This window comes from Roseomonas haemaphysalidis (assembly GCF_017355405.1).
In the GTDB taxonomy this organism is placed as follows: Bacteria; Pseudomonadota; Alphaproteobacteria; order Acetobacterales; family Acetobacteraceae; genus Pseudoroseomonas; species Pseudoroseomonas haemaphysalidis.
Genome location: NZ_CP061177.1, coordinates 337,008 through 449,806 on the forward strand (window position 1 = coordinate 337,008; position 112,799 = coordinate 449,806).

A 112,799-nucleotide genomic window follows, 5' to 3' on the forward strand; every position below is an offset into this window, starting at 1 on the left:
GGCGTGATCGCCGAGATGGCCGACGAGGTGGCGGTGATGTACGCCGGCAAGGTGGCCGAGCGCGCCACCGCGCGTGAGTTGTTCGAGGACCCTCAGCACCCCTACACCCTTGGCCTGCTCGGCTCCGTGCCGCGGCTGGACGAGGACCGCGAGCGGCTGCTGGCAATCGATGGCTCGGTGCCACCGCCCTTCGCCTTTCCGCCCGGCTGCCGTTTCAACCCGCGCTGCCCCTTCGCCATCGCGCCCTGCCGCGCCGAGCTGCCGGTGCTGCGCGAGATCACGCCCGGCCACGCCGCCGCCTGCCTGCGCGCGCCGGTCGAGCTTTCCCTGGGGAACGCGGCATGAGCCGGCTGCTGGAGGTCGAAGGTCTGGCCAAGCACTACCCCGTGAAGAAAGGTGTGGTGCTGCAGAAGACAGTAGGCGCGGTGCGTGCCGTGGACGGGGTGTCCTTTCACCTGGACCGTGGCGAGACGCTGGCGCTGGTGGGCGAATCCGGCTGCGGCAAGTCCACCACCGCGCGGCTGGTGTTGCGGCTGATCGAGCCTTCCGCCGGGCGGCTGCGCTTTGACGGGCAGGACGTGACGGATGTCACCGGCAGCGCCATGCGGCTGCTGCGGCGGCGCATGCAGATCGTCTTCCAGGACCCCTATGCCAGCCTGAACCCGCGCATGACCGTGGGCGACGCCATCGCGGAGCCGATGGTGGTGCACGGGCTGGGCAATGCCGCCAGCCGTCGCGCCAAGGTGCGCGAGCTGCTGTCGCTGGTCGGGCTGCAGCCCTTCCATGCCGAGCGCTACCCGCACGAATTCTCCGGCGGCCAGCGGCAGCGCATCGGCATCGCCCGCGCGCTGTCGGTGGAGCCGGATCTGGTGGTGTGCGACGAGCCGGTATCCGCGCTGGATGTTTCCATCCAGGCGCAGGTGGTCAATCTGATGAAGGACCTGCAGCAGCGGCTCGGCCTGTCCTACCTGTTCATCGCCCACGACCTGGCGGTGGTGAAGCACATGGCGGACCGCATCGCCGTGATGTACCTGGGCGCCATCATGGAAACCGGGCCCAAGGGGGCGCTGTTCGCCACGCCGCGCCACCCCTATACACGCGCGCTGCTGGCCGCCATCCCGCACCCTGACCCCGCACGGCGCGGCCGGGTCACGCCGCTGGGGGGCGACGTGCCCAGCCCCATGGCGGTGCCGCCCGGCTGCCGCTTCCACACCCGCTGCCCTTTCGCGCAGGAGCGCTGCCGCGCCGAGGTCCCCGCGCTGCGCCTGCTGGGCGAAGGACAGCAGGTGGCCTGCCACTTCTCCGAAAGCCTGCCCGATGCGGGGCTGGACTACACGGGCGGGCTGACCGAGGCGGCGTCCCGCCGTTTGGCGCTGTACGACGCCGCGCGGCGCCGGGCGGCCTGAGGCTGGCCGGCGCCGAGGCCCTCAGACGCCCAGCGCCGCGAAGTCCGCGGCGTCGTGCCGCTCGCGAAGCTGGCGGGCGGGGTCACCATTGACCTTGTTGACCATGGCGCCCCGCTTCACGGCGGGGCGGCCGCCCACCAGCGCGGTCCAGCGCTGCAGGTTGCGGTACTCGCCCACCTGCAGGAACTCACCGGCGGCGCCATAAAGCTCGCCCTTGGCCAGCAGCCCGTACCAGGGCCAGATGGCCATGTCGGCCACGGTGTAGTTCGCACCCGCGATGTATTCGCTGTCCGCCAGCCGCCGGTCCAGCACGTCGAGCTGCCGCTTGGCTTCCATGGCGAAGCGGTTGATCGGGTATTCCAGCTTTTCCGGCGCATAGGCGTAGAAATGTCCGAAGCCGCCGCCCAGGAACGGCCCGCTGCCTACCTGCCAGAACAGCCAGGACAGGCATTCCGCCCGCGCGGCGCCGTCTTTCGGCAGAAAGGCGCCGAACTTCTCGGCCAGGTGCACCAGGATGGCGCCGGATTCGAAGATGCGCACGGGCGCCAGGCCGCTGCGATCCACCATCGCCGGGATCTTGGAGTTGGGGTTGATCGCCACGAAGCCGCTGCCGAACTGGTCGCCCTTGCCGATCTCGATCAGCCAGGCGTCGTATTCGGCGCCACTGTGGCCGGCGGCCAGCAGCTCCTCCAGCATGATGGTGACCTTCACGCCGTTGGGGGTGCCGAGCGAGTAAAGCTGCAGCGGATGGCGCCCGACCGGCAGTTCCTTGTCGTGCCGCGCGCCGGCGGTGGGCCGGTTGATGCCGGCGAAGGCGCCACCGTTCTGCTGGTCGTCCACCCAGACCTTGGGCGGCGTGTAAGCGGAAGCGTTGCTCATCTGGTGTCTCCTATCGGCTGCCGACGACGCCGCCGCCGGTTGGCGAAGGCATCCTGGCCTGCGCCATGGTAGGCACCGAGGGGGCCGGCCTCCACCCCCCGCCGGATGTCATCCCGGTGAAGTGCAGGCGATCCGCCAGGATCCGTCCCGTGCCCCGTACGCCCGGGCCCATGGAACGGCCTTGCCTTTGAGGCGTTCTCCGCATGTCAAAGGCAGAGGAAGACGATGATGGCCGATCACCCGCCCGAAGGTCCGAAAGCCCGCTTCACGAGCGAGCAGGCCACACAGGGATACGTTCCCAAACCCCCCTCGCCGCAGGATTTGGACGTTGTTTCCGAAGCCCAGGCACAGATCACGGACGAGTGGACGGGCGACGGCCCCGAACAAGACACACCGTCATCGAAGCCATAGGCGAATGAGATAGGCTTTCGGACGGCGGGAGAACCAGCGGCGGCTCTTTCATGAGCCAGCCGCTGCCGTTTTTAGATTCCCCGGAGGTGGGCCGAATGCGTCGATATCAACTGGCCTGTTGGGCCTTGCCCCTCATCGTCACATGATCGCATCGGCAAACGCCGCCATGGAGGGCACACGTGCGATAGGCACGGCCGTGTTGGCAATCGTGGCACCGGTCCCGCGCTTGCCATGCCGCCGATCGACCCAGACCGTCGGGATGCCAAAGCGTGACGCCGGATCCACGTCGTGATGGCGGCTTTGGGCGACGTGCAGAATACTCTCCTTTGGGTAACCCCTCGCGGCTAACTCGGCGATAGCGGTCTCGAAATGGGGTGCGGCCGGCTTGTAGGATCCGACACGTTCAGCCGTGACGGTGAGGAGGAAGGGTACCTCCAACAGCCGCAGGCTCCGCAAAAGCGATGCCTCATCCACATTCGACAGGATGGCCAGCGCGAACCGGCCGAAAAGGCGGCGCAACGCCGCGACCGTATCCGGAAAGGGCGGCCAATCCCCGGCCGAAGCTGCAAACGCCGCGCACTGGTCCGGACTGTCTGGAAGCCCGAAGGTGGCGGCCACGTCGCCCCAGGTACGGGACAGGACTTCCGGATAGAGAAGCGTCGGGCGGGTCTGCTGATGCCTCGCCTGATGGAGCGCGAAGGCGCTGAGCAGCAGATCGTCCGGGATATCGGAGCGTGCTGCCACGGCAAGCCATGGGCGCACCAGGGCGAGGATCCCTGATTCCCAATCGATAAGGGTGCCGTAGCAATCAAAGGTGAGGATACGCCTGCCGGTGGCATCCACCCGGTTGTCGAAGGTCATGTGATCTCCTGCTTCCCCAGCCAGGCGTCGACACGGGCGCGCGCTTCTTCGACTTGGTCCGCGTTGAGCTCCGCCGCGGCTTCTCCCTGGCCGCGCCGGGCGAGGGTGAGCAGCTCGCGGTGCGAGGCAACCCAGCCGTAGGACAGGCCGGCGGCGGTCCAGGCGGGGAGGAGGTAGCGGGACACCGCGACATGCAGGCTCTCGATCTGGGCCAGGACGCGGGGCCGCGCGGCACGGTGCATCAGAACACGATGGAAACGCCAATGCAGTTCGGACTGCTCGATCGGATTTCCCTGCGCCTCATCCGCCGCAGCCAGCAGGGCGGCCGCGTGATCGATATCATCGGTTGCTAGGCAAGGGATCGAAAGCCGCAGCGCGTGGGCCTCCAGCATCGTGCGGAGTTCCGTGAGCTCCCGAAGGTCATCAGGATCGGTGGGGGCGACGATGATACCGCGGTGACGGTTCACCACCAGAAGCCCTTCTCCCGTCAGGACCTGCAAGGCTTCCCGCACCGGGGCACGGCTTGTGCCGAAGTGGCGCGCGAGGTGATCCTGCTTGAGTTGGGCCCCTGCCGGCAGGCGGCCCGTCAGAATGCCGTCGCGCAGGGTGGCGGCCACCGCATCGGAAAACGAGCGGGTGGCTGTGACGTGGAGGGACGCCAGATTGTCCAGGGATACGGCCAGCATAAGGATATCTTCGGCGATGTTTCGATTTTCGACAATCGAAATTATTAGCAACAAGCGTGGCAGCCGGCTTAGATTCTAAGCGGCCAACGCATCCGAATCTGATATGCAAAAGTGTATTCACTTATGCCGTAGGAGTGGTATCCAAGAGTTATGGATGAGGCACAGCCGGCCCGCTCTGCGGATCGAATCTATGAACGGGTCAAGGCGATGGCCTGCACCTACCGCCTTTCCCCCGGCGGGCGGGTCAACGAGGTCGAGCTGGCGCGGCAACTGGGTGTCAGCCGGACACCGCTGCGAGAAGCCCTGAACAGGCTCTCGTCCGAGGGCTTCCTGGTTCCGACGCTGAACAAGGGCTACCATGTGCGGCCCCTCAATCCGGCTGAAATCCTTGCGCTCTACGAGTTCAGGGCAACCCTCGAGGTGGGCAGCCTTTACCTGGCCTGCGAACGCGCCACCGATGATGCGCTCGGCGGGCTGGAGGCATTTGCTCGGCAAAGCCGCGATGAGCCGGATGAAGATGCGCGCGCCCTGCGCCTGCTCCATCTCGATGAGCAGTTTCATGAGCGCCTCGCCATTCTGTCGGGAAACGATGAATTTACGCGCGCCATACGCGCCACCAATGAACGCATCCGGTTCGTCCGTTGGATCGACATGCAGGATCGCCGTGCCGGCACGCAGGACGAGCACCTGACCATTCTGCGCCACCTGAGGTCACGCGATGCCACGGCGGCGGGGGCGCTGATGCGACAGCACATCAGTCGCCGCCTCGATCAGATCACTGACGTCATCCGTATCAGCTATGGCGAGATCTACACCGGCAATGCGCTGGCGGCGCATGTGCTCGGAGACGCCGCCTAGCTGCCGCCCGCCCCAAACTTCTGGAGATCAAGATCCGTGTTTCCGGCATCCAAAGACCTGACGATCCTGTTTGCCCATCCCGCCTATCAGATGCAGCAGCGCTTCGAGGCGCGCGGGACCGGCGTGCCGTGCGCCCAGGTGACGTCGCGCGAGGATCTGGCGGCGCGGATCGGCACCGCCGACGTGGTGGTGGTTTCGGGCCTGTGGGACAACGCGCTGCTGGAGCGGGCCCCGAAGCTGCGCTTCGTCCAGTCCATCAGCGCCGGCGTCGATCAGTATGGGCAGGACGCCTTCCGCGCGAAGGGCGTGCGCCTCGCCAGCGCGCAGGGCGTCAACGCCAATGCGGTGTCCGAGCACGCCATGGCGCTGATCCTGGCCGCCGCCCGCCTGCTGCCGCAGGCACGCGACAATCAGGCCAAGCACCACTGGCGGCCGATGATCGGCGAGATCGCGCAGCGCGAGGATGAACTGGGCGGCAAGACGCTGCTCGTCGTCGGGCTGGGACGTATCGGCGGGCGGCTGGCCCGGCTGGCGAAGGCTTTTGACATGCGGGTCATCGGCCTGCGCCGGGACCCCGCCGCCGGGGCGGAAGGCGCCGACGAGGTGCATGCCATCGGAAGCCTGCGGGACTGGCTGCCGCAGGCCGATATCGTGGCCCTTACCTGCCCGCTCACGCCCGAGACCACCGGCCTGATCGACGCTGCCGCATTGGCGGCGATGAAGCCCACCGCGCGGCTGGTGAATGTCGCCCGTGGCAAGGTGGTGGACGAGAACGCCCTTGTGGCCGCGCTGCGGGAAGGCCGCATCGCCGGCGCGGCGCTGGACGTGACGGTGCAGGAGCCGCTGCCGCAGGCCTCGCCGCTTTGGGACCTGCCCAACGTGTTCATCACCCCCCACAGCGCCGGCGAAACCCAGCGCTACGAGGACAATGTCATCGACATTCTGCTGGAGAACCTCGGCCGCCTGCAGCGTGGCGAGGCGCAGCTCCGCAACCAGATCGTCTGACCGTCTGCGCAAGGATCATGGATCATGACCACCATCACCCGCCTGGACCAGAATGCCCGCCGCTCGCGCGCAGTGGTGCATGGCGACACGGTCTACCTCGCCGGCCATACCGCCGATGACTGCACAGCCGACATCGCCGGGCAGACCCGCCAGGTGCTGGCCAAGATCGACGAGATGCTGGCTGCGGCCGGGAGCGACAAGTCGAGGCTGCTGAACGTCACCATCTGGTTGGCCGACATGGCCGATTTCGCCGCCATGAATACGATCTACGACGCCTGGGTGGTGCCGGGCGAGACCCCCGCCCGCTGCTGCGGCGCGGTGACCTTGGCCCGGCCGGATATCCGGGTCGAGATCATGGTCGTGGCCGCGCGCTGAGCAGACGGCGATGAACACCGCCGCCCTCCCCAGCCTCCGCCCCGCGCGCCGCATCGCGGGGATCGGGGTATCGGAGATCCTGGCCATCGGTGCGCGGGCGGCCCAGCTTCGCCGGAAGGGGCGGCCGGTCATCGTGCTCGGCGCCGGCGAGCCAGACTTCGACACGCCCGACAACGTCAAGGACGCCGCCATCGCCGCCATCCGGGCGGGTGCCACCAAGTACACGGTGCTGGATGGCACGGCGGAGCTGAAGGCGGCGGTATGTGCCAAGCTCCGCCGGGAAAACGGCCTGGACTACGCGCCGGCGGAGATCACGATTGGCACCGGTGCCAAGCAGGTGATCCACAATGCCCTGATGGCGACGCTGGATGAGGGCGACGAAGTCGTCATCGCAGCGCCCTACTGGACCTCCTATGCCGACATGGTGACCATCGCGGGCGGAGTGCCCGTGCCGGCCGCCGGGCAGGAGGAAAACGGCTTCCGCCTGGAAGCAGCGGTGCTGGAGCGCACCATCACCCCGCGCACGCGCTGGCTGATGCTGAACTCTCCGTCCAATCCCACCGGCGCGGCCTATTCGCCCGGCGATTACCGGCCCATCCTCGACGTCCTTCTGCGCCACCCGCAGGTCTGGCTGATGACGGACGAGATCTACGAGCACCTCTGCTACGGCAACTTTGCCGCCGCCTCGCCTGTGGCGCTGGAGCCGGCGCTCCGGGAGCGGGCGCTGATCGTGAACGGGGTTTCGAAGAGTTACGCGATGACGGGCTGGCGCATCGGCTACGGTGCCGGGCCTGAAGCCCTGATCCGCGCCATGGCCATCGTGCAAAGCCAGAGCACCTCCAATCCTTGCTCCATCTCCCAGGCCGCCGCCGTCGAGGCGTTCAATGGTCCTCAAAATCTGCGGGCCGATCGCCGGGCATCGTTTCTGCACCGCCGGGACCTGGTGGTGGAAGCGCTGAACGCCATTCCCGGCATCACCTGCCGCCGGCCGGAAGGCGCCTTCTATGCCTTCGCGGGCTGCGCCGGCGTGATCGGCCGCACCACGCCCGCCGGCACCGTGCTGTCCACCGATGCTGATTTCTGCCGTTACCTGCTGGAGGATCATGACGTGGCCGTCGTTCCCGGCTCCATCTTCGGCCTGGCGCCGTATTTCCGCGTTTCCTATGCGACGGCGGAAGCCGAACTTCGCACCGCCATGACGCGCATCGCCCGCGCGGTCGAGGTGTTGCGGTGAACGCCCCCCGCACCGGCGGCCAGATCCTGGTCGACCAGCTCGTGGCCCAGGGCGTGGGCCGCGTCACCTGCGTGCCGGGCGAAAGCTACCTCGCGGTCCTGGACGCGCTGCACGATGCCAGCATCGATGTGATCACCTGCCGCGCGGAGGGCGGCGCCGCCATCATGGCCGAGGCCGAGGGCAAGCTGACCGGCCGCCCCGGCATCTGCATGGTGACGCGCGGCCCGGGTGCCACCAATGCCTCCTGCGGCGTGCATATCGCGATGCAGGATTCGACGCCGATGATCCTGTTCGTGGGCCAGGTGGCACGCGACATGCGCGAGCGCGAAGCCTTCCAGGAACTGGATTATCGCGCCGTCTTCGGCACCATGGCGAAGTGGGCCACCGAGATCGACAGTGCCGACCGCGTGCCGGAGATCGTGTCCCGCGCCTTTCACGTGGCCATGCAGGGCCGCCCCGGCCCGGTGGTGATCGCATTGCCCGAGGACATGCTAACCGAGATGGCCAGCGTCGCCGATGCCCCGCGCGTGCAGCCCGCCCTCGCCGCTCCCGCCGAGGCCGATCTGCAGGCGCTGGCCGGGCTTTTGAGCGAGGCCCGCAAGCCATTGGTGATCCTCGGCGGCTCGGGCTGGGATGCGGCGGCCGTGGATGCCATGGCCACCTTCGCCGACAACTGGTCGCTGCCCGTCTGCACCTCCTTTCGCCGGACAGACCGGTTCCGGTGGGACCACCGCTGCTATGTCGGTGACCTGGGCATAGGCCCCTCTCCCGGCCTTGCCACGATGGTGCGCGAGGCCGACCTGCTTCTGCTGCTTGGCGGCCGCATGTCGGAGATGCCCTCGGGGTCCTACAGCCTGCTGGACATCCCCGTTCCAAAACAGAAGCTGATCCACCTCCACCCCGGCGCCGAGGAGCTGGGCCGCGTTTATGCGCCGGCACTTGCCATCCAGTCCTCGCCACGACGTTTCGCCCCCGCCCTGGCCATGCTCTCGCCCAACGCTGCACCGGCCTGGTCGGCGGACATCGAGGCCCGGCACGCTGCCTACCTGGAGTGGTCCGGCACGCCCCGCAGCCTGCCCGGCCGCTTTCAATACGGCGAGATCATCCGCTGGCTGAACGATCGCCTGCCCGGCGACACCATTCTGTGCAACGGAGCCGGCAATTTCGCGGGGTGGATGCACCGGCACTGGCGGTTTTCCCAGCTCGGCACACAACTGGCGCCGACCTCGGGCTCCATGGGCTACGGGGTGCCCGCGGCGATCATGGCCAAACGGCATGCGCCCGGCGCCGTGGCACTCGCCATCGCCGGCGACGGCGACTTCCTGATGACGGGCCAGGAATTCGCGACCGCCGTGCAGCACGACATCCCGGTGCTCATCATCGTGATCGACAATGGCATGTACGGCACCATCCGCATGCACCAGGAGCGCGATTATCCCGGTCGCATCTCCGCCACCCGCCTCAGGAACCCGGACTTCGCGGCCTACGCGAATGCCTTCGGCGGGCATGGGGAAACGGTGTGGGACACGGCGGAGTTCGCGCCGGCGTTCGAGCGTGCGCTGGCCTCCGGCAGGCCCGCCATCCTGCATTGCTTTCTGGACCCACGCGCCCGCTCGGTCGGCCGCGACATGCCGGAAGGACAGCCGCTGTGAACCGCCATGTCGCCGTCATCGGCGCGGGCATCGAGGGTGCCGCCAGCGCCATCGAGCTGCTGCGGGCAGGGCACCGGGTCACGATCCTGGAGCCGGGCATGCCCGGCGGCGAACAGGCCGCCAGCTATGGCAATGCGGGGTGGCTGTCGTCTCATTCCGTGCTGCCGCCGAGCGGGCCGGGATTGTGGAAGCAGGTGCCGGGCTTCATCGCCGATCCTCTGGGACCCTTGGCGATCCGCTGGCCACACCTGCCGCGCTCCGCGCCGTGGCTGCTGCGATACCTGGCGGCAGGCTGGACGGAGGAGCGCGTGCGGGGGATCGCCGCGGCATTGCGGCCGCTTCTGAAAGATTCGCCGGTCCTGCACGGCGCCTTGGCGCGCGAGGCGGGGGTACCCGGGCTGATCGAGCACAAGGGCTTGATGAACGCTTGGCACGCGCGCGCCGGCTTCGAGGGAGAGGCCATGGGCTGGCGCATCCGTCGCCAGCTCGGCATCTCCTGGACCGAGGTCGAGGGTGCGGCGCTGCGGGACATGGAGCCGGACCTCGACCCCGCCTATACCTTCGCGGTGCTGACGGAGGAGGCGGGGCGTTGCCTGGCGCCCGGCCGCTACATTGCCGCACTCGTCGCGCATGCCCAGCGGGGCGGCGCAGCCCTGCGCCCCGTCGCCGCCAGCGGCCTGCGGCTGGAGGGGGAAAGCCTGCGCGGCGTGGCCCTGGCCGATGGCAGCATGCTGGACTGTGACGCGGCGGTGATCTGCTGCGGCATCCGCTCCGCACCGCTGGCGGCCCAGGCGGGTGACCGGGTGCCGCTGCAAACGGAACGCGGTTACCACGTCATGCTGCAGGGCGCCTCGGTCGGCCCGCGCCACTCCGTCAGCCTGGGCGCCGCCAAGATGGTGGTCAACAGCATGCAGGACGGGCTGCGCACCGCCGGGCAGGTGGAGATCGCCGCGACCGATGCCCCGCCGGATTGGCGGCGCGCCGAGATCCTGCGCGATCATCTGCTGCGCTCCTTTCCGGGCCTGCCGCGGCCCTTCCCGGAGGAGCGGGTGAAGCTCTGGATGGGCCATCGGCCCAGCACGCCGGACGGGCTGCCCTGCCTGGGTCCGTCCCGCCGCAGCCCGCATGTCGTGCATGCCTTCGGCCACGGCCATGTCGGGCTGGTGGCCGGTGCCCGCACCGGGCGCCTCGTCGCGCAGCTTCTGTCCGGTCAGCCACCGGAGATCCCACTCGCCCCCTTTTCCGCGGCTCGCTTCCGATGAGCTGAGGTGGCACCGGATTGACCCTGAGACCGCATCACAGCGGCGGGGTGTCACGTACACGGCCCTCAATCTTTCAGGTGAAGGCGATCATGACGAAGACACTTCTTTCTCTTCTTGCTGGCTGCGCCGGACTGGCGCTGGCAGCTCTCGCCCCGCCAGCGCAGGCGCAGGGATCCGGCTCCGCCACCATCGATGCCATCAAGGCCCGCGGTGCGCTGGTCTGCGGCACCTCGGCGGACCTGCCCGGCTTCGCGGTGTTGAACGAGCGCGGCGAATACCGCGGCCTTTACACGGATTTCTGTCGTGGCGTCGCCGCTGCCCTGCTGGGCGATGCCAACAAGGTCCGCTTCGTCGCCACCACTTACGCGAACCGGCTGACGGCCCTGCAGACAGGTGAAATCGACATCCTGTCCTCCAACACCACGTGGACACAGCCCCGGGAAGCTTCCCTCGGCCTGCTCTTCACCGGCGTCCTGTTCTATGACGGGCAGGGCTTCATGGTTGCAAAGAAGCTGGGCGTGACATCAATCCGGGAACTCGATGGTGCCAGCGTCTGCGTGCAGCCCGGCACCACGACCGAGAAGAACCTCGCGGACTTCTTCCGCGCCAGCAACATGAAGCTGAATCCGGTGGTGATCGAGAGCGTCGAGGAGATCCGCAACGCCATGACCGGCGGGCGGTGCGATGCATTCACCGTGGGCACCAGCACCCTCGCGGCCTTTCGGGCCGGGCTGGGCTCCCGGGCCGATGATTTCATCGTCCTGCCGGAGCTGATCAGCAAGGAGCCGCTGGGCCCCGTGGTGCGCAAGGGCGACGACAAGTTCTTTGACCTGGTCCGCTGGACGCAGAATGCCATGCACCTGGGCGAGGAATTCGGCATCACCAGGGAAAACATCGGCCAGCACATGAACGACCCGCGCCCCGACGTGCAACGCCTGCTGGGCGTCAGCGGCGACTTTGGCACGCCAATGGGCGCGCCCGTCGGCTGGGCTGCCAACATCCTCCGCCAGGTCGGCAACTACGCCGAGATCTGGGACCGCAACGTGGCCCCCATGGGCCTGCCGCGCGGCCGCAATACCCTCTACACCGAAGGCGGCTTGCAATACGCGCCGCCGGTCCGCTGAGGCTCACCATGACCACATCCCTTCCCCCCGTGCTGCCGCAGCGCCGCGGCGTCGCCAAAGGCGGCAAGGCCGTCTATGGCGTGCCGCTGGGCATCCTGATGCTCGAAGCGCGCTTTCCGCGCATCCCGGGCGATATGGGCAATGGCACCACCTGGCCTTTTCCCGTGATGTACCGCGTGGTGCGCGGCGCCAGTCCGGAGAAGGTGGTGCTGAACGGCGCCGATGGCCTGATGCAGGACTTTCTGGACGCTGCGGCGGACCTGGTACGCCTGGGGGCCGAGGCCATCACCACCAATTGCGGGTTCCTTTCGCTGTTCCAGAAGGAGCTGGCCGCGCATGTCGGCGTGCCGGTGGCGACCAGCAGCCTGATGCAGGTGCCCTGGGTGCAGGCCATGCTGCCGCCGGGCAAGCGGGTCGGCATCGTGACCGTGTCCGGCTCGACCCTGACGCCCCGTCACCTCGAAGCCGCCGGCGTGTCGCTCGACATCCCTGTCGCGGGCACGGAAAACGGCCGTGAGTTCTTTCGCGTGCTGATCAAGGCCGAGAAGGACGACATGGATGTCGATCTGGCGGAGCAGGACATCCTGGAGGCCGGGCGTGACCTGGTGACGCGGCACCCGGACGTTGGCGCGATCGTGCTGGAATGCACCAACATGCCACCATACGCCGCGGCATTGCGGCGGGAGGTCGGCCTGCCGGTCTATGACATTTATTCCATGGTCAACTACTTCCATGCCGGGCTGCGCCCCCGCGTGTTCGACGCCCCCTGACCTTCCGGCGTGGGGGAGAAGACAGCGCCTCCACGCCGAAACTGCGCCGTAACCATAAAAAATCATCCTCGCCAGAGATCACCGGCTTCCGCTTGTCCGAGAAAGGATCAGTTCGGATGCTTCGTTCCATCGCCATGCTGCTGGCTCTCACCATGCCTTTCGCGCAGGGACAGGCGCAGGAGGCTGCCTGGCCATCACGGCCCATCACCATCCTGAACGGCTTCCCCAGCGGCGCGGGAACCGACATCTATGCCCGCAAGCTCGCCGAACCCTTGGGCCAGGCGCTGGGTGTTCCCGTTGTGGTGGATAGCCGCACCGGTGCGGGCGGCAACATTGCATCCGACGCAACGGCCAAGGCGCGGCCCGACGGATACACATTCCTGCTGGCAACGGCAGGCACCCATGCGATCAATGCCGCGCTCTACAAGAACCTGAGCTTCGACGCTTTTCGCGATGTCACGCACATCGCCTTGCTCGGCGACGTGCCGAACGTGTTGCTGATCGACCCGAGGCGTTCGCCCAACATCAACACATGCCAGGACCTGATAGCCGCTGCACGCGCGCAGCCGGGGCAGATCAACTACAGTTCCACGGGCAACGGCGCTTCGACCCACCTCACCGCCGTGCAGTTCACCAGCGCAGCCAGGATCGACACGGTCCATGTGCCCTACCGTGGTCAGGGTCCCGCCATGACGGCCCTGTTAGCCGGCGACGTGACATTCTTCTTCAATCAAAGCGGGCCGAGCATCGCAGCCGCGCAGCAAGGCCAGGTCAAAGCCCTTGCCGTGAGCACGGCCCAGCGCCTGCCCGCGCTGCCCGACGTGCCGACCGTGGCTGAAGCCTGCGCGCTGCCAGGCTTCTCCAGCAGCACTTGGTACGGCCCCCTCGCACCGCCCGGCCTATCGGCCTCCATCCAGGCCCGCGTCAGCCAGGAGGTCAGCCGCATCATCGGCCAGCCTTCGTTCCAGGATTGGTTGGTCACGACCCAGGGGATCGCGCCAGCGGCCGACCCGAGCCCGGAAGCGTTCCGCCGGTTGCACCAGCAGGACCTGCTTCGCTGGGCCGAGGTCGTGAAACAATCCGGAGCGACTGTCGACTGAAGCATTGTGATCGCTTGAAAGGGGGCTGCGTCCCCCTTCCCGTTCAGCCTCCTGTGCTTGCGAAAGCATAGAGAACCGGGGCGATCGGCCTCCTTGCCGCCAACGCAGGCGATCGCTTTCCGATAATACCCGGCGTCTAGGGGAGGACAGCGTTCGCGGCCGCGGGCTGCCGCAATGGCCTGGGACCTGGGAGGGCAGGCAGGATCGCCGCCCGCAGGGCTGCCATGGCGGGCGGCACCAGCCCCGGTCCGAACGGGTCCGCGACCTCGATCGGCTGGCCGTCCTGCATGACGTAGCAGCGATCCGCGAAGCCTTTGACCAGCCGCAGGTCGTGGGTGACGAACAGGTAGGCGATGCCCCTGCGACGGCGTAGCTCCCGCAAAAGGCCGAGCACCAGGGCCTGGGTTTCCAGGTCCAGGCTGTTCACCGCCTCATCCAGCAACACCAGCCGCGGTGCGGGCGCCAGGGCGCGGGCGATGCACAGGCGCTGCAACTGCCCCCCGCTGAGGCGGTGGGCGAGACGGTCCAGGAGCGCGGGGTCGAGCCCCACGTCCCGCAGCAGAGCTGTCGCCTGGTCCCGTAACGCCGCCTTGCCTGTGCTTCCGGCGCGCAAGGGCTCGGCGAGCACCTCAAGGCAGGTCAGGCGCGGGCTGGTGGCACCGTGCGGGTCCTGGAACACCGCCTGGATGGCGCGCCGGGTGACGGGTGCGATCCGGCCACGCCGGTCGTGCAGCGGTGCGCCGTCGAAGCGCACGTCACCGGCCCAGGGCCGCTCCAGGCCCAGGGCCAGGCGGCCCAGCGTGCTCTTGCCCGAGCCGGTCGGGCCCAGCAGCGCGACGCATTCGCCGGGCGCGATCTGCAGCGAGGCGTCGCGCAGCACCGACTTCGCCGTGCGGGGGGCGAACAGCCCGCCCTGACGGTAGCCATGGGACACCGCGCGGAGTTCCAGCAGGCTCATGCGTAGAGCGCCAGATGGGCCGCCATCAGCGCCTGGGTGCGCGGATGCGCCGGGTCCTCGAAAAGGCGGCGCACCGGCCGCTGCTCGACGACCTGCCCGGCGTCCATCACCACCACCTGATCCGCCAGCCGGGCGATGACGGAGAAATCATGCGTGACCAGCAGCACGCCCAGCCCGCGCCGCACGACCAGCCGTTCCAGGAGGTCCAGCAACTGTGCCTGCACCACGAGGTCGAGGTCGGTGGTCGGCTCGTCCGCCAGCAGGAAGTCGGGGTCGCGGGCCAGGGCGAGCGCGATCATGATCCGCTGCAGCATGCCGCCGCTGAGCTGCGTCGGATACAGGCCGACGACCGAGGCGGGGTCGCCGAACCCGACTTCCCGCAACAGCTCCAGCATCGCGTCGCGCGCGGCGGCGTCCCGGATGCCGTCGCAGGCCAGGGTTTCGGTGAAGTGCCGCCCGATGGTGACCAGCGGGTTGAAGCCGCCACGCGGTGCCTGCTGCACCAGCCCGACGGTCCTGCCGCGCAGCGCCACGCGGTCGGCGGGGGCATCGTCCAGCGCCACCATCCCGGCCACCTGCCGCACGCCAGGGGGCAGCAGGTCCAGCAGCGCCAGCGTCGTCAGGCTCTTGCCACTGCCGCTGGTGCCGACCAGCCCCAGCACCCGGCCGCGCCGCAGCGTGAGGGACACCCCGCGCACCAGCGCGTGGCCGCCCGCCGCCAGGTGCAGGCCGCCGACGGACAGGCGGCGCGCACTCAATGCACGTGGTCCGGCATGGCGGGGTCCAGCCGGTCGCGCACCGCGTCGCCCAGCAGGTTGAAGCCCACCACGGTCAGCAGGATGGCGGCGCCCGGCAGCACCACCAGCATCGGCGCGGTGCGGAAAAAGGGCCGCGCATCGTTGATCATGATGCCCCATTCGGCGGCGGGTGGCGCCAGCCCCAGGCCGAGAAAGGACAGCCCCGCCACATGCAGCATCCAGTGCCCGAGATCGAGGCTGGCCAGCACCGCCAGCGGCCCGGCCAGCGCGGGCAGCAGGTGGCGCCGCATGATGGCCAGCCGCGACAGCCCGGCCACCTGCGCCGCCGCCACGTAGTCCCGCCCGCGGAGCGTCAGCGTCACGCCGCGCACCAGCCGGGCGTACCAGGCCCAGTGGGACAGCGCGATGGCCACCACCACGTTGGTCAGCCCGGTGCCCAGCGCGCCGATCATGAACAACGCCAGCACCAGCGTCGGCACGGTCATGAAGGCGTCGCAGACACGCATCAGCAGGGCATCCACGGCACCGCCCAGCAGCCCCGCCACCATGCCCACCGCGCAGCCCAGCGTCAGCACCAGCGCCAGAATGGCCGCCACGGCCGCGAAGGACGCCCGCGCGCCCCAAAGCAGGCGTGACAGCAGGTCGCGCCCCAGATGGTCGGTTCCCAGCCAGTGGCCGGCGGAAGGCGGCAGCAGGCGCCGGGACAGATCGGTCAGCGCCGGATCATGGGGCGCGAGCCAGGGCGCGAGGATGGCGGCGGCGAGCATGGTGGCGACCAGCCCGACGGCCAGGGGAACGGCGATGCGCCTCACGCCGCGCGCTCCAGGCGGATGCGCGGATCAAGCCAGGCGTAGAGCAGGTCAACCAGCAGGTTGCACAGCACAAAGACCGCGGTCATCACCACGATGAAGCCCTGCAGCACCGGATAGTCCCGGTTGCCGATGGCCAGCAGCGCCCAGCGGCCGAGGCCGGGCCAGCCGAACACCGTCTCCACCACCATGGCGCCGCCCATCAGCTCGCCCAGGTGCAGGCCGATGGCGGTCAACGGCGGCACCATGGCGTTCAGCACGATGTGACGCCCCAGCAGCGTGCGCGCGGGCAGGCCGCGGGCGCGGGCGAAGCGCAGATGCGCCTCCCCCAGCACGCCGAGCACGGAAGCGCGCACGAGCCGCAGCATGACGCTGGCGGACATGGCGGCGGTGGCCAGGGCGGGCAGGATGATGCTGGCGGGCCCGTCCCGCCCGACGGCGGGCAGCCAGCCCAGCGTGACGGCGAAGAAGAGCACCAGCAGGAAGCCCAGCCAAAAGTTCGGCACCGACACGCCGAGAAAGCTGATGACCCGCGTCAGATGGTCCGGCCAGCGGTCCCGGTGCAGCGCCGCCCAGATGCCCAGCGGCACGCCCGCCAGGATGGTGACCAGCATGGCCGTGCCCGCCAGTTGCAGGGTGGCGGGCAGGTAGTGCGCGATCTCCTCCGCCACCGGACGCCCGGTGAACCAGGACACCCCGAGGTCGCCGCGCAGCGCCGCGGCCAGCCAATGGAAGAACTGCACCAGCAAAGGCTGGTCCAGCCCGAGCTGCTGCCGCGCCACCGCCAGCGCGGCATCGGTGGGCGGGATCTGCGCCAGGCGCAAGTAGTCCAGCACCGCGTCGCCGCGCCCCAGCCGCAGCATGGCGAAGAAGCCGAAGGAGACGATGAGCAACAGCGGCAGCAGCGTTGCCAGCCGTCGCAGGACGAAGCCAGCCACGCTCAGCCCCGGCCGATCCGGGCGAAGGGAATGTCCGTCCGCGTGTCACCGAACGGCACCCGGCCCAGCGACGGCCGGTGCACGAGCTTGTTGGTGAAAAAGGAAACCGGAACATACACCGCCTGCTCGTGCAGCGTGGTCAGCAGCCAGCGATACTCTTCCGCCCGCCGCGCGTGATCGGTGATCGCCAGCACGGCACCGATGCGGCGGTCGATCTCGGCCTTCATCGGCAGCCCGCGCTGGGCCTGGTAGTCGGCATGCGACGGTGCGCGCATCGAGGCCAGAAAGGCGTGGGGGTCGTAGGGCGCGCCCCAGGTATCGTTGAAGATCATGCCGAAATCGCCGGAGCGCTGGCGGCCGTAATAGGTGCTGGCATCCTCGCCCACCAGCCGCGCGGCGATGCCGATGCGCGCGAGGTCGCCCTGCACGGCCTCGCCAATAGCTTTCTGCAAGGCATCCGCGCCGATGAAGCAGAGGTCCAGCGCCAGGTCCCGGCCATCCCTGCGGCGCACCCGCCCCCCGGCGGGCAGCGTCCAGCCTGCCGCCTCCAGCCGCGCCGCCGCCGCCGCGCGGTCGAAGCCGGGCGCCTGCAGGCCCAGATCGGTATAGGGGAAGTTCGTGGCGAACAGCGTTCCCGCCGCGGGCTCGGTGTCCAGCAGGATGTGCCGGACCAGCGCCGCGCGATCGATGCCCTGGGCGATCGCCTGCCGCACGGCGGGGTCGTCGGTGGGCGCCAGGGCCGAGTTCAGCGCCAGCAGCCGCGTGCCGATGGGCGGCGAGATGGCGGTGGTGAAGCGCCGGTCAGCGGCGAAGCGGCGAAAGGTATCGGCATCCAGCTGGTCCGTGCCGTAGGCCAGGTCGATCTCGCCGCTTTCCAGCGCCAGCGCCCGGGCGTTGCTGTCGCCCAGCACGCGCACCAGCACCTCCTCCAGCACCGGCTTCTCGCCCCAATAGCCATCGTTGCGGCGGAACAGGTCGTGCTGGCCGCGCGCCGTTTCCGCCAGCACCCAGGGACCGGTGCCGACCGGCGCCGCGATGCCGCCATCCGCCCGCAGCACCGCCGGGGAAGCGAAGCGCAGGGGACGAGGCAGGGACAGCTCCAGCAGCGCCGGATAGTACGGTCCCTGCAGCCGCAGTCGGACAGTGCCCGGGTCGATCGCCTCGGCGCCCTCGATCTGGTTGACCAGTTCCAGCCAGGCATGCCGCGCACGGTTGCGAAGCACGGCGTCGACATTGGCCACCACGGCGGCGGCGTCGAAGGGCGTCCCGTCGGAAAAGCTCACGCCCTGCCGCAGGGTGAAGCGCCAGGCGCGGCCGTCCTCCTCCATCTCCCAGGCCGTGGCCAGCGCGGGGACGATCCTGCCACCCTCGGCGTAGCGCACCAGCGGTTCATACAGCATCGACTGGGCGTACATCTGGTTGGGCGAATAAAGATGCGGGTGCAGCGGCCCGGCATTGCTGGGCCAGGAGAAGGTCAGCCTGCGCCGGGTCGCCTGGGCAGCGGCGGGGGTCATGGCGGCCAGCGCCGCCGCCCCGCCCATGGCGTGCAGCATCGAACGGCGCAGCATGGTAATCCCCAGCGTCCTGAACAGCGTGGTATGCTAAGTTTATCGGAACAGCATATCAACCCATCGCGAGAGGCGGCATGCAGCGCATCACCATCACCCTCGACGACGACCTGCTGCGGGAGGTTGATGGCCTGGGCTATGCGAACCGGTCGGAAGCCATCCGTGACCTCGCCCGCGCCGGATTACGCCAGGCCGCCGAGGCACGACAGGCAGAGGGCCCCGCGGTGGGCGCGCTGGCCTATGTCTACGACCATCACCGTCGCGACCTGCCGGAACGACTGACCAATTCGTTCCACGACCACCACGCCCTTTCGGTGGCCACCCTGCACGTCCACCTGGATCACCATGCCTGCCTGGAAGTTGCCGTCCTGAAGGGGGACGCATCGGTGGTCCGCCGCTTCGCGGACGCCGTGATCGCGGAACGCGGGGTACAGCACGGAAGCCTTCTGCTGCTTTCGCAGGCCAGGGCGGCCGTTCCTGACGTAAAGCCCGACCAAGGCTGATATCTCGCCGGCCCACGGCCAGACAACCGATCTGGCGACCGCAGCCCCGGCGGTGGTCCAGGATGATTCCATGCCGTGACCGGCCATGGCCGACTGGAACACCATGACCCACACATACGGAAGCTATTCCGAAAGTCGGTACCCGACGCCTGGCTCCGTCTTGAGCAAACCCGCCGCCCGGCCGAACTTCTGGCGGAGATGACCGACATAGACCCTGAGGTACTGTGCCTCGTCGGAGTGGGCCGGGCCCCAGACCGCCGTTAACAGCTGCTGCTGGGTGAGCACCCGCCCCCGTGCCTGAGCGAGACACACGAGGAGGGACCATTCCCTGGGCGTCAGGTGCAACGGCTCCCCCCCTCCGATCTTCGCGAACCGCCGATCAATGTTGATGCAAAGCGAACCCACATTCAGCTCGGTCGCCGGGGCCCGATCGCCGGAGGCTGCTCTGCGGAGGGCGACGCGGATGCGCGCCAGCAGCTCCGCAAGAGCGAAGGGCTTCTCAACATAATCGTCGGCCCCGGCATCCAGCGCCGCGACCTTCTCCTCCTCCTGGCCACGGGCCGAAACAACGAGGATCGGCGCCTGGATGAAGGCCCTCAGGCGCGAAATCATGAGTTGGCCATCGATGTCCGGCAATCCGAGATCCAGCAGGATCAAGGCCGGTTGCCGGATGGCCGCCAACCGCAGAGCCTCCTCCCCGGTTTCGGCCTTGATGGTGTCGTACCCGGCGGCGGCCAATGCAGGGGCGAGAAACCGGTGGATCTGCGGCTCATCGTCGACAACGAGCAACCGCGTGCGGCTGGCGGTCATGCGGGCAGGGACACCGTCATGCGGGTTCCATGCCCATCCCGGATGGGGCTCTCAGCAGTGATACGTCCTCCCATGGCATGCGTGAGGCCCTGGCAGATCGCAAGTCCCAGGCCACTCCCAGCCGGTGCGGCGTCCCCGCGGCGCACACGGAAGAAGGGGTCGAAGATCTGATGAAGCTGATCGTGTGGAACACCGATGCCCTGGTCTTCCACCGCAATGGTCACCTCGGGACCCACGCGCCGCGCCTTGACGACGATCGGTGTGTCCGGCTCGGAGAATTTGGCAGCGTTGTCGAAAAGGTTGGCCAGGATCTGCTCCAGGAGAACGGGGTCCAGCCGTGGTGCCGGAAGCCTGCTGTCGATATCGCAGGTGATGTCGCGTCCGATGCGACGACTGGCCCGCTCCGCCGCCGAGCGGACCGCGTCCTCGATATCCACCGGCTCACGCCTAGGCTCGACCTGCCCACCTTCCAAACGAACAATGTCGATGACATTGCTCAGGTAACGGGCGAGCCGCACGGTTTCTTCCTCGGCGGTCGTCAAGAGGTCGCTGCGGACTGCGGCCGTCAAGCTGTCACCGGAGATCCGCAGGGTTTCTATCGCACCCCGGATTGATGTCAGCGGTGTGCGCAGGTCGTGGCCGATGGAGGCCAGCAAGGCAGATCGCAACGTTTCCGTTTCCGCGCGCGCCGCGTTGCGCGCATTCTCAGCCATCAGCTGCGACCGTTCGAGCGCGATCGCGGCTTGGTCGATCAATGCATCCAGTGCCCGGTCCCGCTCGGTCTCGATGTCCTTCACCTGGCCAGCCATCTGCAGGGCCAGCAGTCCCACCACGCCATCCGCGGTGCGCATGGGCCGAAACTGCCAGTCGGCAGATGGCAGCGCATCGGTCGCAAAGCCAGCCCGCGTTCCCCGTGACAGCGCCCACCGCGCGGCCGCCATGGAAGCGGCATCGGGCTCCATCTCGACAGGGCGGGCGGCGCGCACGACCGGCTCGCCATCCAGCGGCAGAAGCACACAGGCCGGACGGTCGGCCAGTTTCGCGGCCTCCTGCGCCACCACGGTCAGGAGATCCCCTGTCGACGTCACGGCGCTGAGCCTGCGCGACACCTCGACCAGGCGCCGCATACCGAAGATCCGTGCGCGCGCGGTGCTGACAGATCGCCCGAGGCTGCCGGTGGTCCCCGCCAGCAGCAGCGCGACGGCGAAGAAGATGGCGCCGCCCATCACCTCCTGAATGCCGGACAGCGCGAAGGTGAAGCGGGGCACGAGAAACAAGAAATCCCAAACCAGAAAGGACAGCAACGCCCCCGCGGCGGCGGCGGTGGGGCCGAACCAGGCCGCCAGCGCCACGACGGCAGCCAGGTAGATCATGCCCAGGCCACCCTCGGGCACGATCCCGTCGGCCCAGATGCTCACGAGCGTGGTGAGTGCCACCAACGATGGCACGGCAACCCAACTGGCCCAGTTCGGCAGTCCCGCCACTTCCCGCCGCACGCGCGGCATGACGCCCGATAGCGCAGGCACCAGATGCAGGGTGAAGCTGCTGGCTTGCCGGACCAATGCTGTGGTGAGGGTCCGCCCCGTCAGGCGGCGCCAAACAGAGGGCTGCCCGCGGCCGACCACCAGATGGGTCGCGTTGTGCGTGCGGGCATGGTTCAAAACGGCGGTGGGCAGGTCGCGTGCAGCCGTGGTCTCGACCTCAGCGTGAAGCTGCTCGGCCAGCCGGAGAGCCGGCGATGGGCTGATGCCGCCCGCCCCACCCGGCATCTCAACATGCAGGACCATGAGCGGCGCGTGCAGCGCATCGGCAATCCGCCGGGCGTGACGCACCACAGCCTCCGCCGAGGCATCCCGGCCAACCAGGGCCAGGACCCGATCGCCGACCGGCCAGGGACCGGAAATGGCATTGGCGCGCATGTAGCCGGTGACATCGGCGTCCACCCGCTCCGCCGTTCGCCGCAGCGCGATTTGCCGCAGCGCCGCCAGATTACCCTCGCGGAAGAAGCCCTTCAGGGCGCGGGCCGCCTGCTCGGGGCGATACACCTTGCCTTGCTGCATCCGCTCCAGAAGTTCGGTGGGCGGGATGTCGATCAGCTCGACGGCATCCGCCCCCGCCAGCACGTGATCCGGCACGGTTTCCTGCACGCGGATGCCGGTGATGCGCGCAACGTCGTCCGACAAGCTTTCCAGATGCTGGACGTTCATCGCCGTCCACACCTCGATCCCGGCATCCCGCAATTCCTCGACATCCTGCCACCGCTTGGGATGGCGGCTGCCAGGGGCATTGGTATGCGCGAGCTCGTCCACCACCAGGACCTGGGGATGCCGCGTCAGGGCGGTGTCGAGGTCAAACTCCCGCAACGTCTGGCCGCGGTAGGAGATCTGCCGCAGCGGTAATACCTCCAGGGTACCGATCTGCGCGGCGGTGTCCTGGCGCCCATGCGTTTCCACCAACCCGACGACAACATCGGTGCCACCATCCCGCAGACGGCGCGCCTCGTTCAGCATCTCGAAGGTTTTGCCCACGCCGGGCGCCGCGCCCAGGAAGACCTTCAGGCGCCCACGGCCCTCCCGTTGCGCCATGGCCAACAGGGCATCGGGGTCCGGGCGGGCAGACGGGTCATTCATGCTTGGCGCTTACAACGGCGGGTGCGGCATTCAAAGCATCATCGGAGGTGCGGCGGAGCCGCATGCCAGGCCATGCCCATAGCTGCCAGCGCGATGATCGCACATCCGGCAAGCCAGACCCAGGGGGCGTATGGGAAAGCCGGCGCATGGCCTCGTTGACCCAGTCCCAGTGCGAAAGAACAGAGAAGCGCCCATGACATCTCGATTAGGACCGTGGCAGCGAACAGCCATTCCCCCGGGAACGCCACCAGACGAGATGATAATGATGAGCGAGCCCTGAACCGCACCGATCCGTGCCCGCCCGCACCCGGTTGAAGGTGATGGCTCTCGGAATACGCGGGAGCCGCACTTCCTCGCAGGTCAACCATCATTGTCTCCGGGAAGCCGTTGCGGACTGCAAGCAGGTCGCTTGGCTGATAGGCCGGAGAGCCATCAAAAAGATATGTGAGCCTTCAAGCGAACCAATAAAGGCGGCATAAAAACGCGCAGCTCGGACGAGCGCTTTTATGGGTTTTTTATAAGTCCTGGACAAAACTCACATCGAAATTTTGCGCGCCGCCAAGTTAGCAGCAGAGACCTGAATGGGGCTTTCCCGTTCTCCGTCGCGCGAGTTCATCCCGATGATCGATGTTCTGCTCCTGGCGCTTGGCCTCGGCTTCTTCGGCCTGATGGCGGCCTACGCCGCCGCCTGCGAAAAGGTCTGATACCCCGTGCTCGACCTCATCCTGGGCGCCGCCGTTTCAGCGGGCCTGCTCGGCTACCTGCTATGGGCGCTCCTGCGCCCCGAGGATCTGTGATCCCATGACCCTGATCGGATGGGCGCAGATCGCGCTCGTGCTCGCCGCCGTCCTGGCAGCCGCTATCCCGCTTGGCCGCTACATCGCCGCCGTGGCTGAGGGCCGCATCCGCTGGCTGCGACCGGTCGAGGCCCTGTTCTTCCGCGCCGGCGGCATCGATCCCAATGCCGAGCAAGGCTGGCGCGCCTATGCCATGGCCATGCTGGCGGTCAACGCGCTCGGCTTTCTGCTGCTTTACCTCCTCCTTCGCCTGCAGGGCATGCTGCCACTCAATCCCCGCGGCTTCGACGGGCTGTCTCCCTGGCTGGCCTTCAACACCGCCGTCTCCTTTGTCAGCAACACCAACTGGCAGGCCTATTCCGGGGAAGTGGCGATGTCCTACTTGTCCCAGATGGTGGGGCTGGCGGTGCAGAACTTCCTTTCGGCCTCGACCGGCATCGCGCTGGCGCTGGCGGTGTCGCGAGCCTTCGCCCGGGGTGGCATCTCCAGCCTCGGCAACTTCTGGGCGGATTTCACACGGGTCACGCTGTACGTGCTGCTGCCGCTGGCCGTGGTGGTCGGCTTCATCTTCGTCGCCCTCGGCATCCCGCAGACCTTCGCCGACTACGTGACCGCCACCACGCTGGAGGGCGGGCAGCAGGTGATTCCGCTTGGCCCCGCGGCGTTCCAGATCGCCATCAAGCACCTCGGCACCAACGGCGGCGGCTTCTTTGGCGTCAACTCGCTGCATCCCTTCGAGGGACCAGGCGCTCTGGTGACGGCCATCCAGATCTGGTGCCAGGCGGTCATTCCCTTCGCGCTATGCATCACCTTCGGCCACCTGGTGCGCGACGCGCGGCAGGGCCGCACCCTGCTGGCGGTCATGCTGGGCTTTGTTGTGGTAGCGACGCTCGCCATCTACGCCGCCGAGGCCGCGGGCACGCCGATCATGGCCGCGCTGGGGGTGGACCCCGCGCAGGGCAACATGGAAGGCAAGGATGTCCGGTTCGGCCTGGCCCTGGCCTCGCTGTTCACAGCCACCACCACCGGCGCCTCCTGCGGCGCGGTCAACGCCATGTTCAGCAGCTTCACGCCGCTGGGCGGCATGGTGCCGCTGTTCCTGATTCAGCTGGGCGAGGTCCTGCCGGGCGGCGTCGGCTCTGGCCTCTACGGCATCCTCATCTTCGCTCTGCTGGCGGTGTTCGTCGCCGGGCTGATGGTGGGCCGCACGCCGGAATACCTGGGCAAGAAGATCCAGGCCCGTGAGGTCAAGCTGGCGATGCTGGCGGTGCTGGTACTCCCCGCGACCATCCTGGGCTTCACCGCTGTCTCCCTGGTCCTGCCGATGGCGACCGCCTCCCTCGCCCACGTCGGCCCGCACGCGTTGACGGAGATGCTCTACGCCTACACATCGGCGGCGGGCAACAACGGCTCGGCCTTCGGCGGGCTCACGGCGGACACGCCCTGGCTGAACACCACGCTCGGCATCGCCATGCTGCTCGGCCGCTTCGCCTATGTGGTGCCTGTCCTGGCCATCGCGGGCGGCCTCGCCGCCAAGGTGAAGGCGCCGGAAGGCACCGGCACGCTGCCCACGCATGGGCCGCTCTTCGCCGGCCTGCTGGCCGGCATCATCCTGATCCTGGGCGGGCTCCAGTTCCTGCCTTCCCTCGCTCTCGGTCCCCTGGCGGAGCACTTCGTGATGCTTGCCGGGAAGACCTTCTGAGGTCCTGAACCTATGGACATGCCAACCCCAACCGTCGCCGCCGGCCGCCAGAATCAAGCGGGGATAGGCCTGGACCGGGCCTTGCTCGGCCGCGCCGTTCTGGAAGCGCTGCTGAAGCTCAACCCGGCCAAACTCATCCGCAACCCGGTCATCTTCGTGACCGAGGTCATCTCGATCCTGGTGACCATCCTGGCCGCGGCCGCCGCATTCCGGGGCGAGACCTGGGGCTTCCAGGCCGCCATCGCCGCATGGCTCTGGTTCACCGTACTGTTCGCGACCTTCGCCGAGGCGGTGGCCGAAGGCCGCGGCCGCGCCCGCGCCGAAAGCCTGCGGCGCGCCCGGACCGAGGCGCGGGCCAAGCTGCTGGTCCGCCCCGACGACCGCGCCCTGTGGCAGCCCCGCGCCGCGACGGAGCTCCGCGTCGGTGACCACGTCCTCGTGGAATCCGGCGACATCATGCCGTCCGACGGCGAGGTGGTGCAGGGCATTGCCTCGGTCAACGAAGCAGCCGTGACCGGCGAAAGCGCGCCGGTGATCCGCGAAAGCGGCGGCGACCGCTCGGCGGTGACCGGCGGCACCACCGTGGTCTCCGACTGGCTGGTGGTACGGATCACGGCCGCTCCCGGCTCCACCTTCCTGGATCGCATGATCGGGCTGGTCGAGGGTGCCTCACGGCAGAAGACGCCGAACGAGATCGCGCTCGACATCCTGCTGGCCGGCATGACGATCATCTTCCTGATCGCCGTCGTGACGCTGGTGGGGCTCGCCTCCTGGAATGGGCAGCCGCCATCCGTGCCGGTGCTGGCCGCGCTGCTGATCACGCTGATCCCGACCACCATCGGCGGCCTGCTGTCGGCCATCGGCATCGCGGGCATGGACCGGCTGGTGCGCTTCAACGTGATGGCGACCTCCGGCCGCGCGGTGGAGGCGGCGGGCGACGTGGACGTGCTGCTGCTGGACAAGACCGGCACCATCACGCTGGGCAACCGCCAGGCCGCCGGCTTCTCCCCTGCGCCCGGTGTCGAGATCGGCACGCTCGCGCAGGCCGCGCTGCTGGCTTCCCTGGCAGACGAAACGCCGGAAGGCCGTTCCATCGTCGCCTTCGCGCGGGAGCGGCATAACCTCCCGCTGCCCAGCCTGCCGCCGGGCGCCGAGGTCGTGCCCTTCACGGCACAGACACGGATCTCCGGCATCGACACACCGGACGGCAGCTATCGCAAGGGCGCGGTCGATTCCCTGCTGCGCACGCTGAGCACCGAGGTGCCGAACGCCGTGCGTCAGGAAGCCGATCGTATCGGCCGCAGCGGCGGCACGCCGCTGGCGGTTGCGCAAAGCGGGCGGCTGCTGGGGCTCATCGAGCTCAAGGATATCGTCAAGCCCGGCATCCGCGAGCGCTTCGCCCAACTGCGCGCCATGGGCATCCGCACCGTGATGGTGACCGGCGACAACAAGCTGACCGCCGCTGCTATCGCCACGGAAGCCGGGGTGGACGACTTCATTGGGGAAGCGACCCCGCAGGACAAGCTCGGCTACATCCGCGCCGCCCAGGCCGAGGGCCGGCTGGTCGCCATGGCGGGTGACGGCACCAACGATGCGCCCGCCCTGGCGCAGGCCGACGTGGGCGTGGCCATGCAGACCGGCACGCAGGCGGCGCGCGAGGCCGGCAACATGGTCGATTTGGACAGCGACCCCACCAAGCTGATCGAGGTGGTGGAGATCGGCAAGCAACTGCTGATCACCCGCGGCGCGCTGACCACCTTCTCCATCGCCAACGACGTGGCCAAGTACTTCGCCATCCTGCCCGCCATCTTTGTGACATCCTATCCGGAGTTGGGCGCGCTCAACGTGATGCGCCTGGCCAGCCCGGAAAGCGCCATCCTGTCGGCGGTGATCTTCAACGCGTTGATCATCGTGGCGCTGGTGCCGCTGGCGCTGCGCGGCGTGGCCTACCGCCCGGAAGGCGCGGCGGCGCTGCTGCGACGCAACCTCCTGGTCTATGGGCTGGGCGGCATCGTCGCACCCTTCATCGGCATCAAGCTCATCGATGTCATCCTCGTCCTGCTGGGGGTTGCCTGAACCATGACCGGCCTGCTTCGTCCCGCCGCCACCACGGTGGTACTGTTCACCGCCCTGCTCGGCCTCGCTATGCCCGCCGCCATGACCGGTGTCGCCCAGGCCGTCTTTCCCACCGAGGCAGGCGGCAGCCTGATCGAGCGGGAAGGCCGGGTGGTCGGATCCGCGCTCATCGGCCAGGCCTTCGCGGAGCCGCGCTATTTCCAGCCGCGACCCTCGGCGGCCGGGGATGGCTACGACGCCAGCGCGGGTGCCGCGTCGCAGCAAGGCCCGACCAGCACCAAGCTGGTTGACGCCGTGCGCGAGCGTGTTGCCGCTGCGGGGGCCAAACCCGTACCCGCCGACGCGGTCACGGCATCCGGGTCCGGATTGGACCCGCACATCACGCCCGAGAATGCGGCACGGCAGGTGCAGCGCATTGCCGGCGCGCGTGGGATCCCTGCTGACCGTATCCAGACCCTGCTCCAACAGCACACCGAAGGTCGTGAGCTGGGCTTTCTGGGCGAGCCACGCGTCAACGTGTTGCAGCTGAACTTGGCGCTCGACGCACTGCGCTGAATCGCGGCGCAGCTGCACGACCGTTCCCCTTGTTGCCACCAATCTGGACGACACCATGTACCGTATCGCATCCGCGGCAGGCTTGGCCGTGGCCGCTGCCGTTCTCGCTCCCGCCGCCGCCTCGGCGCAGATGAGGGTCGAAGCCCTCAATCTGACCCTCACGGCGACCCCTGCTGTCGCAACCGACTACCTGTTCCGCGGCATCAGCCAGACCCGCAACCGACCGGCCGTCCAAGGCACTTTTGAAGCACTGCATGATAGCGGCTTTTATGTCGGTGCCTTTGTCAGCAATGTTTCTTTCCTGGGCACCGATGCGCGACAGGAAGTGGACCTGCTTGCTGGATATCGGTTTGAGGCGATCGGTCTTTCGTGGGACATCGGCGCCATCTACTACAGCTATCCCGGATACCGCCGGGTGGCGGGTACGCAAGAGATCGATTTCATCGAAGGCGCCGTGAAGGCGAGCAAGATTGTTGGCCCGGTCACTCTGCTCGGTTCAGCCTTCGTTTCGCCAAACTATTTCGGGCGCTCCGGTACCGGCGTTTATGCCGAAGGTGGTGCCGATGTGGCACTCCCGCTGGGCCTCACCGCATCCGGCCGGTTCGGCTATCAGTGGATCGAGCGCGAGCCAAGGTTCGGCACGCCAGACTACGCGACGTGGTCCGCAAGCCTGTCGCGCGAAGTCTTCGCCGGAGCGACGCTCGCCGTCGGCTACTACGGCACCAATATCTCGCAGAACGAATGCTCGGGCGGTCAGAAGCTTTGCGATGACCGGGTGATGGTCACCCTGAGCCGTAAATTCTGAACCCTCATCTTCTGCCGCGGCGACCCGCCGCGGCAGAGTTGGATCGTCAGAATATGGAAATCCTCCTCGCCTTCGTCTTAGCGTCCACTCAGGTGATCAATCGATTTCTCCTGCGGATGGCCTGCATTATCCTGTTCTCGTTTGCTTATCATGGGTCTGACAGAAGCCCTTGGAGGGTTGTTTCCGACTTATCTTTCGTGACCGCTTTCACATGCGTCGTGCTCGCCCTCCTGCTTCGAGAGCGCAAGTTCGGTGACAGGCTAACGAACTGGGACGAAGCCGCCGCTTATATCACGATCGGATTGATTGCGCGCGCCGCAGTATCGGCGTGACCTGGCGTAAACGTTCTTTATGATACGAGCCTCTAATTGCTATCGATTTTTTACGCGAAGTTCGAGCACAACACGGGCGTGGAGGTTCCCATGCTCAGTTCTGCTCACGTGACCCAAGCCAGCAAGGCTGAAATCGTCGACGAACACAGTCCGACGGACAAAGCGATGACCTTGCTCAGCCGACCCGCACGCATTCACCATATCATCCGCCAATCGTCCGAGGACGATGGCGGGCTCCTTGATGAGGTTGCGGCTTCGACGGAGGATCGGGTTCTGGTGGTTGGTGGCACAACCGCCGATCTGCTGTGCGCATCCGTTCGCCGCGGGTGCCGGTCCGCAATCGGCGTCTCGAAGGCCCCCCTGCACCCGGAAGCTGCCGAGGTTGTGGTCGCACCGCGCGTAGCCTCGCTGGATCAGGCCACAGAGATTGCGTTCTGCGCCCGGAAGGCATTGTCGCACGGCACCCATGAAGGGCGGCTCGCCATGCGCCTGCTCGGGATCAAGACAGTCAGTTTGGCGGGCGGCCTGGTACGGCAGTTGAAGGCTCTCGGATACGCACGGGTCCACCTCCGGCGCACCCGTGGCGATACCATTGTCGTGACCGGGCGCCTGGCCACTCTTTCCCCTGCAGCTTGAGGTAATCACCGTGTCGATGCGTCGGCAGTTCATGACCTTTCGTGGTTCCATCCCGGCCCTGGTCACGCCGTTCCGCGCCGGTGACGGGGAGCTCGATGAGGTTGCCCTGGGTCGCTTGGCAGAACGCGCCGCGGACCGGGCGTCATCCGGCGTCGTGGTATGCGGCAGCACGGGCGAAGCAGCCGCGATGACACTCGATGAGCAGGGGCGGGCGATCCATGCGGTCAAGGAAGCCGTTGGCAATCGCATCCCGGTCATCGCGGGCATCACCGCCCCCTGCACGCAGGCGGCTGTCGCAATGGCGGCAGCGGCTGAGAGGGTCGGTGCGTCCGCGTTGCTGTGCGCGGCCCCGCCCTATGTGAAGCCGTCGCAGGCAGGCATGCATGCTCACCTTCGCGCTGTCAGCAGCGCATCGGGGTTGCCGATCATCCTTTACGACGTACCCTCACGCGTTGGGGTGCGGTTCGATGACGAGGTGATCGCAAAGCTCCACAACGACGGGATCATTGTTGCGATCAAGGATGCCACGGCGGATCTGGCAAGGCCTGCCAGGCTTCGTCGCCTTTGCGGTGCGGATTTGCAACAGCTCTCGGGCGATGACGCAACCGCGCTTGCTCACCTTGCGATGGGTGGCAGTGGTTGCATCTCGGTGACGGCCAATCTGGTGCCGGCGCTATGCGCCGCCGTGCACGAGGCATGGCTGGAGAACGACCGCGAGCGCGCAGCGGAACTACAGGACTGGCTGTCACCCCTGCATCATGCCCTTTTCACCGAAACAAACCCTGTCCCCGTCAAGGGTGCCATGGGCTTGCTCGGGCTGTGCGATTGGACACCACGGCTCCCTCTTCTGCGCGTGAGTGACGAGGGGCTGGCGCAACTCGACGTTCTCCTCCGCGAACTGATGCTCATGGAAAATTCGCTCGCGCGGTCGCTAGTGCATCAGGCACATCAAGCAATGCCGGACGCCAATGGACGTTCGATGGCGGGGCGGCACGGGATCAGCATGGTGAAGATGCCTCGGAGTGCCGCGATGGATGACATCTATTTTCGGTAATCCGGCGGTGCGGTGCAATCGGGCGCCCGGTCCGCACCTCGGTCGATAAGAAGCCGGCTCCGGCCGCCACAGCCCATCCGTCCAGCTCCTGCTCTGCCAGGGCGAAGGCAGGCCGTCCCATATGGAGCCGACCTATCTCAAGGCGTCGCCATGCGCCGTGCCTTGCAGGAGCGAGGACGGTCTGGCAACATCGCTATATCCATTGGGATACAGCGTAATATGGGACAGGGCTGCTGCGAACCAAAGCCGTCGATCGCAGGGAGCTGGGCCGTGGGTCCATCCCACGGCCGTCTCGCTGCGTCAGGGCCGCTGCCCATCCGCCCGCAGGATGCCTACGCTTTCGCGCACCGGCGCCGGAAGCTGTGGGAGCTGTCCGGAGTCTTCCACTGCTCGATCATCGGCACCTGCCTGTCCACCGGTGAGCTGCGCAAGCTCCTGATCAAGCTGCACCCGCCCCATGCCCGGGAAAGCGATCACACCCTGCATGGCGTTGCGGTTGGTTTGTCCGAGCGGCACGACGCTGCTGGCAAAGTTCTGCAAAAGGCACTCGACGCCCGCCATACGGCCGCCATCAACCGCTGCGCCCGCGCCCGGACAACGGAGGCCGTACGGGAGTTCTGGGCAGAAGCCCGCGCCGCCGGGGATATCCCTGGTCCCTATTGGGCCGTGATGACCCATTCGGACGCCTCGCCCGAACTGCAGCGGGAGGTGTTCGGGGAGGTGCACATGCTGTCCCACCTCGTCGGGGCCGCGAACCGGGCCGACATCCGCCGCCTGGCGCAACTGGAAGCCGAGAACGTGGCCCTCGCAACACAGGTCGCCCGGCAGCAGGCCCGCCTCCAGGATCTGGCGGCGGAGCGTGACGTCGTTATTCAAGAGCTGCACCAACGTCCGCAGAAGCCGGACAGGCGCAGCGTGGCGCAGCGTAGCGACGCGGAGGTCCAGGGGGAACTGGAACACGCACGTCGCCGCCTGGACAGCGAGGTGGGGCACCGGCTCACCCTGGAACGGCGGCTGGAGGAGATGCGGGCCTGCCTCGACGCGGAGCAGCGGGCCGGTGCCGAGGCCATGGCACAGGTGGAAACGCTCCGGGCGGAGATCGTGGCGCTGGAGGAGGCCCTCGCGCCCGGGGAAGCAGGCGATGCTCGGATCAGACTCGATCTGCGCGGCATGACGCTGCTCTATGTCGGTGGGCGGCCAAACCAGTCCGCTCGGTTGCGGCGCATTGCGGAGGACGCGGGCGCCGTCCTGCTGCTGCACGACGGCGGTGTCGAAGATGCCGAGGCTCAACTCGCCGGTTTCGCCAGCCGGGCCGATGTCGCGCTGTTTCCCGTGGATTGCGTGAGCCACGACGCGGCCCTGGCCGTGAAGCGTCACTGCCGCCGCCTCGGCAAGCCGTTCATCCCGCTGCGCGGGACGGGGGGCGCCGCCTTTCTCGCCGCGCTGCATGGCCTCGCGGCCGCGCCGGAGAATACCTCGTGACGCTCGCTCCGCCCTGGCCTGGTGCGGGCAACCGTCCCACCCCCGGCCGGCCCGTCGAAGCAGCCGCTCGTCGTGCGGAAAGGGCTTTTTTGCTGGCAGAGGCAGGGTGTTGACGGCACGCTGGCGGTCTGCCTGCTTGACCCGCCCCGAAGACACCGAAGGACGCCGATGCCCGAGACCCGCGCCTCCGTCTGCCCGCATGACTGCCCCAGCACCTGCGCCCTGGACGTGGAGGTGCTGGACCAGCGCACCATCGGCACGGTGCGTGGTGCCGACAATCCCTACACGGCGGGCGTGATCTGCAACAAGGTCATGCGCTACGCGGAGCGGGTGCATCATCCCGACCGCGTGCTCTACCCCATGCTGCGGGACGGCCCGAAGGGCAGCGGCATGTTCCGCCGTATCACCTGGGATGAGGCCCTGGATCGCATCGTGGCCGCCGTCACGGAGGTCACCGCCCGGCATGGCAGCGAGGCGGTCTGGCCTTATTCCTCCGCGGGCACGATGGGTTTGGTCAACCGCGACGGCATCTTCCGCCTGCGCCATGCCATGCGCTGGTCCGGCCGCAAGGGCACCATCTGCTCCACCATCGCCGCCGCGGGCTGGACGGCGGGCTGCGGGCGCGTGACGGGCGTGGACCCGCGCGAGATGGCGGTGGCAGACCTCAACGTGCTGTGGGGCACCAACCCTGTCTCCACCCAGGTGAACGTGATGAGTCACGTGACCCGCGCCCGCAAGGAGCGGGGGGCCAAGCTGGTGGTGATCGACCCCTACCGCACCGGCAGCGCCGCTGCGGCCGACATGCACCTCGCGCTGCGTCCCGGCACCGATGCCGCCTTGGCCTGCGCGGTGATGCACTGCGCCTTCCGCGACGACCACGCCGACCGCGATTACATGGCGCGCTTTGCCGATGATCCGGCGGCGCTGGAAGCCCATCTGGCGACGCGCGGGCCGGACTGGGCGGCGCCGATCACCGGGCTGGCGGTGGAGGAGATCGAGGCCTTCGCCGCGCTCTACAACGCCACCCCCCGCGCCTACATTCGCGCGGGCTTCGGTTTCACGCGCGGCCGCAACGGCGCCGCCTCCATGCACGCGCTCACCTGCCTGCCCACCGTGACGGGCAAGTGGAAGCACGAGGGCGGCGGGGCGCTGTGGAACAACCACGGCATCTACGGCTGGGACAAGTCGCTGATCGAGGGCACCGCCTGGCGCGATCCCGCGGTGCGCGAGCTGGACATGAGCCGCATTGCCAGCATCCTGACTAACGATACCGGGGCGCTGCTGGGCGGCCAGCCTGTGCGGGTGCTGCTGGTGCAAAGCGGCAACCCCGCCTCCGTGTGCCCCGACAGCAACCGCGTTCGCGAGGGCTTGCTGCGCGAAGACCTCTTCACCGTGGTCCATGAGCAGTTCATGACGGAGACAGCGTGCTACGCGGACATCCTGCTGCCTGCCACCATGTTTCTGGAGCACGACGACATCTATCAGGCCGGCGGCCACAGCCACGTGCAGATCGGCCGTCAGGTGATCGAGCCGCCCGGCGAGGCGCGCTCCAACCACGACCTCGTCTGCGCTCTGGCGCAGCGTCTCGGCCTTGATGATCCGACCTTCCGGATGTCGGGGCTGGAACTGGCCGATGCGACGCTGCGTGCTTCCGGCTATCCCGGCGCCGAGGAGATGACCGAACGCCGCTGGCTGGACGTGCAGCCACCCTTTGCGCGCGCGCACTTCCTGGACGGCTTCGGCCATCCCGACGGCCGCTTCCGCTTTCGCGCCGACTGGCGGGCACTGGGCGACGCGGAGGGCAAGCTCCCCCCCTTGCCGGACTGGGTGCCGCTGGTGGACCTGGCGACCGAGGAACGGCCAATGCGGCTGGTCGCGGCCCCCGCGCGGCAGTTCCTGAACTCGACCTTCACGGAAACGCCGAACGCCCGCAAGCGCGAGGGGCGTCCTCAGGCCCTGATCGCGCCGGAGGACGGTGCCCGGCACGGCATCACCGACGGCGCGCTGATGCGCCTCGGCAATGCGCGGGGCGAAGTGGTGCTGCACGCCCGCCACGTCCCCGGGCAGACATCAGGCACCGTGGTGGTGGAAAGCATCTGGCCCGCCGCCGCCTTCGGGGGAGCGGGACACGGCATCAACGTGCTGACGAGCGACGAACCTGCCCTTCCGTCCGGCGGCGCGGTGTTCCACGACACGGCGGTCTGGATGCGGGCGGAGGAGGTCGTCGCTTTCGCAGCCGAGTGAGGTTTGGCGGGCCGGACTAGCCAGCCACGTGGCGGGCGAGCGCACTCAGATGACGTTTGGCCGCCTTCAGCGCGTCACGCTCGATGGCACGGTAACATGCGACGATGTCCTCCCCCATCGGCGTCAGGGACGCACCACCGCCCGCGCGGCCCCCCGCGGCCGTGGCCACCACCGGGGTTCCGAAGGTCTGGTTCAGGTCGTTCACCAGGTCCCATGCGCGCTTGTAGGACATGTCGAGCTGCCGTGCCGCAGCAGAAATCGATCCCTCCTTCGAGATCGCTTCCAGCAGCTTCACTTTGCCAGGCCCCAGGCGGCGGGCACCGAAATCGACGCGAAGGCTCAGCTCGGGCTTGGTCATCGACCACACGATAGCAGGCGCAGGAGGGTGATTTCTACCCGGACGATCCTTCGCGACAAGGCTGGGCGATCTGCAAGATGCCGCGCACTGGTCGGCCGCCACCGCCGTTTCACCGCGATACGAGGACGTCGTCGTCGCCAGGCTGGCGTGGTGCCGGTGGCTTGAAGTCCGAGCGATCGGGCTTGATGTCGAGCAATGGCGTGCCGTCCAGGCAATCTAGTCCTTGCACCAGCAGTGTCGAACCCTCCCGTCCGCGCAGCACCACGACCGAGGAGCCGATGGGGTTCGGCCGCACCGGCGAGCGGATGGAGAAGGTTCCGCGCGTCTTGCCATCGCTCGCCGGGCTTTGCAGCACGAGGTCCCGCCGGGACAGGTGCAGCCAGTAGAGCAGTTCCAGGCGTGCGCTCAGTTCCACACCGTCCAGGATCGCGGGTGCCCAGGGCGGGAACACCTCCACCCGGCAGATTGGCCCATCCAAGCGGCCCTGGCGGGGACATTGCAGCCGGTCCGTCCAGGGCGTGTGGATGCGGCCCACGAACACCAGACCAGCATCGATGCGGTCCGGCACAGCGACGGCCTGCTCGCCCGGCCTGATCTGATCCTTGCGCGTCATGTGTCGTGAAGGCTCCTCGGTTGCGGTCATGGGTCCGGCCGCCGGCTGAGATAGCGCGCTGCCGAGGATGGCCCGCCAAAGTCCGGCACCGCCACATCGCGCCCCCGCTCCGTGCGAAGGACGTCGATCGGCAGACCATATGCCTCCTTCAACAAAGCCGGGGCGATGATCTGCTCCACGGGACCCGCGACCGCCCGGGTGCGCCCCAGCAGCAGCACGTCGCCACCGCAGGCCAGGGCGTGGCTGGGGTCGTGGCTGCTCATCCCGATGGCGAGGCCCTCCGACGCCAGGGCCCGGACCACGTCCAGCACCTGCCGTTGGTTGGCGAGGTCCAGGTGCGCCATGGGTTCGTCCAGCAGCCGCACCGGGCTGTCCTGGACCAGGGCGCGTGCCATGCGCACCATCTGCTGCTCGCCCCCGCTGAGCTCATGCATGGAGCGCGCCGCGAAGTGGCCGATGCCGAGCCGGTGCAGCGCCCGCGCCGCCCGCCCGCGGTCGGCCTTGCCGGGGCGATGGAACAGCCCGAGATGCGCCGCGCGGCCGGTCAGCACGATGTCGGCCACGGTGAAGGCAAATGTTTCCGCTTCGCTTTGCGCCATGAAGGCGATGCGCCGCGCCCGCTGTGCGTCGTTCAGACCGCGCAGCGGCATCCCGGCGAAGGTCACCGTCCCGCGGGTGGGAAGAGCCAAGCCAGCGAGGCACCGCAGCAAGGTCGACTTGCCGACCCCGTTGGGGCCGAGAATGATCAGCGGGTGACCGGGCCGCAGGGTCACGCTCAGTTCCTCGAACACCGGGCGCCGCGCGCCGGGATGCGCGAAGGCAAGGCCGTGCGTGGCCAGCGACGCGGTGGTCACGACCACGCCTTCTCTCCTCGCAGCAGCATGACGGCGAAGACCGGTGCGCCCACCAGGGAAGTGACGATGCCCAGCGGGATCTCGGCGGAGGATAAGGAGCGAGCCAGCGTGTCCACCAGCAGCAGGAAGGTGCCACCCATCAGCAGGGTGGCGGGCAACAGCCGGTCGTGGTCGGCGCCCACCAGCAGGCGGCCGAGATGCGGCACTACCAGCCCCACCCAGCCCACCAGCCCGCAGACCGCCACGGCGCTGGAGGCCAGTGCCGTGGCCAGGCCAAGCTGGAGGGCGCGTTCCAGGCCCACGCGGACGCCCAGCGCGCTTGCGGCCTCGTCGCCCATGGCCAGGAGGTTCAATCGCCAGCGCAGCGCCAGCAGCAGGGCCAGCAACGGCGCGTTGATGGCCAGCAGGGTCCAGAAGGTCGGTGCCCGCACGCCGGACAGCGAGCCGAGCAGCCAGTACTCGATGACCGGCAGCTTGTTCTCGGGGTCCGCGCTGTATTTCAGCAGGCCGAGCAGCGCGGTGAACATTGAGCCGACGATGATGCCGGACAGCACCAGCACCAACGTGCGGTTGCCGCGGTAGGCACGCCCCAGGAGGCTGGTGCAGAACGTCGCCAGGGCGGCAAACCCGAAGGCCGAGACCTGCACCGCCAGTGCCCCGCCGTCCAACAGGATGGCCAGCGCCGCGCCAAATCCGGCACCCGCCGAGACACCCAGCACGAAGGGGCTGACCAGCGGGTTGCGGAACACGCCCTGACAGGCGGCACCGCCCGTGGCCAGGGACGCGCCCACCAGCATGGCAACCCCGATGCGCGGCAGCCGCACCTGCATCAAGGCGATCTCTGCCGTGCGGGGCCAGCCGGCCTCGATGGGCAGCACGTGAGACAGCAGGATTCGCAGTACGGTGCCGGGCGGCAGGCTGAAGCGCCCCAGCCCCAGCGAAACCAGCACCGCTGCGATTGCCAGCAATCCCAACCACAGCAGGTGCCGCTGCCCCCGCCGGGTCGGGGCGGCCGCGGGGGCCACATCGTCACGCACCGTCGTAAACCACGCCGTAGAAGCGCTGGTAGAAGTCCTCGGCGCGGGCCCGCAGGTCGATATCGTTGAACAGGTCGGGATGCAGGGTCTTGGCCATCCAGGTTTCCCCCAGCGCCAGGCTTTCCGGCACGGGATGGCCCCAGGGCTTGACGTATTCAGGCGTCACCGTGATGCGGTTGCGGGCCACCGCCCGCACGGGTGCCCAGGCCGGGTCCTGGCGGATCTGGCCGGCCACCGCGGCATAGCGGTCCTGGACGATCACCGCCTCGGGGTTCCAGGCCAGCACCTGTTCCATGGTCACCTTGCCATAGCCCTGCATGGCACGCGCCACGTTCAGCCCGCCCGCCAGCCCCATGACGACGCCAGTATACTTGCCGCTGCCATAGGTGGTGAGGTCGGGGTTGGCCATGTACATGCTGGTGCGGCCTGTATCCGGGAGGTTCGCGGTGCGCTCCTCCACCAGGCGCCGCCCCGCCAGGGCGGCCCCGACCAGCCGTGCCGCCCGCTCCTGCCGTCCGGTGATCTCACCGAGCAGACGCACCGCCTCCACCAGCCCATCGGTATAGGCCTGCTTCTCGTTCTCCAGCACGGGGTTCAGCTTGCCGCGCTCGCTGGGCGGGCCGGTGAAGAAGGCCATCTGCGCCACTGGCATGCCCGCAGCCTCGATGGCCTGCACCATCTGGGGTGGTGCGTAGTGGGTCAGGATCACCAATTCTGGTGACAGGGCCAGCAACTCCTCGACATTGGCGCTGGTCAGCGTGCCCGGCGTCGGCAACGCGGCGAAGCCCGGCGCCAAGCGGGCGAAGCTGGGGCCGAGCTGCTGCCGCCAGTCCCGCAGCACCCCCACCACTTGCCCGGTCGCGCCAAGCTGGGCCAGCACATCCATGCTGTGGTGCTGCAGCACCACCAGGCGCGTCACGCGCTCCGGCAGCGGCACACGGCGGCCGTTCTGGTCGACGATCTCGCGCGTCGCGGCCTGCGCGAAGCGTGGCCGCAGCAGCGTCGTGGAGGCAAGCGCCGGGAGCGCCAGCCCGGCGCGGAGCAGCAGACGGCGGGACATCATGGCAGCATCCTTGGGCGTTATGTTGACAGGCATATAACGTCTGGCGCGCCTTGCCACGGCGGCAGACTGAAGGCGGTCAGGGCACCGCGCTGCGCAGCATGGCCGCAAGCTGCGCCTCGTCCGGCCGCCGGTGATAAAGCATGTCGGACAGCGCGCCGATCTGGTCGGCCAACCGGTCCCTCGGGCGGATGCCGAACAGCACCGGCAACCAAGCCAGCCCCAGCAGGCGATTGACCGAAGGCGGGCTGTCGACCCAGCCATAGGGTAACACGGGCGCGACCGCGACATGCCCCGCCCGCACGGCGCGCAACGTGCCCCACAAGGGGTGACCTGGCATCGCGGCGGCCAGTCCCGCCTCCGGCGTGATGATCCAGTCCGGATCCCACAGCACCACCTGTTCGGCCGAGACCTGGGCCAGCCCACCGCGGCCCGCCTGCGTGGCAGCGACGTTCTCCGCACCGCAGAACTCGATGATCTCAGTGTTGATCGAACCCGCGACCCCGGTTTCCAGCCCCTGGGGTCCGCGAGCGTAGTAGACCCTCGGGCGGCCCCGCGCGGCCAGTTCTGCCGCAGCCTCGCGCGCGTCGTTCAGCCGATGGGCGGCGGCGGCGGCCAGGGGTGCGGCGGCGGCCTCGCGGCCCAGGATCTCGCCCAGCAGGCGGAAGGTGTCCGGGATCTTCGCCAGCGTTCCGTCCAGCAGCAGCGACGGAATGCCGGTCTGCGCTTGCAGGCGATCGGCCAGTGCCGCGTAGGACGGCGTGACGGACCCGTAGTCCAGGATCATGTCGGCGCGGGCGGCAACCACGGCCTCGACGCTGGCGGTGTCGGCGGCACTGCCGGTCAGGCGGCCGGTTTCCGGCAGGGCGGCGGCCTCGGGCGGCAGGAAGGCCCGTTCGGGGCCGCGCGGCGCCCGCACCCAACCCGCCAGAAGGTCCGGAGCCAAGCTCCAGACTGGCAGGGCGGCGGGCGGGCCGGCGGCGAAGACCCGGGTCACCCGCTGCGGCAGGGTGGCGAGGCGCCCCGCCGCGTCCCGCACCGGGCGAGTGCCCTGGGCCCGAGCGGCCAGGGGCCAAGCGGCCATCGCCCCCAACAGCGCGCGGCGGCCAGGGGCGGCGGGCATCAGGCCTTGCCGACGATGACGTCAGACGCCTTGACGATCGCCGAAGCCTCGTCGCCGACTTTGAGCTCCAGTGCATCGACGGCTTCGTTGGTGATGGAAGCCGTGATCACCGACCCGCCGGGCAGGGTGATCTTCACGCGGGCGGTCGTCTGCCCCTTGGTGACTTCGCTGACAGTGCCGGACAGCACATTGCGAGCGGACAGCTTCATGATGAAATCTCCTTTGTTTGACGGAAGGTCTGCCCGGATCGGCAAGCCCACACAAGCGGTTCGGCAGGCATCATCCGCGCCGCACGCTCCTGGCTTCCGTAACGGCGACGAACCCGTGCCGGACCAGGATGTCCTGGCCTTCCGGCGAAAGGATGAAGCAGAACAGCCGCACTGCCCCGGGATGGTCCGAAAGCAAAGCCAGGGCGTAGTCGGCACCCACTGCCAGGGCAGGCGGCAGGTCCACCACCTGGGTGCCCGGGCATTCCCGCAGAACCGCTGCGGCAGAGGTGCGATAGCTCAGGAAGATGTCGGCACGGCCTTCCGCCATGTGCCAGCCGACGTAGTGGCGTCCTGCCGGAGCGGGCACCGTGTCCCGCCCGCCGACCAGCTTCAACGCCTTGGCCTCGAGCATCGCGCGCGCACCGGGGCGGATGGCCTCGGCACGCGCGAAGAGCTCCCAGGCATAGTCCCCGGAAGGACCCGCCCCGGGGGTCGAGGTGCCGAGCCGGATGGCGGGGTCCAGCATGTGGCCGAGCAGGCTGTCCGACGTCGCCGCCAACCCTGGACGAACCAGGGCGCAGAGGGTGTTGCGCGCGAAGATGACAGGCGGTGCCGATCGTCCAGCCTCCGCCAGCGCCCGCACATGTTGCAAGCTGGCGGAAGCGAAGAGGTCGGCGGACTCGCCGCCCTCGATGCGCTCGCGCAGCAGCCCGGCTGGTCCGAAGGCGGCCTCGACGACGGCGCCGCCACCGGCATTGAAAGCCGCCATCAGGTCATGGGCCGCGGTGGACAGACTGCCGGCAGACAGCAACCGGATAGGAGCGACCTTCGCCACGAGCGCGCCTGCTTCTACTGCGCGCGCAGGCCAAAGCCGAAGCGGCGGTAGGTTTCCGCCGCCTCGTTGCCGGTGGCAAAAGCGAAGAACGCGCGGGCTTCCCTGTTGTCCGCCGCGCGGCGGGCCAGGGCAAAGGGATAGGTCACTGCGGGATGGCCCTCGGCCGGGAAGGTGCCGATCACCTTGACGCCACGGGACGCCGCCGCATCGGTGGCATAAACGATGCCGAGCGGCGCCTCGCCCCGCTCCACGAGCAGGAGAGCAGAGCGGACATTATCGGCCCGCGCCAGACGGGGTGAGACGCGGTCCCACTGCCCCATCCAGGTCAGCGCCGCCTGCGCGTACTTGCCGACCGGCACGTTGGACGGATCCCCGGTGGCAATACGCCTGTCGGCGCCGGCGAGAGCCAGCAAATCGGTGCCGCGTCCCAGGGTCACTGGCGGCTGACGGGAATCGGCGGGTGCGATCAGCACGAGGCTGTTGCTCAAAGGGCTGATCCGGGTGTCGTTGACGATCAGGTCGCGCTGCTCGACGTAGTCCATCCAGGGCTCGTCGGCAGAAGCGAAGATGTCGGCGGGCGCGCCCTGCTCCATCTGGCGAGCCAGGGCGGAGGACGCGGCGAAGGAGAAACGCGGCACCGGGTGGCCCTTGGCGCGCCATGCCTCGCCCAAGGCCTTCATGGCGTCAGTCAGGCTGGCGGCGGCGAAGACCACAGGCCCCTGCGCATCCTGCGCCCGGGCCGGGCCAAGAGCCGCCAGAAGGGCTGCACAAAGGGTCAGGGCGGCGAGATGGCGGCGATACATAGGACCTGCTCCGTTATATTCGCACGGATATATTGGTCTTGCGGCGGATCGACAACTCAGCGCTGAGGGGCGGACGGCGCCGCAGGCTGGGTGTGACCCAAGGCGGTGCACTGGCTGAAGGCAGGCTCTTGCCTGGAGTCCGCAACCACATCGATCCCCGGCCTGAACGGTGTTCGAGGCAAGGGATGCTCCCCCCCGATCAGGCGCGCACGGGCGATGGCCCCGACGTCTTGCGCACTCATCAGGGGTGGAACAGTCGCCGCGCCGGTCACATCCAGCTTCACGGTAACCGGTGCGTTGAATCAGCCGAGTGCTTGTTCGTCGGCTGATCTCCGGGCCTTTCCGGCTCAAATGACGCCTGCAACCCGCCAAACCGGTCAGGACGCTGTCTCGGCAAACATCGCTCATGGCCTGTCCGGCACCCGGTCAGATGCCGATGCCATCTTCGGCCTGGGTGGCTGTGTTCCGGACCAGGCGCTGATAAGCTGCCGCCGAGTAGGAGGCAGGATCGAAGGATGAAGGCGGCGTCGACCACCCCGAACCGGCCTGAGCGCGTCTCCTTCAAACGGCCACTCGGGCACCGCGGGCTCGAAACCCTGGCCGCCCATTACGTGCGCCAGACCTTCAGGCCGCATTCCCATCCGGAATACCTTGTCGGCGTGATCACCGGCGGCATGCATTCGGTCTGGTGCCGCGGCGAACAGCTGCATGTCCCGCCCGGGACCGTCATGTCGATGCGCCCTGGCGACATCCACCACGGGAATGCGGCTGTCGAGGCCGGGTGGGTCCAGCGGATGTTCTACGTCGCCGAGGACACGATGGCCGAGATCCTGGGTGATCGCCGCGACACCTCTGTCGCCCCCCTCCCCGACTTCGCTTCCTCCAGTCGGCATGACTGGAACCTTGCCCGGAGGCTGGAGCGCATTCACGACGCGGTGCATGGCTCAAAGCTGATGTTGGAGCGCGATGCGGCGCTGGTCGCCTTCGCGGATGTGGTAGCGCGCCTGGCTGGCGGAACATCCGACGACGGGCCGCGAGCGGTGACGACCGACCACCGCGCCCGCAGGCTCATCGACTACCTGCACGCCCAAGTCGCGAAGGATGTCAGCCTGGACGAGCTCTCGTCGCTGGTGGGTCTACGCCGCCGTCAGACGGTCGACCTTTTCAAGCGCGCGACGGGACTGCCGCCCCACGCCTTCCACATCAACCTGAAGGTCCGTCTGGTCCAGGATTGTCTGCTAAAGGGACAATCGCTGGCCGCTGCCGCGATCGAGGCTGGCTTCGCCGATCAGAGCCACATGACCCGCCACTTCACGGCGATCACCGGCGTGACCCCGGCCACCTATGCCAGGCCGGAGCAGGCCCGCACTTTCGTTCTATAGCGCTCGGCCCCCTCCCCATAGCAGGGAGGCCGGAAGCCTGGACCAGCACGGTCGGGCATCAGGCAGCGGCGGGAAAAAGCATGTCCGAGGTGGCTGGGGCCAGACGGTCCGGGATCCGCGTTCCGACCCCCTGGGTAGACGCGGCCGTCCTCGGTGTCGCGGTCGTCTGGGGCGCGAGCTATCCGGTCACCAAGGTCGCCCTGGCCGGCGCGCCCGTCCTCGTCCTGATCTTCTACAGGTTCTGTGCCACGGCCTGCATCATGTCGCTGCTGGCGGGGCGCGAACTCGCGGCCGCTTCGAGGGGGGACATCCTCCGGGCAACCGCGCTCGGAACGATCCTGGCCGCGATCTTCATATCGGAGATCGCAGGTCTCAGCCTGACGAGTGCGACGAACGCGGCCCTTGTCATCTCGCTCTGCACGCTCTTCACCCCGTTCCTCGATTACGGCCTGTCGCGCCGGCTGCCACCGCCGGTGGTCGTAGCTGGCGCCGCCCTCGCCTGTGCCGGGGTCGGGTTCCTGGTGGGCAGCCTGAGCGCCTGGACCCTCGGGGACACGCTGATCCTTCTGGCGGCCGTCCTCCGGGCCATCATGGTGGTGTCCACCAAACGGCTGATGTCGGGGCGCCCCATGTCGTCGGCGGCGCTGACCGCAGTGCAGTCCACCGCCGTGACCGCAGTGGCGTTCGTGGCCGTCGCGAGCCTGGACAGCGTGAGGACCTTGGCCGTGAACGCCGACGCAAGCTTCTGGGCCAGCGTCGCCTTCCTTTCGCTTTTCTGTACGGTGGTGGCCTTCTACGTGCAGAATGCCGCGGTCCGCCGCAGCGGCCCGACCCGGGTCGGCTTCCTGATGGGAACCGAGCCCCTGTTCGGCTTCGCTCTGGCCCACCTCCTCCTGTCCGAGCCTGTCACGGCTTTGATCGGCGCCGTCCTGATCGTGGCGGGGACGTTCGCGGGGCTGCTGGCCGATCAACGTGACGGCCAGTAGCTGCGGCACGGCGCTTCGCTGCTGCCCGGGGCGGCTTTCGATCAAACCATCAGTTCGCCTTGGCGCCGCACGGTCGTCAGGACATTCCAACCGCCCTTTCCAGGACCTCCTCAACGCAGCTCTGCCTGGCGCCATCGGCCCATGCAACAAACTGATCCGGTCGCACAAGAATGGAATTGGCTTCATAGGCGGCGGCCGCATCCGCGCCGATAGCGACCACTTGCAAAGGCAAGCCCCGTTGGGCAGCGGCGTCCTGGAAGGCGGTGCTGGCGGGACCGTCAGGCACCGTGGTCAGCAGTGTCAGCCCGGTGCCGAGCTCGCGGAATACGTCGCCGCCATCCGGGAGGGGCTGCGGTGCCAGGTGGTGTCCTGCACGCGCCTTGAAGCTATGGGATCCCAGGGCGCTCGGCTGCCCTGCCCCGTCCGGCACGATCGGCGAGCCTTCGTAGTTGGGCTCGAAGGAAGCGACCTCGCTCCTTGCGCCCGACTGGCGCGCTGTCCACTCTGCCTCAAAAGCCTCGCTGTCGCGGGCAGGATCGAATGCAGCCAGGAAGTCACGGTCAGCGTGGATGGATTTTTCGATGAAGTCCTGCGCGGTGGATGCGAAGACGGGGCGGCGTTCGGCGTCGTAGCTGTCCAGCAGGGCCGGGCCACCCCAGCCCTGCAGCGTCGCAGCCAGCTTCCATCCAAGGTTCGCGGCATCCTCCAGCCCGGTGTTGATGCCGTAGCCGCCATAGGGTGGGTGGCTATGCGCAGCGTCCCCGGCCACGAAGATCCGGCGCTCGCGATAACGGTCGGCGATGGCGAAGCGCAGGTCCCAGAAGCCGACATATTCGAGCGCGACATCGAATTCGGCGCCCGCGGCACGTTGCAGGTAGGCAGCAAAGTCCATGCTGTCCCGGGTGGTGCCGGGCGGCACGGGCGCGTGGAAGAAGAAGCCGCCATCAAGGTCGACACGGCCGAAGAATTGCCAATAGCCACGCAGGTCCGGATGCAGCACGTTGTAATAGGATTTGCCGGGATAGCGGCTCAGCAGTTCGTTCAGGCGCTGCGAGCGAAATACCAGCAGCACCATCAGCCGATCGTGGTCCGAACGGGTCTGGGGAATCCCCGCCGCTTCACGGACCGTGGACCGGCTCCCGTCGCAGCCCACCGCGTAGCTTCCGAAAAGCTCTCGCCGAGCACCGCCATCGCGATCGGCCATCACAAGACGGACCGCGTCGTCGTCCTGGCTCACGGCCTCGGCTGACCATCCATAGAATGTGGTGACCGAGGGCAGCTCGGCCACCCGTGCTCGCAGCACCGCCTCGGTCGCGTATTGCGGCAGGCGCTCGTTGTCGGTGAAGTAGAAAGGCCGAACCAGTTCGCGCTGCAGCCAGTCGTAATGATAGTCGCCGAGCAAGGTGCCATATGCGGTCATTCCGCCGATGCCGTATTCCTTGGGGATGGTGCGAGCGGCGCGCAGCGCCTGCTCGACACCCCAGAAGTGGAAGTGCTCCATTGTCCGCTGCGTCAGGTTCTGCCCTTTGGGGATCGGCTGCGGCTGCCTGTACCGCTCTATCAAAGCGCAGCGAATGCCGCGCTGCCCGAGGGCGATGGCCAAGCCCGTCCCGACCGGCCCGCCGCCTGCGATGATGACCTGAAAAGTGTCCGGGGTGGCGGGGGGCATCAGCGTCTCCTTTTCAGCGCTTTGGCGCCGACGATTCCATGCCAGAACTGCGGCGTCAATATCGGCAGACGTCTGCCTATTCTTACTGTGATCCATTCAGCCGGGATGGATGCAGCCGCGGTCTTGCGGCAAACATCCGCAGATCGACTCAAAAGGCCACGCCACTGACCAAAAAAGCGACCCCGCCCGCCGCGCGGATGCCCGGCGACGAGCCTGCCGGTCCTCTCGAGGTGCTCTACGCTCGTCCGGGCTTCAAGCTGCGGCGCGCCCACCAGGTGGCGATGTCCATCTTCGCTGAAGAATGCGGTGATTTCGATGTCACCACGACGCAATACGGCATCCTGGTGGCGTTGCGGGAGCAGCCGGGACTGGACCAGATTGGCGTGGCCAAGGCCGTTGGCCTGGATCGCTCCACGACCGGCATGGTGGTTGCCACCCTGCAATCGCGTGGGCTGCTGGCCCGGGAACGCCACGGGACCGACCGGCGGCGCCATGTGCTGACCCTGACCCCGGAGGGTCACGACCTGCTGCGGCGGGTTGGCCCTGCCGCAGAGCGGGCCAAGCAGCGCCTGCTGGCACCCCTGTCGGGCGCCGAGGCGGCGGCGCTGGGCGCCTTGCTGGACCGACTGTTGTCTTATCACGACACGACCATCCGGGTTCCGCTGAAGCGAAGCCCAGGCAACTAGCCGCTGCGCGCGTGCTGCCCCCCAGGGGGGAACACGGAACTTATTGACAGACGTCTGCTTATTTTGTCAGGGTCCGTGCCAAAGAAGATCACCCAGGAAACGCCCATGCGCCCCCTCACCCTGCCGCGTCGCGGCTTGGCGTCGTTTGCCCTTCTTCCCTTTCTCGGCCGCCACGCCTGGGCGCAGCAGCAGCACCCGGACGGACCAGTCACCATCGTCGTGCCCTACACCGCGGGCACCGGGCCGGACATCCTTGCCCGCCTCGCCAGCCAACACCTGCAGCCGCGGTTAGGCCAGCCGGTGGTGGTGGACAATCGGGCGGGGGCCAGCGGGCTGATTGGGACCCAGGCCGTTGCCCGCGCCGCACCGGATGGGCGGACACTGATGATGCAGCCCAACACCTTCGTCATGAACGCCAGTCTGTTCCAGCAGGTACCTTATGATCCGGTGAAGGGCTTCACGCCCATCGCCCTGCTGACACGTGGCGACCTGGTCCTCGTCGTGCATCCCGATGTCGCCGCCCGCGATGCGCGGGCCTTCGTGGAACTCGCGAAGGCCAAGCCCGGCGCGGTCGACTACGCGAGCCCCGGCAACGGCACGCCGCAGCACCTCGGCATGGCCCTGTTCGCACTGACGGCGAAGGTGGAGCTGACCCACATCCCTTATCGTGGCTCCGCCCCCGCCATCCAGGACCTCCTGGGCAAGCGGGTGGCGGCGATGTTCCTGCCGGTGCACACCGCGTTGCCGCTGGCGAAGGAAGGCCAGATCCGCATGCTGGCCGTGGGCAGCGAGCGTCGCTCTGTTTCAGCTCCCGACGTACCGACCTTGGCGGAAGCTGGCTTTCCGGGCGTGCAGGCAGACCTGTGGTATGGTCTCCTGGGTCCTGCCGGGCTTTCGGGCAGCCTGGTGCGGCGGATAAATGCCGACCTCAACGCCTGGCTGGCAGAACCCGCGACCATCGGCGCCCTGGAAGCGCAGGGCATGGTTCCGACGCCGACGACCCCTGAAGCCTTCAGGGAACTTGTCCAGCAGGACTACGGGCGCTGGGCGTCGGTGATCAAACAAGCCGGGATCACCGCAGGGTAAGGATCGGCACCGTTGCGGCGGCCAACGCACTCACTGCGTGCGCGCTGCGCGCCGTCGATCGGGTTTGTGCCGCATCTCGTCTGGGCCATGCATAGTCCGTCATCCTCGCCCTGATCGGCATGGCACCAGGACGATAGGGCTGTGCCGTGCAGCCCAGGCGGTGGGTGGTCGGGCGGTCCGTCGCTTGGTTCGACCCGCGCTGCCGCCTCGACGGCGGACCGGCAGGGTCGGACTGCCTCCCACCCCGTTCCACACCCGCGCTCAACGTGATCGCGCGTCCCGCATGGTTTGCTTCATCCGAGCTACGGTGGCTCCGAGTCCATCGAAGATGGCTTGGCCGATCAGGAAGTGTCCGATGTTGAGTTCGATGATCTCGGGAACCGCCGCCATCTCGGCCGCCGTCTCGTAGTCGAGACCGTGGCCCGCATGGCATTCCATGCCGTGCGCGGCCACCTCACGGGCAGCGGCAACAAGGCGGTTCCGTTCGGCCTCACGCGCCGGGCCAGCGAGGGCCTCGCAATAGGTGCCGGTGTGCAACTCCACTGCCCCGGCGCCGAGCTTCGCTGCCTCGGCGATCTGCGCCGGGTCGGGGTCCAGGAACAGGGACACCCTGACGCCTTCGGCTGAAAGAGCCTTGATGATCGGGAAGAGCTGCATGGACTGGCCGACGGCGTTCAGCCCGCCCTCTGTTGTCAGCTCCGCCCGCCGTTCCGGCACCAGACAGACTGCATGGGGCCGCACCGCCATGGCGATGGCCAGCATCTCCTCGGTGGCCGCCATCTCCAGGTTCATGGGCCCCGGCATCTGCTGCCGCATCGACGTCACATCGGCATCACGGATGTGACGTCGGTCCTCGCGCAGATGGATCGTGATGCTGTCCGCGCCGTGCTCCAGGGCGACCAATGCCGCCGCGAGCGGGTCGGGATGGATGCCGCCGCGGGCATTCCGGACCGTCGCGACGTGATCGACATTGATGCCGAGGCGGATGTCAGGACGTTGAATGCTGCTCAACGGATGTCTCCATCTTGTGCGGGCGTGCGGGCAGCCATGTCGGCAGCCATGCTGAGAGCGGCCAACAGACTGCCCGGATGGGCTTCACCTTTGCCCGCGATGTCGAATGCGGTGCCATGATCGGGTGACGTTCGCAGGATCGGCAGTCCGAGCGTGACATTCACGCCGCCGTCCATGTCCAGCGTCTTCAACGGGATCAGGCCCTGGTCATGATACATGCAGAGCGCCGCGTCATAGCTGTTCCGTGCGCGTGCGGTGAACATGGTGTCCGGCGGCAGTGGGCCGGTCACTGTCATTCCCTCTGCCCGCAGGATATCGACCGCGGGCTGGATGATACGGGATTCCTCGTCGCCCATCGCGCCACCCTCACCGGCATGGGGGTTCAGCCCTGCCACCGCGATGCGGGGATGGGTGACGCCGAAGTTCTGCCGGAGGGCGTGGTGGAGCACTCGCCCCTGGCGCACGATCTCCGCCGTCGTCAAGGCCGCCAGTGCCTGGAGCAGCGACACATGGATGGTCACCGGCACCACCCGCAGGCTCGGGCACGCCAGCATCATGACCGGTGGCGCCGACGTGCCCGTCAGCGCGCCGAGATATTCCGTATGCCCGGGGAAGCGGAAGCCAGCCTGGTACAGCGTGGCCTTGCTGATCGGGTTGGTCACGACGGCTCCCACCCGTCCCGCCTCAGCCAGCCGCACGGCCTGCTCGATGGATTTGAGCACTGCCGGGGCATGAGCCGGATTGGGCTGGCCGGGCTGGACCGGCTGGAGCAGGCGGACCGGCAGGACCGGCAGGGCATGGGGAAACACGACTGCTGCCTCCTCCGGGCCATCCACGACGTGGATCGGTACCGCCATGCCAAGGTGCCGGGCCAGGGACGCAAGTCGCTCCGGATCATCCAGCACCACGAAGGCAGGCCCCTGCTTGCCCCCGTGGTGTTGCCAGGCGGCAAGGCTGAGTTCTCCCCCGATGCCGGCGGGATCACCCATGGTCAGGGCAAGAGGCAGGGTATTGGCACGGGGAGTATCGATGCTCATCGCCGGTAGATAAGCGGGGCCTCGGCCGAGCGGAATGGAGGTTCGCTCACTGATGTGGATCGGCATTGACAGCTCCCCCGCATCGCCGCCAGGACCGCCCCCCCGATGATTGATAAGAATATGTTTTTGCTGAAGTGTGCTTTCGGCGGGTCAGCCCTGCATCCGGGCAGGGGCATCCGCTGCCTGAAAGACAGGGCGTGCCCCCGCCGCTGGAGCGAGATGCCGGACGCCTGGCCTCGCATTCCTGTGTTGCCCGCACTTCGCGTAGTACGAAGCGCTCCATGACTTGGCCCGCACCCACGTTCTTTCCCGGTGCCCTTCGAACGGGGCTCGTGTTGTTGTTGCTCCTGATGCCTGCCCAAGTGCGGGCGCAGCCGGTGCAGGTCATGGGCCACGGGCCCGCGGAACTCCCGGCAGACCGTTGCGGTGAACCGGCCCGCAAATCCGGCAACGGCTCGCATCAGGTGACACTTTCACTGCCCGGTCTCGCGCCCGTTGCGCAGGACATCCTGGCGCATCATGGCATCCGCGCGACGTGGAGCGGCTCAGGGCAGCAGCTTCGGCTGGAGCTCCACCTCGATGACGTGCAGAACCTGAGGCTTCCGGAAGGCAGCGCCTCGACGCTCTACCTCCCCCGCAGCAGCGGCCGCGACGTTATGAGGGACCGGAGATCCCGCCTGCCGCAGCTCTGGAGCCTGGATGACGCCACCGTGGTGGCCGCAGACATGGCCTACGATATTCGCCTGCCAGGCACCGGGGCGACAGGCGTGGCGCCAGTGCTGCAGACCGACCTCAGCCAGCTTCCCGACTACCGCCCCGTGAAGCTCTACGGCGACATGTTCAGCGGGTTCGCGGCTGTGGCCCTGGAACGCGTGCCTGGGAGCGGCAGCGCGCCCCACCGGATCTACGCCATCGCCGGAACCCACGTCTTCGAGCACCGGGATTTCCGGAGTTGGGCTTCTGGCCTGACCTTCGGCCGCGCGCAGTTCACCTCCACGGCGGCGCTGGAGATGATCCGGGATGCCGCCTCCTACGCGCGGGATATGCGGGGCGGCGGCGAGGTCGTGCTGACCGGCCAGAGCCAGGGCGGGCTGGTGGCGCAGGGCGTCGGCTACATGCTTCAGGCCTACCTGGATGCCTCGCCCGCCATGCATCACCTGGTCCAGGTCGTTTCCTGGGGAGGCACCGGAGCACAGGAGGTGATCCAGCGCATGATCGCCGAAGCGCGGAGCACGGGTGGACGCGGCATCTCGCTGGACCTGGAGCGCCATTGGGCGGCATCGGCGGCCGGGTATGGCGACGCTGCGGCGGTCTGGTCCGTCCTGCTCCGGCAATGGCGCGGCATCCGTCCTGGCGACGAAGCCGCCAGCATCCGCTCCACAGCGAGCCGAATGCGTGTGCTCGGCTACTTCTTCGAGATCGACCTGTTCGCGCGGGCCGGGACGTTCCTGGGCATGGCCATGGCGTTCCCGACCGAACTGATCTTGCCGGGCGGCTGCGACCTGACGGTGCTGGAGACGCTGATCGGGACGGATGGCGGCACCTTCGGTGTCAGATTGGAATCCCACTTCCTGAAGGGCTACCGCCGTGCTGTCTCGAGAGGGGCGACCGCCGTTGCGCGCCCGGCCATGCCGGCCAAATGGCCTTGGGTGACCGAACTCCTGCCTGCCACCGAACTGCTCGGCATGGCATGGCTCAAGACCCTGTATCTGGATGGTCCGGCAGCGACGCCGGAGAATTGGCAACGCTGCCTGGCAGCCGAACGCTGGCTGACCCGCGAGAACCGCTTCTGCGCCGAGCCGTTCTGGCCCGGCTGCATGCCTGATCCGGATGAAGCGCGATGGTGCCTGATCCGGGACAGTGCGGGTCCTCAGCGCTCGCAGGAGACCGCTGCACAAGCAGACCGTGGCGACGCAACGAGGGAGCAGAATTGAAATGTTCTGTACCGGGCCTCCCGGCTGCGCCTGCGACCCGTGCCGGCTATCGACCCACGGCAGACTCTCGGGATCCTTCCGACAGCACCCAGACGTTCCCGAAACGATGGCATTTCGGAAAACGTCGCGCGCGGCCTTCAGTTCAGTCGGTATTACCCCTCGGCGGCCAACGTCGCCAGCCGTTCACGCAGCCAGCGTTGTGCCGGATGGTTGGTGGTCCGGTCGTGCCAGACACTTGCTACGGTAACGCCAGGAATGGTGATTGGCGGTTCCAGCACTTGCAGGCGATCCGACCAGCTATCGGCAAAACGCCGAGGAACCAGCGCAATCATGTCGGACCGGGATACGACCTCCGGCACGATCAGAAAGCCCGACGTGGACAAGGCTACAGTGCGGCGGCGGCCGACGGCCTCTAGTGCCGCATCGGCAGGTCCCGAAAACCCGCCGCCCTGGAGCGACACGACGACGTGCTCCAGAGCGCAGAATATGTCCAGGTTGAGACGGCCCTGCACGGCCGGGTGTCCTTGCCGAGCGATCACCATGTAATTCTCGTAGTAGAGCTGACGCTGGCGCATGGCCGCCGGCGCATGGTCCGGCGTTGCCAGGGCCAGGTCGACCTCGCCGCGCTCCAGCTGTGTGGCGAGCGCCAGCACGTCGAGAGCACGCCAAGCGATGCGGACCATGGGTGCCTCGGTCCTGAGCGCGACCGAGAACCGGGTGAGCAGCGCATACTGCTGGTAGTCGCTTGCGGCGATCACCAGGGTGGCCTGCATGGTCGCAGGGTCGAATGGTGCTCCATCTGCCACAACCCTGCGGACACCCTCCAGCGCTTCATGCAATGGCTGCCGAAGTTCGACGGCGCGCTGGGTCAGGACCATCCCGCGCTGTGCCGGAATGAGGAGCGGATCGCCGAGGGCGTCACGAAGCCGCGCCAGCCGGGCCGACAAGGCGGGTTGGCTCATGTTCAGACGCCGTGCGGCACGCGTGACGTTCCCTTCTGCCAAAAGGGCTTCAAGCGTGACGAGCAGGCCAAGATCGAGGTTTCTGGTATCCATGCGATGGATAACATCAGGCAGAAGGTTCGATTTCAACCTTGGCGATCTACCAAGCATCATGCCGAGCGGCCGTCGGCTCTCGGATCATCTATCGACAATATGGATAGCAGATGGGTGGACGCCCTCTCCCATCGATCCGCATGCCGGCTATAGCGGAGACCATCATGATTTCACCCTTTACGATCAACATCCCAGACTGTGGATCGGCGTGGAAGATTGACCCCTCTGGCGGGGTGATCGGCGTTCAAAACTGACCCCCCAAATTTGAGATGCTGCCCCTCCTCAGAGGGGGAGCGGGGGGATGCTGACGGTGGACATGATGGCCCGGGTGCGTCGGGCGCATTTCGTGGACGGCAAGTCGATCAAGCAGATCACGCGCGAGCTGGGTCTGGCGCGCAACACGGTGCGGCGGGTGCTGCGCTCGGGCGAGACAGCCTTCACCTACGAGCGTCAGGTGCAGCCGCGGCCCAAGCTCGGAGCCTGGACGCAGTTGCTGGAACAGCGGCTCAGCGCCAATGAGCGGCTGCCCAGTCGCGAGCGGCTCGATCTGATCCGCGTGTTTGAGGACCTGCAGCAGCAGGGGTTCACCGGTGGCTACGATACCGTGCGCCGCTACGCCCGGGCGCGACAGCGGCAGCGTGGCACGGCCACCTCAGACGCCTATATCCCGCTGAGCTTTGAGCCTGGCGAGGCGTACCAGTTCGACTGGTCGCAGGAGGTCGTGGTGCTGCATGGCGCCACGGTCGCGGTGCGGGTGGCGCAGATGCGGCTGTGTCACAGCCGGATGCTGTTCGTGCGTGCCTATCCGCGCGAAAGCCAGGAGATGGTGTTCGATGCGCATGACAAGGCGTTCGCGTTTTTCCGCGGCACCTGTCAGCGCGGCATCTATGACAACATGCGTACAGCCGTCGACGTCGTCGGGGTTGGGCGCGAGCGACAGTTCAATCGCCGGTTCCTGCAGATGTGCAGCCACTACCTGGTCGAGCCAACGGCCTGCACACCGGCCTCGGGCTGGGAGAAAGGTCAGGTGGAGAACCAGGTCGGCCTGGTGCGAAACCGGTTCTTTAAACCACGCCTGAAGTTCGCCTCGCTGCATGACATGAATGGCTGGCTACTCGAGCAATGCGTGCTTTACGCCCGCAGCCACCCGCATCCCGAGCGCCGCGACTGCCCGGTGTGGGAGATGTTCGAGCAGGAGCGTCCGGCCCTGGTGCCCTATGTCGGGACGTTCGACGGGTTCAACGCCCGCACCTCAGCTGTCTCCAAAACCTGCCTCGTGGCCTATGACAAGAACCGCTACTCGGTGATGGCGCAGGCGGTCGGGCGGCCGGTCGAGGTGCATGCCTATGCCGAGCGGATCCTGATCCGCCAGGACGGACAGGTGGTCGGCGAGCATCCGCGCTGCTTTGGCCGCGAGCAGATCGTCTACGATCCCTGGCATTACGTGCCGGTGCTGGCGCGCAAGCCCGGTGCGCTGCGCAATGGTGCCCCGTTCAAGGGTTGGGTGCTGCCCGGCGCTCTGGGCCGTGTGCAGGGGCGGCTGCGTGGCAGCGCGGATGGCGACCGGCAGATGGTGGCCATCCTGCAGGCTGTATCCCTGGACGGTCTGCCCGCCGTGGAGGCCGCCTGCGCCGAGGCGCTCGCGGCAGGCCTGTGCAGCAGCGATGTGGTGTTGAACGCCCTGTCGCGCCAGCGTCCCGCAACCACCCCGCCGGACATCGCCACCCCCGACGCATTGCGGCTGCGGCATGAGCCGATCGCCGACTGCGCCCGTTACGACACCCTCAGGAGCCAAAGTCATGGAACGACATCAGGTGCTGGAGCTGATGAGCGAGCTCAAGCTGGTGGGCATGAAAGCCGCCTATGACGAGCTGCTCAGCACCGCGCTCAAGCGGCAGTATCCGGCGCAGCAGCTGGTCGGCACTCTGCTGGAAGCCGAGATTACCGAGAAGCAGGCGCGCTCGATCCGCTATCAGGTCGGCGTGGCCAAGCTGCCGCTGATCAAGGAGATCGCCGAGTTCGACTTCGCGGACACCCCGATCAACGAGGGGCTGGTGCGGGAGATGGCCACCGGTGCGTTCCTCGATGATCAGCGCAACGCGGTGCTGGTCGGCGGCACCGGCACGGGCAAGACGCATCTGGCCGTGGCCATCGCGCTGAGCTGCATCCGCCTGGGGCGGCGGGCGCGGTTCTACACCGTGATCGACCTGGTGAACCGCCTGGAAGCCGAGGCGCGCGCAGGCAAGACCGGCCGCCTGGCCGAGCAGCTGACCCGTCTCGACCTCGTGGTGCTGGACGAGCTCGGCTACCTGCCGTTCGCCCAGTCAGGCGGTCAACTGCTGTTTCATCTGATCAGCCGCCTGTACGAGCAGACCTCGATCCTGGTCACCACCAACCTGTTGTTCGCGGAATGGCCGACGGTGTTCAACGACGCCAAGATGACCACCGCGCTGCTCGACCGCCTGACGCACCACTGCGACATCATCGAGACCGGCAACGCCAGCTGGCGGTTCAGAAACCGCAACTAGCCCATCACCGCGCCCGCAACCGGGGTCATTTTTGCGCGCCGATCCAGGGTCAATTTTGCACGCCGATTGACAGGCGCGTCGAGCCGGACGAGGTTATCCCTCCCCACCAGGAGCCCGCTCTGGCCGAGCGCATTGTGCGACTGCGCGCGCATCGCCGCCCTGATGGCGTCCTTCCACTGGAGCATACCGCCCCCGGACCGTGCCGCATCGACGGTGAAGGCCGTTTCCCCGCAGCCAAGGCTGAGAGCCCGGAGCTGCGAGCGCTTGATATCGTAACAGGCGAGCGCGTCCGTGACGGCGTTCATGATCGGATTGTTGGCCCAGAGGCCGCCGTCCACCATCAGATAGCCGTTGTTCGGGAGAGCCCTCAGGTAAGTAGGGGCCGCCGAGGTGGCGAGCGCCACCTTCACCATGCGCTCAACGCGGTCCCTCCTGTAGTCCGGATGGTGAGGCGTCTTGTAGATCCAGGGTTCGCCGTGAATGCCCTCGAAGCTAGGGATGCACAGGCTGTGGATCAGCAAAGCGTTTAACCCCTATCGGCGTCCATGGCTGACCCTAGCCCAGTAAAGATTTAGCCCTCGAAAACAGAACATCGAGTGACATTAGGCGGGGTCATCTTCAGGCGCCGATAGGGGTCAAGGTTGGGAGCCGATCCACAGTCTCGGTGTTCTTCGTGCTTTCCGGCTTCGTCATGGCAGCCGCGGCTGACCGGTGTCGAGGCTCGCTACTCATGAACTCTGTGGCACGCTATCTTCGGCTCGCAGTGCCGGTGACTGCCAGTTGCCTTTTGGCCTGGGGGTGGCTGACTGCCTTCCCCGACAGTGCATCCGCCCTGAAGGCAGCGTTACCAGCACCTTCGCGGTGGCTCGACTACACCTACCAAGGAACGATCCACCCCATCTGGCACGCGGCAGCCGACGGATTGCTGGGCAACTTCCTGCGTGGTGACTCGGCATTCAACAACGTCCTGTGGACGATGCAGATCGAATTGTTCGGATCGTTGGGGATCTTCGTGCTTTATGCGCTGACGAAGGGGCCGACGCGGTTGTGGTCTTTGCTGGCGGCGGGCGTGGCCATCCTGCTCTGGCTTCCAGATACGTACATCGGGTTCGTCTTCGGCGCGGGTCTCTACGAGGCTCACCGCCGTGGTCTGCTGCGGACAAGCCGCATCCTGCTGCCGATCGCATCGTTCATCGTGGCCCTCGTGGTGGGCGGGATGGGCGATGGAGCGCACGAGCGGCTTGGGTTGCCCGGCGTACCGGAGGCATTGGAGCTGGGTGAACCACGCGGCTTCGTGAACGGTGTTGCTGCGGCGCTGCTGATCTATGCCACCCTGACTTTGCCATGGCTGGCGCGCGGTCTGTCCCGTTCAGTCCCGCTGTCCCTGGGACGGATATCTTTTGGTCTTTACCTTGTCCATGTGCCGCCCCTCTACACCATTGTCGCCTGGTCCTATCTGCAGGGCGTCCCCGAAGCGGTATTGGCGCCCCTGTATCTGGTCGGAATGCTAATACTGGCCTGGGTGTTCACCCACGCTGTGGACGAGCCATCCCTGCGATGGATCGCGGCCTTGCGGTCCCGCATTGGTCAGCCGCGAGTGCAGCTCAGAACATAGAGCACGATCGGAGCGCATGAACGCCCAGCTGGAGGCAGGCGGGTGGATGTCTGATTGGGCGTCCTCGCGCTGCAGCGTGAGGTTCGGATTGTTGTATTTGAATCTGGCTACACCGTGCCATGCCAGAAGGCGCCGCAGCCTGGGACATGGATGATCCTGAGCCGGTCTGTCTCGCCCTCGGTGTCAATTCTTCAAGGCAAGCGTGACCACGTACGCCTGACAGATTCCCTCCCTGGTTCTGTAGGAGGCCATGTCGGCAACATAATTTGCTGTCGGCTTGGTTTACAGTCCCACAATCTGGACTGCGAAACTCCTGCCAACGCACTCGTAAATCTCGATAATTTTCCTGGCATATATGTTGCTGAAACATTGCACGGGCTTAATTGTCGGGTGGGTTCACTGCTCGCTGTGCAGGAGGCGACGTGGTTATGCCAATGATCGAGATTGGACTATCGGGCGAGACCTGCGCCAGTTTGGTTACTATCAGCGTCATGGTTGCCGCGCTCATCGTGAGACAGGACGGCGGACCACTTCTGCTTCCTTCGAAGCAATCTCGACATTCGTCGCTTCGTTTTACATCTCGGCGGGAAGGCTAACCTATGTCCGTTTCCCCGAACCGCCTGACGATCGGCTCTGGCTCTGAGAGCCTGACCCTTTTGCTCAATCAGGAAGCCTACCTCGGTGACGCCCAGTACATCGTCCGGGTGGACGGGGTGCAGATCGGCGGGGTCCTCTCGGCCTCCGCGCTGCGCGCGACCGGCGAGGTGGACACGCTCACCGTGCTCGGGAACTGGGGCAGCGGCAGCCATACAGTCCAGGTGGAGTTCCTGTATGACGCCTATGGCGGCTCGGCCGACACCGATCGTAACCTCTACCTCGTTGGTGCGAGCTACGGCGGCAAGGAGATCACTGGCGCGAGTGCCGAGCTCTTTCGCCCCGGGGCAGCCAGCTTCTCGTTCTTCAACGAGACGGTCTCCCCCACTCCCGATCCGGCCAGTTCCCTGAACAATCTGACGATCGGCTCTGGCTCCGAAAGCCTGATCCTCCTGCTCAACCAGGAAGCTTACCTTGGCGATGCCCAGTACATCGTCCGGGTGGACGGGGTGCAGATTGGCGGGATCCTTTCGGCTTCCGCGTTGCGTGCGTCCGGCGAGGTGGACACGCTGACCGTGCTCGGGAACTGGGGCAGCGGGAACCATACCGTCCAGATCGAGTTCCTGTATGACGCCTACGGCGGTTCTGCCGACACCGATCGCAACCTCTACCTCGTCGGCGCCAGCTACGGCGGCAAGGAGATCACCGGCGCGAGTGCCGACCTCTTTCGCCCCGGGGCAGCCAGCTTCTCGTTTTTCAACGAGCCGATCCCCCCCGCTCCCGACCCGACCAGCCCCCCGAGCAATCTGACAATCGGGTCTGGTTCTGAGAGCGTGACCTTGCGGCTCAATCAGGAAGCCTATCTCGGCGACGCCCAGTATATCGTCCGGGTGGATAGGGTGCAGATTGGTGGCGTTCTGTCGGCGTCGGCGCTGCGTGCATCTGGCGAAGCGGACACGCTCACCGTGCTCGGGAACTGGGGAAGCGGGAGCCATACGGTCCAGGTGGAGTTCCTCTATGACGCCTACGGTGGCTCGGCCGACACCGACCGCAATCTCTACCTCCTCGGCGCGAGCTACGGTGGCAAGGAGATCACCGGCGCAAGCGCCGATCTGCTTCGTCCTGGTACAGCCAGTTTCTCCTTTACCAACGAGACGAGCCTCCCGAACAACCTGACGATTGGCTCTGGCTCTGAGAGCCTGACCCTTCTTCTCAACCAGGAAGCCTACCTCGGCGACGCACAGTACATTGTCCGGGTGGACGGGGTGCAGATTGGCGGAATTCTTTCGGCCTCCGCGCTGCGCGCATCAGGCGAGGTGGATACGCTGACCGTGCGGGGAGACTGGGGTACCGGGCTTCACAACGTCCAGATCGAATTCCTGTATGACGCCTATGGCGGCTCGGCCGACACCGATCGTAATCTCTACCTCGTCGGTGCGAGCTACGGCGGCCAGGAGATCACTGGCGCGAGTGCCGACCTCTTCCGCCCTGGGGCGGCCAGCTTCTCGTTTTACGACGAGACGGGCCCCGCAGCGCTGCGCATCCTGCCGCTGGGTGACTCCAACACGCATGGGTACGACAACAGCAAGAACGAAGCGGTGTGGGAGAGCTATCGCAAGCCGCTTTGGGACCTGGCGACCCTGAATGGTTTCTCGATCGACTTCGTCGGCTCGCGTTCCAATGGATCGGCCGCGCTGCCGGATCGTGACCACTTCGGCGTTTCTGGCATCACCGCGACCGAGGTTGCTACCTTTGCGGGGGATCTCGCGAGGGAGACACTTCCGGACGTCGTGCTTCTCATGCTCGGCACGAACGACGCGATGCGGGAAGGCGATGCGGCACAGACCGTGCCGGGCGAGCTTCTTTCGATCATGCGGGGCATTGCCTCCATCGCGCCGGACGTGGACATCTTCCTGGCATCCCTGCCGCCAATTGACGCCGCCTTGCTGCCGTTCCGCGCCGACGCCAACGAGATCCGCGACGCGATTAATGCGCAGCTCCCCGGTGTCGTGGCCGAGGCGCACTCGGAAGGCATCGACGCTACTTACGTGCCCGTGAGCTACACCACGGCAGACCTGACGGACGGCGTGCACCTGACGGAGGAGGCGCATGCGCGCACCGCACAGGCATGGTTCGATGCCGTGTTTATGAGATAGAAGAGAAAGATTGGGCTGGCCGGGAATATCGGCGAGGGTGAAGGCAGGGAGGCGCATATGGTGACCCGTGCGCGTCTCCTCCGCGGGCGGCTCGCATGAGCATTTCGCGCGAGGCATGAAGGCGTGCCGCCTAACCAGCGGAACGCCGTGATGGGGGTGCTGCGGGAGCTCGTTAGCGCCGATTGACAGCCGGGGACCTCGACGCGGTGAATGCGGTCAAGGCGCGGCTGTGGCTGGATGGCGCGCTGGCCGTCGAGGGCCGCGTGGCGGGCGAGGCCCGGCGGCTGTTCCTGGACATGCATGCCATCGCGCTCCGTTCTCCGCCCACCGGGCTGAACCGCGATGTCGCGCCTGCCTACGGCCGCCTGGGCGAGATCGCCGTGCCGACTCTGGTTCTTTGGGGAGCGCTCGACTTCCCGCACATCCAGGGCCGCTGCCGCCACATCGTGGCGACCCTGCCGAACGCCGAGGGCCATGCGCTGGCGGAGGCGTCCCATCTGCCGAGCCTGGACCTACCGGACAGGATCACGGACCTCATTTGCGGGTTCCTCGACCGGCTGGACCGAGAGCGGTGAGGTCCTCCGGCAGCGGGACTCCGACCGCCCACGGACTTTAAAGCGCAGTCGAGTACCGGACGCTCACCATCCTGGGCGGAGATCCTGGACCGCCGCATGACGCACAGCACCAGTCCATAACATTTAGACATGGAATCCATGCCTCTGGTCAGTTCCGGAGATGAGACGTTCTGCGACATGGTCTGCAGGTCGCATCCGCCTCAGGAGCCGCCCATGCTCAGGACCATGCTGTCGTGTCTCGCCGCCACATTGTTATCCGCCAGTGCCTGGGCTCAGGGGTCTGGATCGCCGACCCTGGATGCCATCCGCGCCCGAGGCTCGGTCGCTTGCGGCGTGTCCGGCACCAACCCGGGCTTCGCCTTCGCGAATAGTCGCGGCGAGATGCAGGGCAGCGAGGCGGACTTCTGCCGCGCCGTCGCCGCCGCGGCCCTGGGTGATGCCAGAAAGGTCCGGTTTGTCACCCTGACCTCCACCAACCGCTTCACCGCCCTGCAGTCCGGCGAGATCGACCTGCTGGTGCGGACGGCGACCTGGTCCCTGGGGCGCGAGACGAGCCTCGGCCTGCTTTTTGCAGGCATCACCTTCTACGACGGCACCGCCTTCATGGTGCATAGCTCGTCTGGCGTCCGCTCGGCCAAGGAACTGGACGGGGCCACCATCTGCATCATGCCTGGCACGACGACCGAGCTGGCGGTAGCCGACTACTTCCGCCGGACCGGTATGCATCTGACATCGGTGCTGATCGACAACGTCAACGAGCTGCGGGCGGCCTTCCGCAACGGGCGCTGCGACAGCTACTCGACGGACGCCTCCGCCCTGGCCTCCTTCCGCTACGGCGAGGGCGCGGCCGCCGACAAGTACACCTTGTTGCCCGAGGTGATCAGCAAGGAGCCCCTGGGTCCGCTGGTTCGCAAGGGCGACGACAAATGGTTCGACATCGTCCGCTGGACACACTTCGCCATGCTTGCGGCAGAGGAGATGGAGCTGACTTCCGCCACGGTCGAGAACGCCCTCGGCAGCACCAATCCCGACGTCCGCCGCTTGCTGGGCGTGGATGGCGACCTTGGCAAGTCCATGGGTCTCGACAACCGCTGGGCCTTCGATGTCATTCGCCAGGTCGGCAACTATGCCGAAGTCTGGGACCGCACCATCACGCCGCTGGGTGTCCCGCGCGGTGCGAACCAGCTCTGGACCCAGGGCGGGCTGCAATATGCCCCGCCCATCCGCTGACGCCCCTCCACCACCGCGCCACCCCACCGGACCGAGAGCACCCATGCACGACCTGACCCACTGCGTTCAGCACCCCGAAGTCGCCCAGGAAGGCTTTCGCAGCCTGGCAGTGCCGACCTACCGCGCGTCCACGATCACCTATCCAGATGGTGAGAGCTTTGCGGCTCGGAGCCAGCGTGGCTTCGATGGCTACACCTACGGCCTACACGGCACCCCGACCACGCGAACGCTGGAAGCGCAGCTGACGGCGCTGCACAACGGTGTCCGCACCGTGCTGGTGCCGTCCGGCCAGATGGCGGTGACGCTGGTCTTCTTGACCTTCCTGCTGCCCGGCGACCATGTGCTGGTACCCGACAGTGCTTATGGCCCGGTCCGCAACGTCTGCCGCGACTACCTGGCGCCGCGCGGCATCGACTACACGATCTACGACCCGCTGGTCGGCGCCGGGATTGCCAACCTGATCACGGATCGCACTAAGCTGATTTGGGTGGAATCCCCTGGCTCCGGCACCATGGAGGTGCAGGACATCCCGGCCATCGTGCGGGCCGCCAAGGCGAAGGACGTGCTGGTCGGCTGCGACAACACCTGGTGCACGCCGCTGCTGTTCAAGCCGCTGGACCATGGCTGCGACTTCGCGGCCGAGGCGCTGACCAAGTATGTGGGCGGCCATTCCGATCTGTTGCTGGGCTCCATCACGGTCAGGGACATCGCCCTGCGCCAGCGCATGAAGGAGGTGCTGCGCAGCCTCGGCGTCGGCGTTTCGCCGGACGAGGTCTCGCTGGCGCTGCGTGGCATCGAGACCATGGGCCTCCGCCTCGCGCATGTCGGCCGGGTCTCGGAGGGCTTCGCGCGCCGCCTGGACGGCCACCCGCTGGTGGACCGGGTGCTGCACCCCTGCCTGCCGTCCTGCCCGGGGCATGAGTTCTGGGCGCGTGATATCGGCGGCTCGGGCGGCGTCTTCAGCATCGTGCTGAAGCCGGGGGCCGAGGCGGCGCTGAACCCGGCGCTGACGGCGATGGATGTCTTCGCCATCGGCGCCTCCTGGGGCGGCACACGCAGCCTAATCGCGCCCATGTCGGTCAAGGGTGACCGTACCGCCAACCCCTGGACGCACGAGGGCGCGGTGCTGCGGATCAGCATCGGGCTGGAGCAGGAGGACGACCTCTGGGCCGATCTGGAGAAGCTGCTCCTGGCCCTACAGCATTTGGCGGCCACGGCCTGAAATACCTCACGGGGCGCCTAATGACGCGGCCTGCGCGACAGGGCCGCCTTCGGCGCTCCCCGGTCGCGTGCCGCAAGCAGGGCGGCGATGAAGTCCTTCACTAGCCTCGACTTCTGCGTATCGGGGCGGAACAGCAGGAAGGTCTTGAAGTAGACCTCCGGCTCGAACGGCCGCAGCACCAGACCACGCTCGACGAAGCCCTCAGCCGCCACGGCCTGCGACAGCCCCACACCGATCCCCTCCAGGGCCAGGGCGCAGACCGTGGCGGCGAAAGGCGTTTCCACCACCACGTTCGGACGGGCCCCCGCTGCGTCCAGCACCGCATTGAGGCGTGCCCGGGCCCGATCCTCGGCGGACAGGGCTATAAAGGCGACGCCGTCTAGGTCGGCTGGGCGGATGACGGGCTTGGCCGCAAGGGGGTGCCCGGGTGGCATCACGCAGCAGGCACGGCCGGTGGAGAAGACCCGGTGGTCCACGCCTGAGAGGTCCACCTCGTCCGCGGCGAGTCCGATGCTGAAGCCGCCGTTGACGACCAGCTCCCGCACCTGGGCCGACAGGGCGATCTGGAAGGTGATCGCGATCTCCGGATGCCGGTCGCGGAACAGTCGGATGGCGCGGGGCAGCACGGTGTTACCATAGGCGGCGAGGCTGGCGACACGCAGCGTCCCGGATCCGAAGTCGCGAATGCGGGCCGCCGAGGCGCGAAGGCGATCGAGCCCGATGAAGCTGGACCGAACATCGGAAAAAAGCAGCTGGCCCTCCGGGGTGGGGACGAGGCGGCCTCGCACGCGGTCGAACAGGGAAAATCCGATCGCCCCCTCCAGGTCTGCGATGGCACGGCTGACTGCGGGTTGGGTGACCTGAAGTAGTTCGGCAGCCCGGGAGGCCGAGCCGCTGATCATGACGGCATGGAAGATCTCAAGCTGGCGATGGTTCACGGATGTCCCTCTGCCTCAGTCGCAGAGCATACCTCATACCAGTCGAACAGTCCCGGAACGGATGGTGACCGACAACAGGGAGCTGCTGAAGCAGCTTCTGCTACACAGCTTCGGAATACCGGGCGCCGTCCTCCAGCACCGGCTTTTAAGCGGAGCCATGGCCGCGTAACCTTGATAGCGGCGTTTAATAGCCAAGGCGGGTACGAGGGGTCGCCGTGACCTGATCCGCTGACCTGCTGAACTGCGACGACTGCGGACCCACAACCATCCAGAGGAGCTGACATTGGCAAAATCCGGCAAGCCAAGGTTGGAGGTCAAGATCGTCCCGCGTGGACCCAACAAGTGGCAATGGATCATAAGTGAGAAAGGCGGTGCGTCCATCACCAGCGGCGAGGTGTCAGGAGCACGGTCTCAGGCCTTTGCCGCCGGGAACGATGCGCTGCGTAAGCAAGAAAATATTCGCGCGCAGGAGAAGTAATTCATTCGGTACAGGCCCTTCCGGCCATAGCGCAGTAGCTCGGTTGACCGGGTGCCAGAGTCGGGTCGGCTCGAGATATCGCAGCGAACACGTATCGAGCTGACTCTGACTGAACCTGGACCTGAACAACGCTATGAATCTTCTGCTCAAACTCGGCTACGCCGAGAGCAGCCTTGAGCGCCGGTGGGAACCAAAAAGTCCGCCGATCGTGACGCGTGGGCTGTCCGGGGATGGGAAAAAAATCTTTGGAACGGCATTTCCCTCAAGTTTACGGTAGACGCAGCAACCCGAATCGTACTCTTTTTGTTCTCCTGCTGCATCCCCAGTTTGGAGGCCATTCATGACCGACGTAACGACCTCTATCCTTGATCCGGTGAGCGCCCATCGGGTGCGGTCCGTCCTGGCACAGGCCCTTCGGAGCGGCTGTCTGGTTCGCGAGGCCAAAGGGGAGGCACGCGGGTACCTGAAGGCCATCAGCCCAGCCCTGCCGCATGCCACTGTTGCCGGAGTGATCGACAGCCTTTTGGCTGAACTCGATCCCCTCCTCGGTGATCTCATCCATTGCGAGATGGACGCCCACGCCGAGCCATTGGAGCAACTTCGTCTAGGGCTATGAGATAGGAGGGCGGCGGCCTGGCCTGTACAAAGTCGCCAGCAGCGCGATGAGTGGGGAAGCGAGAGCGATGGCCAGCAAACGTCCGGCGGTGACAGGCTTTTATCACCAGGATACCAGCAGCATCGCCTATGTCGTCGCGGATCCGGTGACGGGGCGGTGTGCCATCATCGATCCCGTCCTCGACTTCGACCGGGCTTACCGCAGCACCCACACGGCTTTTGCAGATCGGATGGTGACCTTCGTGCGCGAGCAGGGAATGGTCGTGGATTGGATCCTGGATACCCACCCCCACGCGGATCACTTCTCAGCTGCCGCTTATCTGAAGGACGTGTTCGGTGCTCCGACCGGTATCGGCGAGCATGTGAAACGGGTGCAGGATATCTGGAGACGCATCTATCACCTTCCCGACCTACCTGCCGACGGGTCTCAATGGGACCGACTATTCAAGGATGGTGACCGCTTCCAGATCGGTCATCTCGAGGCAGAGGTCTTCTTCTCTCCAGGGCATACCGCAGCTTCCGTCACCTATGTCGTCTGTGACGCCGCTTTCGTGCATGACACGCTCTTTATGCCCGATGGTGGCACCGCGAGGACCGACTTCCCCGGAGGCGACACTCATGCGCTTTATCACAGCATCCAACGCATCCTGACATTGCCGCCGGAGACACGGGTCTACACTGGCCACGATTACCAGCCTGGTGGTCGTGAGCCGCGCTGGGAGTCGACGGTCGCGGAGCAAGTCACCCACAACGTCCACCTCCGCGGTGGTGTGACAGAAGAAGCTTTCGTTCAGATGCGCGAAGCGCGTGACCGTACGCTAGCGTTTCCAGCTCTGCTGCTTGACGCGCTTCAGATCAACCTCAGAGGAGGGCGTATGCCTGAGCCGGAAGCGAACGGTATCTCTTATCTGAAAATCCCCCTCAATCAATTCCGTAGCACCGTCTGCGCGGCGACCCACACCGTTCAGGATAAACTGTAGGTGGCAAGCTTCATTCTGTCCGGACCGCACTGAGATCCGCGCTGAACGGCGCACGAGTGCTGTCCATTTAGCTCGGAGATAGCGGCATTGCGGAGAGCAGCGCGAACGGTGAGCAGTGCCCACTGTGATAGCGGCACTTCTTAGCACAGATGAGTTGCTGTGGATCGGCTCCGAATGTCGACTCCTATCGACGTCCTAATCCGACCCCGTTCGATATCGCTTAATGCTCTTTTTTCCTAGGTAGCTGAATTTCCCTGCGCTGGGGTCAGTCTTGGACGTCGATAGGGGGTTTAAGCGATGCGCTGATTCACAGATAGATGCCTTTTGACTGATGGATCGCCGCCCACAGCTTCTCTAAGGTCCTGGATTAGGCAGATGACCGACGGGGTGTCATGAAGGCACTCGGGAAGGACCTGGCTGATGCCGGGCATGGTTTGGAGTACAAGGTTTGCACGAACGCATCACGCCGGGCACCCGCTTTACAGCCAAGGGTGGGGCCATGCTGCTGATGCTCTCCCTCCTGAGTCTGGCGGGATGCGGCAACAAGTTGGTCGACGCGACCGACGACCAGCTCGCTGCTCTGTTCGCGGATCGGATGCAGCTCTCGAGAACCGAAACAGCGGAGCCGCGCATCACCCGCCGCACTCTGGATTGCGTGCGCCTGATCGGGGGACTGGATGACGCGATCTACAAGGACGCCCCGGCCGAACTGATGGGCGCCCTCCGCACCGACTGTCGCCGGGGGCTGCAAGATCGACTGAATGACACCGCCCGCAATCCCCTAGGTATCACCCTGGCCGATCTGGAAGCCTCCAAGGCTGGCGAGCGCATCACTGCGGTGCAGGTGAAGTTGGAACAGGCATGGCGCACAGCGGAGGATGCCCGTCAGGCGGCAGCACGCGTCGAGCAGGAGCGCAGTGTGCAAGAAGCGCGTGACAAGATGGTCCGCGACTTCGAGGAACGCAGGCGGGGCGTCGAGCAGAGCGTGGAGGAGGTCGAAACGGTGCTAGGTGACATCACTCCTGCCTGTGCCGAGAACGAGGCGGCCCGGCAGGGCGCCATCACCGCCAACAGCCGGAACCGGTACCGCTGGTCCATGCCGTACCCCTGTGGCGAGGCGAACCTTCGTGGCATCCGAGACCAGACAACCCGTGTCCGCACTGAGCTGGGCAAGCTTGCTCCGGACGCAGCGACACGTCCGGGTGGTGCCTTCGCATTACCGCAGTTCTACGGCAACAACCCCGACCAGCTTCGGGGGCGACTTGCTCAGATCAAGGCGCAAACCGCAGAAATGTGCGCTGCGGCGCAGTAGCCGCCACGGCCCAGGGCGGAGACGATCAGGGCTTGGTCTCCTTCAGAAAGCCAACGCGTTTCGGATCGGTGTGCCGGAGTGCAATGTTTTCCACGCATGATGATCCGTGCGGGCGGCTTAGCCACGGCCGGGGAGTCCTCGAACTGCGGAGCGCCAGTCCTACGGTAGCTCTCGACGGGGCTGCAGTCCGCACCAGCTGGGCGACGGCGCTCGCCGAGATCACCTAGACGATCACGGCCTAGGGCAGCAGGCTCACCGATTCCCTTCCTGCCTCGGCGTCGCCGATCCTGGTCAGGGCAGGACGAGGTGCCTCCGTGCTCCGCCGTCGTAGACGAAGCCGGTGACTGACACGGGCGGGCGATCGCGTCCCATCCCGTAGGTAGCCGGATCGTATTCCCACCGAACGTCCCCTGAGAGTTCTTGCCCCGCCACAGGGTACGGGGCCGCACGGTCGTAAGTGCTTTCCAGCGGCGAGCCGTCTTCGTGGAAGGCGATGATCCAAGGCATCCCTCCTACCACCGGAGATTTCAGAGGCTTGTCGAGCGGAGACGCGAAGTCGAACTGCAGCCACACTTGTCGCAGTTCCTGTCGTGGCTGGACACTCGTGCGCGGTGGCAGGATCCAGCCCCGCTATGTCGACGTGCCCGACAGTTCGCAGTTCCGCAGCCGCCCCGCAGCGGTCAGTTCGACCTCACCCTTCGCGCAGGTCCAATCGTCGATAGTCTGTGCATCTGCCAGACCAACGACCCACCCGCCTTCCACGACGCGCAGGAAGCCGTTCATGCAGACACCAAGGACCTCCGTGGGGGCAGGCAGGGTCGCGGCCTGGGGGCGCCGGTGGGATGCATCCTCCCATACGACTGCCGTTCCGGCGGCGAGCGGAAAGCCATTGATCACTCGCGGTCGGTCGAGGATCGTGGTGAGGCGCGCGATCTCGATACGTTGCTGCAAGCGTGAGAATGGCGTGCTTGGCTGGAAAACCTCGTACACCCATAGATACAGGATCAGCAGGAGGGTGACGGCGATGCTCGTAACTCAAAGAAGGATATGGAGTAGGGACGGCCAGTTCATACCTGAGACCTATGCCCTAGTTGAGCGGTACCGCTGGGATCCGGTGATCTCTCATGTCTTCTCGTCGATGCTGGCTACTCCACCGTTGCGCGATCAGGAAAGCCACGGCGCTTGAACATGTCCAGTCATGTCCCCGTTCGGTTTACGGCTCCGGCAGGGGTGTTGGGCTACCCGTCCAGGCATCGACCCCGGCAGTGCGGAGGCGGTTCGTGACGGCAAGAATGAGAAATGTGAAGTGCTTGCCCCCGAGTATGCCCCATCGCGCCTCGTCTTCCGAGATCGCGTCCTCCCGCCACGCGGCCTGATGCCCGCCACGGTCATAGCGCATGAAATAGGCGCCACCTCGCGCCCAGATCTGGCAGCCCCAGCCGTAGTCGACGAGTTTCACTGGTTCTCCTTCGCCCCGCGGCAGCGAGTTGTGGTCGCCCGTCCTCAGCCATAGGTCCATCGCGGCCTGATACATGCGGTGGCGCTGACGCGGGTAATCCAGCACCTCCTCCCAAGTCACGCCAGGCCGGTCCTTCGCCACGCCATCAGTGGTCAGGACGATGCTGTCGAGCGCCCAGGCGCCATCGGTCGGCGTCACGTTCCAGGCACCCGGCCCCTCGAACAGGGCTAGCACGGCGCGAGCGACGCTACCTGGCTCAGTATCTAGTCGCGTCGCCAGCCCATTCAGCACCTCGGCCCAGTGCCGCTGGTCGCTACGGGCGAAGTGGGCGGCCACTGCCATCATACGGTTCCGCAGGCGCCGTATGGATGGGGTGCGCGTCATTGATAGTCCATCCAATGCCGATATTTGACCATTGTGGTCATGTCCTTCAGGTAGGCCTCCCGGCGAGCCGTAACCACCCGTGGAAGCCCGCGGGCACCAGAATCCAACGGCCCAGCAGTGCCGCAACGACCGCGATCCGAACATGCCGGGATCCGGGGAAGGTTCGGCCATATACTGCATCGCTCGGACCGTAACAGCGCAGCGGATGGGCCGTGAAGGATCTTGATGCTGTTCGTGCTGGTGCCGGGGAAAGCATGTCCAACAGCCATAGCCCGGGGCATGGTGTCGGGGCGGCAAGGGGCGGTGCGACGTGAGGCGTGGATCGATGATGCTGGCCGTTACTGTGTTCGCGTCCATCCTGCTGGTGGGCCTGGACGGCTTCATCCTGACCGTGATGTTCCTCTACCAACCGACGTGGGCCGAGATCCTGGCCGGTGTCATGCTGGCCGGGGCACTGGCGGCCTTCCTGCTCCGGTGGCGCTGGCTGTTCCTTACCTCTCAGAACGTGGTGACCGCTGTCACGCTCCTGCGCCTGTTGCAATGGGAAGGTCCTAAGCGGGCCACGGATCTCATCGGTCCTATCCTCTTCGTGCTCCTCCTTGCGGTCGGCAATCTCCTCGCCTGGTACCTTGCCCGCGCCATCCCGCCCCGCCGCAGCGGCCCCCAGCGTACCGGGACAGGATGACGCGAACTGTCCCTCATACTGCAGCAAAAGGGGTGTGGACCGGCTCCGAATGTTGACCCCTATCGACGCTCAAATCCGACGCCGTTCAATATTGCTCAATGCTTTTTTCGGTCGCTGAATCTCCCCGCGCTGAGGTCATTCTTGGACGTTGATAGGGGGTTGAGCGATGTGCTGATTCGCACATCTGATAGGCCGCTCGCGACGATCAGATCCAGTTTTCGACCATTAGCTCACGGGTGCGCTTCAGCGTCGACAGCAAGGCAGCCTTATAGCCCTGGTCACTGTCGAACTGTGCCTGCTCGGTCCTCTCCTCGGGACCGTCCGGCTCCTTCCCGCGGAGGCCGAGGAAGCAGTAGAAGCGGAGTTGGAGCGCCCCGTCTTCATCCTCGAACAGTTCGTTGATGATGGCACCCTCGCGCGGACCGGTCGCCTGGAAGAAAGTGACCTTGCTTTCGTGCTCGAAGGCGATGATCTCGCGCAGGTTGGTGCCTCCGATCATGGCCTCGCGCACGATATGCGTCGTACTCTCCTCTACGACTTCGCAACTGGTGCAGAGACCGGGTGGCAGGAATAGGCGGGCATCACGCGCCTTGAGGACCAGTCCCTCCCAGGCCTGGGCGCGGGTCAGTGAGATTTCGCCTTCCGGATTCACCGCGACGGTGGCGGACGAATAAATCATGACAATGATCCTACTGCTGCGAGATGGGAGGCCGTCCGGTCTTCAGGCTGCGGCGGCGATACGGGCGGCGAAATCGCGGTAGGAGTGCAGCGGGCGGCCCAGCATCTCGGTCAGGCGCTCCACGTCGCCCGCCTGGGGCACCATGCCGATGGTGGCGAAGCGCTCGGCCATCAGGCGCATGTCGAAAGCCATCCAGTTCGGCATGATGCCTCGCAGGTTGGCTTCGAAACCGGCTGTATCCTCGCCGGGGTAGGCGATCGGGCAGCCGAGGACGTCCGACCAGATGGCGGCCACGTCGGCCCCTGTTAGCGTGTCCGGGCCCACCAGGTTGATGCGGTCGGGTGGCAACGGCGCGGCGGCCTGCTCGCGGCGGATCAGCTCGATCGCCGCGACCTCGCCGATGTCGCGCACGTCCACCATGGCGAGGCCCTTGGAGCCGATCGGCATGGGGTAGATGCCGTAGCTGGTGATGACGTCCTTGATCGCCGCGTCGTTGTCGATGAAGTAGGCCGGGCGGAGGATGGTGGCAGGCAGCCCCATCGCCTCAATCATACGCTCCACCGCGAACTTGCCCGCGAAGTGCGGCACGTTGACGTAGCGCTCGCCCTCGAACACCGAGAGGTAGACGATCCGCTCGATGCCTGCCTCGCGGGCGACGTTCAGGGCGATCAGCGCCTGGGTGAACTCGTCGGGCACCACGGCATTCAGCAGGAAGAGCGTCGAGACGCCGGAGAAGGCCGCGCGCAGCGGGTCCACGTCGAGCAGGTCGCCCTGGACCACGGCGACGCCTTCGGGGAAGCTGGCCTTGGAGGGATCGCGGACGAGGGCGCGCACATCAGCGCCGCGCTTCGTCAGCTGTTGGACGACCTGACGGCCGACATTGCCGGTGGCGCCGGTGACGAGAATGGTCATGGGGTTCGCTCCTTAGACGATGATGGGTGGCGTCCCGGAGATTGAGAGTTCCGGCTTCGAACCAATAGGCGGTAGATTTGGACAGTCTGTCTCTCTGGTGGAACACATGGACCTGCTCGCCTTGGCCGACTTCAATCTCGTCGCCCGTCACGAGGGGTTCGGCCGGGCAGCGCGGGCTGCCAGTCGGCCCAAGGCGACGCTGAGCCGCCGTGTCGCGGAATTGGAGGCCAGCCTCGGCCTGCGCCTGTTCGAGCGCGGCGCCCGCGTCCTCAGGCTGACTCAGGAGGGTCGGGCGCTCTACGAACGGACAGGAAGGCTGCTCGCTGAGCTCGACGAGGCGGCGGTCGCGATGGCGTCAGGGGTGGACAGGCCACGAGGCCGCCTGCGGATCAGTGCTCCCCTGCTTTTCTCCCAGACCGCCATGGGGCGGTTGGCGGCGGAGTTCGCGCTGAAGTTTCCAGAGGTCCGGCTGGACGTCACGACGGAGGACCGAGCGGTCGACATGGTGGAGGAGGGATACGATCTGGTGATCCGGGTCAATCCAGATCCGGACGAGAGCCTCGTCGGGCGGGTCTTCCTGAACGACCGGCTAGTCGTCGTAGCGCCTCCCGCCCTCGGCCGACCGTTCGACGGCTCTCCTGTACCGGCGGTCCTGCGCGGCTCGAGCGGGCCGGACGGGGCATGGGTCGTCAGGACACCGACCGGCACGTCGAGGATCGTGGTGGATCCCGTGCTTCGCCTCTCGTCACTCCTCATGGTTCGCGACGCCGTCCGGGCAGGCGTCGGCGCCGCACGCCTCCCGGTGTCGCTTGTGGGCCACGACCTGAAAGCTGGGAGGTTGGTCCTCTGGGGCGACGTTGAAGGTCCGGACATCTCCCTCTGGACGCTCTACCCCTCACGGCGGCTGCTGAGCGCGCGTGTCTCCGCCTTCCTCGACCACATGAAGGCAGCATTCCCTCAGGGGACTCCGGAGGAGCTGGGGGCCTACATCGAGGCCTGAGGACGCTTCACGCTCACTCCGACACGCACGGTCGAACCGATGACGAAGGCGGCCTGGCGGCCGACCAGCCGGGGGGGGGGGGGGGAGGCTACCCGCTAGTTCAGGGTGCCCACACTTGCCTGGCGCGCTCTGGCGTAGTGAACGGGTGGAACGCCGACGTGGCGGGAGAAGGCCACGCTGAACGTGCTCGCCGAGCTGTAGCCTACCCGCTCGGCCGTTTCCGCCACACCGGCTCCGCCCTGGCGCAATAGGTTCTTCGCGAGCGCCATGCGCCAGCCCAACAGGTATTCCATGGGCGCCACGCCCACCTCGCGTCGGAACCGTTCGAAGAAGGCCGACCGCGAAAGGGCTGCCTCTCTGGCCAACTCGGCCACCGTCCAGTTCCGCGTCGGTTGATCGTGTAGCTGCCGCAGGGCTGTGGCAAGGCGCTCGTCGGCAAGACCTCGCAGCAGGCCTGGCGGGGCGGCGGCTCCAGTGGTGGTACGCAGCGCCTCGATCAGCAGGACCTCGAGCAGCCGCGACAGGATCACATCGCGGCCCGGCCGGTTGCCACGCGTCTCGTCATCCAGCAGTTCTCCTAGCGTCGTGAGCCTCCTGTGTCCGCGGGCGTGAAGGAGCCGCGGCAGGAGCGATACCAGCAGGTGCGCGTCCTCCGAGCCGAAAGCGCAGTGACCGACAAGGGCGCGCACATCGGGCGCTTGGTCCGGGCTACCCAGGCGGAACACGCCGGGACTGACCTCGACCGGCGGCGCCTCCGTGCCAGGAAGGGGCGGTTCAAGGCTCGAGACGACGAAGTCGTGGGCCGCAGGGACGAGGACGAAGTCGCCTGTCTCGAGGATGATCGATTCCTGTCCATGAACTGCCAGGCGACAGACGCCGTCGAGCACCACAAGGTAAAACGGGTGCCCATGGATCGAGCGGTGCACGATCCACCGGCCCGTACCAGTGACGAGCTTGGAGAACGATGCAGTGGGCTTGAGCAGTTCAACGACCTGGGCGAGCGGATCGGGCATATTCTGGACTTAAGCGAATGCGATGTGGACTTCCAGATGTAGAAGGTCCAGTCGTCGGGGCCTACCCTCCCGTTGACCCGCAACAGGAGCTTGCATGAATTCCATCCTGATCACCGGCTGCTCGTCCGGCTTCGGCCTCGAGACGGCACGGCTGTTCCTTGACCGCGGCTGGACCGTCGTCGCCACGATGCGCACGCCGCGCGAGGACGTCCTGCCGCAATCTGAACGGCTGCGGATCTTGCAACTCGATGTCACGGATGCGGGCAGCATCGCACGTGCCGTGGAAGCGGCCGGGCCGATCGAGGTCCTGGTCAACAACGCCGGGGTTGGCCTGCTCAACGCGCTGGAAGGCGTGTCGATGGACAGCGTCCGGGAAGTGTTCGAGACCAATACGCTCGGCACCATCGCCATGACCCGGGCCGTGCTACCCCAATTTCGGGAAAGGCGGTCCGGGGTGGTCGTCAATGTAACGTCGAGCGTGACTCTGAAGCCACTGCACCTGCTTTCTGTCTATACCGCCAGCAAGGCCGCAGTGAACGCCTTCACTGAATCTCTTGCACTGGAACTGGAGCCATTTGGCATGCGGGCCTGCTTGGTGCTGCCAGGCCGCTCCCCTGCGACTTCGTTTGGCAGCAATGCCCGCACTCGCATGGGCATGGACATCCCTGAAAGCTATAGCGGATTGGCAAAGCAGGTCTTCGCGGGATGGCAAACATCGACCGAGGAGGTCACGCACGCACAGGACGTGGCACAGGCAGTGTGGCGTGCGGCTACAGATCCATCGTGTCCAATGCGACTTCCAGCCGGGGCTGACGCGGTCGCCTTGGCAGGGGCAGGCTGACCGCGCCGACTTCCATATCAAAGGGCGGCAATCCCCGTTCCGGCATTCGCTGGTTACCCTCTAGCGACAAATGCTTCGTCAATCGGACGCAACCGTAGGCCGCATTTAGGGGCCAGCGCGTCTTTTCGAAGCCCGCGAGGCCAGGATTTCAAGGGTGTTAATCAGCGTTTGGACTGGGCCTTCTGATGGCAGCGCAAGACAGAGTGCTAATGACCCTTGCTTCAAGCAGGTTAAGCATGGCGCGACAGCATATCTGCCGCTTCATCAGCGTGACATGGCTGATGTGGCCTTTGGTCTTCCGTTCAGCCGGGGTGAGGTGATGGCCGCCGAGAATGCGGCCATGCCACCGGCAGTGTCTCATGACCGGGAGACGATGATCAGGCTGGTCCGCGCCTGCTCAATCGGCTGCTACGAATCATCCGTAACCTCGTAACAAGTTGCGGTCCTGAACCGGCAACAGGGTCAGGAGGCATTAGACTAGCCGATAGTGCTCCACTGCACGTGAAGGTCCTGGCGAGAGCCTTGGCGGTTTGAATTTGGATCCCTCAGGTCGGCGCGTTCGAGAAATTGCAGAAGACGCCAGAACCCAGCTTGGAACTCATCTCCATTAAGTGCCTTTTGGCATTCCTGAACTAATGCCTGCAGGCCACCAACCTCTGTTGCCTCGACGAACAGCAAGGTTTCGCGCTGGGGTGGCTGGGCATCAGGGAAGGCCTCGTAGGACTGCCCGACCTGCGCTGCCTGGCCCAGCATGAAGCCCAGGATACTGCCTTCGGCCAATGCTTGAGTCAGCGGACGCCGAAGCAAGGGAAGCGCTTCTTCTTTGACCTCAGGGATGCGCAATGTTGCCACTGCGCCGCCCCGGCCGAAACGTTCTGCTGCCAAGGTTTCGCAGGGTAGGCGACGAAAGGCGGTCAGCGTCTTGCGCATTGCGGTCGACCAGGGCGTCGGGTCCCGTACGAGAGACATGTAGTCAGCGGTGTCCAGCGCCTCGAGATTATCCAACTCGTAGATGGTAAAATAGCCACCGCCATCTTCGGCGCGATATCTGCAGGCGGCACGGAAGCCCGGCGCTCCCAGCCGTTCCGGCACGTGCTCCTGACTGTGCCACGTTTCGTACTCGGCTTCGCGACCGGGCACGACGCCGTTCCAGAGTGCAAGAAATGCAGGGGGCGTCATGCGCGCAAGATCACCTTGGAGGCAGCTCGGCTTCGCAAGAGAACAAAACCTTCCTTTGCATCAGCCAGCGACAGACGATGTGTGATCATCGCCTGTATGCGGTCCTGATGCCGCTGCATGAAGGCGATCACACGGGACCAGTCGGTAACAGGCGCGCGATAGGCGCCGTAGATTGACTGTTCCATTCGCACCAGCTGCGTCAGGTCGATAGGCGCTGGGCGAGCGTGGATACCCGCGACCACCAGGGTGCCGCCCCGACGCAGCTGCCGTAAGCCACCCTCGATCGCTGCCGTGGCGCCAGCGGCCTCAATCACCGCATCGAACGGCTTGTCTTGCCCGGCTGCGGCCAAAGCATTTGGAAGGTCGGCCCCTGCTAGGTCGATCGCTGTCCCATCACAGACTGCCCTGGCGGTCGTCAGGCGCGCCTCGTCATGAACCCCGGCGAGCACGACTTCAGCGCCCGCTGCCGTCGCGAAGAGGGCGATGCCTAAACCAATGGGGCCTGGGCCCAGTACAAGCACCCTTTGGCCCGGCTTGACCGCCGCTAGGTCCACCGCGTGCATGGAGACGCTCAAGGGCTCGGTCATCGCCGCAAGTTCGGCAGCCATCCCATCCGGCACGGGCACGCAGTTCGCAGCAGGCACTCGGACCAGTGCGGCGAAGGCGCCGTCCCGTCCGATCCCGATGCCGCGCCGGTGGGTGCAGCCGTCCGGATCGCCTGCTGTGCAGGCGGCACAGTGACCGCACACGGTGGAGGGACGCACCGTCACCCGCTGTCCCACGGCGACGCCCCGGGCATCCTCCCCAAGCTCGACGATGCGACCTGCAAACTCGTGCCCGATCGTCACCGGCATGGCTGATGTCATGGAAGCATAGCCCGCCGTCCAATCCGCGATATGCACGTCGGTGCCGCAGATGCCTGCGGCTTCGACTTCCACGAGCACCTCGCCAGGTTGCGGTATGGGTTCGGGTACTTCGGCGAAGTCGAGGCCGGGCTCGGGAGAAGTCTTGCGCAGTGCCAGCATGGTCATTCCATCCGCACCTTGGCGTCTGTAATTACCTTGGCCCAAAGCTGTGCCTCGCTGTCCATGAACTGGCTTAGCGCTGCAGGGCTGCCACCCGCAGGCACGGCGCCCAAGGTGCCGAGACGGTTGATCACGGCCTGATCCTTTACCGTCGTGTTAAAAGCTCGATTCAGGGCCTCGGTCACCGGAGCGGGGGTGTCGCGGGGCACTGCCAAGGCCACCCACGCGGAAACATCATAACCGGGGAAGCCTTGCTCAGCCACGGTGGGCACATCTGGTAAGGTCGGTACGCGCTGCGCGGTGGTAACGGCAAGGGCCTTCAACGTTCCACTGGCGATCTGCCCGGCTGCTGAGGCCAGCGTGCAAAACATGACGTTGAGGCTGCCACCGATGGTGTCGGTCAGCGCCGGGGCCTCACCACGGTAGGGGATGTGCTGCGTATCGATACCAGTGCGCAAACCAAACAATTCGCCTGCCAGATGCGCGACCGTGCCGGTGCCGCCAGATCCGAAGGTCAGCGGCGTGCCGGACTTGCGGGTGGCCTCTGCCAGCTCAGCCATGGTCTGCACCGGGGAGGCCGGGCGCGTGACGACCACGAAGGGCAACCGTGCGATCAGTCCGACCGGCGCCAGCTCGGTTCTCCAGTCGTAGGGGACGTCGGAGCGGAAGGCAGGATTGATCACCGTGGTCGTCGGCACCGCCAGAATGGTGTAGCCGTCGGGTTGCGCCCGGGTAACGGCCTGCGTCGCCGGGATGGTGCTGCCGCCGCCACGGTTCTCAATCACTAGGCGCTTGCCCAGAACGTCTCCAGCCCGCTCCGCGATGGTGCGGGTGGCCACGTCTACACCGCCACCGGCGGCGAAGGGTACGATGATGGTGGGGGAGCGGGTGGGCCAGCTGGGCTGAGCAAGCGCGATACTAGGCAGCAGTGCCAAACCTCCAGCGGCGGACATCCCGCGCAGCAGGTCACGTCGGCTGACAGCATGATACATTTTGACGGCAGGGTTCACGGGCTGCTTCTTCCTCTTCTGTGGATTCTCTCGGCTACGCGTGATCCGCGGCCACGATCCATTCGGAAAGTTAGGACCCGGCCCCCCTCCTGCGGCAACAGACATTCCCGCAACGGGCTATAGCCTCAGGACATCGGTTAAGCAGGGGAAAGCGAGGCGATTCCCTGCGATATCAATGTTTCGAAAGTCTTCAAGAAGACGCCCTGCACGCGATCCACCACCCGGTGGACATAGACATCGAACACGCGATCTCCAGCGATCGGCAAAATGGCAAGCCGGTCCCGCCGTACCGACATGGCACTGAATGGGTCGATCACGGCCACCGCCAGACCGACTTCGGCTAGCGCTGCAGCGGATTCTGCGAAGCGAACGTGGTGCGCCCGTCCGGGCGTGACGTCTGCCTGCGCCAGAAAGGCGTTGAGAACCTGCCCATGGACGGACCAGTCCTCGAACACTGCCAGCGGCAGATTGCGCAAGTCCTCTGGGTGCACAATCGCCTGACTGGCGAGCGGCCAATCCCGCGGCACGAGAGCCACAGGCGCGCCGCTGCCCACGCGTGCACTGCGCAAACCTGCCCGGGCCATGGGGAACAGCGTGACAGCTACCTCACCTGGCCCTTCCGTCAGGAAGGCAGCCACCTGACTGACCGAAAGCACGTCGAGTTGTAGCGATAAATCCGGGTGACGCTTTGCTAGTGCGGCCAAAGCTCCGGGCACCAACGTGCGGCCGATACTGGGCGAGGCCCCGACATGGAAATGACGTTTGCCCAGGCGTGCGGCGTCCGCTGCGCGACCGACGGCAGCACGCAGAGCCTCGTAAGCACGATCGATCTCGCCCAGCATCCGCCGGGCCTCGGACGTAGGATGCAGCCGACCAGCAGACCGGTCAAAAAGTGGTAGCCCCATGATGTCCTCCACCCGGGCCACGATACGGGTGACGGTGGGCTGTGCAATTCCCAACTCACGCGCTGCACCAACCAATGTACCCGCACGCAGCACGGCGCGAAAAACTTCAATCTGCCGAAGAGTCAGCATGGCGATGGCTCCCCCCAGACGCCGGACACGGTCAGGCGCCGTCTACGAGCTGGATTGCGAGACTAGCTGCGGCTCGGTGGAGCGCCGCGACGATGCGCGCCTCTGTAGCAACCGAGCACCGAACACTCGGCAGTGCCACGTTGATTGCCCCAACAGCGTGCCATCGCCGCTGCGTGCCAGACGGGCGAAGCCGATGATGCCAAGGTGGCGTTCTTCCCGGCTGCGGCCAAGTCCGTCTGGCCCGATCCGCATGACCTCCGCGCGCAAGGCATCAGCGTCTGTGATGGTGTGCACTGTGAAGCGCTCGCGCGCAGCTTGTGCGAGGTAGTCCTCCAACTCGATCTTGGACATCGCAGCAAGGAGCACCTTGCCCCAAGACGTCGCGTGCAGTGGCAGGAGCTGCCCGACACGGTAGGCGTAGGTTAGCGGGTGCCGCGCCACGGCGGAGACCAGCACCCGCCCCATCGTGCCCTCCAGCGCCACGAACCCCGCGCTCTCCTCCGCCTCGTCCGAAAGGCGGCGCACCACAGGGCGGACCAAAGCAGCCGAATTCGGGCCAGGCTTTGGCGCCGCGAGCCTGGACAGGGCCGGTCCGGTGCGCCAAGCGCGTCCGTCCGCGACGAGATATCCCTCGTCGGCCAGGGTTCGCACCAGGAGGGTCAGGCTGCTCTTAGGCACCCCCATGGCCTTCGCCAGTGCCGCATGGGTCATCGGTCCCATCCTGTTCACAAGGGCGAGCAGGTCGAGCGCACGCAGTGCAGATCGAACAGGACCAGGATTTAGAGGCGCCTGAGGCATGTTTGATTTTTGTTCAATATGATGAACGGCGACAAACTTTTTTCTTCACGCCTTAGATTTTCCATTGAGCAGCATGAGGAGTCTCGCGAGGATACGATCCAGTTCACGCAGATGAACAAACATCCGCTCGCGAGTAACTCAGGAGGACATCCATGCACCGCCGAACGTTTCTAGCTGTCAATCGGCGTGCAAAATTGGGTCTGACGCAGTTTCGCTGACGGCTGTGCGCTCACGCGGCACCGATAAGCCTTGCTTCGAGCAGGTCGAGCTTGGCGCGACCATACATCCGCCGCTTAATCATCTTCAGCCGGTTGATCTGCCCCTTGGTCTGCCGATTCGACCAGGGTTCAGTAAAGGCAGCCCGGACGGCAGCCACGTCCTTGGCAATCCCTCGCGCCAGCGGGGCGATCAGGCTGTTTCTCGCCTGCTCGGTCCACTCTTCCAGGCCGTCGACGGCCTTGGTGCGGATCATGGTTCTGAACCGGTCCACAAGGCATCGGGTGTCGGCGAGGCCGGGTACACCGGCTTCGATGGCCGCCACGATCACGCTATCGGCCCGGGTCAGATGCTGGCGTGCCATCGTCATCAGCCGGGCCAGCGTACGGGCTGACAGCGCCTTCTGCAGGCCTTGCGCCTGCATCAGCTCCGCGCGCCGCCGCCGTGCCGTCCATTCGGCTACAACGCGCAAGCAGCCTTTGAAGCCCTGGTTTCTGAGCCTGCGCCAGAGCTCCGCCCCGTTGCGGCATCCCGCCTGCCATTCGGCCAGCAGGGTGGGAAGGTAGGCCTGCAGAGACGTCTGCCGCGTGCGGAATACCTCGCCCGGTACGCCCTGGATGATTTGACGCACCAGCCAACGGCTGTGACGCGTCCGGCGGACGATCTCCTTGATCGAGTGGCCCGCCCCTTTGAGGGCGAGGATCTGCCGCGCAGTATCCTCGCGCCGGAGGAAGCCTTTGTGCTGCAGTCGCTCGGCTGCGGTCAGCAGCACCGGATCGATGGTCGTGGCGCCGAGCACTCCTCGGATGGCCCGCATGGACAGGCGCACGGCATCGAGGAACGCGGCGCTGGCATTCTCCATCAGGTGCCAGCGATCGGCGACCTGGACGGCGTGAGGCAGTGCTCGCGCCGCGGCCTCACCGTAGCCACCGCCGCGATCGCGGGACACAACTTGGATGCTGGGATGTTGTCGCAACCACGCTTCGACAGTGGATGGCTCGCGGTCTGGCAGCAAGGCCACCACGCCGCGGCGTTCGAGATCGCAAACCATCGCGCCGTAGCGATGATTGCGGCGTCAGGCCCAGTCATCGATACCGATGACAGCCAATGGCTCGATGCGGGGCGAGGCTCGCCGCCGCACGACGCGGAGCAGCGTATCATTGCTGGCAGGCAGCATGAGGCGCTGGGCAAAGGCGGCGCCTGGCCTGCCACCCAGAGCCAAGCCGAGATGATGGATGATCTCATCAAGCCGCCCGGTGCGGCGCGCCCTCTCGGCCAGCACCGCTGTGCCGAACCGCTCGGCAAAGATCCTGCGTTGACACCCCTCGAGCCCGCACCGGAAGCGGCGCACCAGCAGTTGCAGGCGCACGCGGCGACCTGCACAGGGCAGGTCCGTGGGCTGTCGCAGGTAGCGGCTTTGCACGCGGCGCGAGGGCGTGCCGCACAGTGGGCAGGACGGGATGCTAGCGCTGCTTCAGGCCATCACCACCAGCACTCCGTGATGGTCGACCACCGTGTCGACCCTCAGCCCGGGCGGTACCAGGGATGCGAAGCCAAACCCCGAGGTCATGGTCGTTCCTGCGATGAACACCAGGCCACGGCACCACGCGACAGCAGCGAAATTGAGTCAGACCCAATCTTCCACGCCGATCCACAGGTTGGATCTGCCGGGCTACGGCACATCAACCGTCGCGGCCTCGCCGATGGACGGGGAGAAGGCATGATCGCGCGGCGGTTGTTGCAAGCGTTATGGCGGAAGATATTTCGTCGCGACCGGTACCGGCCTGAGCAGCGCTACATGGGCGGCAAGATGCGGGAGAACCGCATGGGCGTGAGCCAAGCAGGCTGTGTGCGGCAGACCGATCGTTCGGCCGGGTAATGCCGCTCAGGCCGTGCGGCGCAACGCTCGCCGCACGGCGCCGGTACTGGACCAGAAGCGAAGCGCCAGAATCGCCAACCGGAGCTCCTTGGCTCGGTGACGACTCCGATGAAACCTCCCTCCAGTCCTGGCATCAGGTAAGAGCGATCGGCGCCGACGAGGAGCGCGGGGCGGCCACAGCGAAGGACAGATATCGCGAGCGCCGCGAGTGGCTGGACCGGTCGGAGACGAAGGAGGCGCAGCACGAGGCCGAGGAGCTTCGCCTGGTGGCCGATGCCGTCAGGAACGGCGACCGGCAGATAACGGCGGCGGCCGCGAAGGGCGATCTCCGGCATGCACGCAAGCTCGCCATCGACCGGCTCGACGAACAGCAACGCCGCGAGCTCGAGCAGCGGATGCAAGGCTACAGCGACGCCGGTCCGCGGCCTGGCGTCGGCCGCCGCGGCGCCTGATTCTCAAGTAGTCCGACATGCGGTGCTTTCACGAAAGCCGTGTACGAGGCTTTAGCGAGCCCGATTTGTTGATAAGGACCGCCGGAAGACCTCGGCCTTTGTCTCGATCCCGCCCAGCATTTCGACCCGATGTGGCGGCCGCGTGTGTCCTTCCACCCAAGCGGCCGCCGGTTCACCGGCCACGGCCTACTGCACCGCGATCATGTCGGCTGCGCCTGCGCGACGGGGACAAAATTTTTCCAGTCCCCTCCGAGGAGCGCTTCCACGAGCTCGTCCACCTTGGAAGCTATTTTAGTTTCTAGGATATCTGCCGCTGCAAAGAGGTGCGCCCCTTCTTCGGCCATATCAGCGATCTTGTTCTCGACTTGCTTTGGCAAGCGAACGACCGGCAGAGCTGCAATGTCGGCAACCTCGATCTCTGGAATGCTTGACCCATAGGCCAGCGCCTTCACAAGAGGACGCCCTAAGGTTGGGTGAGACAAAGCTGTGTAGACGTAGCCTGCCCTGACCTTGCAGTCATCCTTGGGCGCAATCCGGATCACGTGGTCTGATATGATCTTTCCCTCATGGAACTCGTTAGCAATCGCGAGCGTGCCGTTGAGCCCATAGATCTGGCCGGATCGGGCAAGCAGAAGCCAGCCCCGCTTCACCCTGCCGCTGCTTCGGTCGCCAAAATTGCCGTCAACGATGCGTTTGGTGATGTCGGGGTTGATCTCGAATAGGTCGGAGCTTCCGACGAGCTCGATGCCTTCCTCGGCTGGCGTCCGCCTGAATCTGGTCGGCAGCCATAGGTCGAATCCAAGCTGCGCCAGCGGAGCCGATTTCAAACCTTTGAAAGCGAAATGAGTATGGAGGGCACGAACGGCGGGATTGTGAGAAAATCCCTCCAGCCTGCGCCGACCACCCATTAGCAGACTCGCATTGATCGAGTACCCGCTCTCTCCGAGATCCATTCGGTCAGGGACACCGACTTCACGCTCAAACACTGCCTCGGCCTTCAGCATTAGGTCGACGGCGCGGTTGCGGGCATCAAGAATCTCAGCGGTCTCTTTCTGGAACCTGGCTGCAACATCATCTCGCGGGTGAGGCATAGGCAGCGCGGAGAGATGACCGATTTCCAGGTGCTTGATGACGTGGCCGTACCGAGTTGAAGTCATCATGTCGCGGACCATGGTTGAACGCAGGTAGGCGTAAACCCATCCCCACATCTTTTGGTCCTTGGCGCTGACGCGTATCAGGTCGTCCGATACCAGGATGCCGTCCAGTGCCTTCGTTGACAGTGTTGCCCGCCCAACCGTGCCGGATCGTGTGACCAGGATCTGACCTTCTGGTGAGAACCGGCCATCGGCGCTGTCGGTGCGATCCAAGGAAAGGAACTTCCTTGGCACAGGGCGGAGATCGAAAACCTGCGTCGCTGCCACGAACGGGACACCGAAATCCTGGCTGACGATGATGCCCTTGAGACGCCCAGGCTGGACTATGTTCGCGACCTCGCCGAGGCGGCCATTGCCGTGGAGCACACCCTCCAGCGCTAGCCAGTGACCATATCCGCTCGACAGGTAGTTTTCAGCCTCAAGCCTCCGCTCACCAGACAGCAGGACCGATACCGGAAGGGATAGCGGCTTGATCGAGTGCCACGACCATTGCGTTTGGTCCTCGCGCGGGGGGCTCAGTCTTGCTCGGAAAGCCACTTTCTAAACCCCTGTGCGATCTGAATGGTGTTGTCGTCCACGACCTTCCGCTGAGTCTTCTGCTTCTTGTAGAGCGGACTGCCGTCTAGGTACTCCTTTACTGTCTCTTCAACCTCCTCGACTATCTCGTTGCCTTTCTTGTCCCGCACGTAAGTCCGGTTGCCGCGCTTGTCGTGGCCGATATGGCTGGCAACGGCCATGAACACGCTGTAGTCATTTTTACGTCCGGCTGCTTCTTCCAGCGCGACCTGCTCATCTGTCTTGCGTTCGAGCAACAGGACGCTCGTCTGCACGCTGACGTTCGGCTGGAAAGTGTCTGGATGCATGTCGATTGACGCAAGAATCCTGGTATGAGTCAGGATCCACTCGCGCACGTAGCCGAGCCCAGGAGAGCCAAGGATTCCATCCGGAAGCACCATCGCGACGCGTCCGGTTCCTGGCTTCAGGAACTTAACACAGCGTTCGATGAACAGAATTTCCGGCGGCTGGGATCTTTGGATCCCGCTGCCCATGGTCCACGTGTCTTCTTCTTCGTTGTAGGACCAATGTCCTAAATCAAACTTCTCCAGGATTGCCTGATCATCAATCGGAATTTTGGAGCCGAACGGGGGATTGGTGAATATGATATCCACGTTCCCTATTAGGTTTCGTTCGCGGAGTCCGATTTCCCATGTTGCCGGACTCGCGAGGGAATTGGCCTGGTACAGGCCACCAGCGCCGTCATTGTTCATGACCATATTCATTTTGGTTGCCTTAACCAGTTCGGGATTGAAATCAATTCCGACCATGAACTGGGAAGCAAACTTCTTTACCCGATCAGCGACGCGTGGCTCGGCTCGCTTCACATCACCTTTCCACCGCGCAAGTTCGGCAGTGCGAATCTTCTCGATGACGCGGTTCATTGCTGCGATGAGAAAGCCTCCGGTCCCGCATGCCGGATCCAAGATGAGTTGGTTTTCCGATGGATCTAGCATGGCGACGGCCATGTTGCAGACATTGCGAGGGGTAAAGAACTCGCCCCGGTCACCGCGCAGATTCGAGCCAACGATCTCCTCGTAGGCATGTCCCTTTACGTCAACATCACTCTCCAGGAGTGAGTACATTTGCAGTTGCGAAACGATATAGGCAAGCACTTGAGGCTTTAGGGCGACGACGTCGTTGTCGCTGAAGATCGCCGGATAATCTTTCTTGACCTGTTCGAACAGGACGTCGATGCGTTTCTTGACCTTCAACGGCCCATTGATGCCGTTGCGCTCATTGCCAGCGGCATAGAACGAGACTTCGGCGCTTTCCCGCTCGTCATGAATTTTACAGAAGATAAGCTTGAGCAGTTCCCAGAAAGCCTGTGGCTTCTGAAGACCCTGATTTCCAGCAATGTAGTTGTGGCAGCGGCGGAAGGCGAAGAGCAGTGCATCCGAAGAGGCTGGCTTTAGTTGGTCGAACAGAGGCCGTTCAGCAACGTCACCCGATTGCCCAAAGTCCGGAATGTCCGGGATTTCTTCGAAGCTTATCTTTCCCTTGTTCTCTACCTTGCGGTAGCAGAACCGCTCGATGCCGTTTGTCCACATTCCGTAGATGGCATTTGGGCAGGCCGCCATGTAGCTCTGTAGCTGTCCGACGCCATCGGTTCGGTCGTTGGCTTTGACCTTCTGTTCCTTGCACTCAACGATGATGTAGGAATTAGCTTGATGGTGGTCGTCGCCCATCGCGAACACGACGAGATCGGCTCTTGGCTTTTTGCTGCCAAGCCGAAGGGTGAACTCTACAGCGATGTCACGCTTGGGGAAGCCATACTCACGGACCAGGGATTTTGCTATTTCCTGGCGGACATACTCTTCAGGGGTTTCTTCGCGCTGGGTCTGTCCGTCGATGAAGTCCAGCACCTTCCCTTGCTGGACGATTACCGCCACAGGCCTTGTTTTAGTCGCAAGCTCTACCACTGCCACGGCCCGCATCTCCTTCCGGCTCTAGCACTCTCGGGAACGGCAGTTGCGAACCTCGTTACTTAGGTCCGGGCCCGCCTGTAACCGTAGGGCGGACATTACGAGGGGGCGGAACCGAGTGAAACCTGTGATCTATGTATTTGTCACAAAATCCGAGGTTATCCATCCGGTCGAGTACGAGGACGACGATCCTTCAGCTGCGTATGCCACCGGCTATACGCCAGAGGAGCGACGAGAGGCTGAGCGTCGTTACTGGATGCAATCCCAGCACAGCTTGGGTAACGCGTTGTCGTTGGTTAGCAGAGTATCGAGATGGCACTCCGGGGACGCATTTCTGCAGTATCCCCTTGTCTTCTAATCGTCCGAGATCCACGCGATCTGCCGAAGGGTAGCACCTAACGGGATGTCCCATTCAGTACATTCCGAAGCATAGATGCTTCGGACTTGGTGAAGGTTCACAACAGCTTCTGCGCTCCGGATAGTCGCTTGAATGCTGCCTTCGAGCAATTTTGGGAGGCCCTCCGGCGAGAACGAAACATCTTCATCCATTCCGTTCGCCCGGCGGATGCCGAACGGGAACTTCTTAGGGCCGAGCTTTTGGTAGAGCAAATTCTACTTGCTGCGCGCTGGCTCCACCCTGAGAAAAGCTGGTTCCAGCATCGAATAGACCATTCAACTGATGACGAGGAGGCGATAGGTCATCAGATTCCGGGAGACGCCACATACACCTTCATCATGCAGGACTTCGTTCGGATCATCGATGATCTGTCCCCGAAAGCTCAGCGCAACTACTTCGCACTAGATAAGAGGCGCCGACGGTATGCCTGTCTGGCATGTCTGAACAGGTGCGATACGAACTACCTTGAAGGCGACGGGTGGGAGAGCGCACTTTGCGCTCAACTGCATCCTACCACAGGGCGATCGTCCGACGCCAAGACAGTGAAGTGCGCCCTATGTGGAACCATCACCCCCGTTGTGCGACAGGCATGCAATGCTGGTGACTGCCGTGGGAATGTTCTCGCACTTCACTATGATCTTTATAGGCCGGGCCAGTTGGTTTGCCTGTCGTGCGATACTCCGCAGGATGAAAATGACTCCCGACGACCTGCTCACTGGATATCTGGTGGGCCGCATCGAGACGACCTACTTGAGCGTCCAGGCGTCGTGAGAGTTATTCCAGCGAGGCGACAGTGGGGAAGTGAGCAGAGTTGACCCGGATCTCAGTGCCATATTGTTGCATTGAGCAGTGATCTCTTGCCATCGGCTCGCGCACCCTCGTGGACATCACACCAGGAGGCCAGTCCATGTTACCGCTCGATCCCCCACTCACACCCACCGCAGCCCGCACTGAACGGCATCCCCTGCGCCAGGTATCTGAACTTGATCGGCGGGTCATCGCTGCTGCCCGCCAGAATCCCGATGCCAGGGTCAGGTTTGGAAATCAGCTTCTGACAAGCAATCCGGACTCGATCCTGGGGCGCCTGCTCGTTGCCGAAGCGGCACCCACCAATGCCGAGACGGAAGCCCTGCTCCGGGATGCGGTTCGCATCGGCATAAAGCTTTGGGACCCAGAACTGAACGGAAGGGCGTCCGTCAGCTGGTTCGACGATCCCGACACCCGTATCTTCATGGCTGCCGTATCGGCCTACGGGAGAACCCTGCACCGCCGTGGTCTGGAGCGTGAAGCCAGGGACTGTGCGGACTTTCTGCTGGGCCTGGATCCCAGCAACCGGCTGGACGTCGAGCATGAGATAATGGGCACCCCGCCGGGAGGGCCTCAGAGGCCAAGCTGGTAGGGATCTCGAGTACGGGATCCTGGGTGACCCGCCGTGGCGGAGGATCTCTAACCCCGGCCGGTAGGGGGTGCTGATTGTACGGATCAGGCGTCCAGAACCATCCTAGATCGCCGTGCCAAAGGAGTTGTCCCTGGCACCGGTGTGAGACGACTTCCTACACCGGTGTGGAAGTCGCCTCAACAAGGCAATTGGATATCGTTTGAAATCAGATGGATGCGAGGAAGAGGGCCAGTGACAAGTTGTGGCACAGGGACAACTTCACTGGCACCTCACAACCACCTCACACATCGAGGTTGGCCACCTTCAAGGCATTGCCGACGATGAACTCCCGCCGCGGCTCCACTACGTCGCCCATCAGCGTGGAGAACACCTCCTCGGCATCCGCCACGTCGTCCACCCTTACCTGCAGCAGGGTCCGCGCCGCCGGGTCCAGCGTCGTCTTCCACAGCTGGTCGGGGTTCATCTCCCCCAGGCCCTTGAAGCGCTGGATGGCCAGCCCCTTGCGCCCCTGGCCGAGGATGCGCTCATAGGCGGCCAGCGGGCCGCCCACATTGGCCTGAGCACCGTCCAGCGACAGGCTGGCGCCCTGCCCCCAGTCACGCGCCATCGCCTCATGCCGTTCGTCCAGCCAGCGGGCCTCGGGGCTGCGCAACGCGGCGGCATCCAACGTGTGCCGCTCGGCAACGCCGCGCACCGTGCGCGCCATCACCAGCGACGTGCCGGCCGACGCGATCCAGCTGCGTTCCGTCGGCAGCGCCATGCCATTCAGCCGGGCGGCCAGTGCGGCGGCGGCGGCATCCGCGCGGTCGCCGTCCAGCGTCAGCGCACCGGCTACGGCGGCCTGCTCCAGCAGCTCGGCCGGGATGGTCTTGGACAGGCGGCGGATGCGGCTGGCGGTTTGCCGCAGCCCCTCCACCAGGGTGGCCAGTTCGTCGCCCTCCACCACACGGCCATCGGTCAGGGACAGGCGCGCATTGTGCAGCGCCTTTTCCAGCAGGTAATCCTCCAGCGCCCGGTCGTCCTTCAGGTAGCGCTCCTCCTGCCCGCGCTTGGCGCGATACAGCGGTGGCTGGGCGATGTAGAGGTGGCCGCGCGCCAGCAGTTCCGGCATCTGCCGGAAGAAGAAGGTCAGCAGCAGCGTGCGGATGTGGCTGCCGTCCACGTCGGCGTCGGTCATGATGACGATGCGGTGGTAGCGCAGCTTGTCGGCGGTGAAGCCGCCGCGGTCCACCGGCCCGGTGCCGATGCCGGTGCCCAGCGCCGTGATCAGCGTGCCGATCTCGGCCGAGGACAGCATCTTGTCCAGCCGCGCCCGCTCCACGTTCAGGATCTTGCCCTTCAGCGGCAGGATCGCCTGGTTGCGGCGGTCGCGGCCCTGCTTGGCGGAGCCGCCGGCGGAATCACCCTCGACCAGGAAGATCTCGCACTGGGCCGGATCCTTCTCCTGGCAATCCGCGAGCTTGCCGGGAAGAGTGGAAATATCCAGCGCGTTCTTGCGCCCCACCTTGTCGCGCGCCAGCTGCGCCGCCTTGCGGGCGGCGGCGGCCAGGACGACCTGGTCCAGCACCAGCTTGGCTTCCTTGGGGTGCGTCTCGAACCAGTGGCTGACGGCGTCGGCCACCGCCATCTGCACCACCGGCTGCACCTCGGAGGAAACCAGCTTGTCCTTGGTCTGGCTGCTGAACTTCGGGTCCGGCACCTTGACCGAGAGCACCGCCGTCAGCCCTTCCCGCATGTCCTCGCCGGACAGCTCCACCTTCTCCTTCTTCGCCAGTTCCTCGGCGTATTTGGAGACGATGCGGGTCAACGCCTGGCGGAAGCCGGCCTGGTGGGTGCCGCCGTCGCGCTGCGGGATGTTGTTGGTGAAGCACAGCACCTGCTCGTGCGGCGTGGTGTTCCACCACATCGCCAGCTCCACCTTGATGCCCACCTGGTCGTCCTTGGCCACCAGGCTCAGCGGCGGCTTGAAGATCGGCTCCTTGGAGCGGTCCAGCCATTCCACAAAGGCGACAAGGCCGCCGTGGAACAGGAACTTCGCCTCGGTGGCCGGCGTGTCGGTGCCGACCACGCGGTCGTCGCGCAGGTTGATGGCCAGGCCGGAATTCAGGAAGGCCAGCTCGCGCAGCCGCCGCTCCAGGATGTGGAAGTCGTATTCCACCTTGGTGAAGGTGCCGCTGCTCGGCTTGAAGGTCACCAGCGTGCCGGTCGGCTCGTCGGACGGCCCGACCACCTCCAGCGGCGTCACGGTGTCGCCGTGCTCGAAGCGGATGAAGTGCTCCTGGCCGTTGCGCCAGATCCGCACGTCCATCCATTCAGACAGCGCGTTGACCACCGCGGCGCCGACGCCGTGCAGCCCGCCGGAGACCTTGTAGGAGTTCTGGTTGAACTTGCCGCCCGCGTGCAGCCGCGTCAGCACCACCTCGGCGGCCGAGACGCCTTCCTCGGCATGCATGTCGGTGGGGATGCCGCGGCCGTTGTCGCGCACCGAAACGCTGCCGTCGGCATTCAGCACCACGTCGCAGCGGTCGGCGAAGCCGGCCTGCGCCTCGTCCACCGCGTTGTCGATGATCTCGAAGGCCATGTGATGCAGGCCGGAGCCGTCGTCGGTGTCGCCGATATACATGCCCGGCCGCTTGCGCACCGCCTCCAGGCCGCGCAGCACGGTGATGGAGGCGCTGTCATAGGCCTCCGGCACGGCAGCGTTCTGAGGGGACGGCGTGCTTGCGGGCTCACTCATGCGAACGGACAACTCCTGATAGTCGGCAACGAAACCGGACTGGGGCTCCGGGTCGGCGGACATGTTCCCAGGCCGGGATGGCAGGAAAGGTCAGGGGAATGAATTCCCCCTGCAAACCCCTCCTCTTTCTGTCTGTTTTTCGGCTCCGCCCCAGTTGGCGACGCGCCGGGACCAGCAACCGGGCGCCAGCGCGTCACCCGCGTGCCCGAAAACAGCTCAGAAAAAAGATGGGGGTTCGGGAAATTCGTTTCCCCGACCTTGCTGCCACCCCACACCGGGAAACGCACCCACGTCGCACCAGATTTTCCAGCCCGCATCATAGCGGTTTTTTCCCGTCACGGCACCGGTAAATCGGCGTGCTCCAGCCCGCCGGGCCTTGCCAGAAAAGCCTCCGCGCGCCCGGCCAGCGGCGCGAAGGGCGCCAGCTCCGTGCCGGTCAGGAAACATTGCGCCGGCAGCGCCGCCAGCGCCTCGAACAATGCCTCACGCCGCGCGGGGTCGAGATGCGCCGCCACCTCGTCCAGCAGCAGCAGCGGCGCGAAGCCGCGATGCGCCGCCACCAGCGCCGCCTGTGCCAGCACCACCGCCACCAGCAGCGCCTTCTGCTCGCCGGTGGAGCACAGCGCCGCCGGAATGCCGCGCGGCAGCAGCACCATGCCAAGGTCCGTGCGGTGCGCGCCCTGCCGCGCGCCGCCCGCCGCCGCGTCCCGCGCCCGGTCGGCCGCCAGCCCCTCCCTCAGCGCATCCTCGACCGCCAGGGCCGGCTGCTCGTCCAGCGCCTCGGCGATCGGGCACAGCAGGCTGAGCCGGGCAGCGGGGAAGGCGCCGGCCACCCCGGCCTCCAGCGCGCCGTTCAGCCGGGCCGCCAGCGAACGCCGTGCCGCCACGGCCGCCACCGCGTGGCGGGCCATGGTGTCTTCCAGCGCCGCCAGCCAGCGGGCGTCCCGCCGCCCCTCGGCCAGCAGGCGGTTGCGCTGGGTCATGGCGGTGTCGTGCGCCGCCACCTCCCGCGCATGGGTCGGCTCCAGCGACCACACCAGCCGGTCCAGGAACCGCCGGCGGCCGGAGGCACCCTCCTGAAACAACCGGTCCATCTGCGGCGTCAGCCACAGCGCGCTGGCGTGGCGGGCGATCTCCGCCTGGTTGCGCACGGCGGCACCATCCAGCCGGAAGGAGCGCCGCTCCTGCCCCGCCTCGGCGCCGGTGCCGATCACCACCTCGCCTTCCATGCCGGCGAAGTGGCCGGCCACCACCCAGGACAACCCGGCCTCGCCATCCCGCCTTCCCAACTCGGCCCCCTTGGCGCCACGCAGCCCGCGCCCCGGGCCCAGCAGGCTGATGGCTTCCAGCAGGTTGGTCTTGCCCATGCCGTTGGCGCCCGCCACCACCACGATGCGCCCGGCGATCGGCTGGTCCAGCGCGGCATAGCTACGGAAGTCCTGCAGCATCAGGCGGGTGAGGCGGAGCGCGGGGGGTGTCACGCCCAGGGTCTAGCACCGACCGGCCCGGCGCGGGAGGCATCCAACCCGGCCGCTCGCGCATTGCACGACCAGGCTTTCCGGAACGGACACACCGCCATGCGCCGCGACCTGCTCTTCGCCGCACTCCTCAGCCTCGCCGCCTGTGGCGAGGAAGCCAAGCTCCCTGGCGCCGCAGGCTTCGGACCCAACCCGCAGCTGCCGCCGCCCAACGCCACGCTGATCCCCACCGTCAACATCGCCCCCGCCACCGGCTGGCCGGAGGGCACCATGCCCACCCCCGCCCCCGGCCTGCGCGTGTCCACCTTCGCCAGTGGCCTGGACCACCCCCGCTGGCTGCTGGTGCTGCCCAACGGCGACGTGCTGGTGGCCGAAAGCAACGCGCCCCCCAAGCCCGAGGACAGCAAGGGCATCCGCGGCTGGGTGATGGGGCTGGTGATGAACCGTGCCGGCGCCGGGGTGCCCAGCGCCAACCGCATCACCCTGCTGCGCGACACGGATGGCGACGGCGTGGCCGACCAGCGATCGGTGTTCCTGGAAGGGCTGAATTCGCCCTTCGGCATGGCACTGGTGGGCAACGACCTTTATGTCGCCAACACGGACGCGGTGCTGCGCTTTGCCTACCAGCCCGGCCAGACCCACATCAGCACCCCGGGCACCAAGCTGACCGACCTGCCCGCCGGCCCGATCAATCACCATTGGACCAAGAACATCATCGCGAGCCGGGACGGCACGCGGCTCTACGCCACCACCGGCTCCAACAGCAACGTCGCCGAGAATGGCCTGCCGGCTGAGGAAGGCCGCGCCGCGATCTGGGAGATCGACCGCGCCACCGGCAGCAAGCGGCTCTTCGCCACCGGCCTGCGCAATCCCAACGGCCTGGCCTGGGCCCCCGGCGGCGCGCTATGGACCGCCGTCAACGAGCGTGACGAGATCGGCAGCGATCTGGTGCCGGACTACATGACCTCCGTGCGCGACGGCGGCTTCTACGGCTGGCCGTACAGCTACTACGGCCAGACGGTCGACAGCCGCGTGTCGCCGCAGGACCCCGCCCTGGTCGCCCGTGCCATCAAGCCGGACTATGCGCTGGGGGCACATACCGCATCGCTCGGCCTCGCCTTCAGTGCCGGCCAGGGGATGCCCCCCGCCTTCGCGCAGGGCGCCTTTGTGGGCCAGCATGGCTCGTGGAACCGCCGGCCGGCGAGCGGCTACAAGGTGATTTTCGTGCCCTTCACCGGCAGCGAACCCAGCGGCCCGCCGGTGGACGTGCTGACCGGGTTTCTGGACGAAGCCGGCAACGCCCGGGGCAGGCCGGTGGGGGTGGCCATCGACGGCCGCGGCGCCCTGCTGGTGGCCGATGATGTGGGAAACCGGGTGTTTCGCGTCGCGCCCTGATAACGCAGGCTGGCCCAGGGGGCGCTGCCCCCTCGGATCGCCCGCCGGGGTGACTGAGCTACCCCGTACCCCGGCATTGGAAAGCAATTCGAAGCTTTCGGGATGAGCCAGGCGTCTGCTGAATCCTCTAAGGAATAAAGAGCATCCTGGGCCGCGCGCCCACCCCTTGAGCGTCACCAATCCTCGAAGTGAAACGCAAAACAAAGGTCGGGGTCCGGGGTGTTTCAACCACCCCGGCGGGGGTCCAGGGGGCAGAGCCCCCTGGACCGGCCCCCATCACACCGCGTGCACCGCCGCCTCGCGAGCCCAGAAGCGCAGCTTGCCGCAGGCCTTGATGAAAGCCGCCGCATCCACCGGCTTGTTCAGCGCCATGCAGCCTTCGTCCATGTCCCCCGCCAGTCCGCACTTCTCGAACAAAAGCTTCGCCGCCGGGGCGTAGGCGATGAACTTGGCATGCGCAAAGGCGTCGTTCAGGAAGTCCTTGGCCGTGGCTTCACGCGACAAGAGCTTGGCGCCCGCCTCGGAGGGGACGATCGCCACGGCGTCGTACAGCACGGAAGGACCGCCGTTCACCTTCTGCTGGGCCTCGATCACCGAGCCATCGCTGGCGGAAACGCCACCGACCACGGGGGCGATGAACTCCACCATGGCGCCCACGCCGGTCGCGGCCTCCTTCAGCGCGGCGACCATGGCGGCGTCGGCGCCCTCCGTCACCAGGATGCCGAGCTTGCGACCCTTGAAGCTCTCCGGGCCGTTCAGCGCGATGCTGAGGGCGGGCGACTGGGGCAGGTCCTGGCGCGTCGGGCGGGCGGCGGTGGCCGGCTCCGGCACGTCCTTCAGGCCAAGGCCTTTGGCCACGGTCTGCGCCAGCGTCTCGTCGATGTTGCGCAGATGCGCGACGATGCGGGCGCGGATGGCCGGCGTTTCCACCTTGCTCAGCTCGAACACCAGCGCATCGCCGATGTGGGTCTGCTCCACCGGGGTCTGGCTGACAAAGAACTGCCGCGCCTGGCTGTAATGGTCGGCGAAGCTTTCAGCGCGGATGCGCAGCTTCGGCCCGGCTTCCTCCGCGGGAAAGGAGCGGTAGCCACGTGGCGTCTGGCGAGGGCCGCCGGCGGCGCCGCCCCAGCCGTTGGGTTCGTAGTTCACGCGGCCCTTGGGGTTGTGCATGGCCATGTGGCCGTCCTGCTGGAAGTTCCGGACGGGCACCTTGGGCGCGTTGATCGGGATGTGCGTGAAGTTGGGACCGCCCAGGCGCTTCAGCTGTGTGTCGAGATAGGAGAAGTTGCGGCCCTGCAGCAGCGGGTCGTTGGTGAAGTCGATGCCGGGCACGACGTTGGAGGTGCAGAAGGCGACCTGCTCGGTTTCCGCGAAGAAGTTGTCCACCACGCGGTCCAGCACCAGGCGCCCGACCACGCGCACCGGCACCAGTTCCTCCGGGATCAGCTTGGTGGCGTCCAGCACGTCGAAGTCGAAGGATTTGGCGAACTCCTCGTCGAACACCTGCACGCCGAATTCCCATTCCGGGAAGTCGCCGGCCTGGATGCTGGCCCACAGGTCGCGGCGGTGGAAGTCGGGGTCGGCGCCGTTCAGCTTCACCGCCTCGTTCCAGGCGACGGATTGCAGACCCAGCTTGGGCTTCCAGTGGAACTTCACGAAGCTGGACTTGCCCTCGGCATTGACCAGCCGGAAGGTGTGCACGCCGAAGCCCTCGATGAAGCGCAGGCTGCGGGGAATGGTGCGGTCGGACATGATCCACATGATCATGTGCATCGACTCGGGCGTCAGGCTGATGAAGTCCCAGAAGTTGTCGTGCGCCGTCTGGGCCTGCGGAAAGCCGCGGTCGGGCTCCTGCTTGGCGGCGTGGATCAGGTCCGGGAACTTGATCGCATCCTGGATAAAGAACACCGGGATGTTGTTGCCGACGATGTCCCAGTTGCCTTCCTGGGTGTAGAGCTTCACCGCGAAGCCGCGCACGTCGCGCGCCAGGTCTGGCGAACCCTTGTTGCCGGCGACGGTGGAGAAGCGCACGAAGGCCGGCGTCTTCTCGCCCACGCGCTGAAAGACATCCGCGTGGCTGAGGTCGGCGAGCGATTCCGTCATCTCGAAATAGCCATGGGCGCCGAAGCCGCGGGCATGCACCACGCGCTCGGGAATGCGCTCGTGGTCGAAGTGGAACATCTTTTCGCGGAAGTGGAAGTCTTCCAGCAACGTCGGGCCACGGGGACCCACCTTCAGGCTGTTCTGGTCGTCCGAAACGGGAATGCCCTGCTGCGTGGTCAGCACCGGCACGTCGCCGCCGGCGGTCTGCTGCACCTCGCCGCCCTGGCCGACCGGCACGTCGAGATCGGCGATGCGCGCCTGGGCGGGCGGCGCGTTGTTGGTTTGGGACATGTGAAGGGCGCTCCGTGCGGCATGACAGCGGCGACGGCCCCCTGCGAGGGGCCGGCCTAGCCTATCAACGCCGCAAAGCGCCGATCGTCACATCGCAGCGCCGTCCGGTGCTCAACGGGCCGGGGCGGCGGGGGTCGCCGGGGCGGCGTTCGGCGTCACGACGGCATAGCCGTCGGGCACCGTGAATCGCGCGGCATCCTGCGGGCCGGTGGATACCGTCTGCGCCTCGATACGGATCTCCTCGCCGCTGTGCGTCTTGGCCACGGTGCGCAGCATCAGCCGCCCTTCCGTGACGCACAGGGTGCCGGTGCCCTCGCTGGCGCTTTCATAGTTCCACAGGGTGCAGGGCAGGCCGGCCACGGTATCGGTGCCGGCCTCGGTCAGCGTCGCGCCGGGCGGCACGCGGGGGGCGCCGCGCTGGGCGACCTCCGGCGGCATCTGCATCGCGGCACGCTGCGCGTCGACCACCATGGTGGCCTTGTTGTCGCGCGGCTGCAGCAGCAGCCAGCCGGGAAACATCATGCTCTCGACCCGCACGCGGCCGCTGTCGGCCTTCCAGGATACCGACATGACGCCACCGGGCTTGCCCACCATCTGCACGCCGTAAGTGATGGCGGCGTCCGTTGCGGGCGTCAGGCTGGACGGCGGCGTGGCGGCGAAGGCGAGCGATGGCAGCGCCGCCAGGGTCAGCGCCAGCAGGGTGGACTTGGTCATGGGGCGGTCCTCATCTCATTGCACTATGCGCAAGCTGCGGATGACACCGGGCCACGGCAAGTCCAGGCCGGAACACGTTGCTGGCAGCGGCGCGGCTCACACCCGCATGGGCATGAGCACGTAGAGGGCCTCGGGCTTGGCCGCGTCCACCACCACCGTCGGGGCCGAGCCGTCGGCGAAGCGGAACTCCACCTTGTCGTTGATCTGGTCGGTGATGTCGGACAGGTAGCGTGCCTGGAAGCCGATCTCGATGCCGCTGCCGTTATAGGAAACGGCATCGCCGTCCAGCTCTTCCTCCGCCTGTCCCTGGTCGGGGCTGCTGGCGGTCAGCGTCAGGCTATCCGCCTTGAGCGACAGCTTCACCGGCCGCGAGCGCTCGGAGGAGATGGCGGCGACGCGCGCCACGGCCTCCGCGAAGGCCTTCTTGTCCACCGTCAGGATCTTGTCGTTGCCGCGCGGGATCACGCGGTCGTATTCGGGGAAGGTGCCGTCGATCAGCTTGGAGGTCAGCTGCACCGCGCCGAAGGTGAAACGGATCTTGGTGTCGGACAGCTTGATCTCGACCGGGTCCTGGTTTTCCTCCGCCAGCTTGCGGATCTCGTTCACCGTCTTGCGCGGGATGATCACGCCCGGCATGCCCGCGGCGCCGTCCGGCAGCGGTTCCTCGACGCGTGCCAGGCGGTGGCCATCGGTCGCCACCGCGCGCAGCACCGGCTGGCCCTCGCTTTCGGTCGCGTGGATGTAGATGCCGTTCAGATAATAGCGGGTTTCCTCGGTGGAGATGGCGAACTTGGTGCGGTCCACCAGCTCGCGCAGCGTGCCGGACGGCAGCTCGAAGCCATGCGGCAGCTTGCCTTCGGTCATGGAAGGAAAGTCCTCCACCGGCAGCACCATCAGGGAGGTGGCGAAGCGCCCGGCACGCAAGGCCAGCGGCGCGTCGCCGCCCGGGTGGTCCAGCTCCACCTTGGCGCTGTCCGGCAGCTTGCGGACAATCTCGAACAAGGTGCCGGCCGGCGCCGTGGTGCGGCCCGGGCGGGTGACGGTAACGCCCGGCACCGCCTCAACGATGGCGATCTCCATGTCGGTCGCGGTCAGGGTCAGCGCGCCGTCCTGCGCGGCCAGCATGACGTTGGCCAGGATGGGAATGGTGTTGCGCCGCTCCACCACGCTTTGCACATGCGCCAGGGCCTTGAGCAGCACGGCCCGATCCACCGAGAACTTCATGGCTTGTGCAACCCCGTGGCAGCCGGGCGCGGGAAGCCGCGCCCAAGGTGAGCGAAAGAGCCGATCTCTCTACCAGCCCGCCCGCAAAGGGGAAAGGGCGGGCAGCCGCAACCACGCCAGCGCGCCCCGAGTTTTCCCGGCATGAGCGATTCGTTGTTCCCCGACCCCGCCGAAGCCCGCCCGCAGGCCGCCTGGGCCGCCGGCCACACCTTTGTTCCGGGCGAAGGGCCGCAGCTTGCCGCCCTGATGTTCGTGGGCGAGCAGCCGGGCGACGAGGAGGACCGGGCCGGCCGCCCCTTTGTCGGCCCCGCCGGCCGGCTGTTCGACCAGGCTCTGGCCGAGGCCGGCGTGCCGCGGGCGGAGGCCTATGTCACCAATGCGGTGAAGCACTTCAAGTTCACCCAGACCGGCACGCGGCGCATCCACCAGAAGCCCGACACCGCCGACATCACCCATTACCGCCCCTTTCTGCTGCAGGAGGTGAAGCAGGTGGCGCCGCGCCTGCTGGTCGCGCTGGGCGCCACGGCCGCGCAGGCTCTGCTGGGCCGCAAGGTGCCGGTCCTAAAGGCGCGCGGCGAGGTGATGCCCGGTCCCGCCGGGCGCGACGTTTTCATGACCGTCCACCCCAGCTTCCTGTTGCGCCTGCCGGACCCGGCGGCGAAGCGGGAACAATACGCGGCCTTTGTGCGGGACCTGCGGGACGCGGCGGCGCGGGTGACGGGATGACAAAACGGCCGGAGGAAGGAATTTCCCCCGGACTCGCATCTTCTTTTCGTCGGCCAGGAACGAGTGCGCCGTGACCGCGGAGCATTACGCCCGAATAGCCGCCGATGAATCAGAAAGAAGATAGGGGCCTTGGGAAATTCCGTCCCCCCGCCTTCACTGCATCCCCTGCCACAGCAGGTGCGCGCCCAATCCCAGCAGCCCCAGAAAGAAGCACCGCCGGAACACCGCTGGCGACACCTGCCCGCGCAGCCGTCCGCCCAGCCACATTCCCGCCAGCGCCGGCAACACCGCCAGCGCCGAGCCGCCCAGGGTGTCCCCGCCGAAGCCGCCGCCCCAGCTCAGTGCCACGGCCAGGGCCAGGGTGGACACGGTGAAGGACAGGCCCAGCGCCTGCACCAGCCGGTCCCGCTCCAGCCCAAGCGCCTGCAGAAAGGGCACCGCCGGAAGCACGAAGACCCCGGTCGCCGCCGTCACCACGCCGGTCAGCAGCCCGATCAGCGGACCGGCCCAGGGTTCGGCGCGCGGCGGCACCCGTGGCAGGCGCAACGGCAGCAGGCCGAAGGCCGCATAAGCCAGCAGCGCGGCGCCCAGCCCGACGGTGGCCGAGCCGCGTCCCGGCAGCAGACCGACCCCCGCACCCCCCAGCGTGCCCAGCACCACCGCGCCCAGCAGCGGCGCCAGCCGGCGCAGCAACGCCCCGAGACGCGGGCCGTCCAGCACCTGCCAGGCATTGGTCAGCAGCGACGGCAGCACCAGCAGCGCCGCGGCCTCGGCCGGCGACATCAAGGCGCCGAGCAGCCCCATGGCGACGGTCGGCAGGCCAAGGCCGATCACGCCCTTCACGAGCCCGGCGAAGAGAAAGGTGGCCGCGACGGCCAGCAGGTCCAGGGATGTCATGCGCCGCAGGCTGCGGCATCGGCGTCGGCGATGCTACGCTCCGGGCCGTAGCATCGCCGCCCGCCCGCGCGGCAGGCTGCGGCAGGAGGCACGACATGGTTTCCACCACCGGACTGGCCGCCACCGCCGCCGCCATCGGCGACCCCGCCCGCGCCGGCATGCTGGCGGCGCTGATGGACGGCCGCGCCCTGACGGCGGGCGAGCTGGCGGGGGTGGCCGGCATCGCCCCCCAGACCGCCAGCGCCCATCTGGCGCGGCTGGCCGAGGCGGGGCTGATCCAGCAGGAGAAGCAGGGCCGCCATCGCTACCACCGCCTCGCCTCGGCCGAGGTGGCGGCACTGCTGGAAGGGCTGATGGCGCTGGCCGCCCGCCCGCGCCCCGCCACCGGCCCGCGCGAGCATGGCCTGCGCACCGCCCGCACCTGCTACGACCACATGGCCGGGCGCCTGGCCGTGGCGCTGGCCGATGCCCTGGTGGCGCGGGGACACCTGCTGCTGGACACCGAGGGCGCGGCGCTGACCGAGGGCGGGCTGGCTTTCCTGAACGATCTCGGCGTGCGCTCCGCACCGTCCCGCCGCCGCTTCTGCCGCCCCTGCCTGGATTGGAGCGAGCGCCGGCTGCACCTGGGCGGTGCCGTCGGCGCTGCGCTCTGCGCCCGCTGCGTGGAATTGGGCTGGGTGCGGCCGGTCGCCGGCAGCCGGGCCCTGACCATCACGCCGGCGGGGGAGCTGGGGTTCCGCTCGGCCTTCGGGGTGGCGATGGCGTAAGAGCCGAAACCCTTGCCACGGGCGCCCCCCCGGCCTTAACCACCCCGCGCAAGCGAGACCGTCAGGAAGGAAGACCGATGAACTGGATCAGCGAGTGGGCGCTGCCGAAGATCCAGACTTGGCTCGGCCGCACCGAGGTGCCGGACAACCTGTGGCACCAATGCCCCGCCTGCAACCAGATGATCTTCCACAAGGACCTGGAGCGCAGCCTGCATGTCTGCCCGCATTGCGGCCACCACATGCGCATCAGCGCCGCCCAGCGCATCGCCTATACGCTGGACGAGGGCTTCCAGCGCATCGAGCTGCCCAAGGCGCCGACCGACCCGCTGCGCTTCCGCGACCAGCGCCGCTATGCCGACCGGCTGAAGGAAGCGCAGGCCAAGTCCGGCATGGACGACGCGGTGGTGGTCGCGCATGGCGCGATCGAGGGCCACCGCGCCGTCGCCGCCGCTTTCGAGTTCGGCTTCATGGGGGGTTCCATGGGTGCCGGCGTGGGTGAGGCGCTGGTCACGGCCGCCAAGCTCGCCGTGTTGCAGGACGCGCCGCTGGTGGTCTTCACCGCGTCCGGCGGCGCCCGCATGCAGGAAGGCGCGGTCAGCCTGATGCAGATGCCGCGCACCGTGATCGCCACCCAGATGGTCAAGGAAGCCGGCCTGCCCTTTATCGTGGTGATGGGTGACCCGACCACCGGCGGCGTCACCGCCTCCTTCGCCATGCTGGGCGATATTCACATCGCCGAGCCCAACGCCCTGATCGGCTTCGCCGGCGCCCGGGTGATCGAGCAGACGGTGCGCGAAAAGCTGCCCGAAGGGTTCCAGCGGGCTGAGTACCTCCTGGCGCACGGCATCCTGGACATGGTGACCCACCGCGGTGAGATGCGCGCCACGCTGGCCCGGCTGGTGTCCCTGCTGCGCGAGAAGCGGCCCGCCGAGGTGGCGGTTGCCGCCCCCGAAGCCCCCGCCGCCTGAACATGTCCGCCATGGGCCGTTCGGAAGCCATCATCGACCGGCTGCACAGCCTGCACCCCAAGCTGATCGACCTCAGCCTGGAGCGGCTGCAGCGCCTCTTGGCCGACCTCGGCCACCCGGAGCGGCAGCTGCCGCCGGTGGTCCATGTGGCGGGCACCAACGGCAAGGGCTCCACCTGCGCCTTTCTGCGCGCCATCGCGGAAGCCGCCGGGCAGCGCGTGCACGTCTATACCTCGCCGCACCTGGTCCGCTTCCATGAGCGCTTCCGCCTGGCCGGCACGCTGGTGACCGAGGACGCTCTGGCCGAGGCGCTGGAGGAGATCGAGCGCGTCAACGCCGGCCAGCCGATTACGGTGTTCGAGGTCACCACCGCCGTGGGCATCCTGCTGTTCAGCCGCACCCCGGCCGACCTGCTGGTGCTGGAAGTGGGCCTCGGCGGCCGCTTCGACGCCACCAACGTGGTGGACCGCCCCGCCGCCTGCGCCATCGCCAGCATCTCCATGGATCACATGGACTTCCTGGGCGACAGCCTCGCCGCCATCGCGGGCGAGAAGGCCGGCATCATCAAGCCCGGCATTCCCGTGGTCACCGGGCGGCAGGCGCCGGAAGTGCTGGCCGTGCTGCAGGCGGAGGCCGATTCGCTCGGCGCCCCCATCCTCGGCCGCGACCGCGACTGGAGCATCGAGCCTGCCGAGCCCGGCCTGCGCTACATGGATTCGCTGGGCACCCTACACCTGCCGCCGCCCGCCCTGCCCGGCCCGCACCAGGCGGACAACGCCGGCATCGCCATCGCCGCGCTGCGCGCCTGGAACCCGCATTGGCTGACCGACGCCGCCATCGCCGCCGGGCTTTCCACCGCCACCTGGCCTGCCCGCCTGCAACGCCTGCATGGCGCCCTGGCCGGACTGCTGCCGGAAGGATGGGAACTGTGGCTGGATGGCGGCCACAATGCCGGTGCCGGCCAGGCCCTGGCCGCCCAGCTGCCGCAATGGTCCGACCGGCCGCGCCACCTGGTGGTCGGCATGAAGCAGGGCAAGCAGTCGCACGAGTTCCTGCGCCCGCTGCTGCCGCTGGCGGAGTCGCTCTGGGCCGTGGCCGAGCCGGGGCAGCACCTGGCGATGCCGGTGCAGGACATCCTGGCCGCCAGCGACGGCGCCGCCATCCCCGGGCCCACGGTGGAAGCGGCCCTGCATGCCATCGCAGCACGCGGCGGCGAGCCCGGGCGGGTGCTGGTATGCGGCAGCCTGTATCTGGCCGGAGAAGTGTTGAAGGCAGACGGCACGGCCGTGGACTGAGATGTCCGGCCAGGGGGCGCTGCTTCCCGGCTCCCGGCTGATCTGGCTGCACCAACCCAGGCCCCCGCCTCAGGCAGCACGCCCGGCGAACAGGGATCTCCACAAAAAAGGCCCCGCGAACGGAGCCTTTGTTGGCCAGAGCCATGGTCCCGACGCGCAACGTGAAAAAAGACCGCGGTCCAGAGGCAGCGCCCCTGGACCGCCCCGCCGTTACTGGGCGTCCGGCGAAACGATGATGCACGCCCCGCGCGTCCGCAGCTTCTCGCAAGCCGCATTCGCGGCCTCACGCGACAAGCCGCTGACCCGCGCCCGGTACAGCGTGGCGCGACCGGAAGCCACCGGCTCCACCATCGCACGGCCGGCGCGCAGGCCAGCCTGGTCGCGTGCCTGCTCGGACGCGCCGCGCGCCAGGTTGGCGCTGGCGAAGGCGCCCACCTGCACGGCCCACTGGCCCGTGGCGGACGACATGGCAACGGGGGTGGCGATCCCGCCCCCGGTGCCGGCCTGCGGCGTCCGCAGGTTGCTCAGGGTCCCCGCCTGGGCGGAGGACACGAGGCGGAAGCCGGTTTGACGCGGCGGCGCCTCGGCCAGCACCGGCTCGCTGGTCGGACGCGGCGCCGGGCCACGCTGCGTCTCGTAGACGGGCGAGGCGTTGGCGCGCAGCGAGGCCAGCGCGGCGGCGGCGGAACCCGAGGCGCTGCCGCGCGGCGCGGCGGCCGCCAGCGAGGAACCGGCCATGCTGGGCGCGGGCGCCGCCATGGGCGGCGGCACCGGCAACGACGCCATCATCACCGGCGCGGGGGCCGGCGGCGGCGGGGCGGGCGTGTTGGCGTAGGTGGAACCATCCGGGATCGGTTCCATGCGCGACACCACGTTGGTCGGCGTGTAGGTCGAGCCATCGGGGATCGGCGCCATGCGGGCCACCACGTTGGTGGGCGCGTAGGTGGAGCCGTCCGGGATCGGCTCCATGCGCGACACGACGTTGGACAGGCTCGCCACCTGCACTGGCGCGCTGGCATAGGTGGAACCGTCCGGGATCGGCTCCATGCGGGTGATCGGGCCCGGCGGCAGGCTGGCCACGCGGATGCCGGGGTCGACCGCGTTGCGCTGCTCGCGCAGCGCCAGCATGGTCGAGGTATCACCGCGGCGCGGGCCGGCGGGGATGTTCAGCGGGATCTCGGCCGCCGCGTAGACTTCCGGCGCCGCGCGGCGGTTCGGATGCGCGTCGATGATGCGCGGGCCGATGCGGGCCACGTAGTTGCGCGTCTCGGCCGGCAGGCCCTTGGACGCCCACAGGTAGTCTTCCAGGCGGCGGGGCCCGGCGTTGTAGGCCGCCAGAAAGCCCGGGCTGCCGTAGAGCTCGTACATTTCCCGCACATAGGCGGAGCCCGCCATGATGCTGTTCCACGGGTGGTACGGGTCGTCGCCGAAGCCGTAGCGGGCGCGCAGCTCGGCGTAAGTGCCGGGCATCACCTGCATCAGGCCCATGGCGCCCACCGGGCTGCGGGCCGTGGCGCGTCCGCCGCTTTCCTGGCGCATCACCTCGCGGATCCAGCGCTCGGGCACGTCGAACCGCTTGGAGGCTTCCTTGATGTAAGGGCCCCACGGGTCGCTGGACGAGCCGGGCGGGTCGTAGCTGCTGGGCTGCGGGTGCGACGCGGCTTCCCGCGCGGCCTGGGCCGTCACGGGAAGGCTGCTCTGCTGGCTGGAGCCGCAGGCCGCGAGAAAAGTCAGAACCCCCATGGTGGCCACGGCACGGACGTGCCTGCGGCTCGGGTAGTACCGGAACGGAGTCATCCCCTGTTCTCCGTCAGAGTAACGGGCCGACGCAGCGCTGTTCCATGACCCCCGAGGGTTTCCCCCCCATTCCGGGCCAGGCGGTCGTTTCGCGCCCCCACGCGGCCCGACCGGGCGATTGCGGCGTCCCTGCCAGGATCGGCAGAACGTCAATGGCTCCTGGCCTACAGGAGGTTTCCGACGGATACAAGCCTGCAATCATGGCAGATTATGGTGGTCGCGGCCGTGGGCCCGCGGCCCGGTGGCCGGGGCCCGACCCCGGTCCTCACTCCTTCGTGACGGCCGGCATTGCTTCCCGCCCCGCCCCGGTGTTGCTGCAGGCGGGGCGCGGCCCTGGACTCGCGCCCGGCGCGTCGCCACCTGCGCCTTGTCGGACGGCCGCGCCGGGCCCTGCCTTGGCCGTGCCACCATCGCATCACACGCTGACCGGGCCGGCTATTCCGGTTCACATGGGCAGGAGCCAACACGCCATGACCTCTCGTCCCCCCGCCATCCGCGCCCGTGGCGCCCGATTCGCCGCCTGCCTGCTGTTGCTTGGCGGTTTGGCCGCCTGCGCGCCGACGCTGACCTCCACCACCTACACCACCGGCTCGATCGGCCGCGCCGCTTCCGTGTCCTATGGCACCATCGTCGGCCTGCGGCCGGTGACGCTGCAGGGGGGCAACAGCGGGCTCGGCACCGCCGCCGGCGCCGTGGCGGGCGGCGTCGCCGGCTCCTTTATCGGCGGCGACTGGCGCTCCAACCTGCTGGGCGGCCTGGGCGGCGCGGTGCTCGGCGGCGTGGTCGGCAACGCCGTGGAACGTGGCACCGGCAGCGGCCAGGGCGTCGAATTCTTTGTGCGCCAGGACGGCGGCGGCGACATCTCCGTGGTGCAAACCAACGAAGAGAACCTGCAATACAACGACCGCGTCGTGATCATCCGCGGTGACACCACCCGCATCAGCCGCGCCGGCGGCACCGCGCCGCCGCCGGGCTACGCGCCGCCCCCGGCCTATGCGCCGCCGCCGCAGCAGGGCTACGCCCCGCCCACCTACGCGCCGCCGACCTACGCCCCCGGCGCCAACGGCCCGACCTACTACGACACGCCGAGCTATCCGCCGGCGGGCGCCAGCTACCGCTGACGCCATGGGCGGCGGGGCACGGCCCCGCCGCCCGAATCCGCCATCCCGTTCCGCGCGCCGGCCCCGGCGCTGGCGAAGTCGGCAATTCACGTAGTATAGAGCCGCCGCCATGCAGACCGCAGCCCTCTCCACCTACCATACCGACGCCCGCAACCCGCAGCGCGGCGCCCGTGCGCTGGCGGACCTCGTCCGGGGCTTCTCGTCCTGGCGGCTGGCCTGGGCACTGGCGCGGCTCGACCTCCGCAACCGCTACCGCGGCTCGGTGATCGGGCCCTTCTGGGTGACGCTGTCCACCGCCGTGATGGTGGTGGGCCTCGGCCTGCTCTACTCGCAGCTGCTGAAGCAGGACATCACCACCTACCTGCCCCACCTGGCAGTCAGCCTGATCGTGTGGAACACCATCGCGGCCCTGGTGCCGGATGCCACAACCTGCCTCAGCAGCGCGGAAGGCGTGATCCGCCAGCTCCCCCTGCCGCTCACCACCCATGCGCTGCGCTGCGTGTTCCGCAACGCGGTGGCCGCCGCCCACAGCCTGCCGCTGATCGTGGTGGTGTTCCTGGCCATGGGCCACATGCCGGGGGTCGAGGCCTTTCTGGCCATCCCCGGCCTGCTGCTGCTGGCGCTGAACGCCTTTGCCGCCAGCATCTTCCTGGGCATGATCTGCGCCCGCTTCCGCGACATCGGCCAGATCGTCACCAACGTCATGCAGCTCGCCTTCTTCATGACGCCGGTCATCTGGCGCGTGGAGCTGCTGGGCGAGAACGCGTGGCGGCTGCTGCTCAACCCCTTCTACCCGATGCTGGAGGTGATCCGCGGCCCGCTGGTCGACGGCGGCGTCGGCGGCGATGTCTGGATCGCGGCGCTGGCCTATACCGCCGTCCATTGCGGCATCGCCCTCGCCTTCTTTATCCGCTTCCGCGCGCGCGTGGCATTCTGGGTCTGATCACATGGCACGCATTGTCGCCGACCGGCTGACCATCGAGTTCCCGCTTTACCACATGGGCGCGCGCAGCCTGAAAAAGCGCCTGTTGTCCAAGGCCAGCGTGCGGGTGCAGACGGACGATTCCAACCGCGTGGTGGTGGCGGCGCTGCGCGACCTCGACTTCCGCATCGAGCGGGGCGAGCGCGTGGCGCTGGTCGGCTCCAACGGCGCCGGCAAGACCACCCTGCTGCGCACCATCGCCGGCATCTACGAGCCGGTGGGCGGCGAGCTGACGGTGGAAGGCGAGATCGGCTCGCTGATCGACCCGGGCGCCGGCATGGACGGCGACAGCACGGGGCGCGAGAACATCCGCCTGCGCGGCCTGTACCGCGGCATGGACGAGGCCGCCATCGCGGCGCTGGAAACCGACGTCGCCGCGTTTTCCGACCTTGGCGAGTTCCTCGAGGTGCCGACCCGCGGCTATTCCGCCGGCATGGGCATCCGCCTGGCCTTTGCCATGGCCACCGCCATGGCACCCCAGATCCTGCTGATGGACGAGTGGTTCCTGGCCGGCGACGCCAACTTCATGCAGAAGGCCGAGGCCCGGCTGCACACCCTGGTCAACAATGCCGACATCCTGGTGATCGCCACCCACGACTTCGAGATCGCCCGGCGCTGGTGCACCCGTGCCATCCGCCTGAACGCCGGCCGCATCATCGCGGACGGTCCGGTGGACGAGGTGCTGGCGGCCATGGAAGCGTCACCGGCCGCGGTTGAGGCACCGGCGGAGTGAAGGCCAGGGGGCGGCGCCCCCCTGGCCACCTTGTCAGTCCTCGCCCGGGCGCCCGCGCAGCTTCTTGACCCCTGCCGCGTGGCGCTTTTCCTCCACCCGCTTGCGCTTCTGGTTGCGCGACACCCGCGTGGCGATGCGGGGCACGGGCGGGATGGCGGCTTCCTTGAGAAGCTCCGCCAGCCTGTCCCGCGCGTCCTGGCGGTTCTGTTCAAGCGAGCGAAAGCGCTGCGCCGCGATGACCAGCACGCCGTCATTGCCCAGCCGCCGCCCCGCCAGCCGCACCGCGCGTTCCTTCAGCGCCGTGCCGAGGCTGGGCGACCCCAGCAGGTCGAAGGACAGGCGCACGGCGGAGGACACCTTGTTGACGTTCTGCCCGCCGGGGCCGGACGCGCGCACGAAGCTCTCGTGCAGTTCCTCGTCCGGGATGGCGATGCGGGGGGTGATCTGCAGCATGGCGGCCGTTCATAGCATATCCACGCGCACCGGCGCGCGGACCGGCTGCGCCGTTGCCGCCCGGCCGGCGGGCGTGCTGCCGAAGGCCGCGCGCCATGCGGCGCCGAAGGCCGAGGCACTGGCATAGCCCACCGCCGCCGCCGCCCGCGCCGGCGTCATGCCCTGGGCCAGCAATGCCGCCGCCTCGGCCAGCCGGGTCTGCTGCCGCCACACGGCGAAGCCCAGCCCCGTTTCGGCACGGAAGCGGCGGGTCAGGGTGCGCGGGCTGGCGCCCACCTCGGGCGCCCAGTCCTCCAGGCTGCGGTGTGAGCCCAGGTCGGCGCGGAAGGCCTCGGCCAGCCGCCGCAGGCGCGGATCGCGTGGCTGCGGCACGCCCAGCGGCAGGGCGGGCGCGTGGCTGATCTCGTCCAGGATCAGCGCCGCCAGGTGGCCGCCGCGCCCGGCCAGGTCCCATTCCAGCGGGTCGTCGCAGGCGGCCAGCACCAGCTCGCGCAGCAGTGCCGAAACGGCCAGCACGGCGACACCGGCCGGAAAGGCCCCCACCGCGTCGGCCCGCAGGAACAGCGCCCGCATGGCGACGCGGCCCTGCATGGTCACCGCGTGCAGCAGGCCGGCCGGCACCCACAGCGCCCGGCCCGGCGGCACCACGTGCAGGGCGCCCGCGGCCGAGATGCGCATCACGCCGGCGGTCGCGTAAAGCAGCTGCGCCCGCAGGTGGCTGTGCTCGCCGGTGGAAAGGCCATGCGGGTAATCATGCGCGAAGGCGGCCAGCGGCCGGTCTACCCGCTCCGCCGAAACCGGCAGCGGCGGCAGGGAAGGATGACGCGGGGGAGGCTGGCCGATGATCGACATGATCTGTCCGGACGTCGCTGTTCCGCCAAGCTAGCTTCCAGGCCAAGGACACGCCAGGACCAAGAACCATGTCGCCCGCGACCCGCCAGATCGCCTTCATCAACGCCGCGCACACCGCCACGCATTACTGCCTGCTGATCCTGGCCACCGCCGTGCTCGGCATGGTGGCGCAGGACGGGGGCGCCTTCGGCCACGACTACGGGCCGGTGATGGCGCTGGGCACCGCCATGTTCGCGCTCTACGGCGTGGGTGCCCTGCCGATGGGATGGCTGGCCGCCCGCTTCGGCCGCAAGCGGATGATGGTGGCCTTTTTTCTCGGCACGGGTGCCGGCATGGCCGGGGCAGGCTTCGTGTCCTCGCCCTTCTGGCTCGCCGCCATGCTGGGGGCGATGGGTGCTTTTGCCGCCATCTACCACCCGATCGGCACCGCCATGCTGGTGGAGGCCGCGGGCGACAAGGTGGGCCGCGCGGTCGGGTTGAACGGAGTGTTCGGCAATCTCGGCGTCGCCACCGCGCCGGTCGCCACCGCCATGATCGCCCAGGCCGCCGGCTGGCGCTGGGCCTTTATCCTGCCCGGGGCGCTGTGCGTGCTGGTCGGGCTCGCCTATGCCCGGCTGCCGGAGGTCTCCACCGCGTCACATGCCGGCGCCCGCCCGTTTCCCGCCATCCCGCGCGCCGTGGTGCGCCGGGCGGTGGTGGTGCTGCTGGCCATCGCCGCCGCCTCCGGGCTGGTGTTCAACGCCTTCACCCTGCTGCTGCCCAAGCTGATGGAGGAACGCCTGGCCACCGCCCCCGGACTGCTGCCCGTGATCGGCGCCCTGGCCTTCGCCGCCACGCTGTGCGGCGGGCTGACGCAATTCACCGTGGGGCGGATGATCGACCGGCTGACCCTGCGGCGCGTGTTCCTGCCGCTGGCGGTGGCCCAGATGCCGCTGATGCTGGCGCTGTCCTTCGCGCAGGGGCCGGTCATCCTGCCGCTGGCCGCGGCGCTGGCAGCCTCGATCTTCGGGCAGGTGACGGTGAACGAGACGATGACCGCGCGCTACATCGCGCCGCCGCTGCGGGTGAAGCTGTATTCCATCCGCTTCTTCATCGGCTTCATGGGCGCCGCCGCCGCCGCCCCGCTGGTGGGGCTGCTGCACGAGGCCACCGGCGGGCTGGCGGCGACCCTGGTGGTGCTGGGGCTGGTGTCCGCCGTCACCCTGGTATGCGCGCTGTTCTTTCCGGACCGGGAAGAAGAACTGAAGCCCGAGCTCTGGAACGTCGCGCCCGCGGAATAGGAAACGGACAAGGCCGGGGGAAGGCGTTCCCCCGCCCCCCATCTTTATTTTGATCTGCTTCCGCGAGAAGGGCTGTAAGTCTGTCGCCCCGCTTCCGGCTCCGGCAACGAACCAGAAAAGATGGGATTCGGGAAAATTGCTTCCCCCGACCTTCTTTGCCGCCTTAAGCGTTCGGATCGCCCGCGTTCGGGAAAAACAGCGACTGCCCGTCGATCTGATAGGCCGCGATGGCGTCCTGCCCGGCCTTGGACACCAGCCAGTCGATAAAGGCCTGCCCATCCGCCGTCTTCACATGCGGGTGCCGGGCCGGGTTCACCAGCATCACGCCGTACTGGTTGAACAGGCGGGCATCGCCTTCGGTCAGCACCTGCAGGTCGCGGCGGTTGCGGAAGCTGAGCCAGGTGCCGCGGTCGCTGAGCAGATAGGCCTCGGCGGCGGCGGCGGTGTTCAGCGCCGGGCCCATGCCCTGGCCGATCTCGCGGTACCAGCCCTGCCCCGTGGCGGCGGGGTCGATGCCGGCCAGCTTCCACAGCCGCAGCTCCGCCGCATGGGTGCCCGAGCGGTCGCCGCGAGAGACGAACGGCGCGTGCTTGGCCGCCACCGCCTGCAGCGCGGCGGTGATGTCGCGCCCCTTCGCGCCCGCCGGGTCCGCCGCCGGGCCCACCAGCACGAAGTCGTTGTACATGACGGGATAGCGGCGGGTGGCGAAGCCCTCGGCCAGGAAGTTCATCTCCGCCGCGCGGTCGTGCACGAAGACCACGTCGGCGTCGCCGCGCCGGGCGACATCCAGCGCCTGGCCGGTGCCCAGTGCCACCACGCGCACGTTGATGCCGGTAACCTGGGTGAACAGCGGCAGGATATGGCCGAACAGGCCGGACTGCTCCGTGGAGGTGGTGGAGGCGACGGTGATGCTGCGCGGCGCCTGCGCCCGCGCGCCGGGCACGGCCCCCAGCAGCGCGAGGCTGCCGAGCGCGGCGAAAAGAAGACGGCGACCGAGGCGCATGAATAAGCTTCCCATGACTGGCGTGTTTCTTTCAACAAGCCGCAAGCCGGCCTCAAGGTCCAGGGGCGGCTTGATGTCGTTGCGCCACCATGGCCCCGGCGGCGCCAGAACGGCAGGCCGCGCCCGCAACAGCGCCAGGCAGGCCTGCCTTCCGGACTTTCTCCGAGCGAGATTGCGGATTTCGCCCCGGCCGATCCTGCTTTAAGGCCTGCGCATGCGGATTCTGGCAATGGATGGCGCCCTGGCGCGGGCTTCGGCGGCGGTATGGGCGGAAGGGCGCGTTATGGCGCAGGCCACGACCGATGGCGCGCGCGGCCAGCCCACGGCGTTGCCGCTGCTGGTGCAGCGGGTGCTGGCCGAGGCCGGGCTGGCCGCCACCGAGCTGGATGCCGTGGCGGCGGTGGTGGGCCCGGGTGGCTTCACCGGGCTGCGGGCGGCGCTGGCACTGGCGCAGGGCATCGCGCTGGCGGCAGGCCGGCCCGCGGTCGGCGTCACCACCGGGGAAGCCCTGGCGGCCGGCCTGCCGGCGGCGTGGCGCGCGGGGCGGGAAACCTGGTGCTGCATCGACACGCGGCGCGGCCGGCTGCTGCTGGAACGCTTCGCGCCCGGTTCGGCCGCGGCGCTGGGACCGCCCTTGTCGCTGGCGCCGGAGGAGTTGCCGGTTGTCGCAGCCCCGCCCCTGCTGGCGGGCGATGCCGCAGACATGGCGCTTGCGGCGCTGGCTTCGCGCGGCGTGGTGGCGGAAAACAGCGGCCATGCCTTGCCCCGGGCCGCCGATGCCGCCGCCGTGGCGGCGCTGCGGCTGGCCGGCCAGCTGCCACCACTGGCCGCGCTGCCCCTTTACGTGGAGCCGCCGGCGGTGCGCGCGCCGTGACACCGGCCTTGCTTGGCCAGGCCGACGCCGCGGCGCTGGCCGTGCTGCATGCCGGCGCCTTTCCGGCCGCCGAGGCCTGGGGGCCGGATGCCATCGCATTGATGCTGGGGCTGGACGGCGGCTTCGGGCTGGGGCTGGCCGGACAGGGCTTCGTGCTGGCGCGCGCGGTAGCCGGGGAGGCCGAGGTGCTGACCCTGGCCGTGGCACCGGCCGCGCGGCGGCGGGGCGTGGCCACGGCGCTGCTGCAGGCTGCGATGCGACAGGCAGCGGCACGGCAGGCGGAGGTGATGTTTCTGGAAGTCGCCGAAAGCAACGCCGCCGCGCAAGCGTTGTACATGGCGGCGGGCTTCGCCGAGGTCGGGCGCCGCCGCCATTACTATAGCGATGGCACCGATGCGCTGGTGCTCAGCCGTCGCCTCGGCGCAGCCTGAGGCACAGCGCGCCGTCCGGCCGCTCCCGCTGCCCCAGCACCGCATGGCCTTGTTCCACAGCGGTGCGGGGGATGTTGCGGCGCGGTTCGTCGCCTTTCAACAGCACCTCCAGCACCTGTCCGGGGGACAGCCGGTCCAGCGCCAGGCGGGTGCGCACAAAGGTCATCGGACAAGTCTCGGCGGTGATGTCGATGTAGCTGTCGGGACTGTCGTCCCACCACTGTTCTTGGTGCATTCTGTAATGAATCCGGATTTATTCGCACCGCGCCAGAAAGGCGGTTGCGGGAAATGGATCAGGAAAGATATGCTGGCCGCAGACGGGGGCCGCAAGTCGCGAGCCGTCGTCGTTTAGAGAAATCATGAAAAGGCGCCTTTATGGCCGAAGAACAGGCTGGGCAAGAACTGCTGGAGCTGACGGCGCAGATCGTCGCCGCGCATGTGTCCAACAACGCGGTGTCGCTGCCCGAGGTGCCCTCGCTGATCGAGCAGGTGCACCGCACGCTGGCCGGGCTGGGCAACGCCGCCCCTGCCCCCGCCCCGGTGGCCGAGCGCCCGCAGCCCGCCGTGCCGGTCAAGAAGTCGGTGACGGACGAGTACCTGGTCTGCCTGGAAGACGGCAAGAAGTTGAAGATGCTGAAGCGGCATCTGAAGACCGCCTACGACATGACGCCGGAACAGTATCGCGACCGCTGGGGCCTGCCGCCCGATTATCCGATGGTGGCGCCCAACTACGCCAAGCACCGTTCGTCGCTGGCCAAGAAGATCGGCCTCGGCACCAAGCCGCGCGGCGGCCGCCAGAAGCGCCCCGCGGCGGCCTGACGGCCGGGGCGCCGCATCCGGCCCGCCGGGCGCGGCGCCTGCCACCGCCGGGGCCGCCACCAGCGCCGCCGCTGGTGGCGCGCCTTGCCTTGGCCGGGTTATGATGGCAAGGGCGGGTGCGTTGAGACCCGCCCTCGCCACCTGACACCGGCCACGCGGGGCCAGAGCCGGCCCCGGCGCAGGAGCTTCCGACGACGCGCATGGACACCCGCACCGCACCTCCCCGCCCCGCCGCGCCCGGTCCCGCCGCGTCCAGCCCCGGAGCCGCGCCCGACCCGATGCGGATCGAGCGGCTTTGCATCGAGCGCGGGCTGAAGATGACCGGCCAGCGCCGCACCATCGCGCGCGTGCTGTCCGAGGCGATCGACCACCCCGACGTCGAGGAACTGTACCGCCGGGCGCTGGCGCTCGACGCCCGCGTGTCCATTGCCACCGTGTACCGCACCGTGCGGCTGCTGGAGGAAAAGGGCATCCTGGAGCGGCATGACTTCGGCGGCGGCCGCGCCCGCTACGAGGCCACCGACCACGGCCACCACTACCACCTGATCGACATCGATTCCGGCAAGGTGATCGAATTCTCCGACGAACAGCACGAGGCGCTGGCCGCCGCCATCGCGGCGCGGCTCGGCTTCGCGCTGGTGGGCCACCGGCTGGAGCTGTTTGGCCGCCGCGCCGAGGATGCCGGTGCCGGCCCGGCCCGCGGCCGCCGCCGCAGCGTCGCCAAGCCCGGCCCCGGCCGGGCCCCCGACGAGGGCGGGAACGCCGCATGATCGACCCCGAGGCCGGCTTCGGCGAGCTCCGGGCCGGCAATCTGGGGGTCCGCATCGCCATCTCGGCCGCCGAGGTCGATGCCGCCCAGGCACTGCGCTACCGCGTCTTCTACGACGAGATGGGCGCGCATCCCGATGCCGTCACCGCCGCCGCGGCACGCGACGCCGATAGCTTCGACCCCGTGGCCGACCACCTGCTGGTGCTGGACCACGACCTGGGCGAGGGTCCCGCCGCCGTGGTCGGCACCTACCGGCTGATCCGGCGCGAGGCGGCGGCGCGCGTCGGCGGCTTTTATTCCGCCAGCGAATACGACGTCAGCAAGCTCACCGGCCGCCCCGGCCCGGTGCTGGAGCTGGGCCGCTCCTGCGTGGATGCCGCGTATCGCGGGCGGCCGTCCATGCAGCTGCTGTGGGCCGGCATCGCCGCCTATATCGCCAAGCACAACATCGAGGTGATGTTCGGCTGCGCCAGCCTGCCGGGCACGGACCTGGATACGCTGGCGGTGCCGCTGACCTACCTGCACCACGCCCACCTGGCGCCGCCTGAGCTGCGCCCCGTGGCGGTGCGGGACCGCTTCGTGCGCATGGACCGGCTGGACCCGGCGCTGATCGACCACCGCGCCGCGCTGGCCGACCTGCCGCCGCTGGTGAAGGGCTATCTCCGCCTTGGTGGCTTCGTGGGTGATGGCGCGGTGATCGACCCGCAGTTCAACACCACCGACGTCTGCGTGGTGGTGATGACGGAACGGGTGACGGACAAGTACTTCCGGCATTTCGAACGGCAAAAGGCCGGCTGAGCACCCGGCGGCGCCCCGGGCGCGCGATTGCCGCG

At 67.2% G+C, this 112,799-nt stretch carries 105 protein-coding genes and 1 pseudogene (1 of these 106 only partly in view); 57 read left to right on the forward strand and 49 right to left on the reverse strand.

Features of this window, described 5'->3' with window-relative positions; translation table 11 throughout:
* Window positions 1-345 carry the 3' end of an ABC transporter ATP-binding protein gene (locus tag IAI59_RS01540; RefSeq protein ID WP_207419409.1) on the forward strand. It extends 651 nt beyond the left edge of the window, so 345 of the gene's 996 nt are visible here — the last part of the coding sequence; its start codon lies off the left edge, out of view; its stop codon occupies window positions 343-345.
* Window positions 342-1,406: an ABC transporter ATP-binding protein gene (locus IAI59_RS01545; RefSeq protein WP_207419410.1), complete on the forward strand. Its 1,065-nt coding sequence runs from the start codon at window positions 342-344 to the stop codon at window positions 1,404-1,406. The genes IAI59_RS01540 and IAI59_RS01545 overlap by 4 nt, the downstream gene beginning before the upstream one ends.
* A gap of 21 nt (window positions 1,407-1,427) precedes the next feature.
* Here IAI59_RS01545 and yghU read toward each other — a convergent pair whose 3' ends face one another.
* The 3 genes from yghU to IAI59_RS01560 all read right to left on the reverse strand — a co-directional run bounded on the left by yghU (window position 1,428) and on the right by IAI59_RS01560 (window position 4,243).
* Window positions 1,428-2,285 (reverse strand): glutathione-dependent disulfide-bond oxidoreductase, encoded by an 858-nt coding sequence (gene yghU, locus IAI59_RS01550; RefSeq protein ID WP_207419411.1) that lies wholly within the window; start codon window positions 2,283-2,285, stop codon window positions 1,428-1,430.
* 549 nt (window positions 2,286-2,834) lie between these two features.
* Window positions 2,835-3,557, reverse strand: coding sequence for an HAD-IA family hydrolase (locus IAI59_RS01555; protein ID WP_207419412.1), 723 nt, complete (start codon window positions 3,555-3,557; stop codon window positions 2,835-2,837).
* Window positions 3,554-4,243 (reverse strand): GntR family transcriptional regulator, encoded by a 690-nt coding sequence (locus IAI59_RS01560; protein WP_207443829.1) that lies wholly within the window; start codon window positions 4,241-4,243, stop codon window positions 3,554-3,556. Before IAI59_RS01560 ends, IAI59_RS01555 begins: the two co-directional genes overlap by 4 nt.
* 150 nt (window positions 4,244-4,393) lie before the next feature.
* Here IAI59_RS01560 and IAI59_RS01565 point away from each other — a divergent pair, with 150 nt between their 5' ends.
* From IAI59_RS01565 to IAI59_RS01605, 9 genes are all read left to right on the forward strand, one after another.
* Complete coding sequence (locus IAI59_RS01565) at window positions 4,394-5,101, forward strand: GntR family transcriptional regulator (protein WP_207419414.1); 708 nt, start codon at window positions 4,394-4,396, stop codon at window positions 5,099-5,101.
* Between the two features lie 36 nt (window positions 5,102-5,137).
* Window positions 5,138-6,106: a D-2-hydroxyacid dehydrogenase gene (locus IAI59_RS01570; protein ID WP_237181174.1), complete on the forward strand. Its 969-nt coding sequence runs from the start codon at window positions 5,138-5,140 to the stop codon at window positions 6,104-6,106.
* A gap of 24 nt (window positions 6,107-6,130) precedes the next feature.
* A complete protein-coding gene (locus IAI59_RS01575; protein WP_207419415.1) occupies window positions 6,131-6,481 on the forward strand; it encodes a RidA family protein in 351 nt (116 codons plus the stop codon).
* Window positions 6,482-6,491: 10 nt separating this feature from the next.
* Entirely contained in the window at window positions 6,492-7,715 is a 1,224-nt protein-coding gene (locus tag IAI59_RS01580) for a pyridoxal phosphate-dependent aminotransferase (protein WP_207419416.1), read from the forward strand.
* On the forward strand, window positions 7,712-9,367 hold the full coding sequence (locus tag IAI59_RS01585; protein ID WP_207419417.1) for a thiamine pyrophosphate-binding protein: 1,656 nt from the start codon (window positions 7,712-7,714) through the stop codon (window positions 9,365-9,367). The genes IAI59_RS01580 and IAI59_RS01585 overlap by 4 nt, the downstream gene beginning before the upstream one ends.
* Entirely contained in the window at window positions 9,364-10,629 is a 1,266-nt protein-coding gene (locus IAI59_RS01590; RefSeq protein ID WP_207419418.1) for an NAD(P)/FAD-dependent oxidoreductase, read from the forward strand. The genes IAI59_RS01585 and IAI59_RS01590 overlap by 4 nt, the downstream gene beginning before the upstream one ends.
* A gap of 77 nt (window positions 10,630-10,706) precedes the next feature.
* Complete coding sequence (locus IAI59_RS01595) at window positions 10,707-11,753, forward strand: amino acid ABC transporter substrate-binding protein (protein ID WP_336512611.1); 1,047 nt, start codon at window positions 10,707-10,709, stop codon at window positions 11,751-11,753.
* 8 nt (window positions 11,754-11,761) lie between these two features.
* Window positions 11,762-12,523, forward strand: coding sequence for an aspartate/glutamate racemase family protein (locus IAI59_RS01600; protein ID WP_207419420.1), 762 nt, complete (start codon window positions 11,762-11,764; stop codon window positions 12,521-12,523).
* Between the two features lie 116 nt (window positions 12,524-12,639).
* Window positions 12,640-13,623 carry a Bug family tripartite tricarboxylate transporter substrate binding protein gene (locus IAI59_RS01605; RefSeq protein WP_207419421.1) on the forward strand — a complete coding sequence of 328 codons (984 nt, stop codon included), beginning with the start codon at window positions 12,640-12,642 and terminating at the stop codon, window positions 13,621-13,623.
* A gap of 136 nt (window positions 13,624-13,759) precedes the next feature.
* Here the strand turns inward: IAI59_RS01605 and IAI59_RS01610 are convergent, their stop codons facing one another.
* From IAI59_RS01610 to nikA, 5 genes are read right to left on the reverse strand one after another with little or no spacing between them, the layout of a single operon-like run.
* Window positions 13,760-14,581, reverse strand: a complete 822-nt coding sequence (locus IAI59_RS01610) for an ABC transporter ATP-binding protein (protein WP_207419422.1) — start codon at window positions 14,579-14,581, stop codon at window positions 13,760-13,762.
* A complete protein-coding gene (locus IAI59_RS01615; protein ID WP_207419423.1) occupies window positions 14,578-15,339 on the reverse strand; it encodes an ATP-binding cassette domain-containing protein in 762 nt (253 codons plus the stop codon). The genes IAI59_RS01610 and IAI59_RS01615 overlap by 4 nt, the downstream gene beginning before the upstream one ends.
* Entirely contained in the window at window positions 15,336-16,151 is an 816-nt protein-coding gene (nikC, locus tag IAI59_RS01620) for a nickel ABC transporter permease subunit NikC (RefSeq protein ID WP_207419424.1), read from the reverse strand. The genes IAI59_RS01615 and nikC overlap by 4 nt, the downstream gene beginning before the upstream one ends.
* Complete coding sequence (gene nikB / locus IAI59_RS01625; RefSeq protein ID WP_207419425.1) at window positions 16,148-17,086, reverse strand: nickel ABC transporter permease subunit NikB; 939 nt, start codon at window positions 17,084-17,086, stop codon at window positions 16,148-16,150. Before nikB ends, nikC begins: the two co-directional genes overlap by 4 nt.
* Window positions 17,087-17,088: 2 nt before the next feature.
* Window positions 17,089-18,654 (reverse strand): nickel ABC transporter substrate-binding protein, encoded by a 1,566-nt coding sequence (gene nikA / locus IAI59_RS01630; protein WP_207419426.1) that lies wholly within the window; start codon window positions 18,652-18,654, stop codon window positions 17,089-17,091.
* A 77-nt stretch (window positions 18,655-18,731) separates the two neighbouring features.
* Between nikA and nikR the strand changes: the two genes are divergently transcribed.
* Window positions 18,732-19,157 carry a nickel-responsive transcriptional regulator NikR gene (gene nikR, locus IAI59_RS01635; RefSeq protein ID WP_207419427.1) on the forward strand — a complete coding sequence of 142 codons (426 nt, stop codon included), beginning with the start codon at window positions 18,732-18,734 and terminating at the stop codon, window positions 19,155-19,157.
* A 123-nt stretch (window positions 19,158-19,280) separates the two neighbouring features.
* On the opposite strand, the gene IAI59_RS01640 is transcribed toward nikR, so the two are convergent.
* Both IAI59_RS01640 and IAI59_RS01645 read right to left on the reverse strand, forming a co-directional pair.
* Window positions 19,281-19,967, reverse strand: coding sequence for a response regulator (locus tag IAI59_RS01640; RefSeq protein WP_207419428.1), 687 nt, complete (start codon window positions 19,965-19,967; stop codon window positions 19,281-19,283).
* Window positions 19,964-22,597: a sensor histidine kinase gene (locus tag IAI59_RS01645; protein WP_207419429.1), complete on the reverse strand. Its 2,634-nt coding sequence runs from the start codon at window positions 22,595-22,597 to the stop codon at window positions 19,964-19,966. The genes IAI59_RS01640 and IAI59_RS01645 overlap by 4 nt, the downstream gene beginning before the upstream one ends.
* A 581-nt stretch (window positions 22,598-23,178) precedes the next feature.
* Between IAI59_RS01645 and IAI59_RS23295 the strand changes: the two genes are divergently transcribed.
* From IAI59_RS23295 to IAI59_RS01695, 11 genes are all read left to right on the forward strand, one after another.
* Complete coding sequence (locus tag IAI59_RS23295) at window positions 23,179-23,301, forward strand: hypothetical protein (protein WP_272874687.1); 123 nt, start codon at window positions 23,179-23,181, stop codon at window positions 23,299-23,301.
* A 6-nt stretch (window positions 23,302-23,307) separates the two neighbouring features.
* Window positions 23,308-23,394 carry a K(+)-transporting ATPase subunit F gene (gene kdpF, locus IAI59_RS23445; protein ID WP_120639025.1) on the forward strand — a complete coding sequence of 29 codons (87 nt, stop codon included), beginning with the start codon at window positions 23,308-23,310 and terminating at the stop codon, window positions 23,392-23,394.
* 4 nt (window positions 23,395-23,398) lie between these two features.
* A complete protein-coding gene (gene kdpA, locus IAI59_RS01655; protein ID WP_207419430.1) occupies window positions 23,399-25,096 on the forward strand; it encodes a potassium-transporting ATPase subunit KdpA in 1,698 nt (565 codons plus the stop codon).
* A gap of 18 nt (window positions 25,097-25,114) precedes the next feature.
* The gene (kdpB, locus tag IAI59_RS01660; RefSeq protein ID WP_207419431.1) at window positions 25,115-27,172 is read left to right on the forward strand and encodes a potassium-transporting ATPase subunit KdpB; all 2,058 of its coding nucleotides are present in this window, start codon (window positions 25,115-25,117) and stop codon (window positions 27,170-27,172) included.
* Window positions 27,173-27,175: 3 nt separating this feature from the next.
* A complete protein-coding gene (gene kdpC / locus IAI59_RS01665; RefSeq protein WP_207419432.1) occupies window positions 27,176-27,727 on the forward strand; it encodes a potassium-transporting ATPase subunit KdpC in 552 nt (183 codons plus the stop codon).
* A 55-nt stretch (window positions 27,728-27,782) separates the two neighbouring features.
* Complete coding sequence (locus IAI59_RS01670; protein WP_207419433.1) at window positions 27,783-28,532, forward strand: TorF family putative porin; 750 nt, start codon at window positions 27,783-27,785, stop codon at window positions 28,530-28,532.
* Window positions 28,533-28,585: 53 nt separating this feature from the next.
* Window positions 28,586-28,864: a hypothetical protein gene (locus IAI59_RS01675; RefSeq protein ID WP_207419434.1), complete on the forward strand. Its 279-nt coding sequence runs from the start codon at window positions 28,586-28,588 to the stop codon at window positions 28,862-28,864.
* A gap of 36 nt (window positions 28,865-28,900) precedes the next feature.
* Window positions 28,901-29,500 carry a hypothetical protein gene (locus tag IAI59_RS01680; RefSeq protein WP_207443831.1) on the forward strand — a complete coding sequence of 200 codons (600 nt, stop codon included), beginning with the start codon at window positions 28,901-28,903 and terminating at the stop codon, window positions 29,498-29,500.
* Window positions 29,501-29,516: 16 nt separating this feature from the next.
* On the forward strand, window positions 29,517-30,554 hold the full coding sequence (gene dapA / locus IAI59_RS01685) for a 4-hydroxy-tetrahydrodipicolinate synthase (protein ID WP_237180993.1): 1,038 nt from the start codon (window positions 29,517-29,519) through the stop codon (window positions 30,552-30,554).
* Between the two features lie 270 nt (window positions 30,555-30,824).
* Window positions 30,825-32,036, forward strand: coding sequence for a DUF2325 domain-containing protein (locus tag IAI59_RS22940; protein ID WP_237181175.1), 1,212 nt, complete (start codon window positions 30,825-30,827; stop codon window positions 32,034-32,036).
* Between the two features lie 168 nt (window positions 32,037-32,204).
* Window positions 32,205-34,280: a molybdopterin-dependent oxidoreductase gene (locus IAI59_RS01695; protein WP_207419437.1), complete on the forward strand. Its 2,076-nt coding sequence runs from the start codon at window positions 32,205-32,207 to the stop codon at window positions 34,278-34,280.
* 16 nt (window positions 34,281-34,296) lie between these two features.
* Here the strand turns inward: IAI59_RS01695 and IAI59_RS01700 are convergent, their stop codons facing one another.
* The 9 genes from IAI59_RS01700 to modA form a co-directional block, all read right to left on the reverse strand.
* Complete coding sequence (locus IAI59_RS01700; protein ID WP_207419438.1) at window positions 34,297-34,638, reverse strand: winged helix-turn-helix domain-containing protein; 342 nt, start codon at window positions 34,636-34,638, stop codon at window positions 34,297-34,299.
* 109 nt (window positions 34,639-34,747) lie between these two features.
* Window positions 34,748-35,251 (reverse strand): tRNA (N6-threonylcarbamoyladenosine(37)-N6)-methyltransferase TrmO, encoded by a 504-nt coding sequence (tsaA, locus tag IAI59_RS01705; RefSeq protein WP_207419439.1) that lies wholly within the window; start codon window positions 35,249-35,251, stop codon window positions 34,748-34,750.
* A gap of 26 nt (window positions 35,252-35,277) precedes the next feature.
* Entirely contained in the window at window positions 35,278-36,111 is an 834-nt protein-coding gene (locus tag IAI59_RS01710; protein ID WP_207419440.1) for an ABC transporter ATP-binding protein, read from the reverse strand.
* Window positions 36,102-37,142 (reverse strand): FecCD family ABC transporter permease, encoded by a 1,041-nt coding sequence (locus IAI59_RS01715; protein WP_207419441.1) that lies wholly within the window; start codon window positions 37,140-37,142, stop codon window positions 36,102-36,104. Before IAI59_RS01715 ends, IAI59_RS01710 begins: the two co-directional genes overlap by 10 nt.
* Entirely contained in the window at window positions 37,135-38,205 is a 1,071-nt protein-coding gene (locus IAI59_RS01720) for an ABC transporter substrate-binding protein (protein WP_207419442.1), read from the reverse strand. Before IAI59_RS01720 ends, IAI59_RS01715 begins: the two co-directional genes overlap by 8 nt.
* A gap of 76 nt (window positions 38,206-38,281) precedes the next feature.
* Window positions 38,282-39,325, reverse strand: a complete 1,044-nt coding sequence (locus tag IAI59_RS01725) for an ABC transporter substrate-binding protein (RefSeq protein ID WP_207419443.1) — start codon at window positions 39,323-39,325, stop codon at window positions 38,282-38,284.
* Window positions 39,325-39,534, reverse strand: coding sequence for a TOBE domain-containing protein (locus IAI59_RS01730; protein ID WP_207419444.1), 210 nt, complete (start codon window positions 39,532-39,534; stop codon window positions 39,325-39,327). Before IAI59_RS01730 ends, IAI59_RS01725 begins: the two co-directional genes overlap by 1 nt.
* Window positions 39,535-39,604: 70 nt before the next feature.
* The gene (locus tag IAI59_RS01735) at window positions 39,605-40,369 is read right to left on the reverse strand and encodes a molybdate ABC transporter substrate-binding protein (RefSeq protein ID WP_207419445.1); all 765 of its coding nucleotides are present in this window, start codon (window positions 40,367-40,369) and stop codon (window positions 39,605-39,607) included.
* Window positions 40,370-40,383: 14 nt separating this feature from the next.
* On the reverse strand, window positions 40,384-41,172 hold the full coding sequence (modA, locus tag IAI59_RS01740) for a molybdate ABC transporter substrate-binding protein (protein ID WP_207419446.1): 789 nt from the start codon (window positions 41,170-41,172) through the stop codon (window positions 40,384-40,386).
* Window positions 41,173-41,687: 515 nt separating this feature from the next.
* Between modA and IAI59_RS01745 the strand changes: the two genes are divergently transcribed.
* Complete coding sequence (locus IAI59_RS01745; protein ID WP_207419447.1) at window positions 41,688-42,554, forward strand: AraC family transcriptional regulator; 867 nt, start codon at window positions 41,688-41,690, stop codon at window positions 42,552-42,554.
* Window positions 42,555-42,634: 80 nt separating this feature from the next.
* Window positions 42,635-43,540 carry a DMT family transporter gene (locus IAI59_RS01750; RefSeq protein ID WP_207419448.1) on the forward strand — a complete coding sequence of 302 codons (906 nt, stop codon included), beginning with the start codon at window positions 42,635-42,637 and terminating at the stop codon, window positions 43,538-43,540.
* 76 nt (window positions 43,541-43,616) lie between these two features.
* Here the strand turns inward: IAI59_RS01750 and IAI59_RS01755 are convergent, their stop codons facing one another.
* A complete protein-coding gene (locus IAI59_RS01755) occupies window positions 43,617-45,209 on the reverse strand; it encodes an FAD-dependent monooxygenase (protein WP_207419449.1) in 1,593 nt (530 codons plus the stop codon).
* Window positions 45,210-45,439: 230 nt separating this feature from the next.
* On the opposite strand from IAI59_RS01755, the gene IAI59_RS01760 reads away from it, so the two are divergent.
* A complete protein-coding gene (locus tag IAI59_RS01760) occupies window positions 45,440-45,895 on the forward strand; it encodes a MarR family winged helix-turn-helix transcriptional regulator (RefSeq protein ID WP_207419450.1) in 456 nt (151 codons plus the stop codon).
* Window positions 45,896-46,000: 105 nt separating this feature from the next.
* Window positions 46,001-46,981, forward strand: a complete 981-nt coding sequence (locus IAI59_RS01765) for a tripartite tricarboxylate transporter substrate binding protein (protein ID WP_207419451.1) — start codon at window positions 46,001-46,003, stop codon at window positions 46,979-46,981.
* 261 nt (window positions 46,982-47,242) lie between these two features.
* Here IAI59_RS01765 and IAI59_RS01770 read toward each other — a convergent pair whose 3' ends face one another.
* Window positions 47,243-47,992, reverse strand: coding sequence for a pyridoxine 5'-phosphate synthase (locus IAI59_RS01770; RefSeq protein ID WP_237180973.1), 750 nt, complete (start codon window positions 47,990-47,992; stop codon window positions 47,243-47,245).
* A complete protein-coding gene (pdxA, locus tag IAI59_RS01775) occupies window positions 47,989-49,029 on the reverse strand; it encodes a 4-hydroxythreonine-4-phosphate dehydrogenase PdxA (RefSeq protein WP_207419466.1) in 1,041 nt (346 codons plus the stop codon). Before pdxA ends, IAI59_RS01770 begins: the two co-directional genes overlap by 4 nt.
* 335 nt (window positions 49,030-49,364) lie before the next feature.
* Here pdxA and IAI59_RS01780 point away from each other — a divergent pair, with 335 nt between their 5' ends.
* On the forward strand, window positions 49,365-50,963 hold the full coding sequence (locus IAI59_RS01780; RefSeq protein WP_207419452.1) for a hypothetical protein: 1,599 nt from the start codon (window positions 49,365-49,367) through the stop codon (window positions 50,961-50,963).
* 152 nt (window positions 50,964-51,115) lie between these two features.
* On the opposite strand, the gene IAI59_RS01785 is transcribed toward IAI59_RS01780, so the two are convergent.
* Window positions 51,116-52,018 (reverse strand): LysR family transcriptional regulator, encoded by a 903-nt coding sequence (locus tag IAI59_RS01785; RefSeq protein ID WP_207419453.1) that lies wholly within the window; start codon window positions 52,016-52,018, stop codon window positions 51,116-51,118.
* 301 nt (window positions 52,019-52,319) lie between these two features.
* Here IAI59_RS01785 and istA point away from each other — a divergent pair, with 301 nt between their 5' ends.
* Both istA and istB read left to right on the forward strand, forming a co-directional pair.
* On the forward strand, window positions 52,320-53,885 hold the full coding sequence (istA, locus tag IAI59_RS01790; RefSeq protein WP_207443809.1) for an IS21 family transposase: 1,566 nt from the start codon (window positions 52,320-52,322) through the stop codon (window positions 53,883-53,885).
* Complete coding sequence (gene istB / locus IAI59_RS01795; protein ID WP_207419048.1) at window positions 53,818-54,546, forward strand: IS21-like element helper ATPase IstB; 729 nt, start codon at window positions 53,818-53,820, stop codon at window positions 54,544-54,546. The genes istA and istB overlap by 68 nt, the downstream gene beginning before the upstream one ends.
* On the opposite strand, the gene IAI59_RS01800 is transcribed toward istB, so the two are convergent.
* Complete coding sequence (locus IAI59_RS01800) at window positions 54,543-55,067, reverse strand: patatin-like phospholipase family protein (protein WP_207417800.1); 525 nt, start codon at window positions 55,065-55,067, stop codon at window positions 54,543-54,545. The genes istB and IAI59_RS01800 overlap by 4 nt on opposite strands.
* A 107-nt stretch (window positions 55,068-55,174) precedes the next feature.
* On the opposite strand from IAI59_RS01800, the gene IAI59_RS01805 reads away from it, so the two are divergent.
* From IAI59_RS01805 to IAI59_RS01825, 5 genes are all read left to right on the forward strand, one after another.
* The gene (locus tag IAI59_RS01805) at window positions 55,175-56,161 is read left to right on the forward strand and encodes an acyltransferase family protein (RefSeq protein WP_272877396.1); all 987 of its coding nucleotides are present in this window, start codon (window positions 55,175-55,177) and stop codon (window positions 56,159-56,161) included.
* 599 nt (window positions 56,162-56,760) lie between these two features.
* Window positions 56,761-58,911, forward strand: coding sequence for a carbohydrate-binding domain-containing protein (locus IAI59_RS01810; RefSeq protein ID WP_207417803.1), 2,151 nt, complete (start codon window positions 56,761-56,763; stop codon window positions 58,909-58,911).
* Between the two features lie 182 nt (window positions 58,912-59,093).
* The gene (locus IAI59_RS01815) at window positions 59,094-59,486 is read left to right on the forward strand and encodes an alpha/beta fold hydrolase (protein WP_207417805.1); all 393 of its coding nucleotides are present in this window, start codon (window positions 59,094-59,096) and stop codon (window positions 59,484-59,486) included.
* 213 nt (window positions 59,487-59,699) lie between these two features.
* Window positions 59,700-60,716: an amino acid ABC transporter substrate-binding protein gene (locus IAI59_RS01820; protein ID WP_207417807.1), complete on the forward strand. Its 1,017-nt coding sequence runs from the start codon at window positions 59,700-59,702 to the stop codon at window positions 60,714-60,716.
* Window positions 60,717-60,759: 43 nt separating this feature from the next.
* On the forward strand, window positions 60,760-61,938 hold the full coding sequence (locus IAI59_RS01825) for a trans-sulfuration enzyme family protein (RefSeq protein WP_207417808.1): 1,179 nt from the start codon (window positions 60,760-60,762) through the stop codon (window positions 61,936-61,938).
* Window positions 61,939-61,955: 17 nt separating this feature from the next.
* On the opposite strand, the gene IAI59_RS01830 is transcribed toward IAI59_RS01825, so the two are convergent.
* On the reverse strand, window positions 61,956-62,876 hold the full coding sequence (locus IAI59_RS01830; protein WP_207417809.1) for a LysR substrate-binding domain-containing protein: 921 nt from the start codon (window positions 62,874-62,876) through the stop codon (window positions 61,956-61,958).
* Between the two features lie 818 nt (window positions 62,877-63,694).
* Between IAI59_RS01830 and IAI59_RS01835 the strand changes: the two genes are divergently transcribed.
* The 3 genes from IAI59_RS01835 (at window position 63,695) to IAI59_RS01845 (ending at window position 66,261) form a co-directional block, all read left to right on the forward strand.
* Window positions 63,695-63,970 (forward strand): hypothetical protein, encoded by a 276-nt coding sequence (locus tag IAI59_RS01835; protein ID WP_207417810.1) that lies wholly within the window; start codon window positions 63,695-63,697, stop codon window positions 63,968-63,970.
* A 67-nt stretch (window positions 63,971-64,037) separates the two neighbouring features.
* Window positions 64,038-64,949, forward strand: a complete 912-nt coding sequence (locus tag IAI59_RS01840; RefSeq protein ID WP_207417811.1) for an MBL fold metallo-hydrolase — start codon at window positions 64,038-64,040, stop codon at window positions 64,947-64,949.
* A 499-nt stretch (window positions 64,950-65,448) separates the two neighbouring features.
* A complete protein-coding gene (locus tag IAI59_RS01845; protein WP_207417812.1) occupies window positions 65,449-66,261 on the forward strand; it encodes a hypothetical protein in 813 nt (270 codons plus the stop codon).
* A gap of 630 nt (window positions 66,262-66,891) precedes the next feature.
* Here IAI59_RS01845 and IAI59_RS01850 read toward each other — a convergent pair.
* Window positions 66,892-67,212, reverse strand: coding sequence for a hypothetical protein (locus IAI59_RS01850; protein ID WP_207417813.1), 321 nt, complete (start codon window positions 67,210-67,212; stop codon window positions 66,892-66,894).
* 262 nt (window positions 67,213-67,474) lie between these two features.
* Entirely contained in the window at window positions 67,475-68,062 is a 588-nt protein-coding gene (locus tag IAI59_RS01855; protein WP_207417815.1) for a hypothetical protein, read from the reverse strand.
* Between the two features lie 367 nt (window positions 68,063-68,429).
* On the opposite strand from IAI59_RS01855, the gene IAI59_RS01860 reads away from it, so the two are divergent.
* The gene (locus IAI59_RS01860; protein ID WP_207417816.1) at window positions 68,430-68,789 is read left to right on the forward strand and encodes a hypothetical protein; all 360 of its coding nucleotides are present in this window, start codon (window positions 68,430-68,432) and stop codon (window positions 68,787-68,789) included.
* Between the two features lie 205 nt (window positions 68,790-68,994).
* Here IAI59_RS01860 and IAI59_RS01865 read toward each other — a convergent pair whose 3' ends face one another.
* Window positions 68,995-69,468 (reverse strand): AtaL-like protein, encoded by a 474-nt coding sequence (locus IAI59_RS01865; RefSeq protein ID WP_207417817.1) that lies wholly within the window; start codon window positions 69,466-69,468, stop codon window positions 68,995-68,997.
* A gap of 42 nt (window positions 69,469-69,510) precedes the next feature.
* Window positions 69,511-70,380, reverse strand: coding sequence for an SDR family oxidoreductase (locus IAI59_RS01870; protein ID WP_207417818.1), 870 nt, complete (start codon window positions 70,378-70,380; stop codon window positions 69,511-69,513).
* A 106-nt stretch (window positions 70,381-70,486) separates the two neighbouring features.
* Between IAI59_RS01870 and IAI59_RS01875 the strand changes: the two genes are divergently transcribed.
* Window positions 70,487-71,380, forward strand: a complete 894-nt coding sequence (locus IAI59_RS01875) for a LysR family transcriptional regulator (RefSeq protein ID WP_207417820.1) — start codon at window positions 70,487-70,489, stop codon at window positions 71,378-71,380.
* Between the two features lie 95 nt (window positions 71,381-71,475).
* On the opposite strand, the gene IAI59_RS23300 is transcribed toward IAI59_RS01875, so the two are convergent.
* On the reverse strand, window positions 71,476-72,393 hold the full coding sequence (locus IAI59_RS23300; protein ID WP_207417821.1) for a helix-turn-helix transcriptional regulator: 918 nt from the start codon (window positions 72,391-72,393) through the stop codon (window positions 71,476-71,478).
* A 94-nt stretch (window positions 72,394-72,487) separates the two neighbouring features.
* On the opposite strand from IAI59_RS23300, the gene IAI59_RS01885 reads away from it, so the two are divergent.
* Entirely contained in the window at window positions 72,488-73,234 is a 747-nt protein-coding gene (locus IAI59_RS01885) for an SDR family oxidoreductase (RefSeq protein WP_207417822.1), read from the forward strand.
* 477 nt (window positions 73,235-73,711) lie between these two features.
* On the opposite strand, the gene IAI59_RS01890 is transcribed toward IAI59_RS01885, so the two are convergent.
* From IAI59_RS01890 to IAI59_RS01915, 6 genes and pseudogenes are all read right to left on the reverse strand, one after another.
* Complete coding sequence (locus IAI59_RS01890) at window positions 73,712-74,413, reverse strand: DUF4286 family protein (protein WP_207417823.1); 702 nt, start codon at window positions 74,411-74,413, stop codon at window positions 73,712-73,714.
* Window positions 74,410-75,444: a zinc-dependent alcohol dehydrogenase gene (locus IAI59_RS01895; protein WP_237180772.1), complete on the reverse strand. Its 1,035-nt coding sequence runs from the start codon at window positions 75,442-75,444 to the stop codon at window positions 74,410-74,412. Before IAI59_RS01895 ends, IAI59_RS01890 begins: the two co-directional genes overlap by 4 nt.
* A complete protein-coding gene (locus IAI59_RS01900) occupies window positions 75,441-76,448 on the reverse strand; it encodes a Bug family tripartite tricarboxylate transporter substrate binding protein (RefSeq protein WP_207417824.1) in 1,008 nt (335 codons plus the stop codon). Before IAI59_RS01900 ends, IAI59_RS01895 begins: the two co-directional genes overlap by 4 nt.
* Window positions 76,449-76,585: 137 nt before the next feature.
* Complete coding sequence (locus tag IAI59_RS01905) at window positions 76,586-77,482, reverse strand: LysR family transcriptional regulator (protein ID WP_207417825.1); 897 nt, start codon at window positions 77,480-77,482, stop codon at window positions 76,586-76,588.
* A gap of 42 nt (window positions 77,483-77,524) precedes the next feature.
* Window positions 77,525-78,280: an IclR family transcriptional regulator gene (locus IAI59_RS01910; protein ID WP_207417826.1), complete on the reverse strand. Its 756-nt coding sequence runs from the start codon at window positions 78,278-78,280 to the stop codon at window positions 77,525-77,527.
* 229 nt (window positions 78,281-78,509) lie between these two features.
* Window positions 78,510-80,066, reverse strand: a pseudogene (locus IAI59_RS01915) (ISL3 family transposase).
* 575 nt (window positions 80,067-80,641) lie between these two features.
* Between IAI59_RS01915 and IAI59_RS01920 the strand changes: the two are divergent.
* Window positions 80,642-80,827: a hypothetical protein gene (locus IAI59_RS01920; protein ID WP_207417827.1), complete on the forward strand. Its 186-nt coding sequence runs from the start codon at window positions 80,642-80,644 to the stop codon at window positions 80,825-80,827.
* A 200-nt stretch (window positions 80,828-81,027) separates the two neighbouring features.
* Here the strand turns inward: IAI59_RS01920 and IAI59_RS01925 are convergent, their stop codons facing one another.
* Window positions 81,028-82,194 (reverse strand): restriction endonuclease subunit S domain-containing protein, encoded by a 1,167-nt coding sequence (locus IAI59_RS01925; RefSeq protein ID WP_207417829.1) that lies wholly within the window; start codon window positions 82,192-82,194, stop codon window positions 81,028-81,030.
* Between the two features lie 302 nt (window positions 82,195-82,496).
* The gene (locus tag IAI59_RS01930; RefSeq protein ID WP_207417830.1) at window positions 82,497-84,464 is read right to left on the reverse strand and encodes a type I restriction-modification system subunit M; all 1,968 of its coding nucleotides are present in this window, start codon (window positions 84,462-84,464) and stop codon (window positions 82,497-82,499) included.
* A 1,301-nt stretch (window positions 84,465-85,765) separates the two neighbouring features.
* Between IAI59_RS01930 and IAI59_RS01935 the strand changes: the two genes are divergently transcribed.
* Window positions 85,766-86,257, forward strand: coding sequence for a hypothetical protein (locus tag IAI59_RS01935; protein ID WP_207417831.1), 492 nt, complete (start codon window positions 85,766-85,768; stop codon window positions 86,255-86,257).
* 280 nt (window positions 86,258-86,537) lie between these two features.
* Here the strand turns inward: IAI59_RS01935 and gyrB are convergent, their stop codons facing one another.
* Both gyrB and recF read right to left on the reverse strand, forming a co-directional pair.
* Entirely contained in the window at window positions 86,538-88,994 is a 2,457-nt protein-coding gene (gyrB, locus tag IAI59_RS01940) for a DNA topoisomerase (ATP-hydrolyzing) subunit B (protein ID WP_207417832.1), read from the reverse strand.
* A 335-nt stretch (window positions 88,995-89,329) separates the two neighbouring features.
* A complete protein-coding gene (gene recF, locus IAI59_RS01945) occupies window positions 89,330-90,442 on the reverse strand; it encodes a DNA replication/repair protein RecF (RefSeq protein WP_207418065.1) in 1,113 nt (370 codons plus the stop codon).
* Window positions 90,443-90,571: 129 nt separating this feature from the next.
* On the opposite strand from recF, the gene IAI59_RS01950 reads away from it, so the two are divergent.
* The gene (locus IAI59_RS01950; protein ID WP_207417833.1) at window positions 90,572-91,867 is read left to right on the forward strand and encodes a PQQ-dependent sugar dehydrogenase; all 1,296 of its coding nucleotides are present in this window, start codon (window positions 90,572-90,574) and stop codon (window positions 91,865-91,867) included.
* Window positions 91,868-92,143: 276 nt separating this feature from the next.
* Here the strand turns inward: IAI59_RS01950 and katE are convergent, their stop codons facing one another.
* The 3 genes from katE to dnaN all read right to left on the reverse strand — a co-directional run bounded on the left by katE (window position 92,144) and on the right by dnaN (window position 96,199).
* Window positions 92,144-94,261, reverse strand: coding sequence for a catalase (gene katE, locus IAI59_RS01955; RefSeq protein ID WP_207417834.1), 2,118 nt, complete (start codon window positions 94,259-94,261; stop codon window positions 92,144-92,146).
* Between the two features lie 111 nt (window positions 94,262-94,372).
* Entirely contained in the window at window positions 94,373-94,975 is a 603-nt protein-coding gene (locus IAI59_RS01960) for a hypothetical protein (protein ID WP_207417835.1), read from the reverse strand.
* Between the two features lie 96 nt (window positions 94,976-95,071).
* On the reverse strand, window positions 95,072-96,199 hold the full coding sequence (gene dnaN / locus IAI59_RS01965; RefSeq protein WP_207417836.1) for a DNA polymerase III subunit beta: 1,128 nt from the start codon (window positions 96,197-96,199) through the stop codon (window positions 95,072-95,074).
* A gap of 141 nt (window positions 96,200-96,340) precedes the next feature.
* On the opposite strand from dnaN, the gene IAI59_RS01970 reads away from it, so the two are divergent.
* Window positions 96,341-96,925 (forward strand): UdgX family uracil-DNA binding protein, encoded by a 585-nt coding sequence (locus tag IAI59_RS01970; RefSeq protein WP_207417838.1) that lies wholly within the window; start codon window positions 96,341-96,343, stop codon window positions 96,923-96,925.
* Between the two features lie 153 nt (window positions 96,926-97,078).
* Here the strand turns inward: IAI59_RS01970 and IAI59_RS01975 are convergent, their stop codons facing one another.
* Window positions 97,079-97,822, reverse strand: coding sequence for a sulfite exporter TauE/SafE family protein (locus tag IAI59_RS01975; RefSeq protein WP_207417839.1), 744 nt, complete (start codon window positions 97,820-97,822; stop codon window positions 97,079-97,081).
* 95 nt (window positions 97,823-97,917) lie between these two features.
* Here IAI59_RS01975 and IAI59_RS01980 point away from each other — a divergent pair, with 95 nt between their 5' ends.
* The 3 genes from IAI59_RS01980 (at window position 97,918) to IAI59_RS01990 (ending at window position 100,852) form a co-directional block, all read left to right on the forward strand.
* Window positions 97,918-98,589 (forward strand): ArsR/SmtB family transcription factor, encoded by a 672-nt coding sequence (locus IAI59_RS01980; protein WP_207417840.1) that lies wholly within the window; start codon window positions 97,918-97,920, stop codon window positions 98,587-98,589.
* A gap of 77 nt (window positions 98,590-98,666) precedes the next feature.
* Window positions 98,667-99,557 (forward strand): acetyl-CoA carboxylase, carboxyltransferase subunit beta, encoded by an 891-nt coding sequence (gene accD, locus IAI59_RS01985; RefSeq protein WP_207417841.1) that lies wholly within the window; start codon window positions 98,667-98,669, stop codon window positions 99,555-99,557.
* An 11-nt stretch (window positions 99,558-99,568) separates the two neighbouring features.
* Window positions 99,569-100,852 carry a bifunctional folylpolyglutamate synthase/dihydrofolate synthase gene (locus IAI59_RS01990; protein ID WP_207417842.1) on the forward strand — a complete coding sequence of 428 codons (1,284 nt, stop codon included), beginning with the start codon at window positions 99,569-99,571 and terminating at the stop codon, window positions 100,850-100,852.
* Between the two features lie 210 nt (window positions 100,853-101,062).
* Here the strand turns inward: IAI59_RS01990 and IAI59_RS01995 are convergent, their stop codons facing one another.
* Window positions 101,063-102,538 (reverse strand): lytic transglycosylase domain-containing protein, encoded by a 1,476-nt coding sequence (locus tag IAI59_RS01995; RefSeq protein WP_237181177.1) that lies wholly within the window; start codon window positions 102,536-102,538, stop codon window positions 101,063-101,065.
* A 581-nt stretch (window positions 102,539-103,119) separates the two neighbouring features.
* Here IAI59_RS01995 and IAI59_RS02000 point away from each other — a divergent pair.
* The 3 genes from IAI59_RS02000 to IAI59_RS02010 all read left to right on the forward strand — a co-directional run bounded on the left by IAI59_RS02000 (window position 103,120) and on the right by IAI59_RS02010 (window position 105,485).
* Entirely contained in the window at window positions 103,120-103,770 is a 651-nt protein-coding gene (locus IAI59_RS02000) for a glycine zipper 2TM domain-containing protein (RefSeq protein ID WP_237180777.1), read from the forward strand.
* 109 nt (window positions 103,771-103,879) lie between these two features.
* Window positions 103,880-104,713 carry an ABC transporter permease gene (locus tag IAI59_RS02005; RefSeq protein ID WP_207417844.1) on the forward strand — a complete coding sequence of 278 codons (834 nt, stop codon included), beginning with the start codon at window positions 103,880-103,882 and terminating at the stop codon, window positions 104,711-104,713.
* Between the two features lie 4 nt (window positions 104,714-104,717).
* Window positions 104,718-105,485, forward strand: a complete 768-nt coding sequence (locus IAI59_RS02010; RefSeq protein ID WP_207417846.1) for an ABC transporter ATP-binding protein — start codon at window positions 104,718-104,720, stop codon at window positions 105,483-105,485.
* Window positions 105,486-105,518: 33 nt separating this feature from the next.
* Here IAI59_RS02010 and arfB read toward each other — a convergent pair whose 3' ends face one another.
* Both arfB and IAI59_RS02020 read right to left on the reverse strand, forming a co-directional pair.
* Entirely contained in the window at window positions 105,519-105,938 is a 420-nt protein-coding gene (gene arfB / locus IAI59_RS02015; protein ID WP_207417848.1) for an alternative ribosome rescue aminoacyl-tRNA hydrolase ArfB, read from the reverse strand.
* A 9-nt stretch (window positions 105,939-105,947) separates the two neighbouring features.
* The gene (locus tag IAI59_RS02020; protein ID WP_207417849.1) at window positions 105,948-106,790 is read right to left on the reverse strand and encodes an AraC family ligand binding domain-containing protein; all 843 of its coding nucleotides are present in this window, start codon (window positions 106,788-106,790) and stop codon (window positions 105,948-105,950) included.
* 68 nt (window positions 106,791-106,858) lie between these two features.
* Here IAI59_RS02020 and IAI59_RS02025 point away from each other — a divergent pair, with 68 nt between their 5' ends.
* Window positions 106,859-108,070, forward strand: coding sequence for an MFS transporter (locus IAI59_RS02025; RefSeq protein ID WP_207417850.1), 1,212 nt, complete (start codon window positions 106,859-106,861; stop codon window positions 108,068-108,070).
* Between the two features lie 163 nt (window positions 108,071-108,233).
* Here the strand turns inward: IAI59_RS02025 and IAI59_RS02030 are convergent, their stop codons facing one another.
* Window positions 108,234-109,073: an ABC transporter substrate-binding protein gene (locus IAI59_RS02030; protein ID WP_207417851.1), complete on the reverse strand. Its 840-nt coding sequence runs from the start codon at window positions 109,071-109,073 to the stop codon at window positions 108,234-108,236.
* Between the two features lie 214 nt (window positions 109,074-109,287).
* Here IAI59_RS02030 and tsaB point away from each other — a divergent pair, with 214 nt between their 5' ends.
* Together tsaB and rimI are read left to right on the forward strand one after the other, a co-directional pair.
* Window positions 109,288-109,947 carry a tRNA (adenosine(37)-N6)-threonylcarbamoyltransferase complex dimerization subunit type 1 TsaB gene (tsaB, locus tag IAI59_RS02035; RefSeq protein WP_207417852.1) on the forward strand — a complete coding sequence of 220 codons (660 nt, stop codon included), beginning with the start codon at window positions 109,288-109,290 and terminating at the stop codon, window positions 109,945-109,947.
* A complete protein-coding gene (gene rimI, locus IAI59_RS02040) occupies window positions 109,944-110,378 on the forward strand; it encodes a ribosomal protein S18-alanine N-acetyltransferase (protein ID WP_237181178.1) in 435 nt (144 codons plus the stop codon). The genes tsaB and rimI overlap by 4 nt, the downstream gene beginning before the upstream one ends.
* Here rimI and IAI59_RS02045 read toward each other — a convergent pair.
* Window positions 110,353-110,613, reverse strand: coding sequence for a sulfurtransferase TusA family protein (locus tag IAI59_RS02045; RefSeq protein ID WP_207417853.1), 261 nt, complete (start codon window positions 110,611-110,613; stop codon window positions 110,353-110,355). The two genes, rimI and IAI59_RS02045, sit on opposite strands and share 26 nt — an antisense overlap.
* A gap of 140 nt (window positions 110,614-110,753) precedes the next feature.
* On the opposite strand from IAI59_RS02045, the gene IAI59_RS02050 reads away from it, so the two are divergent.
* The 3 genes from IAI59_RS02050 (at window position 110,754) to IAI59_RS02060 (ending at window position 112,764) form a co-directional block, all read left to right on the forward strand.
* Entirely contained in the window at window positions 110,754-111,197 is a 444-nt protein-coding gene (locus tag IAI59_RS02050; protein ID WP_207417854.1) for a Ros/MucR family transcriptional regulator, read from the forward strand.
* Window positions 111,198-111,475: 278 nt separating this feature from the next.
* Window positions 111,476-111,967, forward strand: a complete 492-nt coding sequence (locus IAI59_RS02055; protein WP_237180802.1) for a Fur family transcriptional regulator — start codon at window positions 111,476-111,478, stop codon at window positions 111,965-111,967.
* The gene (locus tag IAI59_RS02060) at window positions 111,964-112,764 is read left to right on the forward strand and encodes a GNAT family N-acetyltransferase (protein ID WP_207417856.1); all 801 of its coding nucleotides are present in this window, start codon (window positions 111,964-111,966) and stop codon (window positions 112,762-112,764) included. Before IAI59_RS02055 ends, IAI59_RS02060 begins: the two co-directional genes overlap by 4 nt.
* The last annotated feature ends 35 nt before the right edge of the window (window positions 112,765-112,799 follow it).

What these genes read in the sequence shown, in the direction of transcription:
- IAI59_RS01560 (WP_207443829.1), bottom strand. Translation starts at nt 4,243, where the DNA reads ATGCTGGCCGTATCCCTGGACAATCTGGCGTCCCTCCACGTCACAGCC.
- IAI59_RS01905 (WP_207417825.1), bottom strand. Translation starts at nt 77,482, where the DNA reads ATGCTGACTCTTCGGCAGATTGAAGTTTTTCGCGCCGTGCTGCGTGCG.
- IAI59_RS23300 (WP_207417821.1), bottom strand. Translation starts at nt 72,393, where the DNA reads ATGCCCGATCCGCTCGCCCAGGTCGTTGAACTGCTCAAGCCCACTGCA.
- IAI59_RS01935 (WP_207417831.1), top strand. Translation starts at nt 85,766, where the DNA reads ATGTTACCGCTCGATCCCCCACTCACACCCACCGCAGCCCGCACTGAA.
- IAI59_RS02010 (WP_207417846.1), top strand. Translation starts at nt 104,718, where the DNA reads ATGGCACGCATTGTCGCCGACCGGCTGACCATCGAGTTCCCGCTTTAC.
- IAI59_RS02000 (WP_237180777.1), top strand. Translation starts at nt 103,120, where the DNA reads ATGACCTCTCGTCCCCCCGCCATCCGCGCCCGTGGCGCCCGATTCGCC.
- IAI59_RS01950 (WP_207417833.1), top strand. Translation starts at nt 90,572, where the DNA reads ATGCGCCGCGACCTGCTCTTCGCCGCACTCCTCAGCCTCGCCGCCTGT.
- IAI59_RS23295 (WP_272874687.1), top strand. Translation starts at nt 23,179, where the DNA reads ATGGGGCTTTCCCGTTCTCCGTCGCGCGAGTTCATCCCGATGATCGAT.
- IAI59_RS01990 (WP_207417842.1), top strand. Translation starts at nt 99,569, where the DNA reads ATGGGCCGTTCGGAAGCCATCATCGACCGGCTGCACAGCCTGCACCCC.
- IAI59_RS01890 (WP_207417823.1), bottom strand. Translation starts at nt 74,413, where the DNA reads ATGACGCCCCCTGCATTTCTTGCACTCTGGAACGGCGTCGTGCCCGGT.
- IAI59_RS01960 (WP_207417835.1), bottom strand. Translation starts at nt 94,975, where the DNA reads ATGACCAAGTCCACCCTGCTGGCGCTGACCCTGGCGGCGCTGCCATCG.
- kdpC (WP_207419432.1), top strand. Translation starts at nt 27,176, where the DNA reads ATGACCGGCCTGCTTCGTCCCGCCGCCACCACGGTGGTACTGTTCACC.
- IAI59_RS01860 (WP_207417816.1), top strand. Translation starts at nt 68,430, where the DNA reads ATGATGCTGGCCGTTACTGTGTTCGCGTCCATCCTGCTGGTGGGCCTG.
- IAI59_RS01580 (WP_207419416.1), top strand. Translation starts at nt 6,492, where the DNA reads ATGAACACCGCCGCCCTCCCCAGCCTCCGCCCCGCGCGCCGCATCGCG.
- IAI59_RS01545 (WP_207419410.1), top strand. Translation starts at nt 342, where the DNA reads ATGAGCCGGCTGCTGGAGGTCGAAGGTCTGGCCAAGCACTACCCCGTG.
- istA (WP_207443809.1), top strand. Translation starts at nt 52,320, where the DNA reads ATGCTGACGGTGGACATGATGGCCCGGGTGCGTCGGGCGCATTTCGTG.
- IAI59_RS01840 (WP_207417811.1), top strand. Translation starts at nt 64,038, where the DNA reads ATGGCCAGCAAACGTCCGGCGGTGACAGGCTTTTATCACCAGGATACC.
- IAI59_RS01750 (WP_207419448.1), top strand. Translation starts at nt 42,635, where the DNA reads ATGTCCGAGGTGGCTGGGGCCAGACGGTCCGGGATCCGCGTTCCGACC.
- IAI59_RS01695 (WP_207419437.1), top strand. Translation starts at nt 32,205, where the DNA reads ATGCCCGAGACCCGCGCCTCCGTCTGCCCGCATGACTGCCCCAGCACC.
- IAI59_RS01565 (WP_207419414.1), top strand. Translation starts at nt 4,394, where the DNA reads ATGGATGAGGCACAGCCGGCCCGCTCTGCGGATCGAATCTATGAACGG.
- IAI59_RS02060 (WP_207417856.1), top strand. Translation starts at nt 111,964, where the DNA reads ATGATCGACCCCGAGGCCGGCTTCGGCGAGCTCCGGGCCGGCAATCTG.
- IAI59_RS01810 (WP_207417803.1), top strand. Translation starts at nt 56,761, where the DNA reads ATGTCCGTTTCCCCGAACCGCCTGACGATCGGCTCTGGCTCTGAGAGC.
- accD (WP_207417841.1), top strand. Translation starts at nt 98,667, where the DNA reads ATGAACTGGATCAGCGAGTGGGCGCTGCCGAAGATCCAGACTTGGCTC.
- IAI59_RS02045 (WP_207417853.1), bottom strand. Translation starts at nt 110,613, where the DNA reads ATGCACCAAGAACAGTGGTGGGACGACAGTCCCGACAGCTACATCGAC.
- IAI59_RS01555 (WP_207419412.1), bottom strand. Translation starts at nt 3,557, where the DNA reads ATGACCTTCGACAACCGGGTGGATGCCACCGGCAGGCGTATCCTCACC.
- IAI59_RS01980 (WP_207417840.1), top strand. Translation starts at nt 97,918, where the DNA reads ATGGTTTCCACCACCGGACTGGCCGCCACCGCCGCCGCCATCGGCGAC.
- IAI59_RS01670 (WP_207419433.1), top strand. Translation starts at nt 27,783, where the DNA reads ATGTACCGTATCGCATCCGCGGCAGGCTTGGCCGTGGCCGCTGCCGTT.
- IAI59_RS01605 (WP_207419421.1), top strand. Translation starts at nt 12,640, where the DNA reads ATGCTTCGTTCCATCGCCATGCTGCTGGCTCTCACCATGCCTTTCGCG.
- IAI59_RS01600 (WP_207419420.1), top strand. Translation starts at nt 11,762, where the DNA reads ATGACCACATCCCTTCCCCCCGTGCTGCCGCAGCGCCGCGGCGTCGCC.
- IAI59_RS01720 (WP_207419442.1), bottom strand. Translation starts at nt 38,205, where the DNA reads ATGATGTCCCGCCGTCTGCTGCTCCGCGCCGGGCTGGCGCTCCCGGCG.
- yghU (WP_207419411.1), bottom strand. Translation starts at nt 2,285, where the DNA reads ATGAGCAACGCTTCCGCTTACACGCCGCCCAAGGTCTGGGTGGACGAC.
- IAI59_RS01575 (WP_207419415.1), top strand. Translation starts at nt 6,131, where the DNA reads ATGACCACCATCACCCGCCTGGACCAGAATGCCCGCCGCTCGCGCGCA.
- IAI59_RS01785 (WP_207419453.1), bottom strand. Translation starts at nt 52,018, where the DNA reads ATGGATACCAGAAACCTCGATCTTGGCCTGCTCGTCACGCTTGAAGCC.
- IAI59_RS02050 (WP_207417854.1), top strand. Translation starts at nt 110,754, where the DNA reads ATGGCCGAAGAACAGGCTGGGCAAGAACTGCTGGAGCTGACGGCGCAG.
- modA (WP_207419446.1), bottom strand. Translation starts at nt 41,172, where the DNA reads ATGTATCGCCGCCATCTCGCCGCCCTGACCCTTTGTGCAGCCCTTCTG.
- IAI59_RS01875 (WP_207417820.1), top strand. Translation starts at nt 70,487, where the DNA reads ATGGACCTGCTCGCCTTGGCCGACTTCAATCTCGTCGCCCGTCACGAG.
- IAI59_RS01885 (WP_207417822.1), top strand. Translation starts at nt 72,488, where the DNA reads ATGAATTCCATCCTGATCACCGGCTGCTCGTCCGGCTTCGGCCTCGAG.
- dapA (WP_237180993.1), top strand. Translation starts at nt 29,517, where the DNA reads ATGCGTCGGCAGTTCATGACCTTTCGTGGTTCCATCCCGGCCCTGGTC.
- IAI59_RS01645 (WP_207419429.1), bottom strand. Translation starts at nt 22,597, where the DNA reads ATGAATGACCCGTCTGCCCGCCCGGACCCCGATGCCCTGTTGGCCATG.
- IAI59_RS01745 (WP_207419447.1), top strand. Translation starts at nt 41,688, where the DNA reads ATGAAGGCGGCGTCGACCACCCCGAACCGGCCTGAGCGCGTCTCCTTC.
- IAI59_RS02025 (WP_207417850.1), top strand. Translation starts at nt 106,859, where the DNA reads ATGTCGCCCGCGACCCGCCAGATCGCCTTCATCAACGCCGCGCACACC.
- IAI59_RS01820 (WP_207417807.1), top strand. Translation starts at nt 59,700, where the DNA reads ATGCTCAGGACCATGCTGTCGTGTCTCGCCGCCACATTGTTATCCGCC.
- nikR (WP_207419427.1), top strand. Translation starts at nt 18,732, where the DNA reads ATGCAGCGCATCACCATCACCCTCGACGACGACCTGCTGCGGGAGGTT.
- nikA (WP_207419426.1), bottom strand. Translation starts at nt 18,654, where the DNA reads ATGCTGCGCCGTTCGATGCTGCACGCCATGGGCGGGGCGGCGGCGCTG.
- IAI59_RS02030 (WP_207417851.1), bottom strand. Translation starts at nt 109,073, where the DNA reads ATGCGCCTCGGTCGCCGTCTTCTTTTCGCCGCGCTCGGCAGCCTCGCG.
- recF (WP_207418065.1), bottom strand. Translation starts at nt 90,442, where the DNA reads ATGCTGCAGGACTTCCGTAGCTATGCCGCGCTGGACCAGCCGATCGCC.
- tsaB (WP_207417852.1), top strand. Translation starts at nt 109,288, where the DNA reads ATGCGGATTCTGGCAATGGATGGCGCCCTGGCGCGGGCTTCGGCGGCG.
- IAI59_RS01730 (WP_207419444.1), bottom strand. Translation starts at nt 39,534, where the DNA reads ATGAAGCTGTCCGCTCGCAATGTGCTGTCCGGCACTGTCAGCGAAGTC.
- IAI59_RS01845 (WP_207417812.1), top strand. Translation starts at nt 65,449, where the DNA reads ATGCTGCTGATGCTCTCCCTCCTGAGTCTGGCGGGATGCGGCAACAAG.
- IAI59_RS01640 (WP_207419428.1), bottom strand. Translation starts at nt 19,967, where the DNA reads ATGACCGCCAGCCGCACGCGGTTGCTCGTTGTCGACGATGAGCCGCAG.
- IAI59_RS01700 (WP_207419438.1), bottom strand. Translation starts at nt 34,638, where the DNA reads ATGACCAAGCCCGAGCTGAGCCTTCGCGTCGATTTCGGTGCCCGCCGC.
- katE (WP_207417834.1), bottom strand. Translation starts at nt 94,261, where the DNA reads ATGTCCCAAACCAACAACGCGCCGCCCGCCCAGGCGCGCATCGCCGAT.
- IAI59_RS01610 (WP_207419422.1), bottom strand. Translation starts at nt 14,581, where the DNA reads ATGAGCCTGCTGGAACTCCGCGCGGTGTCCCATGGCTACCGTCAGGGC.
- IAI59_RS01825 (WP_207417808.1), top strand. Translation starts at nt 60,760, where the DNA reads ATGCACGACCTGACCCACTGCGTTCAGCACCCCGAAGTCGCCCAGGAA.
- IAI59_RS01855 (WP_207417815.1), bottom strand. Translation starts at nt 68,062, where the DNA reads ATGGCAGTGGCCGCCCACTTCGCCCGTAGCGACCAGCGGCACTGGGCC.
- IAI59_RS01870 (WP_207417818.1), bottom strand. Translation starts at nt 70,380, where the DNA reads ATGACCATTCTCGTCACCGGCGCCACCGGCAATGTCGGCCGTCAGGTC.
- kdpA (WP_207419430.1), top strand. Translation starts at nt 23,399, where the DNA reads ATGACCCTGATCGGATGGGCGCAGATCGCGCTCGTGCTCGCCGCCGTC.
- IAI59_RS01755 (WP_207419449.1), bottom strand. Translation starts at nt 45,209, where the DNA reads ATGCCCCCCGCCACCCCGGACACTTTTCAGGTCATCATCGCAGGCGGC.
- istB (WP_207419048.1), top strand. Translation starts at nt 53,818, where the DNA reads ATGGAACGACATCAGGTGCTGGAGCTGATGAGCGAGCTCAAGCTGGTG.
- gyrB (WP_207417832.1), bottom strand. Translation starts at nt 88,994, where the DNA reads ATGAGTGAGCCCGCAAGCACGCCGTCCCCTCAGAACGCTGCCGTGCCG.
- arfB (WP_207417848.1), bottom strand. Translation starts at nt 105,938, where the DNA reads ATGCTGCAGATCACCCCCCGCATCGCCATCCCGGACGAGGAACTGCAC.
- IAI59_RS02020 (WP_207417849.1), bottom strand. Translation starts at nt 106,790, where the DNA reads ATGTCGATCATCGGCCAGCCTCCCCCGCGTCATCCTTCCCTGCCGCCG.
- dnaN (WP_207417836.1), bottom strand. Translation starts at nt 96,199, where the DNA reads ATGAAGTTCTCGGTGGATCGGGCCGTGCTGCTCAAGGCCCTGGCGCAT.
- IAI59_RS02005 (WP_207417844.1), top strand. Translation starts at nt 103,880, where the DNA reads ATGCAGACCGCAGCCCTCTCCACCTACCATACCGACGCCCGCAACCCG.
- pdxA (WP_207419466.1), bottom strand. Translation starts at nt 49,029, where the DNA reads ATGAGCATCGATACTCCCCGTGCCAATACCCTGCCTCTTGCCCTGACC.
- IAI59_RS01675 (WP_207419434.1), top strand. Translation starts at nt 28,586, where the DNA reads ATGGAAATCCTCCTCGCCTTCGTCTTAGCGTCCACTCAGGTGATCAAT.
- IAI59_RS01970 (WP_207417838.1), top strand. Translation starts at nt 96,341, where the DNA reads ATGAGCGATTCGTTGTTCCCCGACCCCGCCGAAGCCCGCCCGCAGGCC.
- IAI59_RS01835 (WP_207417810.1), top strand. Translation starts at nt 63,695, where the DNA reads ATGACCGACGTAACGACCTCTATCCTTGATCCGGTGAGCGCCCATCGG.
- IAI59_RS01895 (WP_237180772.1), bottom strand. Translation starts at nt 75,444, where the DNA reads ATGACCATGCTGGCACTGCGCAAGACTTCTCCCGAGCCCGGCCTCGAC.
- IAI59_RS01865 (WP_207417817.1), bottom strand. Translation starts at nt 69,468, where the DNA reads ATGATTTATTCGTCCGCCACCGTCGCGGTGAATCCGGAAGGCGAAATC.
- IAI59_RS01725 (WP_207419443.1), bottom strand. Translation starts at nt 39,325, where the DNA reads ATGCCCGCCGCCCCTGGCCGCCGCGCGCTGTTGGGGGCGATGGCCGCT.
- tsaA (WP_207419439.1), bottom strand. Translation starts at nt 35,251, where the DNA reads ATGACGCGCAAGGATCAGATCAGGCCGGGCGAGCAGGCCGTCGCTGTG.
- IAI59_RS02055 (WP_237180802.1), top strand. Translation starts at nt 111,476, where the DNA reads ATGCGGATCGAGCGGCTTTGCATCGAGCGCGGGCTGAAGATGACCGGC.
- IAI59_RS01765 (WP_207419451.1), top strand. Translation starts at nt 46,001, where the DNA reads ATGCGCCCCCTCACCCTGCCGCGTCGCGGCTTGGCGTCGTTTGCCCTT.
- IAI59_RS01975 (WP_207417839.1), bottom strand. Translation starts at nt 97,822, where the DNA reads ATGACATCCCTGGACCTGCTGGCCGTCGCGGCCACCTTTCTCTTCGCC.
- IAI59_RS01910 (WP_207417826.1), bottom strand. Translation starts at nt 78,280, where the DNA reads ATGCCTCAGGCGCCTCTAAATCCTGGTCCTGTTCGATCTGCACTGCGT.
- kdpB (WP_207419431.1), top strand. Translation starts at nt 25,115, where the DNA reads ATGCCAACCCCAACCGTCGCCGCCGGCCGCCAGAATCAAGCGGGGATA.